The organism is Bacillus sp. RCC_6_1, from assembly GCF_041360755.1.
GTDB lineage: Bacteria > Bacillota > Bacilli > Bacillales > Bacillaceae_G > Bacillus_A > Bacillus_A cereus.
Genome location: NZ_JBFUPV010000001.1, coordinates 1 through 101624, shown reverse-complemented (window position 1 = coordinate 101624; position 101624 = coordinate 1). Strand labels below are relative to the sequence as shown.

Here is a 101624-nt window from a genome sequence, read left to right as displayed (position 1 = left end):
AGTGGAACCGGTAGCTCCAGTAGGTCCAGTGGAACCGGTAGCTCCAGTAGGTCCAGTGGAACCGGTAGCTCCAGTAGGTCCAGTGGAACCGGTAGCTCCAGTAGCCCCGGTAGCTCCAGTAGCCCCGGTAGCTCCAGTAGGTCCGGTAGAGCCGGTAGTCCCAGTGGAACCGGTAGCTCCAGTAGTCCCAGTAGGTCCAGTGGAACCGGTAGCTCCAGTAGGTCCGGTAGAGCCAGTAGCCCCGGTAGTCCCAGTGGAACCAGTAGAGCCAGTAGCCCCAGTAGAGCCAGTAAGTCCAGTGGAACCGGTAGCCCCGGTAGCTCCAGTAGCCCCGGTAGCCCCGGTAGTCCCAGTAGTCCCAGTGGAACCGGTAGCCCCGGTAGCTCCAGTAGGTCCGGTAGAGCCAGTAGCCCCGGTAGCCCCGGTAGCTCCAGTGGAACCGGTAGCCCCGGTAGTCCCAGTAGTCCCAGTAGTCCCAGTGGAACCAGTAGCTCCAGTAGGTCCGGTGGAACCGGTAGCTCCAGTAGGTCCGGTAGCCCCAGTAGGAGAATGTGGGAGAATAATACGGTTAATATCTAAAAGTGAAAAGTTAATGAACATATCTTTGTTTTGATAATCTATCGAAATCACCTCACTAGCATGTTTAAAGAAATAGTAAAGTAATAATTTTTATAGGTATTTCATTTCTATATTATTAATGCAACTTATTTTGGAAACAGTAAATAGCTATTATGACTATAGGGTATTAATTTTTAACCTAAATTTTAATAAAACCTTTATTAAAGATAAAGAGCGCTTTTAAAGGCGCTCTGAGACAAGTTTCATGTTGAAAAAGGGAATGGAGGATATTATGTGCATACTGTTTTAGAATGTTGTAAATTTTTAATTAAAAATAAAAGGATCTTATAAAAATTTAAAATTTGTATTATTAGATAGTCACCATACAATAAAATATGCTTGTTTGATATAAATGTGTGTCAAATTTACCAAAATATATTTTGGCATGCATAAGAAAATTAAAATACTTTATTAGTAAATAATAGCGGCTTCAGTGACAGATGGTAGAAAGAGTTTATGTGGTATTGTAATAATTTCAAGCGCAATTTGCGCTGAATATAGGAGTATTTGAGTTAAATCTAAAGCGAGTGTTAAAAGTATTATGAAGCTTGTAAGAATTACAAAACTACCCCAAAAGAAACTTTTTGAAGTGTTGCGGAAATCTTTTATTAAGGAAAAGAAAGAAAAAGATGCGGTAACAATAAGAATGAAAATTTTATACTTATCAGACATTATAACCCTCCCAAAGAACAGTAATTTATATTATACTGTATTTTTCAATATTATTATAAAAAGATTTTAAAGTGAATAATAAGAAAAAAATAAAGCCATAACTTAAGACATTAGTTTAGGTTCTATTGTTTGAATACTTTGTTTTAGAAGGTATATAATCTGAAATTGAAAATTTTCCAAATGAATTGCCATTTTTTATTTCTAATCCAACATCAGGTACTCAATGAAATGGTATGAAAGATTATAGGCTGGTGATACGACATTAAATAAGAGGAATTTGCGCGCAGCAAGAGTCCTAGCTCAGATTTCTACTAGAGAAAAATATTTAGTTGGAGTTGATATGTTAATAAAAAACGGATAGATGTGGAAACTAAATATTCATGACATTAAGGATAAAGGTCAGGAAATATAATTTGGTATTCTGGGAATAACCGGAGGTCCGTAGTTAAAGTTGCATAGAATTTGTATTTTGTTTCTAATTTTTCAATTGTTGTTAAGTGATGAGAACCTAGTCCACGCTGTACACTATGTTGAGAAAGAGTCGGCCCAATTTGTAATTTTCGTTTTTTCATTGCATCGTTCCATGGACTATAAAAAAATTTAAAAATAAAAGCAGGTTCCATGTAAATGCTATAAGGATAATGCGAACCATGTCTCCCGACTCTATAGTTCCCGTGCGAATTATTGTGAATTAATCTACCGTTAAGATATAGTTGGTTTGGATTAGGTTGAATTATTATGCCGTGATAACGTTGTTTAACAAGCGGAGAGCTATATCTTGGATTAGTGTAGCCATGAGTCGGTTCGTCAATCATCATAATCATTCTTATTGAAAACATATTGCCACCCATAGTGCTAAGTGATTTGAAAAATTGTTCTTTATTATAACAGCACAGGAATTCTGTCGTATTCAATACCATTTTCCATCCTGTAATTTCTCTTTCAATTTCCATAACTTCTTGATCAACTAAATAAGCATCAAATTCGAGTGATTTTGAGTTTCGTATTTCCCAATTAGGAGCGAATGTTTTACAGATTTCAACTGAACGATCAGTGGATCCACGATTAATAAGAATGCCATGATCAAATAGCTTTGTATGGTGCATTAACCACCATGGAAGTAAATATTCTTCATTGTAAAAATGAGAAATTAAAGTAGTCTTAATCAAAATCACCTCCGTATTTAACCTGCTTCTTATTTAATATGATATGGAAGGAAACCTATTGTTAGAAGGTTTCCTCTTAAAAGTTTTAAACCACATAGGGTATGTGGATGGATTAGTATATAAAGTAGTCTGATTGATAAAGAGTGGTATTAAAAAGTACAAAATCTAAAATGAGCATCGAATTAGTGTATAACGATTGAAACGGCACTGAAAACTAATAAAACAGCCATAATGATGTTGAATAATTGGTTATGTTTTACTAATATTTTTTGGAATATTGAACCAAATAAACTCCAACTAAATGTACTTAGTAAACCGACTATACCTAGAAATAATGAGAAAAGCAGAAAACTTGAATATGAATTGTAGTAGGGGAGTATGAAAGTCGATACTACAGTCAGTCCGAATAATATCCCTTTAGGATTAACGAATTGAAGAGAAATCCCCACAGTGAATAAGTTTTTATTATCTTTTTCAACGGGATTCGTACTGCTTTTACTAGTAAGTATTTTAATAGCTAAATATAACATATACGCTACACCTAAAATTTTTAAAGGGAATTCGATTATGGGTAAGATATTAAGTAGTACAACATTAAAGAAACTACATAAAGAAGTGAGGATGAAAAAACCAAAAGCTACTCCGAAGCAAAAGTTTATGCTTCTCTTTAATCCATGTTGATTTGCGTATGTCATAGCTAAGAAATTGTTAGGACCAGGTGTGAAGCTACTTATAAATACAAATAACAAAAAAGAAAATATAGGCATTTGAACCCCCCTAATTATTTTTGTATGTTATAATGACCGAAAAGAACAATATAACGTGTGCTTTTTATTATACATAACGGTCGTTATATTGTATATAGTGTGGGAGTGTTTTTTATGGAAGAAATTCAACTTATACTAGCGAAAAATTTAAAAACTATAAGAGAAAAAGAAAAATTAAGTTTGGAAAAAGTTTCCCAATTAACAGGTGTGAGTAAAACGATGATTGGACAAATTGAAAGAGGAGAATCAAGCCCGACACTAACAACAATATGGAAAATTGCAAATGGCTTGAAAGTTTCTTTTACCTCTTTAATCAACAATCCTCAGCCTGATACGAAAGTGATTTTAAGAAAAGATATTCAAGCATTGTCTGAAGACAATGGAAAATATAAAGTGTATCCTTCTTTTCCTTTTCAAGATGATAGACATTTTGAAATGTATACAGTAGAAATAGAAACAGAAGGGAAATTAAGTTCAGAAGGGCATAAAGAAGGCGCAGAAGAATTTATTACGGTATTTGAAGGTGAATTGACAGTAGAAGTGAATAACTGTCAATATACATTAAATAGTGGAGATTCAATTCGTTTTAAGGCCGATAGATCACACTCTTATTATAATTTAGGGGAATCTTTGACTCGATTAAGCATGACAATTTATTATCCAACTGTATAAGTTTACATTTATAGTAACAAAAGATAAAACCATCTTTAAGAGATGGTTTTTATTTTTTATTACTCACAAAAAAAGACACTCATCTGAGTGTCAACATAGTATTGCTCTCGCGTATAGGATTGGAGTACGTTTCTCAAATACGTATTGAGATGGTTCGTAAAAAAGAAACTGTCTTCATATTTAATGTAACATCGGTGGAAGTCAGTGTAAATTGATAATATATATACGGAAAATTTAGTATAGATAGTTTCTACTATGAATATAGTGCAATTTGTTCTTTAATGCGCCATCACTTTTATGAAATAATTGGGAGGTTCTTATCATGACAGACTTAGTATTTAATAATGTTTATTAGAAGTTCTTATCATGACAGACTTAGTATTTAATAATGTTTATTAGAAAAAGAATGAATCATTTTTAAATCGATTCGTATAATTGTTAGAGAGGCACCTGTTGAACCACCTCCAACCAAATTAACGATGTATAATACGCCGAATAATTGAAGTGAAATTGTAGTATCGGCAATTAAATTATTGTTATAATTTGAAGTTGATATAGCGGGAGAAAAAATAGAACCAGGAAGTGGAGTAGAAGCGTTTAATAGTGTTTTGTTCCAGCGAGTAGAGCAGTTGTCGTATTAACTTGATAGGTTAAATGATATCTTCTGGTTACAGGAATTGTAAATATATCGTTTGAGGCGTTAACTGTAAAATTACCGAGGCTTTGGTTATTAGAAAGAGGAATATTAGTTCCGCCTAATATCACAGTGATGGGATCACCTAATGTATTATTAGCGAACATAGAGTTTGTTGTAACTATTGACCCAGTATTTCTGGTAGGTTCAGTAAGTCTGTATGGAAGAATAATTTCAAGAGCCATTGATACTAGTTTTTCTATTCTTTTTTCATTTTTATCTTGAGTATAAATTACCTCATTTTTAAATTAGAATGCAATAAGTTTCGTGTTTTTGGAATGGGACTATCATTTTATTATATTAATAGGAGTTATAGCAACGGTAAAATGTTTAATAACTGTATGAATTATTTGGAAAGAAAAAAGAATAGTTATGAAAGCATTTCTTAATAATAGACTCATACTTATGTAAGTTAATTAAAAATATGTGGAATGAGGAATTAAATTGAAGCGGAATGATAAATTATCAATAAATAAAGGTAAGATAGAACCTGAGAATATTGGACCTACATTTTCAGCTCTTCCTCCAATATATATTCCAACAGGAGCAACAGGAGCAACAGGAGCAACAGGAGCAACAGGAGCAACAGGAGCAACAGGAGCAACGGGAGTAACAGGAACAACGGGAGTAACGGGAGTAACGGGGGCAACAGGAATAACAGGAGCAACGGGAGCAACAGGAATAACGGGAGCAACAGGAACAACGGGAGCAACAGGAACAACGGGAGCAACGGGAGTAACAGGAGTAACAGGAGCAACGGGTGTAACGGGAGCAACGGGAGTAACAGGAACAACGGGAGTAACGGGAGCAACAGGAACAACGGGAGCAACAGGAGCAACAGGAGCAACAGGAGCAACAGGAGCAACGGGAGCAACAGGAGCAACGGGGGCAACAGGAATAACAGGAGCAACGGGAGCAACAGGAGCAACAGGAGCAACGGGAGCAACAGGAGCAACGGGAGCAACAGGAGCAACGGGAGCAACAGGAGCAACGGGAGCAACAGGAGCAACGGGAGTAACAGGAGCAACGGGAGCAACGGGAGCAACAGGAATAACAGGAATAACGGGAGTAACGGGAGCAACGGGAGCAACAGGAGCAACGGGAGCAACAGGAGCAACGGGAGCAACGGGAGCAACGGGAGCAACGGGAGCAACAGGAGCAACGGGAGCAACGGGAGTAACAGGAGCAACGGGTGTAACAGGAACAACGGGAGCAACAGGTCCTACTGGGGGGATTGGCCCTATAACAACAACTAATTTGCTATATTACACTTTTTCAGATGGAGAGAAACTTATATATACAGATGCAGATGGCATAGCTCAATATGGTACAACGAATATACTATCACCTACTGAGGTTTCATATGTAAATTTGTTTATCAATGGAATTCTGCAACCACAACCATTCTATGAAGTTAGTACTGGTAAACTAACTTTATTGGATAACCAACCACCATCGCAAGGTTCTTCAATTATTTTACAATTTATTATTATTAATTAAAAAAGACAGATTCTTAATGTGAAAAGGAATCTGTCTTTTTTGTTCTGAATTACATTCGGTAACATTAAGTGACGATAAATTCAATTGTAATTGGAATTCCGCCGTCTAATGCATCCCCACCAGGAATTGTAATAGCACCAGTAGGACCAGTAGTAACACTGGAGTTCACGCTTGGTTGAAGAATACCGTTCACATATAAGTTGTAATACGTGAAAGTCGGAAAAGCGGTTGCAGTAGTACCCGCATCGTTTAAACAAGCTGTGGCAGCAATTGCAAAAGCTGCACCTGTACCTGTGCCGGCTCCTAGTGTAGATGTAAATCTTCTAGATGCCATAAATGGTTGAATGATAGGCAATTAATTTTCACTCCTTACAATATTTTATTAGAACGAAGTATAAAATAACTTGTCCACTATATTGTATGAGAGTTTTTTATAATAGAAACGGCTTCACCTTTATAAGGTGAGCCCAATTTTAGTAAGGAAATGTTCTTTATTTATATGAAAAAATGATGTTGTTACTTGCGGAATATATGTAAATCGTAAATTCGGTTTTTGTTTTCAAATTAAAATGTGTCTTTGAACCTAAGAGATAAACGTGGAAAAATAAAATAAACTCTTAAGTTTAGGTATTTAATCTAAGCAGTCAATTATTAAAAACATATAATTAATATGTGAGTCATGAACATAATTAAATGACGTTTTCAAGTTTGATTATCATTCATGTTTCCTATTTTAAGAGAAACATATAACTCAACTACATTTTTCAATGGCATCTTTTATAGTACTTAGAATAGGAAAACACTCAACTATAAGAAAAGTAAGGAGGAAATAAATGAAACATAATGATTGTTTTGATCATAATAACTGCAATCCGATTGTTTTTTCAGCAGATTGTTGTAAAAATCCACAGTCAGTTCCTATTACTAGGGAACAATTAAGTCAATTAATTACTTTACTAAACTCATTAGTATCAGCTATTTCAGCATTTTTTGCAAATCCAAGTAATGCAAACAGATTAGTGTTACTCGATTTATTTAATCAATTTTTAATTTTCTTAAATTCCTTATTACCTTCCCCAGAAGTTAATTTTTTGAAACAATTAACTCAAAGTATTATAGTTTTATTACAATCTCCAGCACCTAATTTAGGACAATTGTCAACATTATTGCAACAATTTTATAGCGCCCTTGCACAATTCTTCTTCGCTTTAGATCTTATCCCTATATCCTGCAACTCAAATGTTGATTCTGCAACTTTACAACTTCTTTTTAATTTATTAATTCAATTAATCAATGCTACTCCAGGGGCGACAGGTCCAACAGGTCCAACAGGTCCAACGGGCCCAGCAGGAACCGGAGCAGGGCCAACGGGAGCAACAGGAGCAACAGGAGCAACAGGTCCAACAGGCCCAACAGGAGCGACAGGTCCAGCAGGTACTGGTGGAGCAACAGGAGTAACAGGAGCAACAGGAGTAACAGGAGCAACAGGGGCAACAGGTCCAACAGGGGCAACAGGTCCAACAGGGGCAACAGGAGCAACAGGAGCAACAGGAGCAACAGGAGCAACAGGTCCAACAGGGGCAACAGGTCCAACAGGGGCAACAGGTCCAACAGGGGCAACGGGCTTAACAGGAGCAACTGGTGCAGCTGGTGGCGGAGCTATTATTCCATTTGCTTCAGGTACAACACCATCTGCGTTAGTTAACGCGTTAGTAGCTAATACAGGAACTCTTCTTGGATTTGGATTTAGTCAGCCTGGTGTAGCATTAACAGGTGGAACTAGTATCACATTAGCATTAGGTATAGGTGATTATGCATTTGTAGCACCACGTGCAGGAACTATCACGTCATTAGCAGGTTTCTTTAGTGCAACAGCTGCATTAGCTCCAATATCACCTGTTCAAGTGCAAATACAAATATTAACTGCACCTGCAGCAAGCAATACGTTTACAGTACAAGGCGCACCTCTTTTATTAACACCAGCATTTGCCGCAATAGCGATTGGTTCTACAGCATCAGGTATCATAGCTGAAGCTATTCCAGTAGCTGCTGGAGATAAAATACTACTGTATGTTTCATTAACAGCAGCAAGTCCAATAGCTGCAGTTGCTGGATTTGTAAGTGCAGGTATTAATATCGTTTAATTTGTTACAATGTTTAGTAGGAAATTAAACAGGGGTTTGTATATAGTCCTTCCTAGTAAATTTAGGAAGGACTATATTTTTTGGGGAAATAAGTAATAAATCAATTGAACAATTACTCTTTGTTAAGTTCGTATAAAAAAGTATAATTTACCCTTTCTCATTTTAGTAATAAGTTATGTAACTTTAAAAATTTCCGGTCAGTAAAAAAAGATGAATTCTTTTAAAAAAGAATTCATCCATAAAATAAACTATTTATTTTTATTACAGTTACATCCTTTTTTCTTTACATAGCCTTGCTCGGCTAATTCTCTTTGCGATTGGGAATTGGAAGATTGAGAATTGGAAGATTGAGAGGATGCTGAAGAGCTACTATTTTTATTATAAGAGTAGTTTTTTCGATAGTTATAATTACTCATAGTACTATCACCTCCAATTTAATATATAAATATTATATGTATGTACACTATCAATTGTTACTATTTTTAATAGGAAGAGAAGATACAATAAAAAAATCTCCTCGGTATTTTCCTAGGAGATAAATGATGATTCTTTTGAAAATTTACAAATTAATAGCCCCAGTAAAGAGGAAAGTAATAAGAATCTTGGTGATACAGATTATGTTGTTGAGCGAGGGGCTGGGTTGGATAATTTTTCATTTCACGGTTTTGATTGCAGTTTGCCGGAGGACCAATTACAGTAGTTGATTGAATAGGGGAAACCGCTTGTTTCCATTGTTGTTCATTGAGGCAGTAAGTATGGGCCATCATATGAGCTGGAGTTAACCTTAAAATGTCAGAACCGAAAATAACTTCTGGAGTTGGAGCATTGAAAATAGCTAATAAATGAGTATTATCTGCTGTAGCAATTTCGTAATGCCACCACGCTTGTGGAATGTTGGCAACTTGCCCGGGTTTTATCGGTAAGTTTAATATTTGATTCGTAAATGGATTAAGTAAAGAAACAACAGCAGACCCTGAAATACAATAAACAAGTTCAGCTGCATTTTGATGAATATGTGGTTCTACAACATTTCCTGTACTTAAATAAATATCTAATAAAGAAGTATTTTCTAAAGTATTTAATTGTTTAATACCAAGTACATTTATATAATTTTGGGCATCTTTCCGAAAAAAATTACTTTTATTTACATCATAAGTAAAATTGGTTGTGGGGGAGGTATAGTCGATGTTGGCAGTCAATTGTATTACCCGCCTTTCTATAGGTAAGTTAGGTTACAAAATTAGGATATGTGTCTAGTCTTTGTTTTGTGCTGTTGTCGGTAGCTTAATAAATTCACTTATTCCATAAAGAATAAGGTGTTAAGACCAAACTATATTCGTATTCCCATTCATACTTTGGATTGATGGAAAAAAGTAATGAAAATGTTAATTTAAAATTACATCAATCATTTATAAGGAGTGAATGTTCATGTCATTTAGTGAAATGATTAGAAATGAAGTACTCAGCTGGGCGGGTGTTTCTGAAAAACCGCATCGATTTGGTGGTATTGAAATAAATTATGGCAAGAAAGAACTTGGCCATCTTCATGGTGATAAATTAGCTGATTTACCATTTCCGAAGTTAAAGCGAGATGAATTAGTGAAGCAAGGCTTGGTAAAACCACATCACGTATTACCTGAATCAGGATGGATCAGTTATTATTTAAAGAGTGAAGAGGATATTCCATTTGCAATTGAGTTATTTCGTATGCAATATGATCGAATTAAAAAGTAATGAAATAAAGTAGGATAATAAAAATTTATTTTTATGTCACATCCCTCCTTAATCGTTCGTCTTGTATGTAGAACGATTAAGGAGGGATTTTATTATGAATACATTTGATATAGCAATTGTTGGCGGTGGGCTTGCTGGATTAACAGCATCTATATATTTAGCGAAAGCTGGAAGGAAAGTGATTGTATTAGAAAAGTCCAGTCAATTCGGTGGCCGAGGGATGACTACAAATAAAAATGGAATCTGCATGAATCTTGGTGCACATGCTTTATATAGAGGCGGGGCAGCGTTTATAACTTTTAATGAGCTTGGTATGACTCTTCCAGGTGGAATACCATCTACAAAAGCACATGGAATATGGAAAGGGGATATATTCACTATCCCAACAGATTTTTACTCAATTTTATCAACACCACTACTTTCTTGGTCTGCAAAAGTACAATTCTCACGTCTTATGATTCGTTTAGGAAATTTAGATGTAGGAGAAGTTCCGAAAATGAGTCTAACTACATGGGCAGAAAATGAAATAAAAGATCCAATGGTTCGCAATATATTTTATGCGCTATGCCGAACAACAACATATACGTTTGCTCCTACAATACAATTAGCATCATCTGTACTAAAGCAAATACAGCTTTCTATAAAAGAGGGAGTGCTTTATGTAGATGGTGGTTGGGAGACGATAATAACAAAATTAAGAGCTATAGCGAATGATATCGGGGTGCAGTTTTTGGCTAAAAAGCATGTTGTGGAAATTGAGCATTCCGAAGGTAAACAAAGAATACATTGTGTTGATGATGAGGTTTTTGAAGTAGGCGCAGTCATCGTGACGACTCCGCCGAAAGAAGCTTGTAAAATAATAAAAGGTGCAGAAGGAACAAGTCTGCATAGATGGAGTGAACAATCGGTACCGGTTACTGTTGCTGCATTAGATATTGGCTTGAGACAATTACCCAATCCTACACATCAATTTGTATTAGGATTAGATCAACCTATATTTTTCACAAATCAATCGAGAGCAGCTAAATTAAGTGAAGATGGATCAATTGTAGTGAGTCTAATTAAGTACTATAATCCTGTACTCGAGATGAATCATATTCGTGATGATAAAGAACAGTTGGAAAGTACGATGGAGTTGTTACATCCAAATTGGAAAAGAGAAGTTGTTGCACAGCAATATTTACCGAAAATAACAGTAGTACATGATTTTCCTCATATTGACCGTGTTGAAAAAGCGGGCCCTAATATACCTGAAATGCCAGGTGTTTATGTTGCAGGAGATTGGGTAGGGCATGATGAAGTATTAGCTGATGCTGCGGTAGCAAGCGGGAAACGTGCAGCGTTACACATTTTAAAGCAATATGAAAGTGAGGCAGTTCATCATGGAAACGGAGCAGTTATATGAAGCGTATCAACTATTATTATTTTCGTTAGCATACAGAATCCTTGGGAGTGTTATGGATGCTGAGGATATCGTTCAGGATGTATTTATCTCGCTAAATAATATAGAAGATCTTCAATCTATAGAAAATATGAAAGCATATTTATGTAAGATGACGACAAATCGTTCAATTGATAAATTACGATCGGCAGCGCATAAACGTAACGTGTATGTAGGGATGTGGTTGCCAGAGCCAATTGTAGAAGAGAGTGATGAGCCATCAAAGTCATTTATAATGAAAGAATCCCTTTCCACCGCATATTTATTACTTTTACAACAATTATCTGAGGTAGAAAGGATTGTTTTCATATTAAGAGAGGTTTTCAGTTATGAATACGAAGAAATAGCTTCAATTGTTGATAAGAGTAGTGTGAACTGCAGGAAGATCTTTCAACGTGCACGAAAAAGCATGTTGGAGAAACCGAAGCAATCAAAATTAAGCACGGAGAAAATGGCTTCTTATATTGAAAAGTTTGTATCATCATTACAGTGTGGGGATGCGGAAGGTATGTTAGAAGTATTAAAAACAGATGCTATACTCAAAGCTGATGGTGGTGGTAAAGTTACGACTGCGATTAACCCGATTTATTCTGCGGATCGAATTATACGTTTGTTCTTTGGGATTGCACAACGATTGACAGAAGAGTACACTGTTGATTTCAAAATGGTCAATGGTATACCAGGAGTTATAGTTACAATAAACAATAAAGTAACTTATGTTCTTTCGTTTGCATTTGAGGATGAGAAAATTTCAAATATTTATATGATGGTTAACCCTGAAAAACTTATGCATTTAAATGTAAAAATATAAAAAAGCGCATTTCTTCAGAAATGCGTTTTTTATTATTTTTCCAACATTTCAAGAGGTACATCTTTTTCGCCAGCTACCTCAAATTTAATTTCCCCGTCTTCTTCATAAATACGTGTAATAATCGGTATAGTAATCATTAATTTTTTATGCTGCTTTCGTTTTCGAGCAGCATCTAAGCTAATCACGTTCATTTGTAAGCATCCTTTCTTCTGGAAATATATAAACAAAGAAAATGCGTCCGAAAAGGGCGCTTAATTGAATTTGAAATACCGATTCATTTAAATGGGGTTTATATAATTTAATAACTGCAATTTTAATATGAAATAATATGAATGGAATAATTGCACGTAGAAATTAACTTTACCAAAAAACGAAACAATATGCTATAAAAAAATTCAAATCTTTGTCATATAATAGGAAAAAGGTCTTTGTTTCGCATATAATGAAAGTAGACGGGCAGCAAGAGCTTTTTCATCATATTGCTTTGGAAAGGCGATGAAAAAAATGGATACGTTAGATTCATTATTATTTCAACTTGAACAATATGGAGAAGAGCATGATCGAAATAAAAAAACACGGGAAGAAAAATTACGGAATATTACTCGTGAGATGGGGCAATTTTTATCAATTTTAGTAAAAGGGTGTAGCGCAAAAAACATTTTAGAAATCGGAACTTCTAATGGCTATTCTACATTGTGGTTAGCTAATGCGGTAGAAGAAACAAATGGAAATGTAACAACTGTAGAGCTTTCTTCAGAACGAGTTGGAGAGGCACTTGTCAATTTTGAAAAGGCAAACCTTTTACAAAGGATTGATGTTCATAATCAAGAAGCAGGGGCATTTTTAGATGCGCAATTAGATCATTCATTTGATTTTATTTTCCTAGATTCAGAGCGTACGCAATACATGTGGTGGCTTGAGCATATAAAACGCATTTTACAACCAAAGGGTTTTCTTGTTGTTGATAACGCAACCTCTCATGCAAATGAATTAGCCGAGTTTAAAAAAATGATAGAAGAAGATGAAATGTTTGAAACGGTGTTATTGGCATTTCAAAATGGAGCATTCGTAGCGCGCAAGAAGAAATAGGAGTGAGCGCAATATAATTATCACATTGAAAAAGGGTGTATGTCAAAAGATTGAGTACAGAAGGATAGGAGAACATAATTTATAGTAACATACGAAGAATCCGCCTTCAGCATGTCGTTCTCTAGGTCTTAAGTCTGAGGAAAATTATGTTGTTTACAGGTATACTTATAGTAAGAAACAGGGAATGACTGCATAAACAGGCATTTCTAAAAAAATCGATTTCAAGCAATCAGAATGTATATGAAATACGATATAATAGATGAAATATAGTGCATATAAATTCGCACATATAAATAAAGGAGCGATTTTGTTGACTGAACTCGAGAAAAAAGAACCTGTATCGATCGTGAAAGATAATAATGTAGAAGTAGTGGTTGATACAGTTATAAAAGATGCAGAATTAGAGGAACTGAATAAAGAAGCTGATCTTTATGTACAAAAGTTAAATAGCGAGCAAAATACAGATTTATCAAAAGTATTGTCTCAGCTAGGAGATTTAGGAGATAAAGAGCAACAAGCAGCAGGACAAACGTTGTCAGCATTAAAACGTCCTGTAACAGCGATGATGAATGGAAAGAACGAAGAAATTCCAAATACATTGTTAGAATTACGAAAAGTGGTATCAGAACTTGATCCGAATTCATTAAAAGCAAGTGGTATGAAGAAAATTATGTTTAAAGTATTCAAGAAAAATCCACTTGAAACATACGTGCATAAATATCAATCTATAGATAAGCAAATTGAGGAGATTATAAGATCCCTTCTAATTGGTCGTGACAACTTACAAGAAGATACAGTTGGTCTTGAAATGCTTAAAGAGCAATCGCATGATAAAATTCACGCTCTTGATAAGCAAGTATACTTAGGGAAAAAACTTGCTGGCATGCTGGAAGCTGAGAAACAAAATCCAGAACGTCAAAGAGATATTCCATTAATTAACGATGCGTTAGAAAAGATACTTGTACGTACACGTAATATGCAGCAAGCGAAAAGTGTTTTATTACAATCTATCGCATCTGTAGACATTATTAAGAAAAATAATGAAAAGTTAACAGAGGCAATTCGTAATGCAATTACGATGACGCAAAACGTTGTAACGGTTTCAGCTGCTATTCAGTTAGCGTTAACAAATCAACGGAAAACAATCGATGCAGTGAATGCGACAAATGAAGCAATTGAATCGATGGTATTAAGTAATTCTCAAGCGTTAAAACAAAATACAGAAGAAACGACAAAATTGCTTGAAAACCCTGCTATTAGCATGGATAAATTACGTGAATCATTCCAAAATGTGTTCGCTGCAATTGAAGCATCTGAAAAATCGTCAGAACGTATTATCGAGTCAAGTAAGAAGTTCGTTATTGAACTAGACACATTTAATGATGAGATGAAGCAGAAACTCATTCAGCGTCCAAGGAAATAACGGATTATTAGAGGAGGTGAACAAATGAGTTTCATTCAAACAGTATTATTACTACTCGGTACATTGCTTTTAATAGCATTTACTGTCGTTGTTTTAGTCGTATATTTCGGACGGAAGCTGTATTTTTCATGGACGAAGCCATATAAAAGAGCGCAAGATTCTTTAGACAAGTTATCAAACAAATCAATACCGTTTCTACAAGAATTTACACAACATCCACTGTTTTATCGCTGGATTCGCACTGAAGGAAAGAAAGAACAAAATACATTAAATACTCTATTTTGTGCATCAGGTCAACGTACGAGAGAACAAGTCTTCTCGATGTTACCGAAAGAAAAGCAGAAAAAAGTGCATGTAATGGCAAAAACTACGAAAAAGCTTACGAATGAAGATATTGATGTAGCTGCGATGAAAGTGAAAGATTTCTTAAGACAAGAGACACAGCAAACTGTAAAACCGACAGACTTATCATTTTACAAATTGTATTTTTATGACCGTTATCCAGACGCATTAAATACAATTCAAGCGTATAAACGCTCAATAAATCCTTCATTACAAAGAACGGTTGATGATATTACAATTTCAGTATTGAATGCACTTCCGTACTATCAAGAGCAACGCATGTTTGAACAACAACATAAACTTGAAACGTTCTTAATGAAAGATTTAACGGCCATGTTATCGTTGGTAGTACAATTACCACCTTCACAAAGACCAGAGAAAGAAGAAGAACTGAAAATCTACTTGGAAAATTTCCAAAAAGAAATGGAAGTAGTAGAGCGAGATATTCGCGACTCAATTGATCACGATTTAAATGTGAAGATGAGAGCAGCGACTGAGAAGTTTAAGAATAAATAACAAAAAGCGCCTTAAAAGCTAAGTATCACAGCTTTAGGGCGCTTTTTGTTATGAGATTTTATTTTGCACTAACGGTAGTATGACTAGAAGCCACACTTTCATTATGCAATCGATCAACTGCAGTTACGACATACGTATACGTTTCTCCAGAAATAGCGGTTTTATCTACATAAATTTCTCCAAGTGTTGTTTTTCTTACAGTAGTAAGTAAATTTTTCGGATTTTGTATATCCACTTCATTTTTCCCATTCGCGCGGTAAATAGCGTAATAAGTAGAATCATTATCTCTATTGTCAATGATACCGATTGCAATACCTTCATCTCTTGGAATGGCACCTTTTAAAGTCGGTTGTTTTGGTGGATCATGATCAAGCCAAGGCATAGGCGGAATTAATGCAGGATATTTATATATGTCTTTTGAGAGTCTATCTTTAGCTCCAAGTGGATTGTTATTAATATCTTTTAAGCTAAAATGCATACTACCTTTTATTTCAGGATATAGCCGGTTTAATGCAATTTGTTTTGGATATTCTTCTGGATCAGACCAAGCAGGGACGGAGTTATTATTAATTTTATAGGCCGCTTGACCGATGTATAGGTGAATCGGTTTGTTATTTGTTTCTTTAACCCACCAATCTACTAATATGTCATATGCAGCTGGGGTGAAACCTATATTCCAATATATTTGCGGTGTAATGTAGTCAATATATCCTTTTTGTATCCACTCACGTGTGTCAGCATAAAGGTCATCATAGTTTCTTTGGCCTGCGGTTGTGTTAGAGCCAGTCGGATCGTCAGCTATATTTCTCCATACGCCGAACGGACTAATGCCAAACTTTACATATGATTTTTCTTGTTTTATAGCAGTATTTAAATCTTTTACAAGTTCATTTACATTGTTACGTCGCCAATCTTCTATATTTGTAAATCTACCGTTATTATATGTTTCGTACGTTTTCTGATCTGGAAATTCTTCACCGGCTACTTTATATGGATAAAAATAATCATCCATATGCAGCGCATCAATATCGTAATTTTGCACGATTTCTAAAGCACCTTCTGTTATAAATTTTTTCACTTCTGGAATACCGGGATTGTAATATAACTTTCCGCCATAAGGGACAACCCAATTGGGATGTTGCCTTGCAGGGTGATTATTTGATAATCGATTTATATCGGTGTGATTCATCGTTATTCGGTATGGGTTAATCCAAGCGTGGAATTCTATATTTCTTTTATGAGTTTCTTCAATCATAAATGCAAGCGGGTCATAACCAGGATCTTTTCCTTGTGTTCCTGTAATGTATTCAGACCAAGGACCGTAATTTGAAGGATAGAAAGCATCAGCGGTTGGTTTAACTTGTACAACAACTGCATTCATACCAGTGCTTTTTACATCGTCTAATAATCTTATAAATTCTTGTTTCTGTTTTTCAATGGGTAAGCCAGTTTTTGAGGGCCAATCAATATTCAGAACAGATGCAATCCATACAGCACGTAATTCATGTTTTTTGTATGCAGTATTTACTTCAGCATAAGTAGAGTGAGGGGGAATGAAAGAGAAAGGGATGAACAAGATGACGATACAACATATCATTAATAAACGTTTAACGATCATTTATACGCCTCCCTATCATATGATTATTTAAAATAATATAGGAGGCGAGGTTGACTTTGCAATAGAGAAAATTGCATATTGAAACATTAATTTAATAGGAAAAATATTTTTAATGAAATTTACTTTCATTATAACTAAATTCATTTACTACTTCATATGCTTGTTAGTAAAGTGAAACTTCCTTTCATTTGAAGGGTAATAAATTATAAGTATAGGAGGATTAATAAATGAAAGTTTTGTTCGTCTGTTCTGGAGGAATGTCCAGTGCAATTGTTGTAAACGCTTTAAAAAAAGAAGCGGAGAAAAATGGTGTGAACATGGAAGTGCATGCAATTGGAACGAATGAGGTAGAGGAAGAAGTAAAGAATGGCTGGGATGTCGTAATGGTGGCACCTCAAATAAGACACCGATTTGACTCTGTAAAAAAATTTGCAGAGGAGGAATCTATTCCGTGTGGCATCATTCCACCGCAAGCATACACGCCACTTGGAGGCCCGACTTTATTAAAAACTGTAAATGAATTAATTAGTTAGGAGGAAGCGTTATGAATAAGTTTGTCACGTTTCTTGATAAAAACTTATCTGGCCCGATGGCAAGGCTTTCTGAGCAGAGGCATCTACAAGCAATCCGTGATGGAGTTATTTCGGCGTTACCATTTATTATAGTAGGAAGCTTTTTTTTAATAGTAGCATTTCCACCACTGCCGAAAGATAGTTTCATATCGGTTTGGGCATTAAAGAATCAAACAAGTATATTGATACCATATCGTTTAACTATGTTTATTATGTCCTTATATATAGCATTTGGAATAGGATATAATTTAGCGAAAAGTTATAAATTAGATGCTTTATCAGGAGCACAGCTTGCGGTATGTTCACTACTTTTAACATTAACGCCTGAGTTAATTGATAAAAAAGGATTCATGCTTCCGATGACAAATCTTGGAGGTCATGGATTATTTGTGACGATGATCGTCTCTATTTTATCAGTTGAGATTTTAAGGTTTTGTAAGAAGAATAACGTAACGATAAAAATGCCAGAACAAGTACCACCGTCAGTATCACGTTCATTTGAAGCACTTATACCTGCAGCATTCGTTATTATTATGATGAGTCTTATTACAGTCGTTTTTAAAGTTGATTTACATTACGTTGTAGATAAACTAGCCGCACCGTTAGTAAAAGCTGGTGATAGTTACTTTGGCGTTATTATACCTGTATTTTTAATTACGTTTTTCTGGTCTTTCGGGATACACGGAGTATCAGTTGTAGGTACTGTGGCAAGGCCACTTTGGGATGTGTATTTAGGAAAGAACGGTGAAGCTGTAGCAAGTGGAGCGAGTCATTTTCCGTTTATTGCACCAGAACCGTTTTATCAATGGTTTATTTGGATTGGTGGTTCGGGTGCAACGTTAGGGCTTGTGTTAGCTATGATTATATTTGGTCGATCAAAATATTCAAAAGCATTATCGAGAACATGTATTGTCCCTGGGATTTTTAATATAAATGAACCGGTTATATTCGGTTTGCCGATTGTATTAAATCCAATTTTAATTATTCCTTTCGTCATTACCCCGTTAGTAACAGCTACTATAGCGTATGCTGCAACCGCAATGGGATTTGTAACACCAACGCATATTATGCCGCCATGGACATTACCTGCTCCAATTGGTGCATATTTAGCAACAGGTGGAGATTGGCGTGCGATTGTATTAGTTTTTATAAATATAACAATATCGTTCCTTATTTATTTACCATTCTTTAAAATGTACGACAAAAATATGCTTGAAATCGAAAAGAATGGTGACGGAGAGTCGGTTAATCCTTAATCTACATGCTGTTATTTTGAGTGATAGACTTTTTGTCTATCACTTCTTTCACATTAAAACTAGAAAGGGGGAAATAGAATGAATATAAAATTTAGTTATAAAGGTGTGTTTTTATTACTATTTGGAGTAATTTGTGCAAATTTACTTTTTGTCCCTTTATTAGGCATGCTAAATTTATCACAAATGCATAGTATTTGGCTCGTTACAAGTATTGCGGCAAGCGTTTTGCTTACGGTAGTTGTTTCTTTCATTGATGGATCGTTTGCATCGAAAGCTCAGTTGTTTTTTAGATTTATATTGTTTTCGATTGGTTGTACGTTGGTTACTTACATGATTGTTTTTTAGTAAATAGGAGGTCATGCATGTTATGTATGTTGCAGGGGTAATGTCCGGTACTTCGTTAGACGGAATAGATGTAGCACTCGTTCATATAGATGGAAGCGGTGTAGATTCTAAAGTTGAACTCATCCATTTTACTACTGTGCCATTTTGTAATGATATGAAAAATGATATCCAGCAGGCATTATCAATAGAAAATTCAAATGTACAACTTATATGCAGTTTGAATTTTAAACTCGGTTTACGCTTCGCAAACGCTGTAAAGGAAGTTTGTAAAGAGGCCAATTTTCCTTTGAGACAATTAGATTTAATTGGTTCTCACGGACAAACGATTTATCATCAGCCACAGCAAGATGGAGGTATGATTCCTTCTACATTACAAATTGGAGAACCAGCAATTATAGCGTATGAAACGAATACGACGGTTATTTCTAATTTTCGAACGATGGACATGGCAGCTGGAGGACAAGGAGCACCACTTGTACCATATTCAGAGATTATTTTATATCGTCACCAAACTAAAAATAGACTACTACAAAATATCGGCGGGATTGGTAATGTGACTGTAATACCAAGTCAACTAAGTGAGAAAAGCGTTATAGCATTTGATACAGGTCCAGGTAATATGGTAATGGATGAAGTATGTCAAAGGTTATTTCAGTTGTCATATGATCAAAATGGTAACATTGCAAAACAAGGAGTAGTTGTAGAAGAGGTTTTGACATATTGTATGAATCATCCATTTTTGAAAATGAATCCACCGAAATCAACTGGTAGAGAACAGTTTGGAGAAGAATTTGTCAGTGAGTTATTAAAGCGGTTTGAAAAGCATAGTAAAGAAAATATATTGACGACTGTCACAAGGTTTACAGCAAGTTCAATTGTTTATCATTATAAGGAGTTTATTCTGCCGTATTATGAAATCGATGAGGTAATTCTAGGTGGTGGCGGAAGTTATAATGATACACTTGTAGAAATGATACGGCATGGATTGAAAGAAGAAAAATGTGCATTATTCCTTCAAGAAGATATAGGCTATTCTTCAGAAGCGAAGGAAGCAATCGCCTTTGCCATTTTAGCAAATGAAACATATCATCGTAATCCAAGTAATGTGCCGAGCGCAACAGGTGCTAAGAATTCCGTAATTTTAGGGAATATAACATTCCCTCCATACGCAGATGAAAATGAGGCGAACATATGAAGTATATGATTGGAGTAGATGGCGGGGGAACGAAGACAGAGGCAATTGCATTTGATCAAGATGGAAATGAAGTTGTAAGAGGTACGAGCAGATTTGGAAATGTATTAATAGATTTTGACCAGGCACTTTTGCATATTATGGAAGCAATTAATCAATGCCAGAAGAGTTTAATGAATGAGCATTGCGTTTGTATTTGTTTAGGATTAGCTGGTATAAGCGGAGGGAATACAAATGAATTAACATTACGTTTAAAAAAGAAATACGGAACAAAAATTGAAATTTTTAATGATGCAATGATCGCGCATGCAGCTGCTTTAAAAGGTAAGGAGGGAATATTAACTATAGGTGGTACAGGTGCAATTTGTATCGGAAAGAAAGGGGAAGTATATCAGTATAGCGGTGGATGGGGACATATTTTAGGAGATGAGGGGAGCGGATATTGGATTGCATTACAAGCTTTAAAGAGAATGGCAATTCAGTTCGATCAAGGAATCAGTCTTTGTCCATTGAGTTTGAACATTCAAAGGCAGTTTCAACTTTTGACACCGTCTCATATAAAAAGCTTAGTATATACTTCTTCTAAAGATAAAATTGCAGCAATCGCGCCATTAGTTATTCAGGAAGCGAGAAATGGCAATGATGATGCGTATGAAATTATGATGCAAGCTGGAAAGGAATTGGCAAGGATTACAGTAAGTGTTTATAACAAGTTGAACTTTAAGCACTCAACGCCAATTGCAGTAAGTGGCAGTATATTGCGTTTAGTTCCTGAAATATTTGCTGTATTTAAGAAATGCTGTGAAGATAGTATGAAAGAAATTACATTCGTATCACAAGCAGAAATGGCAGTGAAAGGAACATATTATTTAATGAGGGATATATATTTTTAAAAATAGTGTATGAGAATTTTTGTATGATTTGTAAAAATATGATGTTAAAATGTATAAAGGGATGTATGTTAAAAACGTACAATATACGTAATAATTGAATATTGTATATGTAATCCCATGTAGAAAGTGAATGATTACATGATTAATAGTATGCAGTTTTTATATTTGGTGGCTTCTTATTTAATTGGAAACATATTGACCGCTTATATAGTAACAAAATTGAGCCATAACGTTGATATTAGGGATGAAGGAAGCGGAAATCCTGGCGCAAGAAATATGGGGCGCGTATATGGAAAAGGGTATTTCATCGCTACATTTTTAGGGGATGCGATTAAAGGGGCAATCGTTGTTGCTGTAGCAAAATATCTTTTTGAAGATCCTACATTCGTAATGTTAACATTATTGTCCGTTATTATTGGACATATTTACCCAGTTTTATTTAAAGGCAAGGGCGGTAAAGGTATTTCAACATTTATAGGAGGACTAATCGCATTTGATTATTTGATAGCGCTTACCCTCTTAGGCATTTTTATTGTATTTTATTTAATATTTAAAGGGTTTACGAAGCCAGGACTAATTACAATTGCTTGTTTACCAATTTGTATGATTCTTTATTCTTATTCTATTGTTACCACTATATTAAGTGGAATGATTATTGTACTTATTCTATATGTGAATCGAGAATAAAATGAATGTTTAATAAGTGGGGATAATCTCCACTTATCATTTTTTATTAAATAGATAAAGGAGATAAGGCATGGGGTTAATTTATAAAGTTGCTGATCAAGATTGGGAATTTGAAAGTATACATAAATTAAATTATAAAACTTTTGTGGAAGAGATACCACAACATGAAGAAACGAAAGACCGGTTTCGTATAGATCGGTTTCATAAAGAAAATACATATTTAATTTGTTTAGATGAGGATAGATTAGTAGGTATGGTCGCAGTGCGGGGAAAACGACCATTCTCGTTAGATTATAAAATCTCAAATTTAGATGTTTATTTGCAAGAGCATGGAGAAAAAATGTATGAAATTCGTTTACTTTCAGTAGAACGTGAATATAGAAATGGAAGAGCGTTGTTAGGATTAATTCGTTTTCTACATCGTTATTTGCTTCTAAATGGATATGAATTAGCACTCATTTCTGCAACAACACGTGAACTAGCTTTATATGAGCAAATGGGATTCAAATCTTTCCATACGTTAGTTGGTACAGAAGAAGCAGCCTTCCAGCCAATGTATGTTACCCCTGCTATGTTTGAAGAGTCGAGTGTTGGGGGGATTATGACGAAAGAATATACGTTTTTACCTGGTCCAGTAGATATTGAAGAGAACGTTCGAAAGGCATTTTCTACGCGGCCTATTTCGCATCGCTCTAAGTCATTTCAAGTGATGATGGACAATGTGAAAAAACGGTTACTTTATATGACAAAAGCAAAACATGTACAGCTTATGTTAGGAACAGGGACGTTAGCAAATGATGCGATTGCTTTACAGTTACGTTCTTTAAAAGGGAAAGGACTAGTATTAACAAATGGGGAATTTGGTAATAGATTAGTTGGACATGCAAAACGAGCACAGTTACATTTTGATACGTATAAAAAGGAAATGGGAGATCCATTTATTTATACCGAATTAGAAGAAATCATGACAACTGGAAATTATGAATGGATTTGGTTTGTTCATCATGAAACATCTACTGGAATGTTAAACGATTTAAACGAGCTAAATACTCTTTGTAACGAGAATCAAATAAAACTATGTGTAGATTGCATAAGCTCAATTGGAGCAATACCATTAGACTTGAAGGATGTGTATTTTGCGAGTGGTGTTAGCGGTAAAGCGATTAAATCATATACAGGAATTTCTTTCGTTTTTTATAACCACATTGTAAAAATAAACGAGGCTGTGCCAGCCTATATGGACATTGGCATGTATGAAGAAAATGAAAGCATTCCATACTCACAATCATGGAATTTAATTTATGCATTGCAAGAAGCGTTGAAGAGATTTGAAGATGAAAAGGTATTTGTAAAAATTAAAGAGACATACGAATATGTTGAAGAAGTTATTACTGATATGGGCTTAAAGCTTGTTTCACCTAAAGAACATGCCGCGCCAATTATACTTACTATTGTATTAAGCGAAGACCATTCTTCTAAAGTAGTAGGCGATGCATTAGCATTACAAGGATACATCGTTCATTATGAGTCATCTTATTTACAAAAGAATAATTGGATCCAAATTGCATGTTTAAATCATTATAAAGAACGCGATATGAAGAGGATGTTAAATTGTTTGCAAATGTGTTTATTTCAGAGTGGGGTACATATATAAAGATTTTTTCTTTTCGTATAAAGGAGCTACGACTTACGAAAACTTAGAAATAGAACTTTGGAAGAGGTGTCAGTATGATAACTAGAAAACTACCATTACATATAGACGATATTAAAAAAGCTCACAAGATTCTAGATAGAAATGCTCGTAAAACGCCATTAGTAAAATCTTTTTATTTGACTAGTAAAACGGGCGGAGAAATACATTTGAAATTAGAAAATATGCAATTAACGGGTTCTTTTAAATTTCGTGGCGCATTTAATAAAATGTCACGGCTCACGGATCAAGAAAAAGAAAGAGGTGTAATCGCATGTTCAGCAGGTAATCATGCACAAGGAGTTGCATTATCTGCTCATTTACTCGGTATTAAGAGTAAAATTGTTATGCCAATTTCTGCACCTCAGGCAAAAGTTGAAGCAACAAAAGGATATGGATCTGAAGTGATTTTACATGGTGAAACCTTTGATGATGCAAAGGTAAAATGTGAAGAAATTATAAGGGAAACAGGTGAAACATACTTACATCCATATGATGATGTAGAGGTAATGGCTGGTCAAGGTACAATTGGATTAGACATTCTTGATGATATGTGGGATGTAGATACTGTCATTGTACCAATAGGTGGAGGCGGAATTATTTCTGGTATTTCTGTAGCATTAAAATCTTTTAATCCATCCATTAATATAATTGGTGTCCAAGCAGATAATGTTCATGGAATGAAGGCATCTTACGATAAAGGCGCAATCGTAGAACATTATGAGGCCCCTACTATTGCAGATGGTTGCGCAGTTAAAATACCAGGAAAATTAACATTTGAAATTGTAAAAGAATTAGTAGATGATATTGTAACTGTATCAGAAAAAGAGCTGGAAGTAGCGATGAAAGATTTATTACAACGTGGGAAAGCTGTTGTAGAAGGTGCAGGTGCATTAGCAACTGCTGCACTTCTTGCGGGAAAAGTTGATAGTTATATAAAAGGGAAAAAAGTAGTGGCTGTTATATCTGGTGGGAACGTGGACTTACAGCGCATATCAAGTGTATGTGAGCACTTTTTTGTCGCTAATGAAGTGAAATAGTTTTATGAAAGAAGAGCTAAGAGAAATGATCTTAGCTCTTACTTTTTGTCTACCATTTACTGTAAGTAGCAATAAACTTGCAGAATTTGCTGTCTAATGAATTGTTTTATTTAAGCGCCTATTTTTACACATATCTTTAATGTTACAATAATTATTTCAATATTGTCGAAACGTAAGCAGAAATTTAATATAATAGTTTTAATGTGCTAATGAGCGGTGAGGAGGGCAGGTCATGAATAAAGAAGAACAGGTCATGAACGGTTTCAGGGAATTATATAATAAGCTGGTTTGGCTTAATAAAGATAAGATGGAAGAAGGTCTTAAAGGGTTTAAGTCTTCTGAAGTCCACTGTATTGAATATATTGAAAACAATGCAGATTCTAACGTGACACAACTCGCAGAGGCTTTTTATGTGACTCGCGGTGCTATAAGTAGAATGACTAAGAAGCTCATACAAAAAGGCCTTGTTGAAAGTTACCAAAAGTCAGAAAATAAGAAAGAAATTTATTTTAAGCTTACCGAACAAGGGAAAGAAATTTATAAAATCCATGAAAATCTGCACAAAGAGTTTCAAGAGCGGGATAAAGCTGTATTTGAGCAAGTAACTGAAGAAGAATTCGACAGTATAATTAGCTTTGTGGAAAAGTATAGTAGACATTTGGATGCAGAAATAAAGAAACAAGGTATACATATTAAATCGTAATACATTTTAATAATAAAATGGCAGCCTTACTCTAATATGAGAATAGGCTGCTTTTTTATTATTTTATCTTTGTTGACTAATCAACAAAACAGGGTTATCATTTTGTTGACAAAGCAACAAAACATTTTAAGGAGAGAAGTTAAATGTCTATATTTAGATCACAAAATGAAAGGGAAACTGAAAAAAGCATAGATAAACATGCGTTACTATTCGGACTTATTTCTGTATTTCTTTGTGGTATAGGTTTCAGTATCATCATGCCTGTAGTCCCATTCTTAGTACAGCCATATACAAGTAATCCGGAAGAACAAGCATTAGTTGTTACACTACTAACTTCCGTATATGCGGCCTGTGTGTTTTTAGCTGCTCCAGCACTCGGGGGTTTAAGCGATAAGTATGGCCGTCGTCCATTACTTTTAATATGCTTATTTGGTTCTGCAATTGGGTACTTAGTTTTTGGCATAGGAGGAGCTTTATGGGTATTATTTGCTGGACGCATAATAGAAGGTATAACAGGTGGGAGCATAAGTACTATCTTCGCATATTTTGCAGACATCATTCCGAAAGAGCAGAGAACGAAATACTTTGGATGGGTGAGTGCAGTTGTAGGTGCGGGAACTATTATTGGACCAACTCTTGGGGGGTTACTTGCAAAGTTTGGTCATTCTGTACCTTTATACTTTGGAGCGTTCATAACTTTATTAAATGTTTTATATGGTATGAAATACATGCCTGAGAGTCTTGACAAAAATAACAGGTTAAAAGAGATTACTTTTGTAAGGTTAAATCCTTTTGCACAGCTAGCAAATATACTTTCCATGAAAAATTTAAAATGGTTACTTATCTCAGCGTTTTTACTTTGGATACCTAACGGATCTTTACAAGCAATTTTCACGCAATTTACAATAGATACTTTCAGTTGGAAACCTGCATTAATCGGACTTATGTTTTCAATTTTGGGCTTTCAAGACATTGTTTCACAAAGTTTTATCATGCCAAAGCTTTTAATCAAGCTTAGTGATAAACAAATAGCAATTCTTGGGATGGTTTCGGAGATTATAGGATACAGTTTTATTGCAGCATCAGCTGTATTTTCACTCTCTCCACTACTTATCGTTGGAATGCTAATGTTTGGTTTTGGGGATTCAATTTTCGGGCCTTCATTCAACGGGATGCTTTCAAAGTCTGTCAGTTCTAATGAACAAGGAAGGATTCAAGGTGGAAGCCAATCTATTCAAGCTTTAGCAAGAATGATTGGTCCGATTATTGGAGGACAAATCTATGTATCACTTGGTCATGCCGCACCTGCTTTTATGGGTATGATTCTTATAGTAGCGGCAATAGCAGTTTTGTATAAGGGAACGTATGAAACTGTATAACAGATAGATATAAGAACAAATAAAAGGGAGTCAGAACTTAGGAACAAGTGCTGATTCCCTATTTGTTTACGGTTTGAGAGCTAAGAGAAATGCTTTTGTTTAGGAATTTATTCTGCTATGCTCTCATGGTGAAGGGTAATATTCAGTGAGGTGGAACTATTATTAATTACAGTTAGCTTTATTTGAAAGTAAAAAGGTAGGTAAATGACTAGATAATTTCATTATGCTTGTGCTGAAGTAAATAATGATTCCATCTTTACTTTGCTCTTCTCTCGAATTTCAGCATCTGCATGGCGCATCACATATTTATGCGCTACAGCGATTGCTAAAACATCAGCTAATAAGCCAATCCCAATAATAGCAGCTATATCTGGAATGAAATCGATTGTTAATACGTAATAAGATAAAGCGGCTAATATTATGAATTTTGCCTTAGTAGGTAATTCTTTCTTTTTCATTGTGTAGAATAAAATAATACTTTCATATACGCTAGATTTACCGAGGTTTACAGAGCTTTTTTTGAACTTTTTCCAAAGTGTCTGTTTCTCCATATGAACGCTCCTTTTACAAAAACATAGATTTTTTAAAAGGATGGACAAAGAAGTGAGAGATTAATCAATTTTATTGTTTTTCTTAATTATATATTTCCATAAAAATAGGGGATTACCTGTTTAAAATAATATAATGTGGATTATACAATGATTCACAGTGTTCCGTTACATAGTATATATATGTAAGATGTATGTGGATGATTTAGTTATTATTATGCATTTTATAAGCGGTATGGGGGAAGAAAAATGAAAATAATAGAACTGCCAATTGAATTCGAATTTAACGGGCAAAAACAATGTGTTTATCCAAGTTTAATTATAGTACATAATGAATTAACGTTAGTCGATACAGGATATCCAAGTTTTTTACCTTTAATTGAAAATGCAATATTAAAACATGGATATGAGATGAAAAACTTAAAAAATATAATTATTACTCATTATGATGATGATCATATAGGGTCTGTATACGATTTTAAAGTGAAATATCCTCAAATTAATGTTATTGCTAGTGAAATTGAATCTAACTATATTAGTGGTGATATAAAATCAGAGAGGTTAGTTCAAGCTGAAGAAATGTTAGAACGTATGCCAAATGAAGAAAAAGAATTTGGTAAATGGTTTATACAACAGTTAAAAAATATAAAACATATTTCCGTCGATGAAAAAGTGCATGATGGTCAAATGATTTTGAATAATGAATGTCAAATAGTAGCGACGCCAGGACATACTTCGGGGCATATTTCATTATATTTTCCGAATTTAGATTGTGTAATTACGGGAGATGCGGCTGTTCAAGAGAATCGTGAGTTAGTAATAGCTAATCCGAATTTTTGTTTGGATATAGAAAAAGCGAAACAGTCTTTAAACAGGATTAAAAGTTTTAAAGCAGCAGAGTATTATTGCTATCATGGAGGAAAGCTTACTGTATAAATTAATGAAAATCGGTCTTTCCTAAATCGAAAAGATTGGTTTTTAGTTCATATATTTTGCGATTTCAACCAAATCAGTAACATTATATTTCGGTAAAATTGAAATATATATGTAAAGAAGAATATATATAATTTGAGCAAGAGTATAGGGGGGAGAAGATGGGTTCGTTATTTGATGTAATAGCAGATATCATTTTATTTTATCCTCGAAATGACATGAAATTGAAACATCATATCGCAAAATTAAGTGAATTAGAGTGGTTTCGAAATCTACATGAAGATCTGAAGTATACAAGTTTAATTTGGAGTAATAGAAAAATTAAAAGGTATATTTTGACTTCTATAAATATGGAAGCATTAATAAAATCTGAGAAAAAGCAAAAAGAATTTGTTCATCTAGTACAGGATGAATATAAAAAAAGAAGATAAGAATTTTTTTATTTTTCATATTTGGCGAAACAAATGGTACAATGAAAGCTAATGTGAAAAATAAGGAAAAGAAGTGGTCTATTTGAAAAATTTTTTAGAATTAGGAATTAGTGAAACTTTTAATCATACATTACGTGAAAATGGAATTACAGAAGCAACACCAATTCAAGAGCAGGCAATTCCTGTTATTATGTCTGGTAAAGATATTATTGGGCAGGCAAAAACAGGCACGGGTAAAACGTTAGCATTCGTGTTACCGATTTTAGAAAAAATCGATTCAGAGTCTAGTGATGTTCAGGCTTTAATTGTTGCACCAACAAGGGAACTAGCCCTGCAAATTACAACTGAAATTAAAAAAATGCTTGTTCAAAGAGAAGATATTAATGTACTAGCGATTTATGGTGGGCAAGATGTAGCACAACAATTGAGAAAATTAAAAGGTAATACACATATTGTTGTTGCAACACCAGGACGATTATTAGATCATATACGCCGTGAAACAATTGATTTAAGTAATCTTTCAACGATTGTACTAGATGAAGCGGATCAAATGCTTTATTTTGGTTTCTTATATGATATTGAAGATATTTTAGATGAGACACCAGGTAGTAAACAAACGATGTTATTCTCAGCAACGATGCCAAAAGATATTAAAAAATTGGCGAAGCGTTATATGGATGAACCGCAAATGATTCAAGTACAAAGTGAAGAAGTAACGGTTGATACAATTGAGCAGCGTGTCATTGAGACGACAGACCGTGCAAAGCCAGATGCACTTCGTTTTGTTATGGATCGTGATCAGCCATTTTTAGCTGTTATTTTCTGCCGTACAAAACTTAGAGTAAGTAAACTGTATGATAATTTAAAAGGACTAGGTTATAATTGTGCTGAACTTCATGGTGATATACCTCAAGCGAAACGTGAAAGAGTTATGAAGAGTTTCCGCGAAGCTAAAATTCAGTACTTAATCGCAACGGATGTAGCAGCTCGTGGACTTGATGTAGATGGTGTAACGCACGTATTTAACTTTGACATCCCTGAAGATGTAGAAAGTTATATTCACCGTATTGGCCGAACAGGACGTGCAGGTGGATCAGGTCTTGCAATTACGTTCGTTGCAGCGAAAGATGAAAAACATTTAGAAGAAATTGAAAAAACGCTTGGTGCACCAATACAAAGAGAAATAATCGAACAACCGAAGATAAAACGTGTAGATGAAAACGGAAAACCGGTACCAAAGCCGGCTCCGAAGAAATCAGGTCAAAATCGTCAAAGAGATAGCCGCGAAGGTTCAAGAAGTGAATCAAGACGTGATTCAAGAAATAGCTCAAGAAGTGATTCAAGAAATAGTTCGAGAAATAGTTCTAGAAATGAAAATAACCGATCATTTAATAAGCCAAGTAATAAAAAAGGTAGTACAAAGCAAGGTCAGCAAAGACGTGGCCGTTAAATAGTTATAATTGTAAAAGAGTCGCAAAATATTGTGGCTCTTTTTTGTTTGTATACAACAAGGATGATGGCAAGAAAAAAACAAAATTTCATTCACCGCATTTGAAATTTATAAAGGGAATTTTATAGTCCAAAACCATTAGTGCAAGGGTATTACTATCATTCAGCAGAACACTTTGGTTAAAAGAAAAGGTATTGAAGCGAGCGAGTATTTTCATTATACATTCCGCAATTATTGAAATAGAACAAGAGAAGTTTATGAAGGATTAAACTCGTATTGGTGTACGATCGTTGGAAACTGGAAAACTAATTTGTTAGTTTTGATCGATGAGGAACTCGAGAAGCACCACTGCCATCCTTATGGGGAAATTGCTTACGACGACGATGAAGGTAATGTAGTGATAATATGCGAAATAAGAAAAAGGACTAGCAGTCGTACCTGCCGTCCTTTAATAGGAGAAAAAGTAATCTTGTTTAGAACTACGCATAAACAGAAAATCTGCTTGTAATTAGTTTTACCCTAAATATACGTGTCTATACAAAAAAGGGATAAGTAAAAGATACTTATCCCCGGAAGGGAAATCCCAAGCACCAAAATGGCTCGTATTGGTCTGCAGGTTCAAAAGTAGTATATGTAAAACGAAAAATCTCATACAAAAAGCAGACAACGATTTTGGTTGTCTGCCAGTGAGTTCAATGAGTTAGCTAATTGTGATAATTTGCATCCCCATTGCGAGAAGAGTGAAGCTGCTAGTTCAAACAGCTTGTTGGTATTATTTTCGATTTCTTAAAAAATATACAGAGAAAGTAGATAAGTGAAGAACCTACCTGTTTTTGCTGTAACAAAAGAAAGAGGTATTAGCCGTGGACACGGCGGCTTGAAAATAGTATGTATTTTTATTTGGAAAATATTCACGGGGTGAAGAAACGTGGAATGTTTGATAAAGGTGTTTGTGAAATTAATCAGCTAATTAGTAAAACAAAATAGTTATTTGGAAGAAAAGGAAAATGAATATGAGATGAATTGAAGCTGTTGAAGAATTACTTGAAGTGATGAAAGAATGCTTTTGGAACGGAACATCTTTAAAGGGTGAAGCTAATGATTTTAATATTGTATCTTGGCTGATTGAAGAAGCGACGCGTAAAACAAAATAAAGATTTCATTTTGTAGCAATAGAGAATAGATATGTGTACTTATTGGGGGAAAGTAGATAAAGAGTTCTTTAAGAGGCAAGAACCGGAACAAAATAAAAGAGCGGCTAGCAAAAGCTAACTACTCAATACAAGGAGATACAGAGAAGACTACTTTAAATGAATGTTGGCATACAGCCCACATTCAGTATTGACCGAATATTTATTTTAAATTCAATTTATTTAAAGTAAACATCCCAACAGATAAAATGGTTGCGCCTGCTACAGAACCTAGCCAGTCTCTCCAGCCTAATGTATTTAAAGATGCATCTGTTAAATCCGTAATTAAGAAGATAGCAAACATTAATACACCAAATGCTAAGCATCCCCAAAATGTTTGCAAATATTTAATCATCTTCTTTCGGAACTTGCTCATATAAATCACCCTTATTAATAATTTATATTTTTATAAATAAATTATCACATATACAAAAATTAAAAGTGCGAAATATGCAATATTACATATTGGAACTCAACAAAATACTCCATTGATAAGTACATAGATCGAACGGAGGCATCGTTCTTTTCCTAAAATGAAAGGTGACGATAAGAAACATGAGATACGTTTTAAACAAATTGAGCGGACGTTAAAAAATAAAAATTTATAAAGGAAATAGAAAGTATGGTGTTGTATATGTACGATAATAGGAAACTTTTTGCAAACTAAACATATAATTTTAATAGACCGACAGTCGGTCTGATGGGAAGGAGAACTTGAATGCGAATTGTAAAGGAGTATGAGGAGCGTAGAAAGGAAATTTTAGAAACAGCTGAGCGTTTGTTTCTTACGAAAGGTTATACGAAAACAACCGTGAATGATATTTTAAAAGAAATTGGTATAGCAAAGGGGACGTTTTATCATTATTTTAAGTCGAAGGAGGAAGTAATGGATGAAATCATTATGAGGATTATTAAAGAGGATGTCACTAAGGCGAAAAGGATTGTCTCCAATCCCGATATCCCCGTTTTAGATAAGTTATTTAAAATTTTAATGGAACAATCACCAAAATCAGGAGATGTCAAAGAAAAAATGATTGAACAATTCCATCAACCAAATAATGCAGAAATGCATCAGAAAAGTTTAGTGCAATCCATTATACATTTATCTCCTGTATTAACGGAAGTTTTAGAGCAAGGAATAGAAGAAGGCATATTTTCTACTCCATACCCACAAGAAACAATTGAATTATTACTCTCTTCAGCACAAGTCATATTTGATGATGGTTTATTCCAGTGGAAACCGGAAGAAATGATGAGAAGAGCTAAGGCTTATATTAAAATGATGGAAGTATCTGTTGGAGCGAAAGAAGGGTCCTTTGATTATATGATCGAGGTTTTAATGAAACAGAAATAGCTTTTTTCTGTTTGGGTGTTATAGACCGGCAGTCGGTCTAGACTAAATGAAGGATGTGATGAAGATGCCAGCAAGTATTCAATCTTCCTTGAAAGATTTTCACTTAATGGTAAGTGGTCAAATTATTACTATTTTAGGTTCAACACTATTACGTTTTGCACTGTCTTTATATGTGCTAGATATAACAGAACGTGCCGATATATTTGCAGGGTTATATGCCATAACGAGTATCCCGTTTTTGTTAGCTCCTCTTGGCGGAGCGATAGCAGATCGTTTCAACCGCCGTAATGTAATGGTCATTTTGGATTTTATAAACGCTGCTATTGTATTAAGTTTTATAGTTTTGTTATTAACTGAATCGGTATCTATTTTATTGATTGGAGCAATTATGTTTTTACTAGCAGTCATTAGTGCAATGTACTCACCAGTTGTTATGGCAAGTATTCCGCAATTAGTTCCAGAGAAAAAGTTAGAACAAGCAAACGGTATCATAAATGGTGTGCAAGCATTATCTAATATAGTTGCACCTGTACTAGGAGGAATATTATATGGCATAATTGGTTTGAAAATGCTCGTAATAACAAGTTGTCTTGCTTTCTTTTTATCTGCAATTTTAGAAATGTTTATTACAATACCTTTTATAAAAAGAGCGCAAGAAAGCCATATCATACCGACAATTGTAAAAGATATGAAAAAAGGTTTTCTTTATGTTTTAAAGCAACCTTTTATTTTGAAGGCTATGTTACTTGCAGCTTTACTAAACTTAATTTTGACACCGTTATTTGTTGTTGGAGGACCTATTATGTTACGAGTAACTATGCAGAGTAGCGATACGATGTATGGAATTGGAATGGGATTAATTGATTTTGCAACCATATTAGGGGCATTGTCAATCGGTTTCTTTGCTAAAAAGTTACAGATGAAAACATTATATAATTGGATGCTTATCATAGCTTTATTAGTAATGCCAGTGGCACTATCAGTTACACCGTTTATTCTTAATTTAGGATACTATCCACCATTTATCCTCTTTATACTTTCTTCTCTTCTAATCGCAATGATTATGACAATTGTATCCATTTATGTGATTACTGTAGTCCAAAAGAAAACACCAAATGAAAATCTAGGAAAAGTGATGGCATTTATAACAGCGGTATCTCAATGTATGGCACCAATTGGGCAAGTCGTATATGGTTTTATGTTTGAAGGATTCAGTACGAAAATTTATTTACCTATATTTGCTATTAGTTTCATAATGATAATAATAGCGGTGGTGACGAAGAAAATATTAAGAAATGAAGGGAACTAGCTTCATATGCTTAGAGTATTAGCGAAACCCAATCCTAATCAATTCTTCATCATTTATTTCAATTACGAATCTATATTCTTTGTCTAATAGCCAGTAATAAAAACTGACTGCATCAACGTCAACTAGTGATTGGAATACTTTATCAAGATTTGTACTTACTACAGGGATTTCATAGTTATCCCATATTATAAAAATCTGTTCGTCAAAATCTAGTTGGTTTGCTCTAATAAGGGAAATTAGTTGTTCTTTGTTCGAAGCTATGAATTGATTATCTATCTGTTCCCAATCTATTCTTCCCGAGACAGTTATAGGAAATGAATTCATTAAAATAGTAGCAATTTGCTGGCTTTTTTCTTGGGAGAAAATGAGAGTTTCGTTTCCTAGGGATTCAAGGCATTCACTAAACAAAGGGTTTGTGTCATTGTTGTTTTTGGTTTTCAGTGCTCTTAACTTTTGTCGCAATTTCCATTGTCTTGACGATCTATCATCCATTTTTAACATTCCTTATACAATTATTTAAGAATGAGTATAGCACATAAGGGAAGTCTTTATGAAAAGGAACTTTTTAAATATAAATTAAATAAAAGCGTTATTTGAAAAAAAAGCCTTTTAAGGAAAGATAAGAGGCCATCAAAAAATATAACAACATGAAAATTTTATATTATGTATATACAATTTAAAGAGTTAGTGGAAATAATAAAATGTATAAAATTCTTATAAAAAAGCCCTAGGATTAGGAGATCTAGGGCTTCCTCTGTTGGTATATCTCACACGACATTATAAAAAGAAAAGAACTTAATGAAGATAACACATGAATGTTTCGTAAATGTATCAAAAAAGTGAACAAAAGCGTTATTTTAAGGACCATGATATATCATCAAGGGCTTTATAAATATAACTATACATTCGGTAAAAGAGATATTTTGGATTGTATTTTTGTTTCCAGTTCATAATAATCACCTCTCATACAAATAGTTTAATTATATTATAAGGTTATTAAAGAGAATGTTAAGAAAACTTGATATGAATTAAGGTGAATTTAAACAAACTAGTAATTGTAATTAAAAAGCAGTTAGCTTTTGCTAGCTGCTTCACTCACTGGGAGTTTTTTTATGTAATTTAGATAAAGAAACTAGCTATTAAAAATATTGCTTCTATCAAAATTAGAGAATCAACTAAAATCAAGAACTGTTTTTTCTGTAGCTTTTGAAATTCCTTTATTAATCTAAAAACTGCACTTATTCCGAAACAGATGTATAACAAAATCATTATTATTTTTAGTATTACTAACATTCCTAATATAATTAATTAAGTATCAGAAAATATATCCATGTAAGTTTTTAACAAAAACCTTATTTAAATAGAAAATGCCAGCTGAAATGTCAAGGGTGTATCAGTTGGCACTGAAATAGATATTAAATTTTAATATTAGGTTTTTTAGTTCGTACTTTTGTTCTTATTTCTAGAAGAGATTGTACCAAATATTGCTCCGGACATTGCTCCGATCAAAGTCATAAAAATTGCACTCCATACTGCAAATGACATAATTACACCTCCTAATAATAAAATGCTGCAACTATGTTTTTATTATATATGAATTTTAGTATGTTAAGTGGGGGAAAAGTTAGAAAATTAAACAAAACCGTTAATTAAATTAAAAAAAGAGCCTCGCGATAATGGCTGCAAGGCTTCATAAGGTCGAGTTATGTCGTACTCACAAGGGATTTTAACATGAATGTTGTGGTAAACATACTGGTAAATGTATCTAATTTATTTAGAGCATTTATTTTAAACCAAAACGCTATTTGATAAGTATATGTAAAAAAAGAGCGCCTTGTAAAGGCACTCTTTGCAAAGTCTTTTGTCTACTGTCGTGTTTTTATATTTACAATTCAGTAGCTTTGAAAGTTCGTTATTTTTAACAAAAATTTAATTTTATGGAAATGAAAACCCTAGTTTCCTAGGGTAATGGTATAACAGCCAAATATATTTTATTCTTTTATATCGTAACTTAATTTTACGTTAAAAACATCAGGTAAGTGTAACCAATTGCAGAAAATAAAAGAGCAGCCAGCAAAAGCTAACTGCTTGGTTCTCCAAGGGGAAAGGAGAAAGGTTAGGGATTTCATTAAATGAGTTTTGGCTATTGCCTATCTATATTATTAACGGAATATTGAGTTTTATTCACGAAGAACGATGTTTAACTTAATGCATAGCCAACAATCAAAGTTAGTGTTAAAAACACTGATAATACCAATGTTAGTAAGACTGTTGCTACACTTCTAAGCATCGTAATCCAATTATTCATCTTAGAAAATCCTATGATGTCTGCAAAAAAGTTCCTATTGCTAAAACTAGTAATATAAACAAAGGGTGAATGTGTAATAAATCCGTGAAAAATTTGAATAGTTCAAGTGAAATTTCAAAATATAAACGGAATAGCCCAACGCAAACTAAAGAACAAATAAAGGATCATAGATTGATGTTATGCTTCATAGCTTTTTCCTATGTTATCAAAATAGTTTTACTCAATTTTAATGGAAAATAAAAGAAAAAGATAGCGGTTATAAATTAAAATGAATTTTTTAACAAAATAGATCCTTTGAATAGAAAGTGAAGTTAGGAGAATAGCTAATTTAAAGAAAGGAAAAATTAGAAAAGCTATCATGCGTCGTGCAAAGGCCGTAGAGAAATACCAAGTCGATAAAGTTTGGAGAGGTGTTTTTGTAAAAGCTGGAATAATAATGGTACTTGTAATTATGATTGCAGAAGTTGATCATAGATATGGATTTTATAAGGGAAGCAAGAAAGCTAAAAGTAGAGTAGGAGGTGTGTAATTTGAAAAAAATTTTAGAAGTAAAGCAATTAAATAAAAAATACTCAATAGATGGAAATAGAAATTTCGAATTACTAAAAAATATAGCTTTAAAGATAAATGAAGGAGAGTGTGTATCGTTCATGAGAGCTTCTGGCTCAGGAAAATCGACGTTATTATATAATATTAGTGGAATGGATCAAATGTCATCAGGAAGTGTGAAAGTGAATAGTAAAGAAATATCATGTATGAAAGAAGAGGCGTTAGCAAAAATATACCTTAACGAAATTGACTTTATTTTTCAGCAAAGTATTCTTCTTAAGTGACTCATGTTGTAAAGGTAGCAGCGAAAACAGAAAGAGTTCTTTTTTTGCAGAATGAGAAATTGTTAGTGAAATACGGATGGGGAAATATGAACATGATTATTTGAAAGTACGGGAAGAGAAATTGCTAAAATGGCAAGATGTACTTGGATTTTAAAGAAAAAACTCCTATTGAATGTAGGAGTTTTTCTTTGTTTGAAAGTTCAAAAAGATATATAATAATTTTCTGACTATTAATTTGTGGAGGGGTATTAATGAAAAAATGAAACGTTACACACACAAGAAGACATTTTAAAAATGCTTGATTCATTATTAAGACCTGCAGAACCATTTTGGAATGAATTTTATGAGAATAGAGAAAAGGATGTTCCGTTTTTTGGAAATGTCCCAGATGAGAACCTAGTTTCGTATATACAAAAAGAGAGAGTTTCAAAAGGGAAAGTATTAGAACTTGGGTGTGGTCCAGGTAGAAATGCCATTTATTTAGCGACTCAAGGATTTGATGTAACAGCAGTGGATTTATCTGTAGAAGGCATTAATTGGGCTAAAGAAAGGGCATTGGCAAAAGAGGTAGCAATTCATTTTATTTGTGATTCAATTTTTAATTTAGAGGTTCAAAACGAATTTGATTTTGTATACGATTCGGGCTGTTTGCATCACATTCCACCGCATAGAAGAATAAATTATGTGGATTTAATTAAAAACTCATTAAAATCGGGTGGTTATTTCGGATTAACATGTTTTGCGGCAGGTGATTTAGATGAGCGAAATGGATCGGAAATAACAGATTGGGACGTATATAGAGGGTGGAGTCTACAAGGTGGTCTTGCATACTCGGAAGAAAAGTTAAGAGAGATATTTAAAGAATTTGAGGTAATTGAGATTAGAAGAATGAAACAAATGAAACAACCGAAAGAAATGTTTGGAGAATCATTTCTTTGGACAGCATTATTTAAGAAGAAATAATAAAGTAGATAATTGACAAACTCATCGTTTTTATAGACAATATATTAAAAGGAACGTACGTTTGGTTTTGTTGACGTATGTTTTACATAAATACATAACAAGGGGCTGTCTCCATATGAGTAACGCAAATCAAAAAATTACTACGTTTTTAATGTTTGAGGGCAAAGCTGAGGAAGCAATGAATTTTTATACGTCACTATTTGATCAATCAGAAATTGTAAGTATTTCTCGCTACGATGAAAATGGACCTGGTAAAGAGGGAACTGTAATTCATGCAACTTTTACGCTAAATGGCCAAGAGTTTATGTGTATTGATAGTTATGTAAATCATAATTTTACATTCACTCCAGCTATGTCTCTTTATGTAACTTGTGAGACAGAAGAAGAAATTGAAACGGTCTTTCATAAACTAGCGCAGGATGGAGCGATTCTTATGCCTTTAGGTTCTTATCCGTTTAGTAAAAAGTTTGGCTGGTTAAATGATAAGTATGGTGTATCTTGGCAGTTAACTCTTGCTGAATAAAAAAGAAAAAGCGTAGCTTATTTGTTTGTAAAAGATGTTCATCTTGTATGGAATGAAGTTTCTAGGGTTTTAAAGAATAAAGGTGTTCTTATTGCTGGATTTACAAATCCGTTACTATGGATTTTTGATGATAACCAAGAGCAAAAAGGTATTCTGGATGTTAAACATTCAATTCCTTCATCAACATTGGATTATTTACCAGAGGATGAAGTTCAAGATTACATCGATTCAAATCAAACAATAGAATATGCGCATACTTTAGAAGACCAAATCCAAGGCCAAATTGATGCTGGTTTTGCTATAACAGGTTTTTATGAGGATGATTTTGGTGGAACAAGGATATTAGATAAGCATATTAAAACATTTATTGCGACAAAAGCTATAAAATTAAAGATGGATTAAGAATTTTTGCTTGTCGCACGGGGCGTTAGTCGAAGAAGGCTCTTAAAATAGAAAAGGATGGTACTTTCCATCCTTTTCCTTATGTATTTTGAGTGTCGAAACTATTCTCAAAACAAGTTTTACACTACTAGTTGTATAATTAGGTTATGCTTTTATATTAAGAATTTTGCTGACCGAATCTTTTCCCGAGTTTAGCTAACAATTCAGGTTGATCGCTTTGGCTCATTATAACTTCAATAAAGATAAGTTGATTCTTATTAAAAATTATATTTGCTAAGGTTTCTGCTAATTCTGCTTCATTTTCTACTTTAAAGGTTAGACTTTTTTCTTCTGATCCAAATATCATTGATAGTTTATTGTAATCCCACATCTGTATGTCATTATAAGGTTGGTTTTGTCCGTGAATGGCACGTTCAACAGTGTATCCGTTGTTATTGATTAAAAATATAATCGGTTTTAAATTTTGACGTAGTATAGTTGATAACTCTTGGGCAGTTACTTGGAAAGAACCATCACCAATAATTAAAATGTTGCGCCGTGATAAATTGGCGAGCTGTGTACCAAGTAGAGCGGGCAGTGTATATCCGATAGATCCCCATAATGGTTGTCCTACATATGCAGTGTCATTAGGTAGAGGGATAGCAGCACTACCAAAGAAAGGTGTTCCTTGCTCTACAATTAAGACGTCGTTTTCTTGTAAGAAATGGTACATTTGCTGCCAAAAACGTTTTTGTGTGACCATTTGTGCTTTTGGATTGAACTCTTCAGTAAAAGGTGATGATTCTAAAATAAATGGCTTAACGTCAAGGGTATCTTTATTACGATGCTCAATTGAATCACTTAAATGTTGTAAAACATCCTGCATTACAACTGGACCGTATTTTTTATCTATAATTTTCACAGTGTAGGGATGGATTTCTATAACTTGTTCTTTTGTAAAACCTTGTGTGAAGCCGCCTGTAATAGTATCAGTTAACTTCACACCAATACTAATAATACAATCAGATTCATCAATTCTTTTTCGCAAGTACGGAGAACTTACATCACCAGTATAAACACCTATAAATTGAGGGTGTTTTTCTGGGAATATTCCTTTTCCCATACTGAACGTCGCGATGGGAAACCCAGTTTTTTCTACGAATTGATGTAAACTTTCTTTAGCATGAAATCGATCTACTTCAAAATCAGCTAAAATAACAGGTTTTTTGGCACTATTTATTTTTGAAATGGCATGTAGAAGCATTTTATTTAATGCTTCTTTATTACTTAAAATAGGTTTATTTATAATAGGTTCTGTCGGTTTATTAATTGGTTTATTATACACATCAATCGGCAAATTAATATGAACAGGGCGTTTTTCATTCCAACATGCACGTAAAACACGGTCAATTTCCTCAGCAGCATGCTCAGGTGTTACATTTGTTTGTGCTATAGTGATTTCTCGATACATATTGGAAAAGTGATCGAACTTTCCATCTCCTAACGTATGATGGACGATTGCTCCATTTTCCATTACTTTTGTTGGTGGCGTACCTGTAATTTTTATAACTGGCACGTTTTCCGCATATGAGCCAGCAATACCGTTAATAGCGCTTAATTCTCCAACACCGAAAGTAGTAATAAGAGCGGCGATTCCTTTTATGCGAGCGTACCCATCTGCTGCATATGCAGCATTTAATTCATTACAATTGCCAATCCATTTTAAACTTTTATGTGCTATCACATCATCTAAAAAGGCAAGATTATAATCACCAGGAACCCCAAATATATGTTCAATTCCTAATTCGTGTAGTCTATCCAATAAATATGTACTTACAGTATATTGTTTTTTCAAATGAATCATCTCCTAATTATGCAATGAATGTTTCAATAGACTAAAGAAGTTCTAATGCGTTGATTAAAATATTCATTACTAGATTGTGGTATAATTTACATACAGGGGGAAAGTAGATGACACAACATAAAGAAGAACAGATGAATGAGGCATTAGCATTATTTTATTTTGCATATAAAACATTTACTGAAAAGCCAGATGAAATTATAAAAGAATATGGCATTCAACGAGTACATCATCGAATTTTATTTTTTATCGCACGTTTTCCAGGGATAAGTGTAAATGAGTTATTATCACTATTAGAAATAAGTAAACAAGCTCTCCACGGGCCGCTACGTCAACTTGTGGAAAAGGGCTTAATTGAGAGTAATGAAGCTATGCATGATCGACGTGTGAAACAGTTGTCTTTAACAGAAAAAGGTACAGACTTAGAGAAAAAACTGAGTGATGTACAAAGACAACAAATGGGTGCTATTTTTTCAAAATTTGGTGAATCATGTGAGGACAATTGGCACCAAGTTATGAATGAAATGGCAAATAGCCGATCAGGTTTTGATGCTTGGATATCGAAACGTGAAATACCAGTCGATCAAAAATAATGAAAAAACTTCTGTTTTTATCGTTTGAAAAAGAGCAAATTTTATCCATACATTTGGCAACTATGATTTGGTCATAGAGTGAATGGATAAAAAGATACATTACTAGATACTTTATACGTGTACGCAATGGAACAATAAAATTCACATTTCCGAAAGGGGAATTATAATGATAAAACTTGTACTTATTCGTCACGGACAAAGCTTATGGAATCTTGAAAATCGCTTTACTGGATGGACAGATGTTGATCTATCAGAGAATGGATTAAGTGAAGCGAGAGAAGCAGGAGCAATATTAAAGAAAAACGGATATACTTTTGATGTGGCTTATACATCTGTATTAAAACGCGCAATTCGGACGTTATGGATTGTACTTCATGAGATGGATCTTACTTGGGTTCCAATACATAAATCTTGGAAGCTAAATGAAAGACATTATGGTGCATTGCAAGGGCTGAATAAAGATGAAACTGCTCAAAAGTATGGTGAGGAGCAAGTTCATATTTGGAGAAGAAGTGTTGATGTAAGACCACCGGCTCTTACTGAAGACGATCCTCGATATGAAGCGACTGATCCAAGATATAAAACACTCAAAAAAGGTGAATTTCCATTAACTGAATGTTTAGAGGATACGGAGAAGAGAGTACTTGCTTATTGGCATTCAGAAATTGCGCCGACATTAAAAAGTGGTAATAAAGTAATTATTTCATCACACGGTAACACAATTCGCTCGCTAGTAAAATATTTAGACAACCTTTCAAGTGATGGTGTAGTTTCATTAAATATTCCAACTAGCATTCCGCTTGTTTATGAATTAGACGAAAACTTACGTCCGATTCGTCATTATTATTTAAGTATGGATGGAGAAGTACCTGAAGGGGAAATTCCGAAACATATTTCTTTTTAATACGAAAATTTGAAATGAATGCTTGTCTACATATACAATATAGACTCATGGTAAAGTGAAATTTTAATCAGTGGGGTCTTACTGCCCACAAATAGCAGGATAAAAGACGTGGTACCTTCTAATATATATGCGATGTAGCTAATTTTAGAAGCTTGTCCACGTCTTTTGTCATAAAGAGAGCAGCTTGCGCATGTAATGATATCGTGAGTAGTTTTTGAATGGAGGGTGATGTGATTAATGATCTCTAACATTCGAATTGGCTTATTTGTTTTAGCGATTGTCTTTGTAGTCCTTGTTTTCTTTTATTGGAAAAATGAAGAGTTGTACGAGGAGAAGAAGCAACGTATTAGAAAGACTTGGTATGGTTTGTTTATCATATCTGTCACCGTGTATTTCATGATAAAAGGAATCGATTTAACCCTCTGGAAAAATCTTTTAATGTTTACTGCAATGGTTATTTTTGTTGATATTGCGTTCATTTTAACGCCTAATATTTCAGAAATATGGGGTGCAAAATTTAGCGATATTGGCAAGACAGTTCAATCCATAAAACGATCATTAATTGCATCTAAAGCAAGAGGAGAAATATACACGACAATTATTCAAAATGTTAATCCAGCAGTATTCGGTACGATGGAATGGCATACGGAAGAGGAATATACAAAGAGCTTAAATGCATTTTTAGATTCATATGGGGAAAAGATTGGCGCGAAAATTGTTGTTTTTGAAGCTGCGAAGGAATTAAATACAAACTTTCGTGGTATTCGCTCACAATTTAGTATTATCGTCCCGTTAGAACATATCGAGCAATTGAATGAGCAGAAAGCGGTGCAAGTAGAAAATGTCGGGATTATACCAGCAAAAATAGTAAGTGACGTTTTCATTGTTATTGATGGAAAGAAAAATAACCTGCAAGATCGGGATTTTGAAAATGTATATAATTTAACAATACATCATAGTTATTTTAGTAAATAAGGACAGAATCTTTTTCTGTCCTTTTCTTCTATACATAAATTAAAAACAAAATCCGACAAAGTTGAATAAAATTGGACAATCATTCCTACACTAGCATGTAGAGGTGATTGTAGTGGTAAAAGATTATGACAATGATTTTTTTAAAGAAAATAACGAAGATACAACAGATTTCTCTTTAATAAAAGGAGATACGTTGCAGCAAGTAGAAGAATTAGAAGAAGAATTAAAAAGAAAATCATAAGTGTACACTCTTTCTACATTTGCTATATAATATAAATAAAAGGTTGTATCTTTTTGAAAAGGGGGAGAAGAGATGGCTGAAGTCAATGTACAAAAGTCTTCGTTTTTTAAAGAAAAAAAAGAAGAAACCAATACAGATTTCTCTCTTGTGAAAGGTGCATTAACGGAGAATATAAATCGGTTAGAGAAACTGATGAATAATAGTAGTTCAAAATATATACAGGTGAAAAGAACAAAAGAAAATGCATAGAGCATTTTCTTTCGTTTTTTATTTAATAGTAAACTTATCTTTTACTTTTTTAGGTAAATCTGTTTTCTGAATCTCTTCATAGGACTTTACTTCAATTGATGATATTTCATTGTTGCTATTATCATCTTGATCTACATAAAGGCGTAAAAACGCGTCTTTATTTAATTTATGATTGTTTTCTTTTTTTGTACTTCTAAATGTAATTTGTTTTTTGACGCCATCTTCATCATATGCGGACAGCGTATAGTTTCGTAAGTTTCTATGATCTACTTTTTCGATAGTTCCTTCGCCTTTTATCTGCATGTAATATACATCTTTACCAATTCTATTTAGTGACGCTCTCTCACAGCCAATAGTAAAACTAAAAAATAATAAACATAGTGTAATAATTGCTAAAAACTTTTTCATTTTCTTTATCTCCTTTAATGTGTTTCTTTAAAAAGTATACGACTATTATTAAATGAGAAAAATCGATGTAGATTACAACGCCCTTACAATGTTGTAAGAGTGTTGTACATAAAATGAACAATAAAAGTTAAAAGAAAGATAAAATAATGAATCATGGTATAATGATATGAGACTTACATATTATTTTTTCATTTTGAGAGGAGCTTGAAAAATGTATTCTACTTTAGAACAATTAACAAAGCACCCTGTATTTTTTCATTTTGCAGAAATTTCAAAGATTCCTAGAGGATCAGGTAATGAAAAGGAAATTAGTGATTATTTAGTGGGCTTTGCAAAAGAGCGTAACTTAGAAGTCATTCAAGATGAAGCATTAAATGTCATTATTAAAAAAGAAGCAACAGCTGGTTATGAAAATGTACCAGCTATTATTATTCAAGGTCATATGGATATGGTTTGCGAAAAAAATCAAGCAACAGTACATGATTTTGAAAAAGATCCAATTGAATTACGAATCATTGGGGACATGTTATATGCAAATCAAACAACTTTAGGTGCTGATAATGGTATTGCAGTTGCGTATGCATTAGCTTTATTAGATTCAAAAGAAATTCCGCATCCAGCACTTGAAGTCGTTATCACTACTGAAGAAGAAACGACAATGGGCGGAGCTTTTGCTATTGATCCAAATCATTTTGAAGGAAAGATATTTATAAATATTGATTCTGAAGAAGATCATAAATTACTTGTAAGTAGTGCAGGTGGTGCGAAAGCTGTTGAAACAATTCAAGTAATTTGGGATGAAACGCCAGCGAATATGGATGCATACCGTATATATGTTGGTGGTCTAAAAGGCGGCCATTCTGGTATGGAAATTGATAAACAACGCGGTAATGCGAACAAAGTATTAGGACGAGTATTACGTGATTTATCAGTACATACGGAGTTTTACATAAGTGAAGTTCACGGCGGATTAAAAACGAATGCAATTCCGCGTGAAAGTGTAGCTACAATTTTAATTCGTACAGAAGATGTAGGACAAGTAGAAGAAAAACTAGAATCATGGACACGTGTATTACAAGAAGAAATGCGTGCTGTTGATCCAGATGTTCATGTTACACTGACAAAATTGGATGAAAAAGTTGAAAAAGTATTTGCTAAAGAGACACAAAAGCAGCTTATTTCATCATTATTCTTAATTCCAAATGGCATTCAAAGTATGAGCATGGATATTAAAGGTCTTGTAGAAAGTTCAACAAATTTAGGCGTTATTGAAACGTTGCAAGATGAAATTAAATTACGTAACGAAGTGCGAAGTTCTGTAAGTAGTTTAAAACAACATGTTGCAGAAGAAATCAAATATATTGCTGAATTAGTTGGTGCTACATTTGAAATAGAGTCAGAGTATCCAGAATGGCCATACAATCCAAACTCACAAATTCGTAATTTATTTGAAAAAGTACATCAAGAAAAATACAATAAAGAAATTGAAATCTTCGCTGTACATGCGGGGATTGAGTGTAGCGCATTCGTTCAAAAGATGCCTGAATTAGATGCAATTTCATTCGGACCAGACATTTTCAACGTCCACACTCCAGATGAACATATCAGTATCTCTTCTGTAGTGAATAACTGGGGATTCTTCATTGATGTAATGAAGGGTACGAAAGAATTAGCTAAGTAATAACGACGAAATAAAAAGGAGTCTATAAAAATTTATAGGCTCCTTTTTTGTATTGGAATTTATCCCACTATTTGCCGGGCAGCCCGATTGGTTCAACTAATAATCAGTGGGGGATGAATAAAACCACTACTGATTAAAGTTTCACTTTATGAGAAGTCATTTTTCGTTAGTATGTAATATTAAGCTTGAACAATTAATAAGGATGAATTGTTGATGTTTTTTAGTACTGATAAAGGGGTGGAGAAATGAAGGGAAGAAATCATTTTATTGTTTGTATGTTTTTATTGTTTTTCACATTTAGTTTTATTGGTGTTCAGAAAATAATAGCAGAAGAAGTTGAATTTTCAGGAACAACAGCTCCATTGAATGTAAATGTTAGAGAGGCAAAAAGTTTAAATGCAAATATTGTAGATGTGATTCCCGGAAATACAAAAGTATCTTTTAAAGGATGGGAGTATGGTGAAGCGGTTAAAGATTACTGGACAGGAAATTTAGATAATCGTTGGTTTTATTATTTTAAAGATGGAAAAAAAGTATATGTAACGTCAGCGTATATTAATGGAAATCCCCCAAGTACACCAACAGACCGTAAATTATCTGTACCTAACATATTACAAGAAAGATCAAATTGGTGTTGGGCAGGCACTTCGGTTTCAGTTTTAAATTATTTTGGGAAAACTCCTTCACAAGATCAGTACGTTAGGTATGTTAAGGGTGGATCATATAATAATCCTGCAACTTCACGTGAAATACAATATGGATTATCGGGATATGGTGTTAGCTCAGCTATAAGTTCTGGAGCAAAATCTTATGATTGGTTCAAAAGTCAAATTAATAGTAATCAGCCGATGATTGCACTCATTATGTGGCAAAATGGAGCTAACATCGGACACTTTCTAGTACTTGATGGATTTTATAAAGGGACAAATGGAACAGATTATATAACATACATGGACCCTTGGTATGGTGATCATTATAATCATAATTTCAGTACGTTCCATAACAATAATAATTTTTGGTGGAGTGAAACTGTTTATAATATCCATGCAAACTAATAATATTAAAAGCGGGGGTTCATAAATGGGAAAACTACTTAAGCTTGTGATACTGTGCATGTGCTTAATGACCGTTATTATTTTCGCTAGTAAAATTAGTTATGCATCAAAAAATAAAAGTGAATCAGTACAATCGATCGCATTAAAAGATTATCAATATAGTAAGGGAAGTTCTTCTGAAAATTTAAGTTTTGAAAAAATAACAACATCTCCATTTTCGTTACCAATCTATGAAACAATTCCAGCACAGCAAATTTTAAATAGCTCTGAATTTAAGAATTTACTATTACCAACAAATGAAAAGCTGTGGTTTATTATGAAGGGTGAGCAGCCAGAAGGACTAATTGTTGCGAATGATACTGAACCGATTCGAACGGGCGGAGAAAATAGAAGTAAAGATTTATATGGATTATATAAAGCAATAAAAAATAATACAAATGAAACAAAAGATATTAGTTATTTCGAATTTGAAGGGCAAGGAATATTGGTAGTAAATCAAAATAATGATCAAGAAATATACCTTAGTAAAGGTGCCGCTGCCATATTAAAACTTCCTGCTGGTCAAAAAGTATTGAGCAGTGAAGTAATACAGAAAATGAAAGAGAGAATTGTAACTGGTTTTGAATAGTGGTAATATCTGATTTTTTTTTGTTTATACAAGGTTGAATAGGGAACAGGATCAATGGTAGCATTAGGGCATCTTTACTGTTTGAAACCTAATAGTGTATATAAAAAGGTTAGAGAAGTTAATTCTCTAACCTTTTTATATTAATGTCTGAAATTTAAAAAGTGATGGAGTAAACCAAATAATAAAAGTTTGTCTGCTCTTCTATTTTTATTTGCAATTTAAACTCGTTATATTCAGCTATCTATTGTACAACCTTTTTACATAGCTGAATTTTTTTATTTGAAAATAAGGGTGCATCTATAAAACCATAATGATAAACTAAAATACCTAATTCCACTCTAGAATTAATATGCCATTTTTCTTTAATATGATTAATTATCGTTGAAATTCTTCGAGGGGTAACATATATTTTTTTTGAAATTTCTGCATCTGTGTATCCTTTTGCTACATAAATAGCCACTTCTAACTCTCTTTCGGTCAACATTCTTTTCATAAAATACGCTCCTTCGAAATTATTTATATAAAAATCAAAAGAAACTATTAAAAGAAATAAAGGTGAAAAATCATATTTATTTTAATCCGGCTATTTGCGGGTAGTAAGACTCCGACCTCAAAATTTAGATGTGGCAAAGAAGTCGGACTCCCTGTAAAAGCCTGCCTGGGGTGGACTAATAATCAGTGGGGGTGAATAAAACGCACATTGATTATTAGTGAACCATACTTTAATAATTTCTCGTATTGTGATACAAGTTTGTAAAAGAAACTATAAATCCATATAATTAGTAATTGTAACTATATCAATTTTACATTACATTAAAAGTTGGAAAATATTCTTATACTCATAAAGTGTTACATTTGAGGGAGGAAAGATGGAATTCTACAATCTTGGTATTATTATTAAAGAACTTAGAAAGAAAAAAAACATGTCACAATCTGAATTATGTCATGGAATATGTTCACAAAGTCAAATTAGTAAGATAGAAAAAGGTATTATTTATCCATCTAGCATATTGTTGTATCAATTATCTGAAAGACTTGGTATTGATCCAAATTATATATTCGCACTAACCAAAAATAAAAAAATAAAATATATTGAAAATGTAAAATGTGTAATGAGAGATTGTGTAAAACAAAAACAATATAATGAGCTTTATGAAATAGTAAAAAAAGAGAAAAATGATAATAATTTCCAATCAAAAGAGGATAAACAATTTTTATTATGGCATGAAGCGATTGCTATATATTATGTAAATGGAGCAACAAGTAATGCTTTTGACATTTTAAATAGAGCACTAAAACAAACCTTAAGTAGTACTAACTTTTTATCAGAAAAAGAAATAAGCATAATGAATTCAATTGCTATAATACATGCAGAAAATGAAGAGTATGAGAAAAGTATAAATATATTAAAACAAAGTTTAATTAATTTTAATAAGATAGAATTTCCTAGAGAAAAAGAAATCAAATTAAGACTCATTCATACGTTAACAAAATGTTTACACCTTGCAAATCAATATGAAGAAGCAATAAAGTATAGTGAAATAGGTATAAAATTAGCCATAAATATGAATACTTTATACTTATTAGGTGAATTGTTTTTTGAAAAAGGTGCAATTTTATTGAAAGTTCAGCACTCTAATGAAGTTGGTTTAACAGACATAAAAAAAGCATTATTTATATTTGAACTAACTGAAAGAAAACAATATATAAAAATGATCAAGGAAAAATATATTAAAAATCAAGAATAAACAAGAAAGAATTTTAACATAAACTATTCCTAATTGTTATTTATTTCTAAAAAAAGTACTGTAATACGAACTATTCCTAATTGTTGTTTATTGCTAAAATGAATACCGTAATATTAGATAAATATAAAGGGTGGCATTTTATGAAATCAAGAGGAATTACTCGTAAAGCAGATAGTATGGGGCGTATTGTTATTCCAATGGAAATAAGACGGAGTTTAGGAATTGTAGAAAAAGATTCTCTTGAAATGTTTATAGAAGAGGATCAGATTATTTTACGAAAATATCAATCTCCAAGAGCTTGTGCACTTACAGGAGATATTTCAGACAGCAATATTTCGTTAGCGAATGGGAAGATTATCGTAAGTCCAAACGGGATGGAACTGTTAATAAAGAAGTTACAGCAATATCTTTTAAAGTAAAAGATAAGTAAGAACTTTAAAATAGAATATACTTGGAAAAAGTCCTCTATTCATTTAGGGGGCTTTTTTATTGTTATCAATAAAATTGAGAGGCCGTAGTTGGTTCAATGGAATACGGATTACCTTATAAATAGTCTGACTATTTTTTATAAAAAAACTATTTATTTACATTTTTTTGTTTCGTGTTATATTTTTAATGTTAACATAGTTGTATTGAAAATTCTGATTTTAAAATTAGGAAAACTTTAGAAAATGAAATACTCTTACTTGAATTGAAAATCATATAAACATAGTTTGAAAGTAAAGTATGAAAATGAATCAGATTTTCAAATTAAATTTGCCAAATCAATGGAGGTTCGTGGGGGAAATGTAACTAAGAAGAAATCTCTTATACTCCATGTTTTTTATTTGTAAATCGGTAATTCTAATAGCTCTGACGAAAAGTAAAGGAGTAAAAAAGAAGTGGATAGTTTGTTTAATAGAAGATAGGGTGTAAAAAATAAAACAACGGAGGTTTTATAATGAATAAAGGAATACTGCAGATTACAGAAATTGAAGAAATTACTATTCCGAATCTATTGAAGGATAAAATGAAGAATCTGATAGAAAATGAATTAAAAACTCATAATCCTTATACTTGTGATCAAGAAATAGCAGCATATTTTTCAAAAGAGTGGCTTAATTGTTTGATTGACTATTCAAAGAAAACTCCGAATTCAGACATGAAAAATCTACTACATATGATAAAAATAGCGAATTGTGGTGGGAGCGTACCGCCTATCCTTATTAAAAATACTCCATGTGATCCTATAGAAACACTATTACCTGGGGAAAATCGCAGAGGTTTTAATTATGGTGAAGACGAACACGATAGAATGAAAAAATATTTTTATGCAGAATGGGTCACCTGGCTTTTTGCCACACTTTTTAATTATGATGCTTTAATTCACCCATCCGAACATGCAGGGAAAAATAGATTTCATCTCATTTCACCTTTAAACAACGATGAAGTTTTGCGAAATGTCGGTGCAAGCACCGGTGGCGGGAACTTTTATCAACATAACGATGCCACAGTGTATACAGATATGAAAGACCAATCAGATATTGAAGCAAGATTGAAAACATTCAATACGAATTTAGAAATTGTATCAAATAGACTTAATAAATCCGTGGAACGAATAGTGTCTGAAATTACTTGTGGAAAATTTACTAGAGTTGATGCTCTTTTATTAAAAGGAGTGTTAAATTTAAAAACTCAAACTCATATTGGAACGCCAAAATTACTTCAAAAGCATCTTGAAGAAAATTTCTTCAGTAAAGATGACATATTGGCGATAAGTAAAATGCCTATTGCTCATATCGCAGGAATGGCTGATGGTGAAATATCGGGATTTGTAGGGGAAATAAACCAAATTATATTTTTAGATGATAATGGTGATATTATTGCAACTTGTTTAAATGGAGCAGAGAATAGATTGATTTATGTAGGAGAAAGTGAAGAAGAAAAATTGAAATTTGACATGTTTTTAGAACTCTTACGAACAACGCCTACTTATAAGGTTCCACTTACATCTGAAGATTTATTAATTATCCCAAATTCATACTATGGTAAACAAACAAATGTAACTCATGGTAGAGAAAGGTTATCTGAGGAAGAATATAAAATCCCGATTGGAAATAATAAATACGGAAGAAGAATTGTTTGCAGGCAATACGTTTCCAGCCGATTACGTGATCAGAAAGAAAGTTACTTTAAAGATTTAATTAACTAGTTTAAAGAGAGGAGGGAAGATGGGGAGGTTTGGGGTATAATAGCTCAAGCCTTCCCATATTCTTTGTATGGATTTTACTATTGAATTACTCATACTACTATTTTTAGTAGCTGTATTAGCAGGATGGATAGATACGATTGCTGGAGGCGGTGGTATGATAACTATCCCGATAATGTTATTAGTAGGTATGTCTCCTTCTGTAGCGATAGCAACTAATAAACTGCAAGGGAGTAGCGGAACTCTCATGGCAACAGTGTTTTTTATTAAGAAGAAAGAAATTAATCTTAAAGAAATGCGTTTGTCCATCTTAATGACCTTTTTTGGATCAGTTTTCGGTGGATGGCTTGTTTTACAGATACGAGCAGAATATCTAATTATGATATTACCTTTTTTACTTGTTTTTATTGGCATTTATTTTCTATTATCTCCAAATATAGCAAACGAAGATCGACCGAGAAAAATAAGTATGTTGTTGTTTGCGTTAACAGTGGCTCCGTTACTGGGATTTTATGATGGTTTCTTCGGCCCAGGAACAGGTAGTTTAATTGCTTTAGCATTCATTCTTTTATGTGGATATAGTGCTACACGGGCGACTGCAAATGCTAAGATTTTGAACTTTACAAGTAATTTCGCTGCTTTGTTATATTTTATTATTTTTGGCCAAATCGATTGGACAATTGGGTTGATTATGATGCTTGGTCAAATTATAGGATCATATATTGGAGCGAAGATGGTGCTTACAAAAGGGACGTCATTAATACGACCAATAGTGGTTATTGTTTGCTTTGTTATGGCAATTAAAATTTTTTTACAAAATATAAACTAAATGTAATCAATATATTATTTGTATCGAAGTTAGAATGTTTTCATGTTTTTATTGCAGTATTACGCTGTTTAAGATGTGTTCAAAATTACACAATTTGACTAGTGTAATGTATTGCGTTATGCTTTTTTATAGTATAAAAGAAAGGCTTGAAGATAATGATTCGTCGTTTGAGAAAGCTAAAAAATGTAGCAGTCGTAGTAAGCTTCTAAGTAAATAGCAATATATATAATACTTAGAAGCGAGGAATAAAGTTATGAAGCATCCATTATTTAATCATTGGTCAGAAACAAAGTATATAAAAGATATAGTAACAAATCCACTCATTGAAGTAGGAGAGTACTCCTATTATTCAGGCTATTATAGTCATCAAAATTTTGAAGATGGCTGTGTAAGGTATTTGTGGGGAGATGCTAAGTCCCAAGCACTGTTCAATCCAATTGAACAGATGGGATGGCACCTTGACAAACTTATTATTGGGAATTATGTTTGCATAGCAAGCGGGGTAGTCATTTTAATGGGTGGTAATCATAATCATCACTCAGAATGGATTACAGTATATCCATTCGCTGAGCAAATTAAACAATCATATGAACCTAAGGGAGATACAGTCATTAAAAGTGATGCTTGGATTGGAATGAATGCTATAATAATGCCTGGCGTTACTATTGGTGAAGGTGCAATTGTTGCTGCAGGATCAGTCGTAAGTAAAGATGTTCCGCCGTATACAATAGTTGGTGGAAATCCTGCTAAGGAAATAAAGAAACGATTCACTGATACAGAAATAAACATGTTAATGGAAATGCGTTGGTTTGATTGGGATAGGAAATTGATTGAGAAGGCAATTCCGCTGTTATCTAGTCCATCCATCGAACCATTATTTGCTTTTTATAAAAATGAAGTGAAAAATAAATAAATCAGTTAGAAAAACTACATCCAGTATAGGGTGTAGTTTTTTATTTTTTGTAAATGTGGAACAAATGTATTATTTAGATTGTCTATTAACTGTAATCCTAAAAAATATGAAAGTGTGAATCATTTTGAAAAATATAAGGGGATTAAAAATAAGGATATGTGTGGGAATACAAAATATTAGCGCACATAAAAGTGTCGGATGAGGTGGTCTATATGAAAGCGATTCTAACGTTTTATATGTATATATAATTTGAGAACACTGTCTATTTTTTGCGGGATTATGTTAGAATAACGCTTTTTTTAAGTACAAAGAAATTGGAGGTAACAGAAGTGAAAGGTATGTTTTGCAAGAGAGTTATTGCAATAGTAACAGTGCTTACACTATTTTGTAGCATGGTCGTTACAATTGGAAAAGCAGCAGCGGAAACAGTTCCTGCTATAGACGTTGAAGCAGGATCAGCAATTTTAATAGAAGCAAATTCCGGAAAAATTTTATATGAAAAAAATGCAGATGAATCATTGGCAATTGCTAGTATGACAAAAATGATGAGCGAATACTTAGTTCATGAAGCGGTGGATAAAGGAAAACTTAAATGGGATCAAAAAGTTAAAATCTCTGAATATGCACATAAGATTTCGCAAGATCGTTCACTATCAAATGTTCCATTAGAAAATGGTGGCTCTTATACGGTAAAAGAGTTATATGAGGCAATGGCAATTTACTCTGCAAATGGTGCAACAATTGCTTTAGTTGAACAGATTGCTGGTAAAGAAGTCAATTTTGTAAAAATGATGAACGATAAGTCGAAAGAGTTTGGTATGAAAGACTATAAATTTGTAAACTCTACCGGCTTAACAAATCAAGATTTAAAAGGATATCATCTAGAAGGGACAACTCTAGACGAGAAAAATAAAATGTCTGCAAGGGATTGTGCAATTTTAGCACAACGTCTTATTCAAGATTTTCCCCAAATATTAAATACAGCAAAAATTCCTAAAAAAACATTCCAAGAGGGTGGTAAATATCCAATTGATATGGCGAACTTTAACTGGATGTTAAAAGGTTTAATTAAGCAATATGAAGGTGTAGATGGTTTGAAAACAGGAACGACTCCAGAAGCGGGAGATTGTTTCACTGGTACAGTAGAAAGAAATGGTATGCGCCTAATTTCTGTAGTGATAAAAGCAAAATCTCATACGGCACGTTTTGATGAAACAAAGAAATTATACGATTATGGATTTGCAAATTTTGAAGTGAAGAATGTCTACGGAAAAGATTCAGTAGTAAAAGGGCATGAAACAGTTCGAGTAGCAAATGCAAAAGAAAAAGATGTAGTAGTTCAAATGAAACAAGCTGTTTCGCTTCCAATGCCGAAGGGCAATAAAGACATTTATAAAAAAGAATTTAAAGTATCGAATAGGGAACAAGAAGCGCCTATTAAAAAAGGTGTAACAATTAGTAAAATGATTATCTCGTCTAAAGATAATACAGATCCTGGGTTCTTATCAGGTAATTCATTACAAATAGACCTTGTAACAAAATCTGATGTGGAACAAGCAAATTGGCTTACACGTTTTATACGTAAAACAGGATCTTTTTTTAGTGGTATGTGGGATCGTACGATTGATATAGTAAAAAGCTAATTTTATAGGATACAACTAAATATTAGTTTGAAACAAAAGGTTTCAAAGCACTATAGATTCTTATGTGGATAGCTTGGAATGTCAGGGTGTAATTTTTCCTTCTTACTTTGTGCATTGCAATGACACTACTTTTTTCTATAGTTTCGTATCATGTAATCGAAAAGAAATGTATCAACTGGGCAAAACAAATAACAACAAATTTTTTGAAAAAAGTATAATTCCTAGGGAGATTTTATTTCTTTAGTAAATATACGAATATGACCGATTCCTTAGTATACTTGGGAATCGGTCAATTTTGGATTCTAAATGTAAATATAGTAAAGTGAAATATAATTGAAATCGAAAACCACTTAGAAATAACAATTACGGTGTGAGCTATTGTATAGTATAGATATGTTTAAAAATAAAGGGGGAATACATATGTGGAAGCGATTTGTAGCAATTGGTGATAGTTTTACAGAGGGGATAGGGGATGAAGTTGAGGGAATTGCATTAAAAAGCTGGGTAGATCATTTTGTTCAACTGTGTGAAAAAGATATAGAATATGCCAATTTTGCAAAGCGTGGGTTAGTAACTGAAGAAATTCGCTTGCAGCAATTGGAAAAGGCGTTAACTTTTAATCCAGATTTGGTTAGTCTCATTGCAGGGGCAAACGATGTTTTAAAAGGACGTTGGAATCATGATGCATATAAGAACGATATGGAATTTATGATAGATACATTAAGTAAAGCAGGGGCTGATATTATTATAGCAAACCTTCCTGATTTTACAGTTAGGCTTCCTTTTGCTTCTGAAAAAAAACAAGAAATAAAAGAACAATTATTAGAGGCAAATGAAGTTATACATTCACTGAGCAGAGAGTATAAGCTTCATCATGTTGATTTTTGGAATCATCATTTAGTTAATGACAATACGCTTTGGTCTAAGGATTTAATTCATCCAAACTCAAAAGGATATGTAAAAGTGGCTGAATTGATTTTTAGTAGTTTGCCTGTACAGAAGACAAAATAATAGTTTGCAATGTAACGAATATGATATTAAGTGTATGAAGCTATGTTTTTTAGTAAATGGAAAGAACTAAACATTTAGCAAACAAAGCGTTTCTACGATATATTTCTACAGTAGTGCACAAATACAGAATCACAAAGAAAGATCACTTATGGAAATAGGTGGTCTTTAAATGTTTTTATAACTAAATTAGTATATACTGTATTACTAACAATTTCGTACTACATAAAAATTAAGTTCTCTTATAGAAAAACTGATTTTATATTATCTTAAAATATAATAACATGTTCAAATGATATTTTGGGTATGTATCCTAATTGTGAATGATGTGTAATTTTTTTTGAAGTATAAATATCCAATAAATAAAATAGGTAGTAGGTGCAGAAGTATTAATACTATATTATTCAATTCTTGTTATGAGTACATTAGTGATTGGTAATATTATATTTTTATTATCAACTTTAGTTATTGGAATTAATTTGCATAGAAAATATGTAGGATAAGAAAAAATAAATATACTTTATTGTATATTTATTTTTTTGTTTAGTAGGATTTATAGTCTCTATAAACTATTATGTTAATAAAATTAAAAAACTTAATTCTTGATATCCTTATGGCTAAAGCTATCTATAAAATGACAATATAACTAAATAATTGTTTGGTATGATTTGTGGATTTAGTTTTTTATCCGAATTTTCTGATTCAAATATTTCAACTTTATGAATATAGTAGGTGAAATATTTGTGTGATAGTATTTGAGATAGAAAAAAGCCAACTTTAAAAAGGATGTGAATTGAATGTGCAAACGACTGTAAAGGGTTATATTAAGGAAACGTTTAGCTGTTATTAGTGTAAGGTAAAGAAATATTTTGTAACAGTTGATATAAAAATGAAGAAATAGGTACGCTTTCGTTTGTCTGACTATTTTAAATATATGAAAAACAAGAGTGGTTTGAGTTTTGACGAAGTTAAATTCTAGGTGAGATGTCAATAATGATTAATTAAGTTTAATAAAGAGGTACCTTATACGCAAAAGCGTTTATATTAGTAACCTAAGGAGCTTGCTTTTATGAAAACTACTGATTCAAAAGGCCTATTAGGAAATAGGGTTTATTTACAAGTTTTCTCTGCCTATTCATTGCTTATGCTTGGTGTTTTTATTGATATGTTAGCGATTATGACTATAGTTGGGTTTGAATGGGAAGTAGATCCTACTATGATTGGATTGATTCCTGTTGCATATGCACTTCCTGGAATTATTTTTGGCTCATGGGCAGGTGTTATTGCAGATCGTTTTAGAAAAATTCCAATTATGATGTTCTGTAATCTAATGGTTGGTCTAATAACAATTGCTCTTTTATTTGTACAAGATATCCACTGGCTCTTAGTGGCATTAATGATTCGTTCCATTTTTATTGTTTTCTATTATCCTGCACAGCAAACACTAACAAGACAGATTGTATCCCCGGACTTGCTTACTAAAGCAGTAAGTATCAACGGAATAGTAGAGCAGGGTACAAAGATAGTAGGCCCACTTATAGGGGGCATGTTGCTGAGCTGGTTTCAACCAGAGTTCTGCCTCATTATAAGAGCTATAAGTTGTTTATTAGCTACCTTAGTTCTCATACCCACAATAAAATTTAAAGAAACTATATCGAAAGAATTTGTTGAAAAGCAAAAACAAAGTACTTGGACCGCTTGGGTACAAGGGTGGGGTTATGTGTTATCTAATCGGATAATATTATCAACCATGATTTTCGTTACAATAGCCATGGCGGTATTACAATTAGTAGACTCACAATTCCCAACTTTATTTAAGAGCTTATTCCCACATGATAAAAGTAAAATGGGATATATCATTTCTATTATTGGTCTTGGCGGAATACTTGGTGCATTACTAACTCAGAAATTAAAACAATTTCAATATGGCTGGGTAGTATGTGGAGGTATGGTTTTAATGGGAATTGGTTTTGGGGGGATTGGTTTGATAACGCCCGGTACGGTCTTCGTTTTAGCCTATTTAATTAGTTTTATCGCTGGTATCGGAAGTGGGCTGATGCTTGTATCTAATCAAGTCATTTTACAAATAGAATCGGATCAAGATCAAGTAGGAAGAGTATTTGGTATTCAAAGCAGTTTAACAAATGCAGTTTTAATTATTTCTCCTGCTATGAGTGGTCCATTAGTGCATTTGTTTGGAGTAACTCAACTCTATGTTTATGGAGGGATTGGGCTTGTTATTATTGGAGTAATTGGAGTTTCACTGCAGAAATATTTATGGGGTAAACATAAACACGAACCTATAAGAGCAAATAATTTTTGAAGGGAAGATTTTTATGACCAATGAGGAATGTTATCCATTAAGCCATCCACAGCGAAGAATATGGTATACAGAAGTTATTCATTCTGATAAAGGAATATGTAATTTAAGATTTTTATTTAAACTTCATCGGAAAATGAACTATTCAAAATTAAACCAAGTTGTGAATCGCGTTATCAGTGAAAATGACGGTCTGTGCATTAGGTTAAAAGAAAATGGGCATCAGGAACCGAAACAATATTTTATTAAACATGAAGAACAAGAATTTGAGTTTTTTGATTTCAGTAATGTGGAGAATACAAATTTGCTTGAGGAATGGATTGAGCAGAAAACAAAAGAAACGTTTACATTATTTAATTCCAATTTATACTATTTCGCTTTAATAAAATTAAACGATAATGAATGTGCAGTCTTTGGAAATGTTCATCATATTATTATGGATGGTTTATCAATTCAAATATTTACTGAGCAGATTGCAAAATATTATTATGACATGCATAACGAGAATGAGGAAGGCGAAATTAAAAATTCATATGTTCAATTTCTGACCAATGAACAAACATACTTGAATAGTAGTCGTTTTCAAAAAGATCAAAAATTTTGGTTAGAGGAATTTAAAACACTGCCATCTATGACCGGGTTGAAGCCTTATAATACGTACCAAGTTGGTACCAAAGCATCACGTGAGACGTTTATATTAACGGAGCATTTGAAGAGAAAGATAGAAAAATTTTCTGAAGATTACAAATTTGGTTTATACACCCTTTTTGTTGCTGCTTTCTCGTTGTCCATGTATCGGTGGACCTCATCGCTTGATATTGGTTTAGGAATGGCTTACGGCAACCGTATGACTAAAATGGAACGAAAATTGATTGGAATGATGGTGAGTACAGTTCCTTTAAGAATGGATATTGATCCAGAAGAAGAAGTACTTTCATTTATTAGTAGGGTGTCCAGAAAACAAAGTAAATCATTAAGACACCAGAAATATCCATTTGATTTGTTATTAAAGCAGATGAATAAAGAGAATAACAGTAATGTGAGACTTTTCGGAACTACGATTGATTATAGGGATCGTGATGAAAGTGGTGACTCACTATGGATTCCAAACCGTGAAGAAGTACAAGATTTTGCAGTGCATATTGAAAATCTAATTGATATAGACTCTTTACATGTACATATTGATTATCGTGAGGAGCTATTTTCTAAGGAAGAGATAAAACGGTTTTTTAACGTGATGTTAGTGATAATGGAAAACACTTTTGAAAACCCAAAGCAGAAGGTGGCTGAAATAGAAATCATTTCTGAGGAAGATAAAAGAAAAAGTTTAGTTGAGTTCAACAATCCTAAACTGGATGTCCCGCCTCAAGTAACTATTCATGAAATGTTCGAACGGCAAGCGATGATTTATCCAAATGCTATTGCAGTTACGTATGAAAAAGAAAAAATTACTTATAAGGAGCTTAATGGACGTGCAAACCAGTTAGCTCATTATCTGCAGAAAAAAGGAGTAGGACCTGATACTTTAGTTGGACTGTGCGTTGAACGTTCCCACGAGATGATTGTAGGTATTTTAGGGATTTTGAAGGCTGGTGGGGCTTATGTCCCACTTGATCCAACATATCCAGAGCAACGACTTCAATATATTTTAGAAGATGCTAGCATTCAGTTATTCGTAACGCAAGAAAGTTTAAAAGAATTGAACTGGTTACCAGAAAATGTTGAGTCGATTTGCCTGGATCGTGATCAAGATGAGATTGGGAAAGAAAGTAAGACTTTGCCGGTTTCTAGTGTCGGTCCCAAAAATCTGGCATATGTAATCTATACTTCGGGATCAACGGGAAATCCAAAGGGCGTTATGATAGAACATCACAATGTCATTCGGTTATTTAAATCGACGGATTGTTGGTATCAGTTTAATGAAAAAGATACTTGGACGCTTTTTCATTCGTATGCATTTGATTTCTCAGTATGGGAAATTTGGGGAGCGTTATTATATGGTGGAAAATTAGTTGTTGTTCCGTACTGGATTAGTCGATCACCTAAGGATTTTTATCAATTATTGGTGGAGGAAGAAGTCACAGTTCTAAATCAGACACCTTCCGCATTTCGACAATTAATACAAGTGTGTGAACAAGAAGATAAGAATAAAAATTTGCAGCTGCGTTATGTCATATTTGGCGGAGAAGCGTTAGAACCTACTAGCTTGTTACCGTGGTTTCAAAGGTATGGGGAGAAAAACCCACAGTTAATTAATATGTATGGAATTACAGAAACTACAGTTCATGTTACATATTATCCAATTACTTTAGATGATGTGCAGCAGGCTTCAAGAAGTAATATTGGAAAGCGGATTCCCGATTTAGAAGTGTATATACTAGACGCTTATCAACAACCTGTTCCTATAGGTGTTGATGGTGAACTTTATATTGGCGGGGCAGGGCTTGCACGTGGGTATTTAAATAGACCTGAATTAACAGCAGAGCGTTTTATATCTCATCCATTTAGTAGTGATCTGAAAGCAAGATTATACCGGACAGGAGACTTAGCGAGGTATTTGCCAGATGGGAATCTAGATTATCGTGGAAGAATTGATCATCAGGTTAAAATACGTGGTTTCCGAATTGAGATTGGGGAAATTGAGTCTACTTTACATACATATGCATATGTAAAAGAGGTAGTTGTAATTGTAAGAGAAGATCAGCCAGGCGATAAACGATTAGTAGCATATGTTGTAGGAGATGGAAATGTAGATGCGTGGAGAGAGTATCTTAAAGCGAAACTACCAAGTTATATGGTTCCTTCGGGATTTGTGGCGATGGAAGCTATTCCACTTACAGCTAACGGTAAAGTTGATCGTGAGGCCTTACCTATGCCGGAGGAAACGCAGATTAATAGTGAATGTGTTGGCCCTCGGAATAGTAACGAACAGATACTAACTACCATTTGGAAGAGAGTATTAGGTGTTAAAAAGGTGGGAATCTATGATAATTTCTTTGAAATTGGTGGCGACTCGATTCTCAGTATTCAAATCATATCTCAAGCAAGTCAAGTGGGGTTAAAACTTACTCCAAAGCAAATGTTTGAATGCCCAACTATCGCTGAGCTGGCACAAGTGGCTATAGAAACGCAGGGAGTACAAGCGGAGCAGGGAATTGTGATAGGTGATGTGCCTCTTACTCCAATTCAGTGCTGGTTCTTCGAGCAAGAACATCCACATACAGAGCATTGGAATCAATCAATGCTTTTAAGAGTAAAAGAAAGATTGGATGTGAAATTACTAGAGGGAGCGATATTAAATTTACTGAAACATCATGATGCTTTACGTTTCCGGTACGAACAGTTACCAAACGGAACGTGGAGGCAGAGAAATGAAGGGACTGATGAGCTGTCAGTACTCCATGTTGTAAAACGGAATCAAGTTAATGAAAAAGAGTGGAATAAAATAATACAAGAAGAGATGAATATTCATCAAGCTAGTTTCAATTTAATTACTGGTCCGTTAATGAAAGTAGTGTACTTTGAAGATAACTTGACTGAAAATGATCGAATATTCTGGGTGATACATCATTTAGTAGTAGATGGAGTGTCATGGAGGATTCTATTGGAAGATTTACAGTTGGTATATAACCAGATGAAACAAGGTCAAGAAATTCGCTTACCTGCGAAAAGTACATCTTTTAAAGAATGGTCTGAACGACTTCAGACATACAGTGATTCGGGTATTTCAAAAGAAGTAAAGGATTATTGGAATGAACAAGTAGAAAAAGAAACGATGAAAATTCCAATGGACTATCCAATACAAGAAACGACAGAAGAATCGATTGATCAAGTGACGAGGACTTTAGGAATAGAAGAAACACAAGCATTGTTTCACGAAGTTCTAGTCACTCATAAGACAAGGATTGATGAGGTACTATTAACGGCATTAGGACAAGCTATCGTCGATTGTACAAATCAGCAAACCGTTTCTATTCATCTAGAAGGACACGGGAGAGAAGAGATGATTGAAGGTATTGATTTATCAAGGACAGTGGGCTGGTTCACGAGTATTTATCCCGTTCATCTCAATTTTCAAGGAACTCAGACACCTATTGAAGGGTTAAAGGCAGTCAAAGAGCAATTGCGTCGAATCCCAAATCGCGGAGTTGACTATGGTATTTTACGTTACTTGAATAAAGGATTACTTCCGTTTTATCAGCAAAAGCCTTCAATAAGCTTTAACTATTTGGGCCAATTTGATCAGGTGTTTTCAAGGGACTCTTTGTTTATGCAAGAGACAGGATTTACATTTTTAGATCATGCTCCAGATTCCAAACCATCTCATCTAATTGATGTTATCGGAATGGTGAAAGATGAAAAGTTACATTTTATTTGGATGTATAGTAGGGAACAGTTTTCTAAATTAAAAATTCAAGTGATAGCAGATGGTATGTTGAGGCATCTTCGTCAACTTATAAATAAACCAACAACAGAGTCTGCTTTTACGGTATCAGATTTTGCTGATGCAGAGGATCTTACGGAAGAAAGCTTGAGCAAAGTATTACTTAAATTAACAAAGAAGAGGGTGTAAAAATGGGAGACGTTATTGATATATATGGTTTATCACCTTTGCAAAAAGGAATACTGTTTCATACTTTATACGATCAAGATGATGAACATTCTTTTTCCTATATTGTACAAGTAGGTTTCTTGCTCGGGGGGCAATTGGATGTTGATACTTTTGAAAAGGCTTGGGAATATGTTATTAATCGACATGAGGTTTTACGTTCAGTATTTGTATGGGAGGAAGTAGAAAAGCCACTACAAGCGGTTTACCAACGTCTTCCTTTTACTATTCATCAAGAGGATTGGAGCACCTATCCACATGAGGAAAGGGTGAAGAAATTACAACAGTTTTTGAATGTAGATCGTAGAAAAGGATTTTTATTGGATGAAGCACCATTGATGAGAGTCACTGCGATTAAAGAAGCAAAAGAGGAAACGAGAATTATTTGGACACATCATCATATTTTGCTAGATGGATGGAGTGTGTCATTGGTCTTTAGTGAAGTGATGGAAGTTTATCTCAAGATGATAAAGGGAGAATTATTGACTCTTCCTAAATCTCTTCCTTATAAAAAATATATCCAGTGGATAAATAAACAAGATCAAAGTCAAGCAGAGGAATTTTGGAAAGAAGAATTAAAAGGGTTCTATGCACCTACGCCATTAGCAATGGAAAAAAAGGATCAAGGACAAGAGAAGGGCTATGGAGAGTGTGTTTATCAAGTATCTGAGAAACTTACTGAGAAGTTACAAGAGTGGGTACGAAATAGTCGATTAACGTTGAATACGTTAGTACAAGGTGCATGGGCTTATTTGATGAGTAGGTATAGCGGTGACAGTGACGTCGTATTTGGCGTAACTAGCGCTGGACGTCCTACTGATTTAATGGGAGCAGAGAATATGGTGGGGCTATTTATTAACACATTACCTACCAGAATTCGATTAACGGATAATACATCAGTAGTAGATTGGCTTCGTAAAATACAAATGAAAGAAATGGAACGAAGACAGTATGAGTATAATTCGTTGATAGATATTCAAGGCTGGAGTGAGGTTCCGCGAAATAGCTCCTTATTTCATACCTTGTATGTGTTTGAAAATTATCCAATTCAAGGTGAGAGAAATGATGATTTAAGATTACTAGATGTTACAAGCACGGAACAAACAAATTATCCTTTAACACTCATTGTAATGCCCGGTAAGAAAATTACTTTAAAGTTGATGTATGATCGAAGCTATTTTAATGAAGAAACAATAAATCTGATTCAGAATCACTTATTGCAAATATTAATTCAGATGACGAAGAGCCTAGATTCAAAACTATTTGAAATTACTCATTTAACAGAAGAAGAACAGATACAGTTACTAGAGGAATGGAATCATACTCAATTTAATTATTCGGCTGAAGGCATGATTCATACGATGTTTGAGGAGCAAGTTAAAAAAACACCGGAAGCAATCGCGGCTAGTTACGAAAATGAACAAATTACCTATAAAGAGTTGGAGAAGCGTGCAAATCAGCTAGCTCATTATCTACAAAAGCATGGTGTAGGCCCAGAGTCTCTAGTTGGGGTATATATGGAACGTTCATTACAAATGATGATAGCGTTATTAGGTATTCTAAAATCAGGAGCAGCGTATGTTCCACTTGACCCTACTTATCCAGAGAGTCGACTTCGATATATATTAGAGGATGCTGGAATCGAAGTACTAGTGACGGAAGAAAATTCTAAAAATTTGTTTGTATCTGAAAAAATAGAAACGATTTGTATGAATAAAGATTATACTGCAATTGAAAAAGAAGAATCAACCCCATTCATAAGTGGTGTAACAGGAGAAAATTTAGCGTATGTTATGTATACTTCAGGATCTACAGGGAATCCAAAGGGAGTAATGATTGAGCATCATTCAGTAATTAATTATCTAGAATGGATGCAACATAAATATCCGCTTTCTGAAAAGGATGTGCTCTTGCAGAAAACGCCATTCTCATTTGATGTCTCTGTTTGGGAATTGTTTTGGGGCATTCACGTTGGTGCAAGTGTATCTTTCCTACCTCCAGGTGGAGAAAAAGATCCTTCTATTATAGCTGAAGTGATTAAACAACATCAGGTTACTATAGTTCAATTTGTACCTTCGATGTTATCTGTTTTCTTAGACCACTTCAATCATATTGAATTGAACATGAATTGTTCGTCCGTACGCCATGTATTTTCTGGTGGAGAAGAACTAAGTTCAGGGTTGGTTAGACGATTTCAACAGAAATGGAATTATAGTGGACAAGTGAAATTAACCAACTTTTATGGACCAACTGAAGCCACTATTTATGTGAATGCATTTGATATTCAGCCTAATCAAGAATTTGTTTCTATTGGGCAGCCAATACAGAACACGCAATTATATGTATTAGACCAAAATCAACGCTTGCAATCAATAGGAATTGAGGGTGAGTTATATATTGGTGGTGCTGGTTTAGCACGTGGATACTTAAATCGTCCGAATCTTACTGCTGAAAAATTCGTTTCGCATCCATATCGATTTGGGGAACGACTATATCGAACAGGAGATTCAGTAAGATATTTAACTGATGGAAATTTAGAATTTATAGGTAGAATGGACCACCAAGTCAAAATGCGTGGTTTTAGGATTGAATTAGGAGAAATTGAAGCGACTTTAGAAAAATGTTCGTTTATTAAAGAGGCTGTCGTATTAGTTAGAGAAGATCGTCCAGGTGATCAACGATTGGTTGCATATGTAATAAGCGATGGAAATACCGAGGAGTGGAGAGAGTATTTACAAAAACAATTACCGAATCATATGATTCCAGCGCACTTTATAGAGTTAGAACACTTCCCGCTTACTCCAAATGGGAAAATTGACCGAAAGGCCTTGCCAGCACCTGATGAACAAGCTATTGAAGATTTAAATGTGCTACCTCGGACGCCATCGGAAGAGCTTATTGCCTCGGTTTGGAGTCAAGTGTTAGGAACAGAAAATATTGGCATTCAGGATTCCTTCTTTGAACGTGGTGGGCACTCACTACTTGCGACTCAAATTGTCTCTCGATTGCAAGAACTGTTCCAAATTAAAATTCCATTACGTGAACTTTTCAAGCACGATACAGTGGAAGCATTGGCGAAACGAGTGGATCAGTTACGAAAAGAAGATAAAAAACGAGAGGTTGCTCCTCTTGTACCTATGAAACGAGAAGAAGTTATCCCACTTTCCTATGCGCAGAAACGTCTATGGTTTATTGATCAATTAATGCCAAATAGTGCTATGTACAATATCCATGCAGCGTGTCGCTTAACAGGTGAATGGTCAATTGAAGCATTGGAGGTCGGATGGAATCAATTGTTGGAGCGTCATGAATCATTAAGGACGACAATTCTAGAACAAGAGGGTGAACCTTTTCAACAAGTTCAATCTCATGTGTTCAGGCATATTCCTCAAACGAATCTAACAGATCTTTCTTTGGAAGGTAGGGAAAGAGAAATGAAACGCCTTATTCAAAACGAGGCGGAGGAACCATTTCATTTTGGACAAGGTCCTCTGATTCGAACACGAATATTGAAAGTGGACAGGGAAGAATGGGTTCTCATTTGTACGATGCATCATATTATTTCAGATGGATGGTCAATGGGAATCTTACTTGAAGAATGGATGGCTTTTTATGAAGGAGCACTAACCGGAAAACCAGTGGAATTGAAGGAGTTATCTATCCAATATTCAGATTTTGTTATGTGGCAGAAGGAATGGCAAAAAGAGGAGAGTTTGAATCAGCATCTTCAATATTGGAAGGAAGAATTATCTGGGGAACTACCGGTTTTACAATTACCGATGGATCGTCCTCGACCTGCAGTTCAAACCCATCGTGGTGCAAGTCAGTCCTTAATAGTGGCGAATTCCTTACAGGAAAAGCTCAAAGATTTAAGTTTGCAAGAAGGATGCACTTTATTTATGACATTGATGGCAGCGTATCAAAGCTTCCTTTCTCGTTATACAGGACAGGACGACATTATAGTTGGAAGCCCCATCGCTAATCGAAATGTGAAAGAGATTGAGGGATTAATAGGATTCTTTGCAAATACGTTAGTTTATCGAGCTGATTTCAGTGGAAATCCGACGTTCCAAGAACTATTGTCGCAGATAAGAAAAAAAGCACTAAAAGCATACGAGTATCAGGACATCCCATTTGAGAAAGTGGTAGAATCCGTAAAACCTGAACGGAATACAAGTCATTCACCAATATTCCAAACTATGTTTACTTTACAGAATACGAAACAAGAGTTTCTTCAGCTATCCGAAAGACAAATGGAACTCATGGAAAGCCATGTTTCTGTTGCCAAATTTGATTTGAGTTTATTTGCTTCTGAGACGGAAGAAGGATTATCACTAACCTTTGAATATAATACTGATTTGTTTAATGATACAACCATTAAACGTATGGTAAATCATTTTGAACATTGGTTAAATCAAATTGCCTCTTATCCAAAATGTTTATTATCAGAATTGAATATGTTATCGAAAGTGGAATATAAGCAACTACTAGAGGAATGGAATGAATCAGCCGTTATAGATATAGAAGATAGTACGATTCATACAATGTTTGAAGAACAAGTGGAAAAAACACCAGAAGCAATTGCAGTAGTGTGCGAAGATGAAGAACTAACATATCGAGAGTTGGACGAACGCTCGAATCAGTTGGCACATTATTTACAAAAAAATGGTGTAACATGCGAAACATTGGTTGGGATTTGCGTTACACGTTCATCCGAGATGATTGTCGGTCTCTTAGGAATTATGAAGGCGGGAGGAGCATATGTCCCAATTGATCCAGCGTATCCGGAAAGTCGACTGCAGTACATTTTAGAAGATGCTCAAATAAAGGTACTGGTGACACAGGAAAAGTTACAACAAAAAATGGTTATACCTACATTCGTTAACGTCATTTGTATTGATCGTAATCGAGCAGAAATAGAACAAGAAGTTACTACGGTATGCACGAGTGAAGTGACGGGTGATAACTTAGCCTATATTATCTATACTTCAGGTTCCACGGGAAATCCAAAGGGAGTAATGATTGAGCACAGGAATACAGTAACAATGATTCATTGGGCGCATCATACGTATTCTCGAAAGGAATTAGCGGGAGTATTAGCTTCAACTTCACTATCTTTTGATTTATCCGTTTTTGAAGTATTTGTTCCCTTAACGATGGGTGGTAAGGTGATTGTCGCTGAAAATGCTCTACATCTAGACAAGTTGTCTACCAAAGGTGTGACTTTGGTTAATACTGTGCCATCGGCAGCAAAGGAACTGGTTCGAGCAAAAACAATTCCTTCTTCAGTAAAGGTAATGAATTTGGCTGGAGAACCGTTGCCATATCCGCTTGTTCAAGATTTATACGAGAGAAGTACGATTGAGAAGGTGTTCAACTTATATGGACCGTCTGAAGATACTACGTATTCCACGTATCTGGAATTAGAAAAGGGTGTCATGCATAGGGTACCACCAATTGGTAAACCAATCTTCAATACAGAAGTATATGTATTGAGTGCTGAGCAAAAAATGGTTCCAATTGGTGTAGTTGGTGAGCTGTACATTGGTGGATCAGGGTTAGCACGTGGATATTTAAAACGCCCTGACTTAACGAAAAATCGATTTATACCGCATCCGTTTAAAGAAGACGAGCGAGTATACCGGACTGGAGATCTAGTAAGGTATTTGCCGGATGGAAATTTGGAGTATGTTGGAAGAATTGATCATCAGGTGAAAATTCGTGGGTTCCGGATTGAACTAGGAGAAATCGAGGCGGTATTACAAAAGCATACATTAGTTAACGAAGCTATTGTGATGGTGCGGGAAGATTATCCTGGCGATCCACGTTTGATTGCCTATGTTGTAGGAGACGGGGATGCTCAAAAGTGGCGTGATTATCTCAAGGACCAACTACCAAATTATATGATTCCATCCTATTTTGTTGGATTAAATGCATTTCCACTCACTCCTAATGGGAAAATTGATAGGAAGGCTTTACCAGCACCAGAGAAGCAGGAGATAGCAAGTTGTTATACTGCTCCTCGTACGTCTACGGAAAAAACAATTGTTTCGATATGGCATGAAGTTTTAGGCATGGAAAACATCGGAATTCAAGATTCGTTTTTTGAAATTGGTGGACATTCATTACTTGCTACGCAAGCTGTTTCCAATCTTAAAGAGGCTTTTGGAATCGAGATACCATTGCATGATTTATTTATGTTTCATACGGTGCAGCAATTGGCAGAACAGATTGATCAATTGCTCGATAACAAAAATCAAGAAATGCAGAATGATAGTAAGGAGAATATAAGCCTTCAAGATTATATTCAAAAAGAAGCAGAAGTGAGTAATGATGAAGAATTACTGGAACTGCTTAAGCAATTAGAAGAGTTATCAGAGGAAGAAGCACAAGGGATATTTGAGAGTAATTTGATTGAGGAAGGGGTAAAAAAATGAGAAGTGATTTACTTGCAAAGCTGAGTTCACTTTCTCCTGAGAAGAGAGCATGGCTTGAGAAGCAAATGCAAAAAAAGGAGAATAAAGAAGCACTCCCGTTGTCTTATGCACAACAACGTTTGTGGTTTATGGACAGATTTAACCCAAACAGTTCTTTATATAATATTCCAACAGTATGGCATCTAAAAGGAAATTGGATACCTGAAGCATTAGAGAAGGGATTCAATCGACTCATTGAACGTCATGAATCATTACGAACTGTTTTTAAAGAAATAGGAGAACAGCCTGTGCAACAAATTGTCGAATTCCTTCCTAGAGCATTACCTGTAAGGGATTACTCTCAACTTCCTCTAGAAGTAAAAGAAAAAGAGGTAGATAGTTTAATTGCGAGAGAAGCGCAAGAACCATTTGATTTAATGAATGGTCCTTTAATTCGTAATCAGCTTGTTCAATTAGAGAAGGATGAATGGTTATTACTGTGTACGATGCATCATATTATTTCTGATGCTTGGTCCATTGGTATATTCATGAATGAATTCCTTGCTTTCTATGAAGAAGAAACGGGCGGAAATCCTGCTAAATTAAGTTCATTATCTATTCAATATGCAGACTTTGCGAAGTGGCAAAAGGGGTGGTTGCAAGGTGATGTGCTAAATCGTCAGCTTACGTATTGGCAGGAAGAATTGTCTGGTGAGCTTCCTATCTTACAACTGCCAGTGGATCGACCTCGACCGGTTAAGCAGACTTACTCTGGGGCTGCGCATCATGTGATTTTTCCTTATAAATTGCTCAGTCAATTGAAGGATATAAGTCGACAAGAAGGATCTACTTTATTTATGACTTTAATGGCCGCATACCAGAGCTTTCTTGCTCGTTATACGGGACAAAAAGATATTCTAGTTGGTAGCCCGATTGCAAATCGGAACCATAAGGGAGTAGAAGGATTAATTGGTTTCTTTGTTAATACGTTGGTTTATCGATCAGATTTGAGTGGCACCCCTACTTTTCGGGAGATTTTGAACCAAACAAAGAAAAAGGCGTTAAAAGCTTACGAATATCAAGATATACCATTTGAAAAAGTGGTAGAAGCTGTGCAACCTGAACGAAGCATGAGTCATTCCCCTATATTTCAGACCATGTTTACGCTACAGAATATAAAACAAGAACGACTAGATTTGCCTGATAGAAGTATTGAAATGGTAGAAAGTAATATGTCTATTGCTAAATTTGATTTGAGTTTAACTGCCTATGAAGTGGAAGAAGGTCTATTCGTCTCATTTGAATACAACACGGATTTATTTGATAGTAGTACCATTGCACGTATGGCAGGACATTTTGAGAACTGGCTAAATGAAATCACGTATCATCCAGATGAATCATATACAAAGCTGTCAATGTTATCGGATACTGAGCAAAAACAACTCCTAGAAGAATGGAATGATACGGACGTAGTTTATGGTCATGATTGTATGATTCATGAGCTATTTGAGCAGCAAGTTGCACGGACACCTGACGCAGTGGCGGTAGTTTATGAGGGTGGAAAGCTAACGTATCAAGAACTAAATGAAAAATCGAATCAATTGGCACATTTTCTACAAAAACGAGGTATCGGACCTGAATCATTGGTTGGTATATGTATTGAACGTTCTCCTGATATGATTATCGGTCTCTTTGGGATTTTGAAGGCAGGTGGGGCTTATGTCCCACTGGACCCAAGTTATCCTGAAAACCGCCTGAGATATATTTTGGAGAATTCACAAATTCAAGTGCTGTTAACAAAAGAGGCACTACAAGACTGGTTACCTAAAGATATTCAAGCAATTTGTTTAGACCGGGATCAAGTGATGATTTCTAAAGAGAGTAATTTAGCTCCGGTAAGTGGAGTAACAGCAAATAACTTAGCCTATATTATATACACTTCGGGTTCGACGGGAAATCCAAAGGGGGTAATGATTGAACATCATTCCGTTATCAACCGCCTACAGTGGATGCAGAAAAAATACCCATTGTCCGAGGAGGATACAATCCTACAAAAGACACCGTTTTCATTTGATGTTTCTGTATGGGAATTATTTTGGTGGTCATTTGTAGGAGCACGTGTTTGTTTACTTCCACCAGGAGGAGAGAAAGATCCTGCGGTGATTGAGGAGTATATTGAACGATATCGCGTGTCCACCATACACTTTGTTCCGTCGATGTTATCTACTTTCTTAGATTATATGGAACTATATAATTCGAAAAGGGATGTATCGTCTTTAATTCAAGTTTTTACTAGTGGAGAAGCGTTAAACACTGAGCATGTTCGCCGGTTTAAGGGGATCTTTTACAATGTTCAGCAAACAAAGTTAATTAACTTGTATGGTCCTACTGAAGCGACTGTGGATGTGACTTATTACGATTGTGATTTAGAAAAAGAAGCAATGATTATTCCGATTGGTCGTCCAATTGATAATACAGAGTTGTATGTGTTAGATCAATATCAACAAGTGGTCCCGATTGGTGTGGCAGGGGAACTTTACCTTGGAGGAGTAGGATTGGCACGTGGCTACTTCAATCGACCGGATTTAACTACTGAACGTTTTATTCCGCATCCTTTTAAGGACGGGGAACGATTATATCGAACGGGTGACTTGGTGAGATATATGAATGATCGTAACTTAGAATATATTGGAAGAATAGATAACCAAGTTAAAATTAGAGGATTCCGAATTGAATTGGGAGAAATTGAAGCAGCTTTACATGATCACTCATCTGTAAAAGAGGCAGTCGTGTTGGTGAAGGAAGAACGACCAGGAGATAAGCAGTTAGTAGCTTATGTAGTGGGTGAAGGGGATGCTGGAGAATGGCGTGAATATCTCAAGAAGCAATTACCACATTATATGGTTCCGGCATACTTTTTCCAAATTGAAGGTATGCCACTCACTCCAAATGGTAAAGTGAATCGGAAAGCATTATTGGAATTAGAAGAACAGTTCATAAGTGAAGATATTACTTCATCACGAACACCAGTGGAGGAGCTCATCGTTTCCGTTTGGAGCCAAGTGTTAGGAATAAAAAATATTAGTGTTCAGGATTCCTTTTTTGAAATCGGTGGTCATTCACTACTAGCTACTCAAGTAGTGTCACGTTTACAGAGAATTTTTCAAATCGAATTACCAGTACGTGAACTATTTGAATATACAACGGTGGAGTCACTGGCAAAGCGATTAGAACAGTTACGTAAAGGAGATAAAAAACGAGAGATTCCGCCACTAATACCAATGAAACGAGGAGAAGCTATTCCACTATCTTATGCCCAACAACGTTTATGGTTTATTGATCAATTTACACCTAATAGTGCCCTTTACAATATGCCAATGGTATGCCGTCTTACAGGGAATTGGCTACTTGAAGCATTGGAAACGGGATGGAATCAACTAATAGAACGTCATGAATCACTGCGGACGGTCTTTCAAGAGGTGAATGGTCAACCCGTACAGCAAATTGAACCGTATGCTTTTCAATCAATTCCGAAAACGGATTTAACTATGCTTTCTTCTGAAGATCAAGAAGAAGAAGTTAAACGTTTAATTCAACAAGAAACAGAAGTACCATTTGATTTAACAGAGGGTCCATTAATCAGGACAAGTATTTTGCACGTGGGAGAGGAAGAATGGATAGTCCTTTGTACTCTACATCATATCATTTCAGATGGATGGTCAATGGGAATCCTACTTGAAGAATGGATGGCATTTTATGAGAAAGCAACGGATGGAAAGGTAGCGGAACTTGAACCATTACCGGTTCAATATGCCGACTTTGCTCAGTGGCAAAAAAGATGGTTAAAGGAGGAGGTGCTTGATCAACAACTCCAATATTGGAGGGAAGAATTGTCTGGGGAGCTTCCTGTACTCCAACTTCCTGTGGATCGCCCGCGTCCCGCAATACAAACTCATCACGGGTCGACATACACTATGGTTCTGCCAAGCACGCTACATGATAAATTGAATGAACTTAGTCGAAAAGAAGGGGCTACGCTCTTCATGACGCTTTTAGCTGCATATCAAAGCTTTCTATCTCGTTATACGGGACAAGAAGATATTTTGGTCGGAAGCCCAATTGCGAATCGGAATTATAGAGAAATTGAAGGACTAATTGGTTTCTTCGTTAACACGCTGGTTTATCGAGCTAATTTGAGTGGTAGACCGACATTTCAAGATGTACTGTATCAGGTTCGTCAAAAGGCATTGAAGGCGTATGAATATCAAGATATTCCATTTGAAAAAATTGTAGAAGTTGTGCAACCGGAGCGAAGTACAAGTCATTCGCCAATTTTCCAGACTATGTTCATCTTGCAAAATATGAAACAAGAGTTACCGGTGTTATCTAGTAGAAGTATTGAAATGATAGAAAGCCATAGTCCAATTGCAAAGTTTGATTTAAGTGTAATGGCAGTTGAGACGGAAGAGGGATTACTTTTTACTTTTGAGTACAATAAGGATTTATTCAATGCTACTACTATTGAACGGATGGCAGGACACTTTGAGAAATGGCTACATGAAGTTTCTCATCGCCCACAAAATCCGTTGCATGACCTGAGCATGCTATCAGAAACCGAGCGTACTTTGTTATTAGAAACATGGAATGACACTGTAATGGAAATGTCTCATCAGGGTCTTATTTGCGACAAATTTGAGGAGCAAGTAGCAAGGCGTCCTGATGCGATTGCGATAGTTGATCAAACAAAACAGTGGACTTATGGTGAACTGGATACACAAGCAAATCAGTTGGCAAATGTTTTACAGCGAAAGGGAGTAGCCCCAGAGTCAGTGGTAGGGGTTTATCTTCCGAGGTCAGCTGAGCTGATGGTAAGTTTACTAGGCATTTTAAAAGCTGGTGGAGCTTATGTCGTTTTAGATCCGTTGTATCCAAAATCAAGGTTAGAATACATGATTGAAGATGCAGGAATTCAATTTGTAGTGACGGCGGAAGGACAAGACGGACATTTCGCACACGTCGAAATGGTGAGTTTAGAAGAATTAACGGTGGAAAGCGTAATCGCACCTACACGTCAAATAAATCCAGAGAACTTAGCCTATATTGTTTATACCTCTGGTTCTACAGGAAAACCGAAGGGTGTCATGGTTGAATATCGCTCATTAATGAATATGGTTTCTTGGCATCAGGAAGTTTATCATATTTCAGCAGAGGATCGTGCGACTCAGATTGCAGGGGTTGCTTTTGATTCGGCTGTGCAGGAGATTTGGCCGTATCTAACTGCTGGCGCAGCACTCTACTTGTCAACAGAGGAACTGAGAATTAATCCAGAAGCACTAAGGGACTGGCTCATTGATTCACGAATAACAGCTAGCTTTGCACCTACGCCTATTCTGGAAAGGCTCTTGAAATTATCTTGGCCAGATAAAACGGATCTTCGTTTTATCATTACTGGTGGGGATCAATTAACGCAGTACCCATCTAACGATATTCCTTTTGCGGTAATTAATCAGTATGGTCCATCGGAAAATACCGTTGTTACCACAGATTGTTATGTACCTGTAGGAGTGACAACAGGTACGCCATCGATTGGTCGACCCATTGCAAATACAGAAGTTTATGTGTTAGATTCTCATCTTCAGCTAGTACCAATTGGCGTAATTGGAGATCTCTATATTGGAGGGAAGAGTCTTGCACGTGGATATGCTAATCGTCCGGATCTTACAAAGGAAAAATTTATTCCACATCCATTCAAGTCAGGAGAACGTCTCTATTATACAGGAGACAAAGCAAGTTATCTTTCTGATGGTAATCTCCAGTTCCATGGACGTATAGATGACCAAGTAAAAATTCGTGGTTTCCGGATTGAATTGGGAGAAATAGAAGCTGTTTTGCAGGCACATTCTTCTGTGAAAGAAGCAGTTGTATTGGTACGAGAGGATAATCAAGGTGATAAGAGATTAGTAGCTTATGTAGTTGGTGAAGGAAGTGTCCATGAATGGCGAGAACATCTACAAACACATTTACCAAATTACATGGTTCCAACAAACTTTATTGAGATGGAATTTTTACCACTTACACCGAATGGAAAACTTGATTTGAAGGCATTGCCTATACTTAGTGAACAATCCGCTGAAAATACTGTATACCCAAGAACTCCGCTGGAAGAACTTATCGCTTCAGTGTGGAGTCAAGTGCTAGGAATAGGAGACATTGGTGTTCAGGATTCTTTCTTTGAGCTTGGTGGTCACTCTCTACTTGCTACACAAGTGGTCTCACGCTTACAGGAAGTCTTTCAAATCAATTTGCCAGTACGTGAACTGTTCGAATATTCAACGATCGAGGCATTAGCGAAACGAATGGATCAGTTACGTAAGGGGAATGAAAAACGAGAAATTCCACCATTGGTGCCGATGGAACGTGGAAATAATATTCCACTATCTTATGCCCAACAGCGCTTATGGTTTATTGATCAATTTGCACCTAATAGTGCACTTTATAATATGCCAATGGTATGCCGTCTTACAGGGAATTGGTTACCTGAGGCATTGGAGTTGGGATGGAATCAGTTGATAGAGCGTCATGAATCTTTGCGGACTGTATTTTATGAAGAGGATGGCCATCCTGTGCAGCAGATTCAACCGTACGTTTTCCGTCCGCTTCTGCAAATGGACTTAACTAAGCTTTCATTAGAGGAGCGAGAAAGAAAGTTGGAGCAATGGATTCAAACTGAAGTCGAATCTCCATTTGATTTAGAACAAGGGCCATTATTCCGTGGGAAACTCATAAGAATTTCAGAAGAAGAATGGGTTCTTCTGTGTAATATGCATCATATTATCTCGGATGGGTGGTCGATGGAAATCTTGCTTCAAGAATGGATGGCATTTTATGAGAATGCGATTGGTGAAAAACAAGCAGAGCTGCAACCACTACCAGTTCAATATGCCGATTTTGCTCAGTGGCAAAGAGACTGGTTGAAAGATGAAGTACTATATCAACAGCTTGCATATTGGAAGGAAGAATTATCTGGTGAGTTACCAGTCTTAATGTTGCCAATGGATCGTCCGCGTCCGCCAGTGCAAACCCATCATGGATTAACTCATAATGTTTTGTTGTCACGCTCATTACTGGATAAATTAAACGAACTAAGTCGTCAAGAAGGGGCCACACTTTTCATGACCTTATTGGCATCGTATCAAAGTTTCCTTGCTCGTTATACGGGACAAACGGATATTATTGTTGGTAGCCCAATTGCAAATCGAAATTATCGAGAAATTGAGGGGCTAATTGGTTTCTTTGTCAACACTTTGGTTTATCGAGCTGATTTAAGTAATGCACCGGCATTTCAAGAGTTGTTATCTCAAGTACGGATAAAAGCATTGAAGGCGTATGAGTATCAAGATGTTCCGTTTGAGAAAATTGTAGAGGTTATCCAACCTGAACGAAATACAAGCCATTCTCCGATTTTTCAAACCATGTTTACTTTGCAAAATACGGGACAGAAGCTACCAGAACTACATGGAAGAAATATAGAAGTAATGGAAAGTAATGCTCCGATCGCTAAGTTTGATTTAAGTTTAACTGCTGCAGAAGTGGAAGAGGGTTTATTACTTACTTTTGTTTATAGAACTGATTTATTTGACAGCTTAACTATTGAATCCATGGCTGAACATTTTGGGAACTGGTTGAATGTAATCGTGGAGAATCCTGATAAATCATTAGCTAAGTTGCCTATATTATCAGGATTACAGCAAAAACAGTTGGAGGAGTGGAATAATAATACTGTAGCATATCCACAGGAAAGTACGATTCATCAGCTGTTTGAAGAGCGAGTAAATCGTACACCTGATGCGGTAGCAGTGGTAGATGAAAAACAGCAGTTAACATATCGAGAGCTGAATGAAAAAGCTAATCAATTGGCCCACTATCTTCAGCAATGTGGGATTGGGACTGAATCATTAGTTGGAATTTGCTTTGAGCGTTCAGTTGAGATGATTGTTAGTATTATGGGGATCTGGAAGGCTGGAGCAGCCTATGTTCCATTGGATCCATCATATCCAGAAAGTCGCCTACGATATATTTTGGAGGACACTGGAATTCAAGTATTAGTTACGAACGAGTCATTGGAAGATTGGATACCTAAAGAAATCAAGATAGTTTGTCTAGACAGGGATCAAATAATGATTTCACAAGAAAGCATTCTTTCACCAAAATGTGAAGTAACAGGAGAAGACTTAGCGTATGTTATCTATACTTCAGGATCAACGGGGAATCCAAAGGGTGTCTCGATACAGCATCATTCTGTACTAAACTTGTCGTATGGTTTACAAAAAGAGGTTTTCGAACATGAGATACCATCTAACATGCATGTCGGTTTAAATGCGTCAATTGCCTTTGATGCATCTATCCAGCAATTACAAATGCTGCTTTATGGTTCAAGTTTGTATATTATTCCAAGCGAAGTACGAAGTGATCCGGAGCAGTTTGTAGCTTATATTAGGGAGAACAAGTTAGAAATCTTTGATATAACACCTTCATTGCTTCAATTACTTATAGATGTCGGATTGTTAGAAACGTGCGATGGCGTTCATGTTCCAAGTAAGGTACTGGTTGGTGGTGAAGCAATTATGCCGTCATTATGGGAACAGCTAGTAGAGACTGATAAAATCCAGTTTTATAATGTATATGGTCCTACAGAATGTACGGTTGATGCAACATGCTATCATATCAAGAAAGATAGTAAGAGAGTAACAATTGGACGTCCATTGCCTAACATCCAAACTTATGTATTAGATAGAAATAGGTTGCCAGTTCCAGTTGGTGTAATGGGGGAACTTTATATCGGAGGAGCAGGTCTAGCAAGGGGGTACTTGAATCGTCCAGAGTTAACATCCGAACGATTTATTTCTCATCCATTCAAAGAAGGCGAGAGGTTATATAGAACAGGTGATCTTGTGAGATATCTTCCTGATGGTAATATAGACTACTTAGGAAGAATGGATAATCAAGTGAAGATTAGAGGATTTCGAATTGAACTTGGAGAGATTGAGTCGACTTTACAAGAGCATGACTTAGTAAAAGAGGCAGTTGTAATGGTTAGGGAAAATCAGTCGGGAGATAAGAGGCTGGTAGCTTATGTAGTGGGCGAAGGCAGTTTAGAAGAATGGCGAGAGTATCTTAAAACAAAACTGCCAATCCATATGATACCTTCCTACTTTGTCGAAATGAAAGAATTACCGCTAACCATAAATGGAAAGATTGATCGGAAATCGTTACCTATACCAGATTATCAAGGAACACAAGAAGGATACGTGGCCCCAAGAAATGAACGTGAACATAAGCTTTCTATCATTTGGGAACGTGTGCTAGGTTCAAAACGTATTGGTATGAATGATAACTTCTTTGAAATTGGTGGAGATTCAATTCTTAGCATTCAGATTGTCTCGCGCGCGAAGCAAGTTGGTTTACAATTGACACCAAAACAAATATTTGAACACCAAACAATTGCTGAGTTGGCGCAAGTAGTCAAAGAAGAACAAGGTGTACAAGCTGAACAGGGAATTATAACTGGAGAGACGATACTTACACCTATTCAGCAAAGGTTTTTTGCACAAAATCATCCTAACCCACATCATTGGAATCAATCCATGTTCTTTAGAACGAAAGAGAAATTGTACATAGGATCACTGGAAAAGGCGGCAGGTAACCTTCTACTTCATCATGATGCTCTGCGTTTAAGATATGAACGTTTACCTAATGGGGTTTGGAAACAGTGGAATGAAGGAATAGAAGAACAATTGATGCTTACTGTCATTTCATTAGACGAAGTGCCGGAAGCTGATTGGCATCAGGTTATTCAAAAAGAGATTAATATTGCACAAGAAAGTTTGAATTTACATGATGGTCCGCTAATGAGAATGGTGTATTTTGATGAAGGTGAGCACGCTGGCCGATTATTTTGGACAATTCATCATTTAGCCGTGGATGGTGTTTCTTGGCGAATTTTATTGGAAGATTTGCAAACAGCATATACGCAAGTAGTCCAAGGGCAGAAAATTCAATTACCTATGAAGAGTACATCTTTTAAAGAATGGTCGGAGAAATTACATCATTATGCTGAAACTGGCCTATCAAAAGAAGTGCTACATTACTGGGAGGAGCAGGCTGAACAAGACGTAGTTAAATTGCCAGTAGATGGTACTATAAGTAATCCAGTAAGCGCAGTAACTGAGGAAATTACTGTGGTGTTAAATGAGAATGAGACCCGTATGTTATTGCAAGAGACTTTAAGCACTCACCGTGTCCAAATCAATGAAGTATTATTAGCAGCATTAGTACAAGCTACGGCAGCATGTACGGGGCAGCCGATATTGAGCGTAGATTTAGAGGGACATGGTCGAGAAGAGATTATTGAAGATGTTGATTTATCGAGAACTGTGGGATGGTTTACAAGTATTTACCCAGTTCATTTAAATATTACTAGTGCTAATACGCCAATTGAAGCATTAAAAGCAGTTAAAGAACAAGTTCGCAAAATTCCTAATAAGGGTGTTGATTATGGGGTGTTGCGTTACATGAACGCAACAATGTGTGAGCAATTAAGCTCCCAATATACACCGTCTATTAGTTTTAACTATCTTGGACAATTTGACCAAATGTTTTCTAGCGATGCAATGTTTATTCCGGAGAACGAATTTAAGCGTTTAGATCATGCTGCCGGTTCCAAGCGATCGCATGTAATTGATGTAATTGGGGTTGTAACGGATGGAAAACTTCAATTCACTTGGGTATACAATGTTGGACAATTTGCCAAATCAACGATTCAAAGTATTGCACAGAATATGCTATATCAACTGAGTACATTGATTCAATTTTCAGATAGAGAATCTGCACTGACCATTTCGGATTTTGCAATGGCTAATCTTAGCCAAGAAGGTTTGACAAATGTACTAAACAAAATGCATCGCGGAAAGAACAATCAGATTACTGATTTATATCCACTATCACCTTTGCAAGAAGGTATGATTTTCCACACATTGCATGACCAAGGGGATGAACATGTTGCACCGTATATAGTGCAATTGAGTTTTATGATTCGAGGAAAAATGAATATTCCTACATTTGAGCAGGCGTGGAAATCTGTAATTCAGCGGCATGAAATTTTTCGTACAGGATTTGTATGGGACGAAATTGAAGAACCTGTACAAGTGGTGTATGAAAATATCCCATTTAAAGTGAATAAAGAAGACTGGCGTACAATGACAAGTGAAGAGATAGAGGAAAAAAGAAAAGTCTTTTTGGCATTAGATCGAAAACAAGCCTTCCAATTTGATGAAGCACCATTGATGCGGGTAACAGTCATTCAAGAAGGTGAGGAAGAATATCGGATTGTTTGGACCCATCACCATATTTTACTGGATGGATGGAGTTTACCATTAGTATTTAATGAATTACTTACAGTCTATCAGAAGAGAATGAATGGAGAAGCTGTGAAGTTACCTAAGTCCTCACCATATAAGAAATATATCCAATGGTTAAGAGAGCAAGATAAGGAGCAGGCGGAACAATTCTGGAGAGAGAAGCTAAAAGGTTTTACTGCGCCAACTTTGCTGGGCTTAGAAAGTAAAGAGGAAGAAAAAGGTTACACAGAGAAGGTTACGTATTTATCAGAAGAGCAGACTCAAGCGTTACAAGGATGGGCGAAACGCAATAAACTTACTTTGAGTACAGTAATTCAAGGTGCATGGGCATATCTCATGAGCCGGTATAGTGGAGAAAATGACATTGTTTTTGGTGTAACAAGCTCAGGACGTTCTACGGAGATTATTGATGTTGAAAACATCGTAGGTCCTTTCATTACAACGTCACCGACGCGAATTCAATTGATGGATGATATAAAATTAATAGATTGGTTGCAGAAGATACAAGAGGAAGAGATAGAAAGAAGACAATATGAGTATGCTTCTTTGACAGAGATTCAGGGGTGGAGTGAAGTTCCTAGAGGAATACCGCTGTTCAATAGTTTATATGTGTTTGAAAATTATCCAGTGAAAGAGGAGTCTTCAGAAAATCTGGAAATTGGTGAATTGGAAGGGGTAGAACAAACCCACTACCCATTAGGGTTAGCTGTAGTTCCAGGAATCCAGTTATCGTTAAAGTTAATGTATGACCGTAGTAAGTTTAATAGAGTAACCATTGAACGAATGCTGGGTCATTTACACAAAGTGTTAATGCAAATGCTCAAAAACATTGATCAAAATCTATCGGAGCTAGTATATATTACGGAAGCTGAACAAAGAAAGCTATTGGAAGAATGGAATAATAATACTATATCCTATCCACGTGAGAATGCAATTCATCAACTATTCGAAGAGCAAGTAAATCGTACGCCTGACGCGTTGGCAGTGGTAGATGAAAAACAGCAACTAACATATCGAGAGCTGAATGAAAGAGCTAATCAATTAGCCCATCATTTACAGAAATGTGGAATTGGGACAGAGTCATTAGTTGGCCTTTGCTTTGAGCGTTCAGTTGAGATGGTTGTTGGTCTCATGGGAATTTGGAAGGCTGGAGCAGCCTATGTTCCATTAGATCCATCGAATCCGGAAAGCCGCCTACAATATATTTTAGAAGACACAGGAATTAAAGTGTTAGTTACAAATGAAGTATTACTAGGCTGGATTCCTAAAGACATTAAGACAGTTTGCCTAGATAGGGACCAAGCAATGCTTTCTCAAGAAAGCAAACTTTCACCAATATGTGAGGTAACAGGGGAAAACTTAGCGTATGTTATCTACACTTCTGGTTCGACAGGGAATCCAAAAGGAGCTTTAGTACAGCACCATTCTGTAATAAACCTATCCTATGGTTTACAAAAAGAAGTTTTCTCACATGAGATACCTAGTAATATGCGCGTCGGTTTGAATGCATCAATTGCCTTTGATGTATCTATTCAGCAATTACAAATGCTGCTTTATGGTTCAAGTTTATATATTATTCCAAGTGAAGTTCGCACTAATCCAGAACAATTTGTGTCCTATATTAGGGAGAATAAATTGGAAATGTTTGATATGACACCTTCATTACTTCAATTACTAATAGATGGAGGATTGCTAGAAATAAGTGCTGATGTTCATGTACCAAGCAAGATATTGGTCGGTGGTGAAGCAATCATGCCGTCATTATGGGAACAGCTAGTAGAGACTGAAAAGATTGATTTTTATAACGTATACGGTCCTACAGAATGTACGGTTGATGCAACATGCTATCATATCAAAAAAGATAGTAAGAGAGTAACAATTGGACGTCCGTTGCCGAACGTTCAAACTTATGTATTGGATAAAAATTTGTTACCTGTTCCAGTTGGTGTAACAGGTGAGCTATATATTGGGGGTGCAGGTATAGCGAGAGAATACTTGAATCGCCCAGAATTAACAGCAGAGCGATTCATCTGTCATCCATTTAATGAAGAAGAGCGTTTATATCGTACGGGAGATTTGGTTCGTTATTTACCTGATGGTAATTTAGATTACTTGAGAAGAATTGATAATCAAGTGAAAATTAGGGGCTTTCGTATTGAACTTGAAGAGATTGAAGCGAGTATAGAGAGGCATCCATTGGTAAAAGAAGCAGTAGTTTTGGCAACAGAGGATAAATTAGGAGAGCAGAGATTGGTTGCTTATGTAGTTGGAGATGGTAGTATGCATGAGTGGCGTGAGTATCTCAAGACACAAGTACCAAATTATATGGTTCCCGCACACTTTATTAAGGTAGACGAGATTCCTCTTACAACGAATGGCAAAGTTGATCGAAAGGCATTGAACAATTTAACTATTCATAGAGAAAATAACTTCTCTACACCAATCATTCCAAGGGATGAAATTGAATATCAGTTGATTAAAATCTGGCAGGATGTGTTACAGATAGAAGATGTCTATGTAAATGATGATTTCTTTAATAGAGGAGGACACTCTCTCCTTGTAATTAAATTAGTTTCAAAAATTAGGGAGAAGTTTGGAAAAGAGATTAAGGTTTCAACATTGATTAAGAACCCAACATTGGAAGGAATCGCATGCCTTATTCGTGATAAGCATGATATGACGAAATCAGTAGCAGCGCTAGTTCCACTACAAGAATCAGAAAAAAGCCCTTTCTTCTGTGTTCATCCGTTTATGGGGAATGTATTCTGTTACATTCAACTAGCAAGATTACTTAAGAACCATTGTTCATTTTATGGTTTACAGAATCCTCTTATAGAAAAGGAAGAAATTGATGAATTGACCTTGCCGGAACTAATTCAACTTTACATTGAAGAAATCAAACGTGTTCAGCCAGAAGGCCCATATCGTCTTGGAGGATGGTCTTTAGGCGGTGCGATTGCTTATGAAATCGCAACTGTACTAAAGAATCAAGGTGAGGAAGTTGAGTTGTTGATACTAATGGATACTAAAGTACCTTCAGAGCAGGACTATAAAACAACGGAGGATATGCTCTCATATATATATGAGCATTTCATTTCTAGAGATTTTACTGAGCGGGTGAAAGGCCTCTTCCATGAACAAGATATGCTTGTAGAGCGATTAATTATGGAAGGAGTACTCCCGCCTGATGCAGACCTTATGAATTTGAAGCAAGTTATCAATGCTCATAGGAAATGCCTGAACATAATGGCAGATCATGATTTAATACCATACTCTGGAGAAATTCTCTATTTTAGTGCTGAGGAAGGAAAAGAGTTGTTTACAGATTGGGGACCTTTATTAAAAGGAAGAGTAAATAAGTATTCTGTCCCTGGATCACATGAGGAAATAGTAGACTTCCCCGCAGTTGAAAAGATAGCTAAGTACCTATTAAATGAATTTGAAGGGATAAAAGAAACATCCCTTTCATTAACTGAAAAGTAGAGAGTGCAAAAGATGCAACGCTATGAACGAAAAGGGCAGCCCAATAACTGCAAATAAAGTGTAGGCAATAATGAATATATCAAGAGTATTACTTTTTAAGAGGATAATGTAAAAAGTAATTGGTAGAGACATAGAAATCTTTGTAATAGAAGCGAATGCCTGATGATATTACTGAGGAAAGGTGCATATTTTCATTGATATGTAAATATGCACCTTTTCTATTGTATTTGCAATTTAATAAAGTTAATTTGAATTTATGTAACGCACATATATGAAGCCATCTTTTAAAAAAGGAAGTGATTTATCATACACATTCAAGCTGTGAAAATACCAAAGAATATTGAAAGTCATTTGTTTAAGCAACTTAGTAACTTGGTTTCAAATGAGAAGAAAGAACGAATGAAGCGTTTATTAAACTCATGTGACGTTAATAGGACCCTGATAGGGGATTTACTAATCCGATCTCTAATCTGCCAAAAGTATAAAATTAATAATGAAGAAATTAGATTTAAATATAATGAGTATGGAAAACCTTTTGTTGAAAATTTTTCTGACTTTCATTTTAATCTGTCACATTCAGGAGAATGGGTGGTTTGTACTACTGCTAATTTTAATGTGGGTATTGATATAGAAAAGATTTCAGAGATAGAGGCTCTTAAATTAGCAAAAGAATTTTTTTCAGCGGATGAATTTTATGATATATCTAATATGAATTCTGATGAACAAAATAATTGTTTTTTTGATTTATGGACATTAAAAGAAAGCTATATAAAAACGATTGGAAAAGGGCTTTATACCCCATTAAATTCATTCTCTATAAAAAAAGAATCACGAACTTTAATTTCATACAAGAATATACCTAAAAACTTTTACTTTAAACAATATAACATTGATCCAAATTATAAGTTATCTGCTTGTGCAACAAGGGATGAATTTCCGCAAGAGATAATAATTAAAGACATTTATGCAATTTTCCAAAATATATACAAATTTGAAAGTAAGGAGAAAATCAATGCAGAAGACTAAACTTTTTTGCTTTCCACATGCTGGGGGATCTGCGTTTAGTTACGCAAAATGGAAAAATCACTTTAATCCATATATTGAGGTAGTCCCGATAGAGTTAGCTGGTAGAGGATATAGAATTGAAGAAAACTTGTACCAAAGTATGGAAGAGGCAGTAAATGATGTTTACAATAAAATAGTTATGCAGATAGATGATTCGCCCTACATTCTATTCGGGCATAGCATGGGAAGTTTGATCGCCTATGAAGTGGCCAGAAAAATAAAAGATTCTAAAAACGTATCGCCTGAATTTCTTGTTTTGTCCGGTAGAAATCATCCAAATAGTAAAATAAAAAATATCCGACATAATCTTTCTAATGAGCAATTTAAAAGAGAAGTTATTGCAATGGGAGGTACACCATCTGGGGTACTGCAATCAGAAGAATTAATGGAGATTTTTCTCCCTATTCTAAGAGCAGATTTTAAAATCGTTGAGACGTATATTCATGACAAAAATACACAACCATGTGATATTGATTTTCTTATATTTAATGGGGAAAATGATGAATTTACTACATATGATCAAGTAATAAAATGGGAACGATACACAAGTAAAACGTGTACTTTTCATTCTTTTGAAGGTAATCATTTCTTTCTAAATGAAAATATTGAAGAAATAGCAAATAGTATTAAAAGAAAGTTAGATTCTAAAAGATTATCAAATAGTTTTTAGTTTTTTAAGTATACTCATAGCTAACAAAGAAAAATATGAAAGATGAAAAATACAGGCATTGCTGAAATTTTATTGAATATATGCATAGAATCCTAAACGAACTGTTTAAAGGCAGAGACTCTAAGCAAAATGTATATGAATTAACTTTAGTTTAAGTTGGCTTTACCTATAATACCATTTAGAGTCTTTATTATACTTAGTACAAAGTACATAATAGTTAGGGATGCTGTATGTAAAGCTAATGAATATGTGAAGTGAAAAGGCCGACTCTTATAATTATGAGTGGGCCTTTTGGTTTTATGGATATCAAATTAGTGAGCAACATTTCAAAGCGTATCTTGTGATATAACTAAGTAGATTTTTTTAAACAAGGGGATGATGAGATGAATAAATTGAAGGGGAAAATTGCATTAGTAACAGGGGCTAGTAGAGGGATAGGTCGAAGTATTGCCTTACATTTGGCACAGGCTGGTGCGTTAGTCGTTGTTCACTATAGTAAAAGAAAAGAAGAAGCAGAAAGTGTAGTGGATAAAATTAAAAAAGATGGCGGTTCCGCATTTGCGATTCGTGCAGACTTAAGTACTTTTAATGGCATTAATAAATTGTATTCAATGATGGATCAATCTCTTCAAAAATATATAGGTGATACTACATTTGATATCCTTGTAAACAACGCTGGAATTGGGCAGGTGTTAACGATAGAGGAATCTACGTTTGAAATATATGTAATGTTTAGATACCTAAAGGAGTCTACGTTTTTTAGTAGGGTCTTTCTAGCTAATGATAAGGTACCAGCAAATAAACTATTTTGTCTAATTGACAAATAGAAAGTTTACATAACGTTTTTCTGGTAAATAATTATGAGTCAAATAGTGTGATCAATTAAGTTATTTAGTCCTAAATCATAAGATTTTAATACAAAATACTATAATTTGATTAATAATAGTAGTGAAAAAATATTAAATATATCTAAGTTTTAAAGCGAATATTAGAAACCGGTGTACCGCATTCTTATTTCAATAGCACATATGCAAGTATTAAAGTCCAGAACTCATCTGGTAGCGTTATGTACAATAAGGAAATTATGGGAAATAGACAACAAAATGCTGAAACGCAAACAGTACCTGTAAAAGAGGGAGATTATATAGAATTTACTCATATAGGAGGGGAAGCAGCAAAGGAAAAAACACGCGCGACTTTAACTAACCTTGAGAATGGAAAACAGGAATATATCGGAAAGAAAAGAACATATGGGGTTACATCTACAGGATTAATAAGACAATAAACGTATAAAAAAGTTGGGGAAATCCCCAACTTTTTTATACGTTTTAGTCAAGAAGATTCCTTCTTCAAGGAATACGAAGTGAGTAGGTAGAGGTAAATTGGCTTCGAATAAGGTATGGCAGGAAGCTTTATCAATAAGTATGCAAATATTTAAAAAACTAATTTTTATACAAAAAGTGTATACTTACGACAAAAAAATTTACCTTAACCAACAATTTTGCTTTTAGTAAATTTAAGGTGTGTAATTAATATACATTTTTCGAGGAAAACACAGAATTCTGTCAAATTATCTTCATTTACATGACTGTGAACGTGGTATAAAAATGAAGCATATCCAAAATTATTAAAGGGGCTGAAAAAATGATTAAAAAACTTATTATTGGTTCTGTTGTTTTAGGAACAGCAATAGGAGTAAGTAAACCTACATTTGCTTCAACAAATTATTCTCCATCACAGTTTCAAGATAGGGGAGATGCCCAAGTTCAATCAATACCATCGCCATGGCAGTATTTAGGGCAAACCTCTAGGGAACTTCAAATTAAAACTAAGGATCCAAAAGTGCTTGCTTTTGAATTAGCAAAAGAAGCTCCATTTTACGAAGATGAATTAGTGGATGTGTGTTTTGCAATCTTAAGAGAAAATGTAGATGTAGTATATTGGACAAGTAAGGAATGGGCTAGATTTGAAGTAGGAAATTACGAGTTTAAACATGAAATGAAAATTTATAGAGATAAAGAACGTCAGCAATTAATTACTTCAATAGAATCATAAAAAAAGAAGCTATCTTTAGTAAGATATGCATCCAATAATGTAGACAGGAAAAGAGAGCACATAAAACTGTTGCGATATTGGAAAGTAAACTAAAAAAACAAGTATAATTACTTGTTTTTTTAGTTACAGTAATTATTTAGAAGGCTTAGCTTGTATATGTTCACATATATTTATTGGATAACCATAATCCTCTCTATACTATGATTGGGATACAAAAGCTAGAAAGGTATCAATCCATTTATTCTTAAATTGAATTACCATTCCTCCGTCATGGTAGGTTTCGTTATATTTTGAAAAAACACTTCACAAACAATATGTATTACTTTATGGGAACATTATTAAATTTGAACGATATTAACAATGCTTTGTTGATAATTAGCTAAAAAAGTATTGTACGATTAAATGTATTGTGTTACATTTGTGTTACAAGGTTGTTACGAAATATTATAATTATTTCTATATCATTTCCTTTTGTTTCCTTAATGTTACGAAAGGTATAGACGTGTTATGTGTATAGGAGTGTGTGTAGTAAAGAGTCTGAGTTGAAAATACGTGCACACTTTAAATTTCCTTTCTGTCTGAATGAAGAAGACTACCAACTAATTAAAGGGTTCAAAGTAACAACTTTAAATAAAATGTGCTTCCTTTCCCACACACAATTTAGTACATATTTAAAGTACAGCCTAGTTGCTACACAGACTCTTGTACATATAAACATTAAGGTGAAATAGAGATAAGGATTTATTACATAATAAGCATTACTTAGCTAAACGTAAAAATATTATCTGTGCATTTTTATGAAATGTTAAAATGTCTAGATGATATTTTTTGAAGATTTCTTGGATATGTTTATGAATAACAATTTCTAATACTTAATGATTCTCTACTACTGCAATATCCAATAATTTATGTAATAGGATTTATAAGGTGTATGTACATTCACTTATATAGGGAAAATGAGGTTTTTCATATGAAGTATAGTTATAAAGTGTTTATATTTATTTGGACAATTATTTTATTGTTTTTTCTACTTTATTATGGTTACAGTGAAATTTCTGATACCAAGAAAGTGCCAGTTATAACAATCAAAAAATAGAAGTAAAGAATATTGAGAAAACCAAATGAGATAAAAATAGATACAGTAGAAAGGCTACTACAGGAAGTAATTAATCGTACGAAGTTAGATGGTGAAAATACATCTCTTTATAAAGATGCTATTCATGCAAGGTCGTTATCAAGTGGTCATAACCCATCGAGAACATGGGTAAAAACGTTACAAGGAAGTATGGGGGGATAGAATTCCAGAAGGCTGGAGGATATGTGGTGAAAATGTGTATGCTTGTCATGGCATTCACTACACAGCACTGACGTCCTATTTTTATGTCTTTTCAATATAGAATGAGAAAAATGAATGTTTATCGTGGGATGCAGCAGTTGCATGGTGTAAAAAGTTAGGCCTTGCACACGTTCCAGTGTTATATCGTGGCCCCTATAATGAAAAGGTAATTCGTTTGTGCTACAACGGTACTTCACTCTTTGGAGGGATTCAGGAGGGGTATGTACTTAGATTAACGGATGCGTTTCACTATAATGATTTTTCAAAATCCATAGGGGCATTTGTTCGAAAAGACCATGTGCAAACCAATCAGCACTGGATGACACAAGCGGTTATCCAAAATAAATTAGCAAAATAAAAACACGCAATTCCAAATGGAACTGCGTGTTTTTTCTTTTTTTAGCATCATTTGACGTTCATGTATGGTTACTCTTATTAGAGAATATGTCCCCTAACCACGGAAAACTATTAATTTATTAGTTTTTATTCGTAACTTTTAAAGTATCTAATACGACTTTAGTTGTGTCTGCAATAAGCTTATCATCATATTCTGCATCTTCTTTATCATGATTAGAAAGGATGGCAAGAACAATTGGCTTTTTATTTGGTGGCCAAATAATTGCAATATCATTCCTTGTTCCATAAGATCCTGCGCCTGTTTTATCAGCTACTTCCCATCCTTTTGGTACGCCCGCACGAATCAACTTATCTCCAGTCGTATTTCTCTTCATCCAATCTACTAATAATTCACGTTTCTCTGTTGGAAGTGCAGATCCTAATGTAAATGATTGAAGTGCCTTAGCGATCGCTTCTGGTGTACTGGTATCGCGCGTTTCTCCAGGATGTACTTCATTTAATTCAGGTTCAAATCGTTCAGATTTAGTAACCGTATCTCCCGTTTCTCTCAAGATTTTTTCAAATGCGGATGGACCACCTAACTTTTTAAGAATTAAATTATGTGCCGTACTGTCACTATATCGAACAGAAGCATCTGCAAGTTCTTTTAACGTCATTCCTGTATACACATGCTTTTCTGTAATTGGATTATAATTAGAAAGGTCTTCACGCGTATACGTAATCCCTTCATCAAGAGCTTCTATTGAGTTCTGACGTAAAAGAGCTCCCGCTGCTAATGATTTAGATGTAGAGGCAAATGCAAAACGATCATTTGAATGATAAGCAATAGTTTGATTTGTACCTGTATCCAGAGCATAAATACCAAGCTTAGCATTATATTCTTTTTCAAGCTTAGCAAAAGAATCATGACCTGTATTTTCTTGTTTAATTTGCTTTATTTGTTTTGTTTGCTTAGGTGGTCCAGATGGAGTATTACTATTAGAACACCCTATTAGTGTTACACATGAAAGTAATACGACAGGTACAATCTTTTTGTAGGTAAAGAACTTGTTTAAAACGTACATGAATTTTCAACCTCTTTCAACGATATATGGATTTTGTTTTGGTATTTTAAATACCGATGTTAATTAAAGCGGGTGTTGGATACCGATACTTCTGAAGTTGAATTTTAACAGGCTAAGCAGAACCAAAGCGTTTATATGAATGAACAGTTGCTGTTTAGGGTGTTTCTTTTTTTATAGTTTACCTGTGAAAGTATTAAACTCGTAACATTTAAATGAAGTATCTCAATACACACTTTTTTACATCACTTTACTTTGGGGAATAATAAGTCCTTTCATATTTTTAGGGATACACATAATAGACACTCTAAGTAATAAATTTGTTCCATTTTAACTTGGTAAATGGTAAAGAAAATACAATGAATTGTAAATGAAATCTGTACGGGAATCTAGTACCGTATAGTACAGTGCATATGAAAAACTCCTCAATGCTATCTCTCAAAAAATAATAATTCTCGGCTTTATAGACTGTATTTTCAAAAATATTGCGAACTTGTAAGAAAAATGAAAGGTAATTCAATATGAGATAAACAACCTTACTACAATGAAAAACAGAATCATTATTAAAATCATGAGATACGATATCAAGTTATTTGCGTGTTTAATACATTTGACCAAATATTCCAGTTTTAATAGGAAAAGTCAAAATGTAGACAAGTATCTTCTATCAAATCTCATTCTTAGTGTGTACATTTGGAGGGAATTTCTCATATGAAATTAGTAAAAGTAAAAGATCTTAGTTAGGAGAAAGATGAGAATGCTAACAAATTCTATGGGAAGGTGAAGAAAGAAGGTAGCGTAGGTCTATTCATTAAGAGTAAGCTTGAGGAGATTATATCAGCTAAGTTACTCTTTAGCGACACAGTTAATCCTGAGGGGGATGAGACAATTACAAAAGAACAGCAAGTTGAATTTCACTTCTAAGAGGGGGCAGACGCCTCTCTTTTTTTATGTCGCAAATAGCATTAATTCGTTAAGTAATTTATATGAGATTATCTTAAATAAGTTAGTTAAGAAAGAAAAATAAAAGTGAGTAACAAGATAAAAATATACAGGTACGTAAAAAATAAGGAAGTTGTATTTGCAAGTGTTTTAGTTGGGTGTGATATCAACCGTATGGGTAAAGATGAATATTACGTTCAAATTAATATGGATGGAAAAGGAGGAGTTTCAAAATCTATGGATGGTAAAGTGATGGGAAAGGAGTATGAATATACATTATCGGGTTTTGATAAGGAAGGTAAAGAAAAAGAGTTAGAATTTATCGCACAAAAGAATCTTCGTAAAGAAGCATTCCTACGTGTATATCATTTAGATAAAAAGGTGTAACAGTTTGGGAGGAAGTGCTGGAAGACGGGATCCCTAAGAAAGCAAAAAAACTAGGTGTGAAATAATCAGTTATTTGTGATGGTGGATTCTCCTAGGTGGAGGGTTCGCCGTTTTTTATTATATGTTATGTTGTGGTTTTTATATAAAGCATATTGAAAAGATGGATTAAATCTTCTGGAATGATGTCTCCATAATTAATAACTTGTACAATAACCTTTCAATTATCACTAAATCCATTCATATCAACAAGTTGTCCCATATATCCCTTTGTAGCAATATCTTTTAAAGTACGCTAAAAAATACTCTTTATTTTATCTTTATCTTATCTTTACCTTATCTTTAAATTTTTATATTAAACTTGAAACCTTAAAGTATTGATGTATGAGTCTAAAAGGGTGGGAGATAGATGTTCATTACATAGTTTATATATAACCAATTACCTTTGAAAAATTGCATTTCTTATACGAGGAGGAATATATGAAGGATACAAGTAAAAAACAAATTATAAAAGTGTTCCTTATTAGTATTTTAGGCTTAGGAACAATACTTGGAATGCTATATTTTAATCATAAAACCAATATTCAACAAAATAAAGCGCTAGCCACCGAAAAACGTGTATTGCAATATGAATCTACCTTGAAGAAAGAATTAGAAAAATATAATTTAGGAGAGAAAACAGCAGTTTTATTAGGAATTATGTACCAAGAGAGTAGAGGTGAGGGAAACGATCCTATGCAGTCATCCGAATCACTTGGATTAAAGCCAAATGAAATTCAAGAGACAAGCTTGAGCATTGAACAAGGGGTAAAACACTTTGCTAAAATGTACAAATATGGAACGGACAAGGATGTTAGCATGGATACAATTATTCAAAGCTATAATATGGGGCCAGGTTATATTGATTTTGTTGCTAGTCAAGAAGTTAAACAACACTCGGAGGATTCAGCCAAAAAGTTTTCTAAGATGAAAGTTGATCAAAATCCAGCGATGTATACTTGTGGTGGAAATAAAAATAATTTTAGGTATCCATATTGTTATGGTGATTTCAAATATGCCACAAAGGTAAATGAAAAAACAAAACTTATTGAAGAGCTTCTTCGAAATGTACATAGCGCTTCTAAATAAGTTGCAGAATGAAATATAATGATACCGTCAGTTAATAATAATAATAGCTAAGAAAAAACTACTTCCTTTCTTAATTCACATAATTTTCAAAAATAAATCCTGTGGATGTTAATATTTGTTATATAATATATTTGTCAAAGCATTACCCCTAAAGTTTCTACAGTCAATCTGTAAGATAGTTTGTTTGGCTCGTATATTCACCTTAAACTAAAAAGAACTTGTAGAGAGTCCTACAAGTTCTTTTTGTTTTAAGGGTTAAATGTGGATTTCAAATATAGTTGCAATTTTTTGAGGGGGAAAAGTAAATGTTTATAAAAACAGAAAGATTATTAATACGGAAATTTGAGTTCAAAGATTGGCAAGCTGTTCATGAGTATACATCAGATATCAATGTTATGAAATACATACCTGAAGGGGTTTTTACTGAAGAAAATACAAGAAACTTTGTGAATGAAAACATTGGTGAAAACGCTAAGAACTTTCCTGTAGTATTAATTGATAAAGATATTCTGATTGGTCATATAGTTTTTCATAAATATTTTGGTGAGCATACATATGAGATTGGTTGGGTGTTCAATCCTAAATATTTCAATAAAGGATATGCTTCTGAAGCAGCACAAGCTACATTGGAATATGGCTTTAAGGAAATGAAATTACATAGGATTATAGCTACATGTCAACCACAAAATACCCCATCATATCGAGTAATGGAGAAGATTGGAATGAGAAGAGAAGGCTATTTCAGGAAGTGTATACCACATGGGAATGAATGGTGGGATGAATATTATTACGCTATTTTAGAAGAAGAGTAGTGTTTCAGAATGCATCATTTAAATTGACACTCTTATTCCTAAATAGGCAAGTTGACTATCTTTATTGGGGATTCTTGCTACTAAAGGCGAAGTTTATTTTTAGTATCGCTGACGTGCAAAACTTTGTATAATCTGATCTTATCTTATCTCTAAATCACAACTGTTACCCCATCACCATCAAGTTAAAGTTTCATTTTATTTTGCTAACTTGATCGTGATGTGACGTAACCTTAATTATTTAAAAATTTTAAAAAGGCCCCTTAGTCATGTTAAAGGGACCTTGATCACGCAAATGATCTGTAAACCAATTCATTTTATATATATAGATCATTTGTATAATAATTTTTATAAATAATTGCTAAATAGTGAATTTACATAAATGCTTTTAGTAGTTCTTGAATTAATGGGATTGCTCCACCTATAAATTTTAAAACTGCCATTGCGATTTCCATATTATTCTCTCCTCTTTTTCGTATTAAGATGTAATAAATCTTTATAACCTTATTATAGTAAGCGCTTGCAATTATAACAATACATTTTCGTATGCAATATTGCATATTTATACATTAGATCTCTATTATTCATTTTTTAATGGTACTATAGCGAGGTGAGAGTCTTTAAGGGTTCTGCTTAATAGGAGGAAATATGGAAAGAGTGCAAGCGATTTACAGTAATCAAAAATTTAAGAGTTGGGTTAAACAGGTATTAGCTGTAGGAGGAGTAATAGGGTGCTGTTATTTGGTGTTATATGTTTTCTGTTTCTTAGTTATCATGTAAATAGTATACAACTAAACTAGTAGAGTCTTGCCTAGAAAGGTAAGGCTCTTTTATTGTAGTACCTGGAGATGAGCAAACTACATACAATATCTCTCAGGTTTTTCAGATCACTTTGTACGGTTTCTTGTTTAGAACACTAATTCCTAGCATTGAAAACAGAATTCTATGGATAAAAAATATGTTTTTACTAGATACATATTAAAAAGACAAGCATAAACTATATTAGATTTTGACAAAGTCTTTTTGATTTCGAAAAGGATTTAAATCTTACTTATAGATTTGATTCCTTTTTATATAATATAATCCTTATATTGATACGTAAATATAATACAGTAATAATGATTTAAAAGCAAGAATTTTAGTAGCGGTACATTCACACATCCATCAACTTAAGATTTTAAAGTAGCTCTTAAACAAAAAAATTCTTTTTTTAATTAATTAATAGTAAACAAGAAAGATTGGCAAATTAACAACTAAAGAGATTTATTCAGGTAAAATCTATCAAAAGGTCCTTTACAAAATTTATACATAATTCAATTACAAAATAATGTAAAAATTATGCATTTTTGTAAAATAAATTCATTGACACTTGTGTATATAAGTAACTATACTCGTTACATCAAATTGGATGCGTGTTAATACGATTTCATTATTATGACAAACATGTAAATATAAAAATAGAAAATCTCAATTTGATAAATACAATGGTAGAGGTGTTTATTTTAATGAAGCACAAATTAATTGCAACAGGTATCCTTGCAGGAGCTATATTATCCTATTCTTCTAATATTTTAGCAGATACTCATAAATTCCCTGATGTTCCTACATGGGCTGATAAATCCGTTAATTATTTAGTTGATAAACAGGTATTAAATGGTTATCCAGATGGAACTTTTGGTTCAAATGACTCATTAGACAGAGCTTCGGCTACAAAAATTATGACAAAAGTTTTAGGTATACAAATTGATCCTAATGCAAAACCATCTTTTACAGATTCACAAAACCACTGGGCTACTCCTTATATTGCTGCTGCTGAAAAAGCTGGGATTGTTAAAGGTGAAGGTAATGGAATCTTCAATCCATCCGGAAAAGTAACTCGCGCTGCTATGGCTACGATGCTAGTAAATGCATATAAACTACAAAGCACACCAAATCATAATGATCAGGTTAGATTTGAAGATTTAAAAGGGCATTGGGGAGAAAAATATGCCAATATTTTAATAGATTTAAAAATCTCTAATGGTACCGAGAACGGTTGGCAACCAAATAGATTTATAACACGTGCTGAAGCTGCTCAACTTACTGCAAAAACAGATATGTTACAACAAAATTTAAACGATGAAAAAGAGGTTATTACTGCTACCTCATATGAAGATTTAAATTTAACAGTGGCTTCGAAAATTACAGCTCAAGAGATTGATAGTTTTATTGCGAAATATCACTCGGATAGTCCTTTAGTTGGACATGGGCAAGATTTTATCAATGCGCAAAATCAATATGGCGTGAGTGCTCATTATTTAGCAGCGCATGCGATTTTAGAATCTGGATACGGAAAATCAGAAATCGCATATCAAAAACATAATCTATTCGGTCTACGTGCATATGATGGAGATCCGTTTAAATATGCAAAATATTTACCAAGCTACGGGGATAGCATTGCTTATAACGCTAATTATGTACGAGAAAGATATTTAGAAGAAAGTGGTATGTATTATAACGGCCCAACATTAACTGGCATGAATGTGAAATATGCATCAGATAAAGGCTGGGCTAAGAAAATTGCGGGTATTATGGAACGTATTAAACCGTTTCATGTAGAAGACTATACATATGCAAAAAAATTACCAAAGAATCCTGAAACATTAGATGTCGACGCGTTATCGAATGAAATTCCATATAAAATGTATGCAGACGGTTCAAGCTCAAATGTTGTATCATCAGCTGCTTACTACCAGGTACCTTATCCATTTAATTTAAAAATTAAAAGTAGACCAGATGTAGCTGTCGAGGAGAATAAAGTTGGTACAGTAACCCCTGGAACAACCATCTTTATTTATCGTGAAGATCCAAATGGATGGGTAGAATTCTCTTTTGAAGCTAATGGAGAAAAATATTGGACATTAAAAAATAAATTAAGTATGTAATTAAAAAGATCTATTTTATTAGTTTTAATCTCATATAATTGGGAGACAAGTTTTTTAATTTCTTAAAATAAAATTAAGTATACAAGAAAAGTTAGAGAATTATTTTCTCTAACTTTTCTTCGCTAGTATTTGAAATTAAAAAGATGGTGGAGTTACCCCAAATATAACAGTGACTTTGTTTAAAGAAGTGTTTTCCCATTTATGCTTTGTATAAGGTGGGATTTTAACACTATCACCTGTATTGAGAAGTAAAACCTCATCATTTAGATATAGTTTTACTTGTCCCTCCATAATAAATGCTATTTCTTCCCCTTTATGTGCCACAGGCTCCATAGATGAAGCAGTTTCAGGGAACAGATTCATTAAAGCCAATTCTAGTGCTCCATCTAAATTAGGAGATAATAACTCATATGAAACATTGCCGCTTTCAGGAAAAGTTATTTTTTTCCTTTGGTTAGCTCTTACAACTAATTCTTCTGTATTGGTATCCTCTAAGAAAAAGTTAAACAATGGAATATTTAGTGCTACAGAAATTAATTTTAGTGTTTGTAATGAAGGATTTGTGATTCCTTTTTCAATCTGACTTAACATGGAAGGTGTTATATCAGCTAACTCTGCTAAACGTTTACTGGTTAATCCGGCCCCTTTTCTAAATGCCCTAATTTTGTGACCAACATTAATATCGTTCATATATGTAATCCCCTTTAAATAAGTAAATAAAATTAAATTATTATTAATTTTATTTACTTATACTTAATATATTGTTAATATATACTTAATTATAATAAATTATTATTAATTTTAAAACATCATATGTACATATGGCAGCAGCTGCGAAAAAATGGGAAAAAGATTTAATTAGAAACAAAGGGGTTACTATTTTTAAATATACAGCGGGCTATAGTAAAGCAGTAGAAGAAGGAAGAATACAAGTTAATAAGAATCAAATGTGCTATTTGATTGACGATGAAAAATCAAAGCATTTATTTTAAGGTTATGCAGTAGCTGATACTCGTCTGAATAATTGATATACAAATAAAAGTTGGTGAATGGCATCCTCTATTTGTATATCTACCATGTGGAATAGGATTTGGTGGAGTTTCATTCAGTTTAAAAATTATGGTATGTGATCATGTACATGTAATTTTTGCTGGGCCTACCCATTCTCCGTATATGCTATTAGGTATGATGACCGGATTATATGATGGGATTTCCATACAAGATTTTTAATGAAAAGGAATCTAATAAGTAAAGGACAACTTAAGAGTAGACTTCAATGCTGTATTGTAAAATTTTTAAGGAAGTGAAAATAGTATGAAATCAGCTTTAAATAGTATTATGATCTCTTCGATTCTTGCAGTAGGAGGGATCATTGCGCTTTTGTTTAATTTAATGGGGGATCAAGATTGGATCTGGAATTGGGTAGGGCTATTACTGGCATATCTATCTTTGGGCATTTTAATCGGTTTATATAATAAAACTGTGGATCACAAAACATTTCCTAAAATACTAAAAAGAACTTTGTTTATTTCCTTTAATGCTACTATATTAGGGATAATAATAGGGGTAACATACCAACTATTAGGAAAGTGGAATCTTACTATAATGATGTATTATTGGTTGATAATTTTATTACTACATTTAATTACTATAATAACATTAGTCATCCTAGTATTTGAAAACCGTAATAGTAAAAATTATAGCTTACTATATAGTTTTATTATAATTTTAAACATTGTCCTTACCTTAGGACCAGTATTATTTCCAGTAGTTCTGACTATTATAGGAAATGCCATAAACGCTAGTGCAGGGCACTAATTTTCACCTATACAGATTATTATTAAGATAGAAAGAAGATTATAATATGAAAATTAAGCTTAAGAAAAAGAGAATTATAAGTGTATTGTTGGCTATTACTTTAGTAGCAATAGGGTATTACGTGTTTCAATCTATTACGAATCCTAAGCTGGTAAATGCGGAAGAGGCAAATAGTGTTCAGCAAGTGAGCAGTCTACCTAAAAATGAATTAAAAAAATTGATACCTAATCGTTTTGATGGTAAAGAAAGAAAAGTTGCATATTTAACTTTTGATGATGGACCTGGAAAATATACAGCTAATCTATTAGATGTACTAAAGAAAAATGATGTGAAAGCAACATTCTTTTTAATTGGCGATAATGTGAAAAGGTTCCCAGATTTAGTGAAACGAGAGCATGTAGAAAACAATTATGTGGGCATGCATAGTATGACACATGATTTTAAAAAGCTATACACCAATCAGGAATATGTGAAGGAAATGAAAGAAGATCAATCTTTAATTAGAAACGTTATTGGATACACACCGAAATTAACACGTCCACCATATGGATCAATGCCTGGCTTAAATGAATCACTTCGAAATGAAGTGGTAGGAAATAATTTGAAAGTATGGGATTGGACAATTGATTCTTTAGATTGGAAATACAATAAATTACCCGTTGATGTAGCAGCTGCAAAGATTGTTCAAAATGTCTTAGCAGGTGCGACGTCTTCAAAGGAAATTGTTTTAATGCACGATATTCATCCACAATCTGTCGCGGCAGTTCCAGCAATTATAAAAGGGTTAAAAGAAAAAGGGTACGAATTTGAAGCTTATGATGAGAACAATCATTTTCCAATAAACTTTTGGCATGATAATCGTATATAAAGAGATATATTAGTTAAAAGAAAATCAGAATGGAATAAGCAATTCATATAGGGTTTAAATATTTGTAAGAGCGTGTTTAGATAGATCAAAACACGCTCTTTTTACTGAACTATTTTATTGTAGATTTAAGTATAGGCTTTCTAATTTTAGAAAAATTTATATGATTTTTTCATTCATTTCTACATAAGCGTTGGATATTTCGTATGTTTGGCCAGAATGAAAAGAGTTTATTAAACCATTCATTATTCACGTTCTTCTTCATATATTTGTACCACAATTATTTTTTTGTTGTTAAAACTAGTTTTTAAGAAGCATATGTTTTAGCAACTGCAGAAATTCTGTATCACTTTTATCATTTTTTATATAATCCTGTTCGTAGTTAAAAATCATTCGTACTAACATAAAAGCTGTAAGCGGTAATGGTACCTTATGCAAAGCTCCTTGCTGATAACCTTTTTCGAGCAAATTACTTATCATGTTAATTGCTTCTTCTTCAGATTGTTTAAAACAAGTTGTAATTTCAGGTGAATGGTACTCTTTATATTCTTGAAAGAGTGTAGAAACAAACGGATCTTGATGATATTCTAGGCTGATATAATGAAGAATTTTTTGTATTCGAAGTAAAACATCTTTTTCTTCTTTATATAAATTAAATAATTGTGAGCGTTTGAGCTGAATATGACGCATATAGCAGTCACATAATATTTCAGTTTTATCTGTATAGTAATAATAAATAGTACCTTTACCAACTTTAGCTGTCTTTGCAATTTCATCAACCGTTGTGTTACGGACACCACGCGTAGAGAACAGTATTGTGGCAGATTGAATGATTTTCATTTTTTTATTTTCTTTTTCTTTTTCTAATTTGATCATTGTCTACACCCTATCCTTGAAATATTTAGCGAAGTTTTCTATCTTTACATTCTGTATTAGTTCATTTGTAATTTTGTAACTCCTAATAGAAAGTCCTCTATTTGCTTCTTATAGAATAACATACACCATTCTTATTTCTAGTATATAACTATAATAGAATGCAACTGTATCACTTAAGATAAAAATGAAAGTTTAAGGTAATAATTTTTTAATCGGACGATGATTTCTTTCTTGATTGAATTATTTGATTTTTTATTCAATTCATTTTATTATATAAACATGACTAAAAGATGTTTTTAGTCGGATTTTTTTACGGAAAACCGACTGATATTCAATTTTAGTCGGTTTCTATACTATTTGAGAGAAGGTAGACACTATGTGTGGAATTGTAGGGTGGATAGACTGGTCTAAAGACCTGTCTAATGAACAAGAAACGTTAAAAAAAATGACAGATGCTATCATTCACCGAGGACCTGACGCAGAGGGGCATTGGTTTTCAAAACGAGCGGCATTAGGTCATCGACGTCTCATCGTCATTGATCCTGAAGGTGGCCTTCAACCTATGCTCTATAAAGATGGAAATGATATGATTGGCCTTACGTTCAATGGAGAAATTTATAACTATCAAGAATTACGTAAAGAACTTGAGGAGAAAGGTCATAAATTTCAGACCAAGTCGGATACAGAGGTATTACTACATGCTTACTTAGAATGGCAAGAAGATTGTGTTCAACATCTAAATGGGATTTTTGCTTTTGGTATTTGGGATGAAAGATTTGGGAAATTGATGCTTGGTCGTGATCATCTAGGTGTGAAGCCTTTATTTTTTGCTCAAAGGGGAAGCGCAATTCTTTTTGGTTCAGAGTTAAAAGTTTTACTTTCGCATCCATTTGTAGATGCAGAGGTAGATAAAGAAGGACTTTCTGAAATATTCTGCCTTGGACCAACACGTACTCCTGGTCATGCTATTTTCAAGGA

73 protein-coding genes and 11 pseudogenes are annotated in these 101624 nt (G+C 34.2%); 64 read left to right on the top strand and 20 right to left on the bottom strand.

The window, feature by feature from the left end; all coding sequences use genetic code 11:
• A pseudogene (locus AB6801_RS00420) lies at positions 1-613 on the top strand (mucin 17-like protein); the annotation flags it as partial.
• Between the two features lie 416 nt (positions 614-1029).
• Here the strand turns inward: AB6801_RS00420 and AB6801_RS00415 are convergent.
• The 3 genes from AB6801_RS00415 to AB6801_RS00405 all read right to left on the bottom strand — a co-directional run bounded on the left by AB6801_RS00415 (position 1030) and on the right by AB6801_RS00405 (position 3223).
• Positions 1030-1290: a hypothetical protein gene (locus AB6801_RS00415; RefSeq protein WP_001281135.1), complete on the bottom strand. Its 261-nt coding sequence runs from the start codon at positions 1288-1290 to the stop codon at positions 1030-1032.
• 386 nt (positions 1291-1676) lie between these two features.
• Positions 1677-2459: a glycosyltransferase family 2 protein gene (locus tag AB6801_RS00410; RefSeq protein ID WP_000598285.1), complete on the bottom strand. Its 783-nt coding sequence runs from the start codon at positions 2457-2459 to the stop codon at positions 1677-1679.
• A gap of 179 nt (positions 2460-2638) precedes the next feature.
• Positions 2639-3223, bottom strand: coding sequence for a LysE family translocator (locus tag AB6801_RS00405; RefSeq protein ID WP_001121281.1), 585 nt, complete (start codon positions 3221-3223; stop codon positions 2639-2641).
• A gap of 57 nt (positions 3224-3280) precedes the next feature.
• Between AB6801_RS00405 and AB6801_RS00400 the strand changes: the two genes are divergently transcribed.
• Positions 3281-3895, top strand: a complete 615-nt coding sequence (locus AB6801_RS00400) for a helix-turn-helix domain-containing protein (protein ID WP_002061360.1) — start codon at positions 3281-3283, stop codon at positions 3893-3895.
• A 382-nt stretch (positions 3896-4277) separates the two neighbouring features.
• Here the strand turns inward: AB6801_RS00400 and AB6801_RS00395 are convergent.
• Positions 4278-4774, bottom strand: a pseudogene (locus AB6801_RS00395) (BclA C-terminal domain-containing protein).
• A gap of 259 nt (positions 4775-5033) precedes the next feature.
• Here AB6801_RS00395 and AB6801_RS00390 point away from each other — a divergent pair.
• Positions 5034-6089 (top strand): DUF4183 domain-containing protein, encoded by a 1056-nt coding sequence (locus AB6801_RS00390; RefSeq protein ID WP_370941018.1) that lies wholly within the window; start codon positions 5034-5036, stop codon positions 6087-6089.
• Between the two features lie 64 nt (positions 6090-6153).
• Here AB6801_RS00390 and AB6801_RS00385 read toward each other — a convergent pair whose 3' ends face one another.
• The gene (locus tag AB6801_RS00385) at positions 6154-6444 is read right to left on the bottom strand and encodes a DUF4183 domain-containing protein (RefSeq protein WP_001121647.1); all 291 of its coding nucleotides are present in this window, start codon (positions 6442-6444) and stop codon (positions 6154-6156) included.
• Between the two features lie 478 nt (positions 6445-6922).
• Here AB6801_RS00385 and exsJ point away from each other — a divergent pair, with 478 nt between their 5' ends.
• Entirely contained in the window at positions 6923-8233 is a 1311-nt protein-coding gene (gene exsJ, locus AB6801_RS00380) for an exosporium protein ExsJ (RefSeq protein ID WP_097999065.1), read from the top strand.
• 566 nt (positions 8234-8799) lie between these two features.
• Here the strand turns inward: exsJ and AB6801_RS00375 are convergent.
• Positions 8800-9432: a cupin domain-containing protein gene (locus tag AB6801_RS00375; protein WP_000126333.1), complete on the bottom strand. Its 633-nt coding sequence runs from the start codon at positions 9430-9432 to the stop codon at positions 8800-8802.
• 229 nt (positions 9433-9661) lie between these two features.
• Between AB6801_RS00375 and AB6801_RS00370 the strand changes: the two genes are divergently transcribed.
• From AB6801_RS00370 to AB6801_RS00360, 3 genes are all read left to right on the top strand, one after another.
• A complete protein-coding gene (locus AB6801_RS00370; RefSeq protein ID WP_000010319.1) occupies positions 9662-9967 on the top strand; it encodes a luciferase domain-containing protein in 306 nt (101 codons plus the stop codon).
• 94 nt (positions 9968-10061) lie between these two features.
• Positions 10062-11372 (top strand): phytoene desaturase family protein, encoded by a 1311-nt coding sequence (locus tag AB6801_RS00365; RefSeq protein ID WP_087947594.1) that lies wholly within the window; start codon positions 10062-10064, stop codon positions 11370-11372.
• Positions 11350-12219 carry a sigma-70 family RNA polymerase sigma factor gene (locus AB6801_RS00360; RefSeq protein WP_044307162.1) on the top strand — a complete coding sequence of 290 codons (870 nt, stop codon included), beginning with the start codon at positions 11350-11352 and terminating at the stop codon, positions 12217-12219. The genes AB6801_RS00365 and AB6801_RS00360 overlap by 23 nt, the downstream gene beginning before the upstream one ends.
• A gap of 32 nt (positions 12220-12251) precedes the next feature.
• Here the strand turns inward: AB6801_RS00360 and AB6801_RS00355 are convergent, their stop codons facing one another.
• Entirely contained in the window at positions 12252-12410 is a 159-nt protein-coding gene (locus AB6801_RS00355) for a hypothetical protein (RefSeq protein ID WP_001100984.1), read from the bottom strand.
• Positions 12411-12714: 304 nt separating this feature from the next.
• Here AB6801_RS00355 and AB6801_RS00350 point away from each other — a divergent pair, with 304 nt between their 5' ends.
• The 3 genes from AB6801_RS00350 (at position 12715) to AB6801_RS00340 (ending at position 15589) form a co-directional block, all read left to right on the top strand.
• Positions 12715-13308, top strand: coding sequence for an O-methyltransferase (locus tag AB6801_RS00350; RefSeq protein WP_002005067.1), 594 nt, complete (start codon positions 12715-12717; stop codon positions 13306-13308).
• Between the two features lie 310 nt (positions 13309-13618).
• Positions 13619-14731, top strand: coding sequence for a toxic anion resistance protein (locus AB6801_RS00345; protein WP_000137396.1), 1113 nt, complete (start codon positions 13619-13621; stop codon positions 14729-14731).
• Positions 14732-14755: 24 nt separating this feature from the next.
• Positions 14756-15589, top strand: coding sequence for a DUF3974 domain-containing protein (locus AB6801_RS00340; RefSeq protein WP_000008378.1), 834 nt, complete (start codon positions 14756-14758; stop codon positions 15587-15589).
• Between the two features lie 58 nt (positions 15590-15647).
• On the opposite strand, the gene AB6801_RS00335 is transcribed toward AB6801_RS00340, so the two are convergent.
• Entirely contained in the window at positions 15648-17207 is a 1560-nt protein-coding gene (locus tag AB6801_RS00335) for a glycoside hydrolase family 10-like protein (protein WP_087947595.1), read from the bottom strand.
• Between the two features lie 227 nt (positions 17208-17434).
• Here AB6801_RS00335 and AB6801_RS00330 point away from each other — a divergent pair, with 227 nt between their 5' ends.
• The 10 genes from AB6801_RS00330 (at position 17435) to AB6801_RS00285 (ending at position 26964) form a co-directional block, all read left to right on the top strand.
• Positions 17435-17740, top strand: a complete 306-nt coding sequence (locus tag AB6801_RS00330; RefSeq protein ID WP_000865907.1) for a PTS sugar transporter subunit IIB — start codon at positions 17435-17437, stop codon at positions 17738-17740.
• An 11-nt stretch (positions 17741-17751) separates the two neighbouring features.
• Entirely contained in the window at positions 17752-19035 is a 1284-nt protein-coding gene (locus tag AB6801_RS00325; RefSeq protein WP_001032294.1) for a PTS sugar transporter subunit IIC, read from the top strand.
• A 78-nt stretch (positions 19036-19113) separates the two neighbouring features.
• Entirely contained in the window at positions 19114-19380 is a 267-nt protein-coding gene (locus tag AB6801_RS00320) for a hypothetical protein (RefSeq protein ID WP_001021966.1), read from the top strand.
• 22 nt (positions 19381-19402) lie between these two features.
• A complete protein-coding gene (anmK, locus tag AB6801_RS00315; protein ID WP_000289011.1) occupies positions 19403-20575 on the top strand; it encodes an anhydro-N-acetylmuramic acid kinase AnmK in 1173 nt (390 codons plus the stop codon).
• A complete protein-coding gene (locus tag AB6801_RS00310) occupies positions 20572-21465 on the top strand; it encodes a BadF/BadG/BcrA/BcrD ATPase family protein (protein ID WP_000876620.1) in 894 nt (297 codons plus the stop codon). The genes anmK and AB6801_RS00310 overlap by 4 nt, the downstream gene beginning before the upstream one ends.
• A 138-nt stretch (positions 21466-21603) precedes the next feature.
• Positions 21604-22152, top strand: coding sequence for a glycerol-3-phosphate 1-O-acyltransferase PlsY (gene plsY / locus AB6801_RS00305; RefSeq protein WP_097999066.1), 549 nt, complete (start codon positions 21604-21606; stop codon positions 22150-22152).
• Between the two features lie 70 nt (positions 22153-22222).
• Entirely contained in the window at positions 22223-23806 is a 1584-nt protein-coding gene (locus AB6801_RS00300) for an aminotransferase class V-fold PLP-dependent enzyme (protein ID WP_000523046.1), read from the top strand.
• Between the two features lie 74 nt (positions 23807-23880).
• Positions 23881-24882: a bifunctional threonine ammonia-lyase/L-serine ammonia-lyase TdcB gene (gene tdcB, locus AB6801_RS00295; RefSeq protein ID WP_000632960.1), complete on the top strand. Its 1002-nt coding sequence runs from the start codon at positions 23881-23883 to the stop codon at positions 24880-24882.
• Between the two features lie 232 nt (positions 24883-25114).
• The gene (locus AB6801_RS00290) at positions 25115-25585 is read left to right on the top strand and encodes a MarR family transcriptional regulator (protein WP_001030901.1); all 471 of its coding nucleotides are present in this window, start codon (positions 25115-25117) and stop codon (positions 25583-25585) included.
• 143 nt (positions 25586-25728) lie between these two features.
• Positions 25729-26964, top strand: a complete 1236-nt coding sequence (locus AB6801_RS00285) for an MFS transporter (RefSeq protein WP_000021820.1) — start codon at positions 25729-25731, stop codon at positions 26962-26964.
• A gap of 221 nt (positions 26965-27185) precedes the next feature.
• On the opposite strand, the gene AB6801_RS00280 is transcribed toward AB6801_RS00285, so the two are convergent.
• The gene (locus AB6801_RS00280; protein ID WP_000415084.1) at positions 27186-27515 is read right to left on the bottom strand and encodes a YkvA family protein; all 330 of its coding nucleotides are present in this window, start codon (positions 27513-27515) and stop codon (positions 27186-27188) included.
• Positions 27516-27761: 246 nt separating this feature from the next.
• On the opposite strand from AB6801_RS00280, the gene AB6801_RS00275 reads away from it, so the two are divergent.
• The 3 genes from AB6801_RS00275 (at position 27762) to AB6801_RS00265 (ending at position 30326) form a co-directional block, all read left to right on the top strand.
• Positions 27762-28448, top strand: coding sequence for an MBL fold metallo-hydrolase (locus AB6801_RS00275; protein ID WP_000691169.1), 687 nt, complete (start codon positions 27762-27764; stop codon positions 28446-28448).
• A 158-nt stretch (positions 28449-28606) separates the two neighbouring features.
• On the top strand, positions 28607-28876 hold the full coding sequence (locus AB6801_RS00270; protein WP_000535034.1) for a hypothetical protein: 270 nt from the start codon (positions 28607-28609) through the stop codon (positions 28874-28876).
• Positions 28877-28949: 73 nt separating this feature from the next.
• Entirely contained in the window at positions 28950-30326 is a 1377-nt protein-coding gene (locus tag AB6801_RS00265) for a DEAD/DEAH box helicase (protein ID WP_061654578.1), read from the top strand.
• A 1353-nt stretch (positions 30327-31679) separates the two neighbouring features.
• Here the strand turns inward: AB6801_RS00265 and AB6801_RS00260 are convergent.
• Positions 31680-31892 carry a hypothetical protein gene (locus tag AB6801_RS00260; protein ID WP_000033159.1) on the bottom strand — a complete coding sequence of 71 codons (213 nt, stop codon included), beginning with the start codon at positions 31890-31892 and terminating at the stop codon, positions 31680-31682.
• Between the two features lie 342 nt (positions 31893-32234).
• Between AB6801_RS00260 and AB6801_RS00255 the strand changes: the two genes are divergently transcribed.
• Together AB6801_RS00255 and AB6801_RS00250 are read left to right on the top strand one after the other, a co-directional pair.
• Positions 32235-32870: a TetR/AcrR family transcriptional regulator gene (locus tag AB6801_RS00255; protein ID WP_001223580.1), complete on the top strand. Its 636-nt coding sequence runs from the start codon at positions 32235-32237 to the stop codon at positions 32868-32870.
• A gap of 64 nt (positions 32871-32934) precedes the next feature.
• A complete protein-coding gene (locus AB6801_RS00250; RefSeq protein ID WP_001111710.1) occupies positions 32935-34179 on the top strand; it encodes an MFS transporter in 1245 nt (414 codons plus the stop codon).
• A gap of 18 nt (positions 34180-34197) precedes the next feature.
• Here the strand turns inward: AB6801_RS00250 and AB6801_RS00245 are convergent, their stop codons facing one another.
• Positions 34198-34671: a CDI toxin immunity protein gene (locus AB6801_RS00245; RefSeq protein ID WP_000342728.1), complete on the bottom strand. Its 474-nt coding sequence runs from the start codon at positions 34669-34671 to the stop codon at positions 34198-34200.
• 1708 nt (positions 34672-36379) lie between these two features.
• A pseudogene (locus AB6801_RS00240) lies at positions 36380-36645 on the bottom strand (hypothetical protein).
• Positions 36646-36785: 140 nt separating this feature from the next.
• On the opposite strand from AB6801_RS00240, the gene AB6801_RS00235 reads away from it, so the two are divergent.
• The 5 genes and pseudogenes from AB6801_RS00235 to AB6801_RS00215 all read left to right on the top strand — a co-directional run.
• Positions 36786-37016 (top strand): DUF3983 domain-containing protein, encoded by a 231-nt coding sequence (locus AB6801_RS00235; protein WP_309319071.1) that lies wholly within the window; start codon positions 36786-36788, stop codon positions 37014-37016.
• A gap of 1 nt (position 37017) precedes the next feature.
• Positions 37018-37474: pseudogene (locus AB6801_RS00230) on the top strand (ATP-binding cassette domain-containing protein).
• Positions 37475-37614: 140 nt separating this feature from the next.
• Positions 37615-38283, top strand: a complete 669-nt coding sequence (locus tag AB6801_RS00225) for a class I SAM-dependent methyltransferase (protein ID WP_061655971.1) — start codon at positions 37615-37617, stop codon at positions 38281-38283.
• Between the two features lie 115 nt (positions 38284-38398).
• Complete coding sequence (locus AB6801_RS00220; RefSeq protein ID WP_000063589.1) at positions 38399-38806, top strand: VOC family protein; 408 nt, start codon at positions 38399-38401, stop codon at positions 38804-38806.
• Positions 38807-38818: 12 nt separating this feature from the next.
• Positions 38819-39208 (top strand): annotated as a pseudogene (locus tag AB6801_RS00215) (SAM-dependent methyltransferase); the annotation flags it as partial.
• 157 nt (positions 39209-39365) lie between these two features.
• Here AB6801_RS00215 and AB6801_RS00210 read toward each other — a convergent pair.
• Positions 39366-41051 carry an alpha-keto acid decarboxylase family protein gene (locus AB6801_RS00210; RefSeq protein ID WP_061655972.1) on the bottom strand — a complete coding sequence of 562 codons (1686 nt, stop codon included), beginning with the start codon at positions 41049-41051 and terminating at the stop codon, positions 39366-39368.
• Positions 41052-41158: 107 nt separating this feature from the next.
• Between AB6801_RS00210 and AB6801_RS00205 the strand changes: the two genes are divergently transcribed.
• The 5 genes from AB6801_RS00205 (at position 41159) to spoIISB (ending at position 44010) form a co-directional block, all read left to right on the top strand.
• On the top strand, positions 41159-41641 hold the full coding sequence (locus AB6801_RS00205) for a MarR family winged helix-turn-helix transcriptional regulator (protein WP_000191888.1): 483 nt from the start codon (positions 41159-41161) through the stop codon (positions 41639-41641).
• 166 nt (positions 41642-41807) lie between these two features.
• Positions 41808-42545, top strand: a complete 738-nt coding sequence (gene gpmA, locus AB6801_RS00200) for a 2,3-diphosphoglycerate-dependent phosphoglycerate mutase (protein ID WP_000594152.1) — start codon at positions 41808-41810, stop codon at positions 42543-42545.
• A 237-nt stretch (positions 42546-42782) separates the two neighbouring features.
• Positions 42783-43520, top strand: coding sequence for a type II toxin-antitoxin system SpoIISA family toxin (locus tag AB6801_RS00195; RefSeq protein ID WP_000624977.1), 738 nt, complete (start codon positions 42783-42785; stop codon positions 43518-43520).
• A gap of 112 nt (positions 43521-43632) precedes the next feature.
• Positions 43633-43761 carry a hypothetical protein gene (locus AB6801_RS00190; RefSeq protein ID WP_000237820.1) on the top strand — a complete coding sequence of 43 codons (129 nt, stop codon included), beginning with the start codon at positions 43633-43635 and terminating at the stop codon, positions 43759-43761.
• 72 nt (positions 43762-43833) lie between these two features.
• On the top strand, positions 43834-44010 hold the full coding sequence (gene spoIISB / locus AB6801_RS00185) for a stage II sporulation protein SB (protein WP_000852632.1): 177 nt from the start codon (positions 43834-43836) through the stop codon (positions 44008-44010).
• A gap of 18 nt (positions 44011-44028) precedes the next feature.
• Here spoIISB and AB6801_RS00180 read toward each other — a convergent pair whose 3' ends face one another.
• Positions 44029-44418 carry a YxeA family protein gene (locus AB6801_RS00180; RefSeq protein ID WP_000713867.1) on the bottom strand — a complete coding sequence of 130 codons (390 nt, stop codon included), beginning with the start codon at positions 44416-44418 and terminating at the stop codon, positions 44029-44031.
• A gap of 211 nt (positions 44419-44629) precedes the next feature.
• On the opposite strand from AB6801_RS00180, the gene pepD reads away from it, so the two are divergent.
• The 3 genes from pepD (at position 44630) to AB6801_RS00165 (ending at position 47782) form a co-directional block, all read left to right on the top strand.
• Positions 44630-46099: a beta-Ala-His dipeptidase gene (gene pepD / locus AB6801_RS00175; RefSeq protein WP_000287515.1), complete on the top strand. Its 1470-nt coding sequence runs from the start codon at positions 44630-44632 to the stop codon at positions 46097-46099.
• Positions 46100-46344: 245 nt separating this feature from the next.
• Positions 46345-47154, top strand: a complete 810-nt coding sequence (locus AB6801_RS00170) for a papain-like cysteine protease family protein (RefSeq protein WP_000678509.1) — start codon at positions 46345-46347, stop codon at positions 47152-47154.
• A gap of 25 nt (positions 47155-47179) precedes the next feature.
• Positions 47180-47782, top strand: a complete 603-nt coding sequence (locus AB6801_RS00165; protein WP_000517260.1) for a hypothetical protein — start codon at positions 47180-47182, stop codon at positions 47780-47782.
• Positions 47783-48023: 241 nt separating this feature from the next.
• Here the strand turns inward: AB6801_RS00165 and AB6801_RS00160 are convergent, their stop codons facing one another.
• Entirely contained in the window at positions 48024-48275 is a 252-nt protein-coding gene (locus AB6801_RS00160; RefSeq protein ID WP_000827560.1) for a response regulator transcription factor, read from the bottom strand.
• Positions 48276-48651: 376 nt separating this feature from the next.
• Between AB6801_RS00160 and AB6801_RS00155 the strand changes: the two genes are divergently transcribed.
• The 17 genes and pseudogenes from AB6801_RS00155 (at position 48652) to AB6801_RS00075 (ending at position 88146) form a co-directional block, all read left to right on the top strand.
• Positions 48652-49530, top strand: a complete 879-nt coding sequence (locus AB6801_RS00155; RefSeq protein WP_000397984.1) for a helix-turn-helix domain-containing protein — start codon at positions 48652-48654, stop codon at positions 49528-49530.
• Positions 49531-49670: 140 nt separating this feature from the next.
• Positions 49671-49949, top strand: coding sequence for an AbrB/MazE/SpoVT family DNA-binding domain-containing protein (locus tag AB6801_RS00150; RefSeq protein WP_000842216.1), 279 nt, complete (start codon positions 49671-49673; stop codon positions 49947-49949).
• A gap of 521 nt (positions 49950-50470) precedes the next feature.
• Entirely contained in the window at positions 50471-51721 is a 1251-nt protein-coding gene (locus tag AB6801_RS00145; protein WP_097797146.1) for a hypothetical protein, read from the top strand.
• A gap of 67 nt (positions 51722-51788) precedes the next feature.
• Positions 51789-52547, top strand: coding sequence for a TSUP family transporter (locus tag AB6801_RS00140; RefSeq protein ID WP_000347987.1), 759 nt, complete (start codon positions 51789-51791; stop codon positions 52545-52547).
• A gap of 253 nt (positions 52548-52800) precedes the next feature.
• On the top strand, positions 52801-53460 hold the full coding sequence (locus AB6801_RS00135) for a CatB-related O-acetyltransferase (RefSeq protein ID WP_000682538.1): 660 nt from the start codon (positions 52801-52803) through the stop codon (positions 53458-53460).
• 329 nt (positions 53461-53789) lie between these two features.
• On the top strand, positions 53790-55103 hold the full coding sequence (locus tag AB6801_RS00130) for a D-alanyl-D-alanine carboxypeptidase family protein (RefSeq protein ID WP_097999484.1): 1314 nt from the start codon (positions 53790-53792) through the stop codon (positions 55101-55103).
• 92 nt (positions 55104-55195) lie between these two features.
• Positions 55196-55321, top strand: a pseudogene (locus tag AB6801_RS00125) (acyltransferase family protein); the annotation flags it as partial.
• Between the two features lie 202 nt (positions 55322-55523).
• Positions 55524-56114, top strand: coding sequence for an SGNH/GDSL hydrolase family protein (locus AB6801_RS00120; protein WP_000265873.1), 591 nt, complete (start codon positions 55524-55526; stop codon positions 56112-56114).
• A gap of 1066 nt (positions 56115-57180) precedes the next feature.
• The gene (locus AB6801_RS00115) at positions 57181-58434 is read left to right on the top strand and encodes an MFS transporter (RefSeq protein ID WP_000858614.1); all 1254 of its coding nucleotides are present in this window, start codon (positions 57181-57183) and stop codon (positions 58432-58434) included.
• Between the two features lie 13 nt (positions 58435-58447).
• On the top strand, positions 58448-63004 hold the full coding sequence (locus AB6801_RS00110) for a non-ribosomal peptide synthetase (protein WP_097999485.1): 4557 nt from the start codon (positions 58448-58450) through the stop codon (positions 63002-63004).
• A gap of 2 nt (positions 63005-63006) precedes the next feature.
• On the top strand, positions 63007-69477 hold the full coding sequence (locus AB6801_RS00105) for a non-ribosomal peptide synthetase (protein WP_097999486.1): 6471 nt from the start codon (positions 63007-63009) through the stop codon (positions 69475-69477).
• Entirely contained in the window at positions 69474-84356 is a 14883-nt protein-coding gene (locus AB6801_RS00100) for a non-ribosomal peptide synthetase (RefSeq protein ID WP_097999487.1), read from the top strand. Before AB6801_RS00105 ends, AB6801_RS00100 begins: the two co-directional genes overlap by 4 nt.
• 321 nt (positions 84357-84677) lie before the next feature.
• The gene (locus AB6801_RS00095) at positions 84678-85382 is read left to right on the top strand and encodes a 4'-phosphopantetheinyl transferase family protein (protein ID WP_087875374.1); all 705 of its coding nucleotides are present in this window, start codon (positions 84678-84680) and stop codon (positions 85380-85382) included.
• Positions 85369-86091 carry a thioesterase II family protein gene (locus AB6801_RS00090; protein ID WP_001172937.1) on the top strand — a complete coding sequence of 241 codons (723 nt, stop codon included), beginning with the start codon at positions 85369-85371 and terminating at the stop codon, positions 86089-86091. The genes AB6801_RS00095 and AB6801_RS00090 overlap by 14 nt, the downstream gene beginning before the upstream one ends.
• A gap of 383 nt (positions 86092-86474) precedes the next feature.
• Positions 86475-86816, top strand: a pseudogene (locus tag AB6801_RS00085) (SDR family NAD(P)-dependent oxidoreductase); the annotation flags it as partial.
• A 251-nt stretch (positions 86817-87067) separates the two neighbouring features.
• Positions 87068-87376, top strand: a pseudogene (locus AB6801_RS00080) (putative mucin/carbohydrate-binding domain-containing protein); the annotation flags it as partial.
• Positions 87377-87735: 359 nt separating this feature from the next.
• On the top strand, positions 87736-88146 hold the full coding sequence (locus tag AB6801_RS00075; RefSeq protein WP_000592189.1) for a hypothetical protein: 411 nt from the start codon (positions 87736-87738) through the stop codon (positions 88144-88146).
• A gap of 198 nt (positions 88147-88344) precedes the next feature.
• Here AB6801_RS00075 and AB6801_RS00070 read toward each other — a convergent pair.
• Positions 88345-88431: pseudogene (locus tag AB6801_RS00070) on the bottom strand (DUF2278 domain-containing protein); the annotation flags it as partial.
• Positions 88432-89254: 823 nt separating this feature from the next.
• On the opposite strand from AB6801_RS00070, the gene AB6801_RS00065 reads away from it, so the two are divergent.
• Together AB6801_RS00065 and AB6801_RS00060 are read left to right on the top strand one after the other, a co-directional pair.
• Positions 89255-89443, top strand: coding sequence for an RNA ligase family protein (locus AB6801_RS00065; RefSeq protein WP_255262012.1), 189 nt, complete (start codon positions 89255-89257; stop codon positions 89441-89443).
• Between the two features lie 34 nt (positions 89444-89477).
• Positions 89478-89840: pseudogene (locus tag AB6801_RS00060) on the top strand (RNA ligase family protein).
• Between the two features lie 118 nt (positions 89841-89958).
• Here AB6801_RS00060 and blaIII read toward each other — a convergent pair.
• Positions 89959-90903 carry a class A beta-lactamase BlaIII gene (gene blaIII / locus AB6801_RS00055; RefSeq protein WP_097999488.1) on the bottom strand — a complete coding sequence of 315 codons (945 nt, stop codon included), beginning with the start codon at positions 90901-90903 and terminating at the stop codon, positions 89959-89961.
• A gap of 1038 nt (positions 90904-91941) precedes the next feature.
• On the opposite strand from blaIII, the pseudogene AB6801_RS00050 reads away from it, so the two are divergent.
• The 3 genes and pseudogenes from AB6801_RS00050 to AB6801_RS00040 all read left to right on the top strand — a co-directional run bounded on the left by AB6801_RS00050 (position 91942) and on the right by AB6801_RS00040 (position 94166).
• A pseudogene (locus AB6801_RS00050) lies at positions 91942-92294 on the top strand (YxeA family protein).
• 412 nt (positions 92295-92706) lie between these two features.
• Positions 92707-93354, top strand: coding sequence for a lysozyme family protein (locus AB6801_RS00045; protein ID WP_061654591.1), 648 nt, complete (start codon positions 92707-92709; stop codon positions 93352-93354).
• A 305-nt stretch (positions 93355-93659) separates the two neighbouring features.
• Entirely contained in the window at positions 93660-94166 is a 507-nt protein-coding gene (locus tag AB6801_RS00040) for a GNAT family N-acetyltransferase (protein WP_000470144.1), read from the top strand.
• 371 nt (positions 94167-94537) lie between these two features.
• On the opposite strand, the gene AB6801_RS00035 is transcribed toward AB6801_RS00040, so the two are convergent.
• Positions 94538-94723 carry a hypothetical protein gene (locus AB6801_RS00035; protein ID WP_370941017.1) on the bottom strand — a complete coding sequence of 62 codons (186 nt, stop codon included), beginning with the start codon at positions 94721-94723 and terminating at the stop codon, positions 94538-94540.
• Positions 94724-95668: 945 nt separating this feature from the next.
• Here AB6801_RS00035 and AB6801_RS00030 point away from each other — a divergent pair.
• A complete protein-coding gene (locus AB6801_RS00030; protein WP_016090209.1) occupies positions 95669-97087 on the top strand; it encodes an S-layer homology domain-containing protein in 1419 nt (472 codons plus the stop codon).
• A 135-nt stretch (positions 97088-97222) separates the two neighbouring features.
• Here AB6801_RS00030 and AB6801_RS00025 read toward each other — a convergent pair whose 3' ends face one another.
• Positions 97223-97777: a helix-turn-helix domain-containing protein gene (locus AB6801_RS00025; protein WP_000997924.1), complete on the bottom strand. Its 555-nt coding sequence runs from the start codon at positions 97775-97777 to the stop codon at positions 97223-97225.
• Positions 97778-98401: 624 nt separating this feature from the next.
• On the opposite strand from AB6801_RS00025, the gene AB6801_RS00020 reads away from it, so the two are divergent.
• Positions 98402-98905: a DUF3902 family protein gene (locus tag AB6801_RS00020; RefSeq protein WP_097999489.1), complete on the top strand. Its 504-nt coding sequence runs from the start codon at positions 98402-98404 to the stop codon at positions 98903-98905.
• Positions 98906-98951: 46 nt separating this feature from the next.
• Positions 98952-99773 carry a peptidoglycan-N-acetylglucosamine deacetylase gene (locus tag AB6801_RS00015; protein ID WP_000694605.1) on the top strand — a complete coding sequence of 274 codons (822 nt, stop codon included), beginning with the start codon at positions 98952-98954 and terminating at the stop codon, positions 99771-99773.
• A gap of 297 nt (positions 99774-100070) precedes the next feature.
• Here AB6801_RS00015 and AB6801_RS00010 read toward each other — a convergent pair whose 3' ends face one another.
• A complete protein-coding gene (locus AB6801_RS00010; RefSeq protein WP_098394844.1) occupies positions 100071-100646 on the bottom strand; it encodes a TetR/AcrR family transcriptional regulator in 576 nt (191 codons plus the stop codon).
• A 376-nt stretch (positions 100647-101022) separates the two neighbouring features.
• Here AB6801_RS00010 and AB6801_RS00005 point away from each other — a divergent pair.
• Positions 101023-101624, top strand: a 602-nt coding sequence (locus AB6801_RS00005; RefSeq protein WP_370941016.1) for an asparagine synthetase B family protein, incomplete at its 3' end; no start/stop codon positions are given.

Excerpts from the sequence above, each read along its gene's own strand:
- AB6801_RS00350 (WP_002005067.1), top strand. The coding sequence starts at position 12,715 with ATGAAAAAAATGGATACGTTAGATTCATTATTATTTCAACTTGAACAA.
- AB6801_RS00180 (WP_000713867.1), bottom strand. The coding sequence starts at position 44,418 with ATGAAAAAGTTTTTAGCAATTATTACACTATGTTTATTATTTTTTAGT.
- AB6801_RS00415 (WP_001281135.1), bottom strand. The coding sequence starts at position 1,290 with ATGTCTGATAAGTATAAAATTTTCATTCTTATTGTTACCGCATCTTTT.
- gpmA (WP_000594152.1), top strand. The coding sequence starts at position 41,808 with ATGATAAAACTTGTACTTATTCGTCACGGACAAAGCTTATGGAATCTT.
- AB6801_RS00325 (WP_001032294.1), top strand. The coding sequence starts at position 17,752 with ATGAATAAGTTTGTCACGTTTCTTGATAAAAACTTATCTGGCCCGATG.
- AB6801_RS00280 (WP_000415084.1), bottom strand. The coding sequence starts at position 27,515 with ATGGAGAAACAGACACTTTGGAAAAAGTTCAAAAAAAGCTCTGTAAAC.
- AB6801_RS00195 (WP_000624977.1), top strand. The coding sequence starts at position 42,783 with ATGATCTCTAACATTCGAATTGGCTTATTTGTTTTAGCGATTGTCTTT.
- AB6801_RS00155 (WP_000397984.1), top strand. The coding sequence starts at position 48,652 with ATGGAATTCTACAATCTTGGTATTATTATTAAAGAACTTAGAAAGAAA.
- AB6801_RS00355 (WP_001100984.1), bottom strand. The coding sequence starts at position 12,410 with ATGAACGTGATTAGCTTAGATGCTGCTCGAAAACGAAAGCAGCATAAA.
- AB6801_RS00260 (WP_000033159.1), bottom strand. The coding sequence starts at position 31,892 with ATGAGCAAGTTCCGAAAGAAGATGATTAAATATTTGCAAACATTTTGG.
- pepD (WP_000287515.1), top strand. The coding sequence starts at position 44,630 with ATGTATTCTACTTTAGAACAATTAACAAAGCACCCTGTATTTTTTCAT.
- AB6801_RS00150 (WP_000842216.1), top strand. The coding sequence starts at position 49,671 with ATGAAATCAAGAGGAATTACTCGTAAAGCAGATAGTATGGGGCGTATT.
- AB6801_RS00140 (WP_000347987.1), top strand. The coding sequence starts at position 51,789 with ATGGATTTTACTATTGAATTACTCATACTACTATTTTTAGTAGCTGTA.
- AB6801_RS00135 (WP_000682538.1), top strand. The coding sequence starts at position 52,801 with ATGAAGCATCCATTATTTAATCATTGGTCAGAAACAAAGTATATAAAA.
- AB6801_RS00120 (WP_000265873.1), top strand. The coding sequence starts at position 55,524 with ATGTGGAAGCGATTTGTAGCAATTGGTGATAGTTTTACAGAGGGGATA.
- AB6801_RS00010 (WP_098394844.1), bottom strand. The coding sequence starts at position 100,646 with ATGATCAAATTAGAAAAAGAAAAAGAAAATAAAAAAATGAAAATCATT.
- AB6801_RS00225 (WP_061655971.1), top strand. The coding sequence starts at position 37,615 with ATGCTTGATTCATTATTAAGACCTGCAGAACCATTTTGGAATGAATTT.
- AB6801_RS00320 (WP_001021966.1), top strand. The coding sequence starts at position 19,114 with ATGAATATAAAATTTAGTTATAAAGGTGTGTTTTTATTACTATTTGGA.
- AB6801_RS00040 (WP_000470144.1), top strand. The coding sequence starts at position 93,660 with ATGTTTATAAAAACAGAAAGATTATTAATACGGAAATTTGAGTTCAAA.
- tdcB (WP_000632960.1), top strand. The coding sequence starts at position 23,881 with ATGATAACTAGAAAACTACCATTACATATAGACGATATTAAAAAAGCT.
- AB6801_RS00075 (WP_000592189.1), top strand. The coding sequence starts at position 87,736 with ATGATTAAAAAACTTATTATTGGTTCTGTTGTTTTAGGAACAGCAATA.
- AB6801_RS00160 (WP_000827560.1), bottom strand. The coding sequence starts at position 48,275 with ATGAAAAGAATGTTGACCGAAAGAGAGTTAGAAGTGGCTATTTATGTA.
- AB6801_RS00105 (WP_097999486.1), top strand. The coding sequence starts at position 63,007 with ATGGGAGACGTTATTGATATATATGGTTTATCACCTTTGCAAAAAGGA.
- AB6801_RS00300 (WP_000523046.1), top strand. The coding sequence starts at position 22,223 with ATGGGGTTAATTTATAAAGTTGCTGATCAAGATTGGGAATTTGAAAGT.
- AB6801_RS00110 (WP_097999485.1), top strand. The coding sequence starts at position 58,448 with ATGACCAATGAGGAATGTTATCCATTAAGCCATCCACAGCGAAGAATA.
- AB6801_RS00030 (WP_016090209.1), top strand. The coding sequence starts at position 95,669 with ATGAAGCACAAATTAATTGCAACAGGTATCCTTGCAGGAGCTATATTA.
- AB6801_RS00365 (WP_087947594.1), top strand. The coding sequence starts at position 10,062 with ATGAATACATTTGATATAGCAATTGTTGGCGGTGGGCTTGCTGGATTA.
- AB6801_RS00100 (WP_097999487.1), top strand. The coding sequence starts at position 69,474 with ATGAGAAGTGATTTACTTGCAAAGCTGAGTTCACTTTCTCCTGAGAAG.
- AB6801_RS00340 (WP_000008378.1), top strand. The coding sequence starts at position 14,756 with ATGAGTTTCATTCAAACAGTATTATTACTACTCGGTACATTGCTTTTA.
- exsJ (WP_097999065.1), top strand. The coding sequence starts at position 6,923 with ATGAAACATAATGATTGTTTTGATCATAATAACTGCAATCCGATTGTT.
- AB6801_RS00290 (WP_001030901.1), top strand. The coding sequence starts at position 25,115 with ATGAATAAAGAAGAACAGGTCATGAACGGTTTCAGGGAATTATATAAT.
- AB6801_RS00370 (WP_000010319.1), top strand. The coding sequence starts at position 9,662 with ATGTCATTTAGTGAAATGATTAGAAATGAAGTACTCAGCTGGGCGGGT.
- AB6801_RS00165 (WP_000517260.1), top strand. The coding sequence starts at position 47,180 with ATGGGAAAACTACTTAAGCTTGTGATACTGTGCATGTGCTTAATGACC.
- AB6801_RS00250 (WP_001111710.1), top strand. The coding sequence starts at position 32,935 with ATGCCAGCAAGTATTCAATCTTCCTTGAAAGATTTTCACTTAATGGTA.
- AB6801_RS00035 (WP_370941017.1), bottom strand. The coding sequence starts at position 94,723 with ATGCAATATTGCATACGAAAATGTATTGTTATAATTGCAAGCGCTTAC.
- AB6801_RS00020 (WP_097999489.1), top strand. The coding sequence starts at position 98,402 with ATGAAATCAGCTTTAAATAGTATTATGATCTCTTCGATTCTTGCAGTA.
- AB6801_RS00220 (WP_000063589.1), top strand. The coding sequence starts at position 38,399 with ATGAGTAACGCAAATCAAAAAATTACTACGTTTTTAATGTTTGAGGGC.
- AB6801_RS00045 (WP_061654591.1), top strand. The coding sequence starts at position 92,707 with ATGAAGGATACAAGTAAAAAACAAATTATAAAAGTGTTCCTTATTAGT.
- spoIISB (WP_000852632.1), top strand. The coding sequence starts at position 43,834 with ATGGCTGAAGTCAATGTACAAAAGTCTTCGTTTTTTAAAGAAAAAAAA.
- AB6801_RS00275 (WP_000691169.1), top strand. The coding sequence starts at position 27,762 with ATGAAAATAATAGAACTGCCAATTGAATTCGAATTTAACGGGCAAAAA.
- AB6801_RS00170 (WP_000678509.1), top strand. The coding sequence starts at position 46,345 with ATGAAGGGAAGAAATCATTTTATTGTTTGTATGTTTTTATTGTTTTTC.
- AB6801_RS00285 (WP_000021820.1), top strand. The coding sequence starts at position 25,729 with ATGTCTATATTTAGATCACAAAATGAAAGGGAAACTGAAAAAAGCATA.
- blaIII (WP_097999488.1), bottom strand. The coding sequence starts at position 90,903 with ATGTACGTTTTAAACAAGTTCTTTACCTACAAAAAGATTGTACCTGTC.
- AB6801_RS00255 (WP_001223580.1), top strand. The coding sequence starts at position 32,235 with ATGCGAATTGTAAAGGAGTATGAGGAGCGTAGAAAGGAAATTTTAGAA.
- AB6801_RS00145 (WP_097797146.1), top strand. The coding sequence starts at position 50,471 with ATGAATAAAGGAATACTGCAGATTACAGAAATTGAAGAAATTACTATT.
- AB6801_RS00270 (WP_000535034.1), top strand. The coding sequence starts at position 28,607 with ATGGGTTCGTTATTTGATGTAATAGCAGATATCATTTTATTTTATCCT.
- AB6801_RS00360 (WP_044307162.1), top strand. The coding sequence starts at position 11,350 with ATGGAAACGGAGCAGTTATATGAAGCGTATCAACTATTATTATTTTCG.
- AB6801_RS00025 (WP_000997924.1), bottom strand. The coding sequence starts at position 97,777 with ATGAACGATATTAATGTTGGTCACAAAATTAGGGCATTTAGAAAAGGG.
- AB6801_RS00405 (WP_001121281.1), bottom strand. The coding sequence starts at position 3,223 with ATGCCTATATTTTCTTTTTTGTTATTTGTATTTATAAGTAGCTTCACA.
- AB6801_RS00330 (WP_000865907.1), top strand. The coding sequence starts at position 17,435 with ATGAAAGTTTTGTTCGTCTGTTCTGGAGGAATGTCCAGTGCAATTGTT.
- AB6801_RS00335 (WP_087947595.1), bottom strand. The coding sequence starts at position 17,207 with ATGATCGTTAAACGTTTATTAATGATATGTTGTATCGTCATCTTGTTC.
- AB6801_RS00205 (WP_000191888.1), top strand. The coding sequence starts at position 41,159 with ATGACACAACATAAAGAAGAACAGATGAATGAGGCATTAGCATTATTT.
- AB6801_RS00090 (WP_001172937.1), top strand. The coding sequence starts at position 85,369 with ATGCAGAAGACTAAACTTTTTTGCTTTCCACATGCTGGGGGATCTGCG.
- AB6801_RS00310 (WP_000876620.1), top strand. The coding sequence starts at position 20,572 with ATGAAGTATATGATTGGAGTAGATGGCGGGGGAACGAAGACAGAGGCA.
- AB6801_RS00115 (WP_000858614.1), top strand. The coding sequence starts at position 57,181 with ATGAAAACTACTGATTCAAAAGGCCTATTAGGAAATAGGGTTTATTTA.
- AB6801_RS00015 (WP_000694605.1), top strand. The coding sequence starts at position 98,952 with ATGAAAATTAAGCTTAAGAAAAAGAGAATTATAAGTGTATTGTTGGCT.
- AB6801_RS00245 (WP_000342728.1), bottom strand. The coding sequence starts at position 34,671 with ATGGATGATAGATCGTCAAGACAATGGAAATTGCGACAAAAGTTAAGA.
- anmK (WP_000289011.1), top strand. The coding sequence starts at position 19,403 with ATGTATGTTGCAGGGGTAATGTCCGGTACTTCGTTAGACGGAATAGAT.
- plsY (WP_097999066.1), top strand. The coding sequence starts at position 21,604 with ATGATTAATAGTATGCAGTTTTTATATTTGGTGGCTTCTTATTTAATT.
- AB6801_RS00210 (WP_061655972.1), bottom strand. The coding sequence starts at position 41,051 with ATGATTCATTTGAAAAAACAATATACTGTAAGTACATATTTATTGGAT.